This window comes from Enterobacter sp. BIDMC 29, assembly GCF_019378755.1.
GTDB lineage: Bacteria > Pseudomonadota > Gammaproteobacteria > Enterobacterales > Enterobacteriaceae > Enterobacter > Enterobacter ludwigii.
The window spans coordinates 846,186-945,570 of the sequence record NZ_CP080000.1 but is presented as its reverse complement, the minus strand read 5'-3'; the positions used below and the strand labels follow the sequence as shown (position 1 = coordinate 945,570).

At 53.9% G+C, this 99,385-nt stretch carries 101 protein-coding genes, 2 tRNA genes and 2 other RNA genes (1 of these 105 running past the window's edge); 42 read left to right on the top strand and 63 right to left on the bottom strand.

Features of this window, described 5'->3' with window-relative positions:
• Positions 1-54 precede the first annotated feature (54 nt).
• The 3 genes from phoP to JTA15_RS04320 all read left to right on the top strand — a co-directional run bounded on the left by phoP (position 55) and on the right by JTA15_RS04320 (position 3,403).
• The gene (gene phoP, locus JTA15_RS04330) at positions 55-726 is read left to right on the top strand and encodes a two-component system response regulator PhoP (RefSeq protein ID WP_032670531.1); all 672 of its coding nucleotides are present in this window, start codon (positions 55-57) and stop codon (positions 724-726) included.
• Complete coding sequence (gene phoQ / locus JTA15_RS04325; protein ID WP_032681238.1) at positions 727-2,190, top strand: two-component system sensor histidine kinase PhoQ; 1,464 nt, start codon at positions 727-729, stop codon at positions 2,188-2,190. It begins immediately after the preceding gene.
• Positions 2,191-2,281: 91 nt separating this feature from the next.
• Positions 2,282-3,403 (top strand): cupin domain-containing protein, encoded by a 1,122-nt coding sequence (locus JTA15_RS04320; RefSeq protein WP_032677894.1) that lies wholly within the window; start codon positions 2,282-2,284, stop codon positions 3,401-3,403.
• 59 nt (positions 3,404-3,462) lie between these two features.
• Here the strand turns inward: JTA15_RS04320 and pepT are convergent, their stop codons facing one another.
• Positions 3,463-4,686 carry a peptidase T gene (gene pepT / locus JTA15_RS04315; RefSeq protein WP_181240007.1) on the bottom strand — a complete coding sequence of 408 codons (1,224 nt, stop codon included), beginning with the start codon at positions 4,684-4,686 and terminating at the stop codon, positions 3,463-3,465.
• A gap of 233 nt (positions 4,687-4,919) precedes the next feature.
• Between pepT and potA the strand changes: the two genes are divergently transcribed.
• From potA to potD, 4 genes are read left to right on the top strand one after another with little or no spacing between them, the layout of a single operon-like run.
• Positions 4,920-6,071 carry a spermidine/putrescine ABC transporter ATP-binding protein PotA gene (gene potA, locus JTA15_RS04310; RefSeq protein WP_181240015.1) on the top strand — a complete coding sequence of 384 codons (1,152 nt, stop codon included), beginning with the start codon at positions 4,920-4,922 and terminating at the stop codon, positions 6,069-6,071.
• Positions 6,055-6,912, top strand: coding sequence for a spermidine/putrescine ABC transporter permease PotB (gene potB / locus JTA15_RS04305; RefSeq protein ID WP_020884651.1), 858 nt, complete (start codon positions 6,055-6,057; stop codon positions 6,910-6,912). The genes potA and potB overlap by 17 nt, the downstream gene beginning before the upstream one ends.
• Positions 6,909-7,700 carry a spermidine/putrescine ABC transporter permease PotC gene (potC, locus tag JTA15_RS04300; protein ID WP_014169603.1) on the top strand — a complete coding sequence of 264 codons (792 nt, stop codon included), beginning with the start codon at positions 6,909-6,911 and terminating at the stop codon, positions 7,698-7,700. Before potB ends, potC begins: the two co-directional genes overlap by 4 nt.
• Positions 7,697-8,731 carry a spermidine/putrescine ABC transporter substrate-binding protein PotD gene (gene potD / locus JTA15_RS04295; protein ID WP_014169602.1) on the top strand — a complete coding sequence of 345 codons (1,035 nt, stop codon included), beginning with the start codon at positions 7,697-7,699 and terminating at the stop codon, positions 8,729-8,731. The genes potC and potD overlap by 4 nt, the downstream gene beginning before the upstream one ends.
• A 47-nt stretch (positions 8,732-8,778) precedes the next feature.
• Here the strand turns inward: potD and JTA15_RS04290 are convergent, their stop codons facing one another.
• Positions 8,779-10,008, bottom strand: coding sequence for an EAL and HDOD domain-containing protein (locus JTA15_RS04290; protein ID WP_049023821.1), 1,230 nt, complete (start codon positions 10,006-10,008; stop codon positions 8,779-8,781).
• Positions 10,009-10,245: 237 nt separating this feature from the next.
• Here JTA15_RS04290 and JTA15_RS04285 point away from each other — a divergent pair, with 237 nt between their 5' ends.
• The gene (locus JTA15_RS04285; protein ID WP_163304188.1) at positions 10,246-12,177 is read left to right on the top strand and encodes a methyl-accepting chemotaxis protein; all 1,932 of its coding nucleotides are present in this window, start codon (positions 10,246-10,248) and stop codon (positions 12,175-12,177) included.
• Positions 12,178-12,223: 46 nt separating this feature from the next.
• Here the strand turns inward: JTA15_RS04285 and cobB are convergent, their stop codons facing one another.
• From cobB to lolC, 5 genes are read right to left on the bottom strand one after another with little or no spacing between them, the layout of a single operon-like run.
• Positions 12,224-13,045 (bottom strand): Sir2 family NAD+-dependent deacetylase, encoded by an 822-nt coding sequence (gene cobB / locus JTA15_RS04280; protein WP_014169599.1) that lies wholly within the window; start codon positions 13,043-13,045, stop codon positions 12,224-12,226.
• Positions 13,046-13,059: 14 nt separating this feature from the next.
• Positions 13,060-13,971, bottom strand: a complete 912-nt coding sequence (gene nagK, locus JTA15_RS04275; RefSeq protein ID WP_025204444.1) for an N-acetylglucosamine kinase — start codon at positions 13,969-13,971, stop codon at positions 13,060-13,062.
• A 54-nt stretch (positions 13,972-14,025) separates the two neighbouring features.
• A complete protein-coding gene (gene lolE, locus JTA15_RS04270; RefSeq protein WP_014169597.1) occupies positions 14,026-15,270 on the bottom strand; it encodes a lipoprotein-releasing ABC transporter permease subunit LolE in 1,245 nt (414 codons plus the stop codon).
• Positions 15,270-15,971 carry a lipoprotein-releasing ABC transporter ATP-binding protein LolD gene (gene lolD / locus JTA15_RS04265; protein ID WP_020884656.1) on the bottom strand — a complete coding sequence of 234 codons (702 nt, stop codon included), beginning with the start codon at positions 15,969-15,971 and terminating at the stop codon, positions 15,270-15,272. Before lolD ends, lolE begins: the two co-directional genes overlap by 1 nt.
• Positions 15,964-17,163, bottom strand: coding sequence for a lipoprotein-releasing ABC transporter permease subunit LolC (gene lolC, locus JTA15_RS04260; RefSeq protein WP_025204446.1), 1,200 nt, complete (start codon positions 17,161-17,163; stop codon positions 15,964-15,966). The genes lolD and lolC overlap by 8 nt, the downstream gene beginning before the upstream one ends.
• Before the next feature lie 256 nt (positions 17,164-17,419).
• Here lolC and JTA15_RS04255 point away from each other — a divergent pair, with 256 nt between their 5' ends.
• The 3 genes from JTA15_RS04255 to JTA15_RS04245 all read left to right on the top strand — a co-directional run bounded on the left by JTA15_RS04255 (position 17,420) and on the right by JTA15_RS04245 (position 23,204).
• Entirely contained in the window at positions 17,420-18,493 is a 1,074-nt protein-coding gene (locus tag JTA15_RS04255) for an acyltransferase family protein (protein ID WP_219372896.1), read from the top strand.
• A 148-nt stretch (positions 18,494-18,641) separates the two neighbouring features.
• Complete coding sequence (gene mfd / locus JTA15_RS04250; RefSeq protein WP_025204447.1) at positions 18,642-22,088, top strand: transcription-repair coupling factor; 3,447 nt, start codon at positions 18,642-18,644, stop codon at positions 22,086-22,088.
• Between the two features lie 150 nt (positions 22,089-22,238).
• Positions 22,239-23,204, top strand: coding sequence for a L,D-transpeptidase family protein (locus JTA15_RS04245; protein WP_044858705.1), 966 nt, complete (start codon positions 22,239-22,241; stop codon positions 23,202-23,204).
• A 79-nt stretch (positions 23,205-23,283) separates the two neighbouring features.
• On the opposite strand, the gene bhsA is transcribed toward JTA15_RS04245, so the two are convergent.
• On the bottom strand, positions 23,284-23,541 hold the full coding sequence (gene bhsA, locus JTA15_RS04240) for a multiple stress resistance protein BhsA (protein WP_013097102.1): 258 nt from the start codon (positions 23,539-23,541) through the stop codon (positions 23,284-23,286).
• A gap of 244 nt (positions 23,542-23,785) precedes the next feature.
• Between bhsA and comR the strand changes: the two genes are divergently transcribed.
• Positions 23,786-24,421 carry a TetR family copper-responsive transcriptional repressor ComR gene (gene comR / locus JTA15_RS04235; protein WP_014169591.1) on the top strand — a complete coding sequence of 212 codons (636 nt, stop codon included), beginning with the start codon at positions 23,786-23,788 and terminating at the stop codon, positions 24,419-24,421.
• 60 nt (positions 24,422-24,481) lie between these two features.
• On the opposite strand, the gene JTA15_RS04230 is transcribed toward comR, so the two are convergent.
• The 8 genes from JTA15_RS04230 to hinT form a co-directional block, all read right to left on the bottom strand.
• Entirely contained in the window at positions 24,482-25,021 is a 540-nt protein-coding gene (locus JTA15_RS04230; RefSeq protein ID WP_008500779.1) for a glycine zipper 2TM domain-containing protein, read from the bottom strand.
• A 192-nt stretch (positions 25,022-25,213) separates the two neighbouring features.
• Positions 25,214-26,518 carry an NAD(P)/FAD-dependent oxidoreductase gene (locus tag JTA15_RS04225; RefSeq protein ID WP_025204449.1) on the bottom strand — a complete coding sequence of 435 codons (1,305 nt, stop codon included), beginning with the start codon at positions 26,516-26,518 and terminating at the stop codon, positions 25,214-25,216.
• Between the two features lie 238 nt (positions 26,519-26,756).
• Positions 26,757-27,299, bottom strand: coding sequence for an alpha/beta hydrolase YcfP (gene ycfP / locus JTA15_RS04220; RefSeq protein ID WP_013097106.1), 543 nt, complete (start codon positions 27,297-27,299; stop codon positions 26,757-26,759).
• Between the two features lie 34 nt (positions 27,300-27,333).
• The gene (gene nagZ / locus JTA15_RS04215; protein ID WP_020884661.1) at positions 27,334-28,359 is read right to left on the bottom strand and encodes a beta-N-acetylhexosaminidase; all 1,026 of its coding nucleotides are present in this window, start codon (positions 28,357-28,359) and stop codon (positions 27,334-27,336) included.
• Positions 28,360-28,370: 11 nt separating this feature from the next.
• Positions 28,371-29,195: a thiamine kinase gene (thiK, locus tag JTA15_RS04210; protein WP_219372895.1), complete on the bottom strand. Its 825-nt coding sequence runs from the start codon at positions 29,193-29,195 to the stop codon at positions 28,371-28,373.
• Complete coding sequence (lpoB, locus tag JTA15_RS04205; RefSeq protein WP_014169586.1) at positions 29,176-29,823, bottom strand: penicillin-binding protein activator LpoB; 648 nt, start codon at positions 29,821-29,823, stop codon at positions 29,176-29,178. Before lpoB ends, thiK begins: the two co-directional genes overlap by 20 nt.
• A gap of 10 nt (positions 29,824-29,833) precedes the next feature.
• Entirely contained in the window at positions 29,834-30,208 is a 375-nt protein-coding gene (locus JTA15_RS04200) for a YcfL family protein (protein ID WP_014169585.1), read from the bottom strand.
• 1 nt (position 30,209) lies between these two features.
• Positions 30,210-30,569 (bottom strand): purine nucleoside phosphoramidase, encoded by a 360-nt coding sequence (gene hinT / locus JTA15_RS04195; RefSeq protein ID WP_014169584.1) that lies wholly within the window; start codon positions 30,567-30,569, stop codon positions 30,210-30,212.
• Positions 30,570-30,919: 350 nt separating this feature from the next.
• On the opposite strand from hinT, the gene fhuE reads away from it, so the two are divergent.
• A complete protein-coding gene (fhuE, locus tag JTA15_RS04190) occupies positions 30,920-33,109 on the top strand; it encodes a ferric-rhodotorulic acid/ferric-coprogen receptor FhuE (RefSeq protein ID WP_219372894.1) in 2,190 nt (729 codons plus the stop codon).
• 57 nt (positions 33,110-33,166) lie between these two features.
• Here the strand turns inward: fhuE and ptsG are convergent, their stop codons facing one another.
• The 14 genes from ptsG to yceD form a co-directional block, all read right to left on the bottom strand.
• Positions 33,167-34,600: a PTS glucose transporter subunit IIBC gene (ptsG, locus tag JTA15_RS04185; RefSeq protein ID WP_014169582.1), complete on the bottom strand. Its 1,434-nt coding sequence runs from the start codon at positions 34,598-34,600 to the stop codon at positions 33,167-33,169.
• A 297-nt stretch (positions 34,601-34,897) separates the two neighbouring features.
• Positions 34,898-35,692 (bottom strand): metal-dependent hydrolase, encoded by a 795-nt coding sequence (locus JTA15_RS04180; protein ID WP_014169581.1) that lies wholly within the window; start codon positions 35,690-35,692, stop codon positions 34,898-34,900.
• A 10-nt stretch (positions 35,693-35,702) separates the two neighbouring features.
• Entirely contained in the window at positions 35,703-36,707 is a 1,005-nt protein-coding gene (gene holB / locus JTA15_RS04175; RefSeq protein WP_148575890.1) for a DNA polymerase III subunit delta', read from the bottom strand.
• Positions 36,704-37,345 carry a dTMP kinase gene (gene tmk / locus JTA15_RS04170; protein ID WP_014169579.1) on the bottom strand — a complete coding sequence of 214 codons (642 nt, stop codon included), beginning with the start codon at positions 37,343-37,345 and terminating at the stop codon, positions 36,704-36,706. The genes holB and tmk overlap by 4 nt, the downstream gene beginning before the upstream one ends.
• Positions 37,335-38,357, bottom strand: a complete 1,023-nt coding sequence (gene yceG / locus JTA15_RS04165) for a cell division protein YceG (protein WP_014169578.1) — start codon at positions 38,355-38,357, stop codon at positions 37,335-37,337. Before yceG ends, tmk begins: the two co-directional genes overlap by 11 nt.
• 2 nt (positions 38,358-38,359) lie before the next feature.
• Positions 38,360-39,169: an aminodeoxychorismate lyase gene (gene pabC, locus JTA15_RS04160; RefSeq protein WP_086463325.1), complete on the bottom strand. Its 810-nt coding sequence runs from the start codon at positions 39,167-39,169 to the stop codon at positions 38,360-38,362.
• A gap of 121 nt (positions 39,170-39,290) precedes the next feature.
• Positions 39,291-40,532 carry a beta-ketoacyl-ACP synthase II gene (fabF, locus tag JTA15_RS04155; RefSeq protein ID WP_014169576.1) on the bottom strand — a complete coding sequence of 414 codons (1,242 nt, stop codon included), beginning with the start codon at positions 40,530-40,532 and terminating at the stop codon, positions 39,291-39,293.
• 89 nt (positions 40,533-40,621) lie between these two features.
• Entirely contained in the window at positions 40,622-40,858 is a 237-nt protein-coding gene (gene acpP / locus JTA15_RS04150) for an acyl carrier protein (protein ID WP_003857954.1), read from the bottom strand.
• 154 nt (positions 40,859-41,012) lie between these two features.
• Positions 41,013-41,747, bottom strand: coding sequence for a 3-oxoacyl-ACP reductase FabG (fabG, locus tag JTA15_RS04145; protein WP_014169575.1), 735 nt, complete (start codon positions 41,745-41,747; stop codon positions 41,013-41,015).
• Between the two features lie 12 nt (positions 41,748-41,759).
• Entirely contained in the window at positions 41,760-42,689 is a 930-nt protein-coding gene (gene fabD, locus JTA15_RS04140; RefSeq protein ID WP_049022666.1) for an ACP S-malonyltransferase, read from the bottom strand.
• 15 nt (positions 42,690-42,704) lie between these two features.
• On the bottom strand, positions 42,705-43,658 hold the full coding sequence (locus tag JTA15_RS04135; protein WP_014169572.1) for a beta-ketoacyl-ACP synthase III: 954 nt from the start codon (positions 43,656-43,658) through the stop codon (positions 42,705-42,707).
• Positions 43,659-43,664: 6 nt separating this feature from the next.
• Positions 43,665-44,699 carry a phosphate acyltransferase PlsX gene (gene plsX / locus JTA15_RS04130; protein ID WP_014169571.1) on the bottom strand — a complete coding sequence of 345 codons (1,035 nt, stop codon included), beginning with the start codon at positions 44,697-44,699 and terminating at the stop codon, positions 43,665-43,667.
• 80 nt (positions 44,700-44,779) lie between these two features.
• A complete protein-coding gene (rpmF, locus tag JTA15_RS04125) occupies positions 44,780-44,953 on the bottom strand; it encodes a 50S ribosomal protein L32 (RefSeq protein WP_003857964.1) in 174 nt (57 codons plus the stop codon).
• A gap of 16 nt (positions 44,954-44,969) precedes the next feature.
• Positions 44,970-45,491 carry a 23S rRNA accumulation protein YceD gene (gene yceD, locus JTA15_RS04120; protein ID WP_014169570.1) on the bottom strand — a complete coding sequence of 174 codons (522 nt, stop codon included), beginning with the start codon at positions 45,489-45,491 and terminating at the stop codon, positions 44,970-44,972.
• Positions 45,492-45,631: 140 nt separating this feature from the next.
• On the opposite strand from yceD, the gene JTA15_RS04115 reads away from it, so the two are divergent.
• Positions 45,632-46,216 carry a nucleoside triphosphate pyrophosphatase gene (locus JTA15_RS04115; RefSeq protein ID WP_063156134.1) on the top strand — a complete coding sequence of 195 codons (585 nt, stop codon included), beginning with the start codon at positions 45,632-45,634 and terminating at the stop codon, positions 46,214-46,216.
• Positions 46,217-46,279: 63 nt separating this feature from the next.
• Here JTA15_RS04115 and rluC read toward each other — a convergent pair whose 3' ends face one another.
• Complete coding sequence (rluC, locus tag JTA15_RS04110) at positions 46,280-47,227, bottom strand: 23S rRNA pseudouridine(955/2504/2580) synthase RluC (protein WP_014169568.1); 948 nt, start codon at positions 47,225-47,227, stop codon at positions 46,280-46,282.
• Positions 47,228-47,799: 572 nt separating this feature from the next.
• Between rluC and rne the strand changes: the two genes are divergently transcribed.
• Positions 47,800-50,910 carry a ribonuclease E gene (rne, locus tag JTA15_RS04105; protein ID WP_040017141.1) on the top strand — a complete coding sequence of 1,037 codons (3,111 nt, stop codon included), beginning with the start codon at positions 47,800-47,802 and terminating at the stop codon, positions 50,908-50,910.
• A gap of 40 nt (positions 50,911-50,950) precedes the next feature.
• On the opposite strand, the gene JTA15_RS04100 is transcribed toward rne, so the two are convergent.
• Positions 50,951-51,976: a LysR family transcriptional regulator gene (locus JTA15_RS04100; protein ID WP_081308084.1), complete on the bottom strand. Its 1,026-nt coding sequence runs from the start codon at positions 51,974-51,976 to the stop codon at positions 50,951-50,953.
• Positions 51,977-51,995: 19 nt separating this feature from the next.
• Here JTA15_RS04100 and JTA15_RS04095 point away from each other — a divergent pair, with 19 nt between their 5' ends.
• Positions 51,996-53,210 (top strand): MFS transporter, encoded by a 1,215-nt coding sequence (locus JTA15_RS04095; protein WP_020884675.1) that lies wholly within the window; start codon positions 51,996-51,998, stop codon positions 53,208-53,210.
• A 75-nt stretch (positions 53,211-53,285) separates the two neighbouring features.
• Here the strand turns inward: JTA15_RS04095 and flgL are convergent, their stop codons facing one another.
• The 11 genes from flgL to flgB all read right to left on the bottom strand — a co-directional run bounded on the left by flgL (position 53,286) and on the right by flgB (position 63,140).
• The gene (flgL, locus tag JTA15_RS04090; protein ID WP_014169564.1) at positions 53,286-54,239 is read right to left on the bottom strand and encodes a flagellar hook-associated protein FlgL; all 954 of its coding nucleotides are present in this window, start codon (positions 54,237-54,239) and stop codon (positions 53,286-53,288) included.
• A 14-nt stretch (positions 54,240-54,253) separates the two neighbouring features.
• Complete coding sequence (gene flgK / locus JTA15_RS04085) at positions 54,254-55,894, bottom strand: flagellar hook-associated protein FlgK (RefSeq protein WP_049022670.1); 1,641 nt, start codon at positions 55,892-55,894, stop codon at positions 54,254-54,256.
• Positions 55,895-55,969: 75 nt separating this feature from the next.
• Positions 55,970-56,923, bottom strand: coding sequence for a flagellar assembly peptidoglycan hydrolase FlgJ (gene flgJ / locus JTA15_RS04080; protein ID WP_219372893.1), 954 nt, complete (start codon positions 56,921-56,923; stop codon positions 55,970-55,972).
• The gene (locus JTA15_RS04075) at positions 56,923-58,020 is read right to left on the bottom strand and encodes a flagellar basal body P-ring protein FlgI (RefSeq protein ID WP_219372892.1); all 1,098 of its coding nucleotides are present in this window, start codon (positions 58,018-58,020) and stop codon (positions 56,923-56,925) included. Before JTA15_RS04075 ends, flgJ begins: the two co-directional genes overlap by 1 nt.
• 12 nt (positions 58,021-58,032) lie before the next feature.
• A complete protein-coding gene (flgH, locus tag JTA15_RS04070) occupies positions 58,033-58,731 on the bottom strand; it encodes a flagellar basal body L-ring protein FlgH (RefSeq protein WP_023311139.1) in 699 nt (232 codons plus the stop codon).
• Between the two features lie 57 nt (positions 58,732-58,788).
• Positions 58,789-59,571 (bottom strand): flagellar basal-body rod protein FlgG, encoded by a 783-nt coding sequence (gene flgG, locus JTA15_RS04065; protein ID WP_008500810.1) that lies wholly within the window; start codon positions 59,569-59,571, stop codon positions 58,789-58,791.
• Between the two features lie 11 nt (positions 59,572-59,582).
• Complete coding sequence (locus JTA15_RS04060) at positions 59,583-60,338, bottom strand: flagellar basal body rod protein FlgF (protein ID WP_014169559.1); 756 nt, start codon at positions 60,336-60,338, stop codon at positions 59,583-59,585.
• A 20-nt stretch (positions 60,339-60,358) separates the two neighbouring features.
• Entirely contained in the window at positions 60,359-61,567 is a 1,209-nt protein-coding gene (flgE, locus tag JTA15_RS04055; protein ID WP_014169558.1) for a flagellar hook protein FlgE, read from the bottom strand.
• Between the two features lie 26 nt (positions 61,568-61,593).
• Entirely contained in the window at positions 61,594-62,304 is a 711-nt protein-coding gene (gene flgD / locus JTA15_RS04050) for a flagellar hook assembly protein FlgD (RefSeq protein WP_014169557.1), read from the bottom strand.
• Between the two features lie 11 nt (positions 62,305-62,315).
• Positions 62,316-62,720, bottom strand: a complete 405-nt coding sequence (flgC, locus tag JTA15_RS04045; RefSeq protein WP_013097138.1) for a flagellar basal body rod protein FlgC — start codon at positions 62,718-62,720, stop codon at positions 62,316-62,318.
• Positions 62,721-62,723: 3 nt separating this feature from the next.
• The gene (gene flgB / locus JTA15_RS04040; RefSeq protein WP_014169556.1) at positions 62,724-63,140 is read right to left on the bottom strand and encodes a flagellar basal body rod protein FlgB; all 417 of its coding nucleotides are present in this window, start codon (positions 63,138-63,140) and stop codon (positions 62,724-62,726) included.
• 157 nt (positions 63,141-63,297) lie between these two features.
• Between flgB and flgA the strand changes: the two genes are divergently transcribed.
• From flgA to flgN, 3 genes are all read left to right on the top strand, one after another.
• Positions 63,298-63,957, top strand: coding sequence for a flagellar basal body P-ring formation chaperone FlgA (gene flgA, locus JTA15_RS04035; protein ID WP_047366234.1), 660 nt, complete (start codon positions 63,298-63,300; stop codon positions 63,955-63,957).
• Between the two features lie 93 nt (positions 63,958-64,050).
• Positions 64,051-64,344: a flagellar biosynthesis anti-sigma factor FlgM gene (gene flgM, locus JTA15_RS04030; RefSeq protein WP_014169554.1), complete on the top strand. Its 294-nt coding sequence runs from the start codon at positions 64,051-64,053 to the stop codon at positions 64,342-64,344.
• A gap of 4 nt (positions 64,345-64,348) precedes the next feature.
• On the top strand, positions 64,349-64,774 hold the full coding sequence (gene flgN, locus JTA15_RS04025) for a flagella biosynthesis chaperone FlgN (RefSeq protein ID WP_025204463.1): 426 nt from the start codon (positions 64,349-64,351) through the stop codon (positions 64,772-64,774).
• 59 nt (positions 64,775-64,833) lie between these two features.
• Here flgN and murJ read toward each other — a convergent pair whose 3' ends face one another.
• From murJ to rimJ, 4 genes are all read right to left on the bottom strand, one after another.
• The gene (gene murJ / locus JTA15_RS04020) at positions 64,834-66,369 is read right to left on the bottom strand and encodes a murein biosynthesis integral membrane protein MurJ (protein ID WP_020884681.1); all 1,536 of its coding nucleotides are present in this window, start codon (positions 66,367-66,369) and stop codon (positions 64,834-64,836) included.
• Positions 66,370-66,560: 191 nt separating this feature from the next.
• Complete coding sequence (locus tag JTA15_RS04015; protein ID WP_025204464.1) at positions 66,561-67,484, bottom strand: Gfo/Idh/MocA family protein; 924 nt, start codon at positions 67,482-67,484, stop codon at positions 66,561-66,563.
• A 2-nt stretch (positions 67,485-67,486) separates the two neighbouring features.
• A complete protein-coding gene (locus JTA15_RS04010; RefSeq protein ID WP_020884684.1) occupies positions 67,487-68,137 on the bottom strand; it encodes a YceH family protein in 651 nt (216 codons plus the stop codon).
• A 9-nt stretch (positions 68,138-68,146) separates the two neighbouring features.
• Complete coding sequence (rimJ, locus tag JTA15_RS04005) at positions 68,147-68,731, bottom strand: ribosomal protein S5-alanine N-acetyltransferase (protein ID WP_013097146.1); 585 nt, start codon at positions 68,729-68,731, stop codon at positions 68,147-68,149.
• Positions 68,732-68,967: 236 nt separating this feature from the next.
• Between rimJ and mdtH the strand changes: the two genes are divergently transcribed.
• The 9 genes from mdtH to JTA15_RS03960 all read left to right on the top strand — a co-directional run bounded on the left by mdtH (position 68,968) and on the right by JTA15_RS03960 (position 75,665).
• Positions 68,968-70,176 carry a multidrug efflux MFS transporter MdtH gene (mdtH, locus tag JTA15_RS04000; RefSeq protein ID WP_014169547.1) on the top strand — a complete coding sequence of 403 codons (1,209 nt, stop codon included), beginning with the start codon at positions 68,968-68,970 and terminating at the stop codon, positions 70,174-70,176.
• A 124-nt stretch (positions 70,177-70,300) separates the two neighbouring features.
• The gene (locus tag JTA15_RS03995; protein WP_020884685.1) at positions 70,301-70,861 is read left to right on the top strand and encodes a lipoprotein; all 561 of its coding nucleotides are present in this window, start codon (positions 70,301-70,303) and stop codon (positions 70,859-70,861) included.
• 126 nt (positions 70,862-70,987) lie between these two features.
• Entirely contained in the window at positions 70,988-72,034 is a 1,047-nt protein-coding gene (pyrC, locus tag JTA15_RS03990) for a dihydroorotase (protein ID WP_032677867.1), read from the top strand.
• A 74-nt stretch (positions 72,035-72,108) separates the two neighbouring features.
• Positions 72,109-72,354, top strand: coding sequence for a DNA damage-inducible protein I (gene dinI / locus JTA15_RS03985; protein WP_020884687.1), 246 nt, complete (start codon positions 72,109-72,111; stop codon positions 72,352-72,354).
• A 273-nt stretch (positions 72,355-72,627) separates the two neighbouring features.
• On the top strand, positions 72,628-72,882 hold the full coding sequence (gene bssS / locus JTA15_RS03980; protein WP_008500827.1) for a biofilm formation regulator BssS: 255 nt from the start codon (positions 72,628-72,630) through the stop codon (positions 72,880-72,882).
• A 116-nt stretch (positions 72,883-72,998) separates the two neighbouring features.
• Positions 72,999-74,117 (top strand): N-methyl-L-tryptophan oxidase, encoded by a 1,119-nt coding sequence (gene solA / locus JTA15_RS03975; RefSeq protein ID WP_020884688.1) that lies wholly within the window; start codon positions 72,999-73,001, stop codon positions 74,115-74,117.
• Positions 74,118-74,176: 59 nt separating this feature from the next.
• Positions 74,177-74,290 (top strand): DUF2770 family protein, encoded by a 114-nt coding sequence (locus JTA15_RS03970; protein ID WP_032670549.1) that lies wholly within the window; start codon positions 74,177-74,179, stop codon positions 74,288-74,290.
• A gap of 228 nt (positions 74,291-74,518) precedes the next feature.
• Positions 74,519-75,085: a cytochrome b gene (locus JTA15_RS03965; RefSeq protein WP_025204469.1), complete on the top strand. Its 567-nt coding sequence runs from the start codon at positions 74,519-74,521 to the stop codon at positions 75,083-75,085.
• 1 nt (position 75,086) lies between these two features.
• Positions 75,087-75,665: a YceI family protein gene (locus tag JTA15_RS03960; protein ID WP_020884691.1), complete on the top strand. Its 579-nt coding sequence runs from the start codon at positions 75,087-75,089 to the stop codon at positions 75,663-75,665.
• A gap of 41 nt (positions 75,666-75,706) precedes the next feature.
• On the opposite strand, the gene JTA15_RS03955 is transcribed toward JTA15_RS03960, so the two are convergent.
• Positions 75,707-76,756: a rhodanese-related sulfurtransferase gene (locus tag JTA15_RS03955; RefSeq protein WP_020884692.1), complete on the bottom strand. Its 1,050-nt coding sequence runs from the start codon at positions 76,754-76,756 to the stop codon at positions 75,707-75,709.
• A gap of 222 nt (positions 76,757-76,978) precedes the next feature.
• Here JTA15_RS03955 and JTA15_RS03950 point away from each other — a divergent pair, with 222 nt between their 5' ends.
• The 3 genes from JTA15_RS03950 to JTA15_RS03940 all read left to right on the top strand — a co-directional run bounded on the left by JTA15_RS03950 (position 76,979) and on the right by JTA15_RS03940 (position 79,735).
• A complete protein-coding gene (locus tag JTA15_RS03950) occupies positions 76,979-77,905 on the top strand; it encodes a Kdo(2)-lipid IV(A) acyltransferase (RefSeq protein WP_014169534.1) in 927 nt (308 codons plus the stop codon).
• Positions 77,906-78,046: 141 nt separating this feature from the next.
• Positions 78,047-79,276, top strand: coding sequence for a multidrug efflux MFS transporter MdtG (gene mdtG, locus JTA15_RS03945; protein ID WP_032681267.1), 1,230 nt, complete (start codon positions 78,047-78,049; stop codon positions 79,274-79,276).
• 84 nt (positions 79,277-79,360) lie between these two features.
• On the top strand, positions 79,361-79,735 hold the full coding sequence (locus JTA15_RS03940) for a MysB family protein (protein WP_020884694.1): 375 nt from the start codon (positions 79,361-79,363) through the stop codon (positions 79,733-79,735).
• A 6-nt stretch (positions 79,736-79,741) separates the two neighbouring features.
• Here JTA15_RS03940 and JTA15_RS03935 read toward each other — a convergent pair whose 3' ends face one another.
• From JTA15_RS03935 to mdoG, 3 genes are all read right to left on the bottom strand, one after another.
• Positions 79,742-79,969, bottom strand: coding sequence for a YceK/YidQ family lipoprotein (locus JTA15_RS03935; protein WP_020884695.1), 228 nt, complete (start codon positions 79,967-79,969; stop codon positions 79,742-79,744).
• A gap of 80 nt (positions 79,970-80,049) precedes the next feature.
• Positions 80,050-82,578 carry a glucans biosynthesis glucosyltransferase MdoH gene (mdoH, locus tag JTA15_RS03930; RefSeq protein ID WP_020884696.1) on the bottom strand — a complete coding sequence of 843 codons (2,529 nt, stop codon included), beginning with the start codon at positions 82,576-82,578 and terminating at the stop codon, positions 80,050-80,052.
• Positions 82,571-84,124 carry a glucans biosynthesis protein MdoG gene (gene mdoG / locus JTA15_RS03925; RefSeq protein WP_025204472.1) on the bottom strand — a complete coding sequence of 518 codons (1,554 nt, stop codon included), beginning with the start codon at positions 84,122-84,124 and terminating at the stop codon, positions 82,571-82,573. The genes mdoH and mdoG overlap by 8 nt, the downstream gene beginning before the upstream one ends.
• 255 nt (positions 84,125-84,379) lie before the next feature.
• On the opposite strand from mdoG, the gene mdoC reads away from it, so the two are divergent.
• Entirely contained in the window at positions 84,380-85,519 is a 1,140-nt protein-coding gene (mdoC, locus tag JTA15_RS03920; protein ID WP_014169528.1) for a glucans biosynthesis protein MdoC, read from the top strand.
• 34 nt (positions 85,520-85,553) lie between these two features.
• Here mdoC and ymdB read toward each other — a convergent pair whose 3' ends face one another.
• From ymdB to csgB, 5 genes are all read right to left on the bottom strand, one after another.
• Complete coding sequence (gene ymdB / locus JTA15_RS03915) at positions 85,554-86,096, bottom strand: O-acetyl-ADP-ribose deacetylase (protein ID WP_014169527.1); 543 nt, start codon at positions 86,094-86,096, stop codon at positions 85,554-85,556.
• 106 nt (positions 86,097-86,202) lie between these two features.
• Positions 86,203-86,523 (bottom strand): hypothetical protein, encoded by a 321-nt coding sequence (locus tag JTA15_RS03910; protein ID WP_014169526.1) that lies wholly within the window; start codon positions 86,521-86,523, stop codon positions 86,203-86,205.
• Positions 86,524-86,682: 159 nt separating this feature from the next.
• Entirely contained in the window at positions 86,683-87,015 is a 333-nt protein-coding gene (gene csgC, locus JTA15_RS03905; RefSeq protein WP_014169525.1) for a curli assembly chaperone CsgC, read from the bottom strand.
• A gap of 59 nt (positions 87,016-87,074) precedes the next feature.
• Positions 87,075-87,530 carry a curli major subunit CsgA gene (csgA, locus tag JTA15_RS03900; RefSeq protein ID WP_014169524.1) on the bottom strand — a complete coding sequence of 152 codons (456 nt, stop codon included), beginning with the start codon at positions 87,528-87,530 and terminating at the stop codon, positions 87,075-87,077.
• Between the two features lie 41 nt (positions 87,531-87,571).
• Positions 87,572-88,027 (bottom strand): curli minor subunit CsgB, encoded by a 456-nt coding sequence (gene csgB, locus JTA15_RS03895; protein ID WP_020884698.1) that lies wholly within the window; start codon positions 88,025-88,027, stop codon positions 87,572-87,574.
• Positions 88,028-88,794: 767 nt separating this feature from the next.
• Between csgB and csgD the strand changes: the two genes are divergently transcribed.
• Genes csgD through csgG form a run of 4 tightly spaced genes read left to right on the top strand, consistent with a single transcriptional unit; the run spans position 88,795 to position 91,136 of the window.
• Positions 88,795-89,445, top strand: coding sequence for a biofilm master transcriptional regulator CsgD (csgD, locus tag JTA15_RS03890; protein WP_020884699.1), 651 nt, complete (start codon positions 88,795-88,797; stop codon positions 89,443-89,445).
• 4 nt (positions 89,446-89,449) lie between these two features.
• Entirely contained in the window at positions 89,450-89,839 is a 390-nt protein-coding gene (csgE, locus tag JTA15_RS03885) for a curli production assembly/transport protein CsgE (RefSeq protein WP_020884700.1), read from the top strand.
• Between the two features lie 23 nt (positions 89,840-89,862).
• The gene (gene csgF / locus JTA15_RS03880; protein WP_020884701.1) at positions 89,863-90,276 is read left to right on the top strand and encodes a curli production assembly/transport protein CsgF; all 414 of its coding nucleotides are present in this window, start codon (positions 89,863-89,865) and stop codon (positions 90,274-90,276) included.
• 26 nt (positions 90,277-90,302) lie between these two features.
• Positions 90,303-91,136 carry a curli production assembly/transport protein CsgG gene (csgG, locus tag JTA15_RS03875; protein WP_014169519.1) on the top strand — a complete coding sequence of 278 codons (834 nt, stop codon included), beginning with the start codon at positions 90,303-90,305 and terminating at the stop codon, positions 91,134-91,136.
• A gap of 43 nt (positions 91,137-91,179) precedes the next feature.
• On the opposite strand, the gene JTA15_RS03870 is transcribed toward csgG, so the two are convergent.
• The 4 genes from JTA15_RS03870 to ghrA all read right to left on the bottom strand — a co-directional run bounded on the left by JTA15_RS03870 (position 91,180) and on the right by ghrA (position 94,094).
• Entirely contained in the window at positions 91,180-91,662 is a 483-nt protein-coding gene (locus tag JTA15_RS03870; protein WP_073395898.1) for a DUF1097 domain-containing protein, read from the bottom strand.
• Between the two features lie 96 nt (positions 91,663-91,758).
• The gene (locus JTA15_RS03865) at positions 91,759-92,313 is read right to left on the bottom strand and encodes a molecular chaperone (protein ID WP_219372891.1); all 555 of its coding nucleotides are present in this window, start codon (positions 92,311-92,313) and stop codon (positions 91,759-91,761) included.
• A 20-nt stretch (positions 92,314-92,333) separates the two neighbouring features.
• Complete coding sequence (locus JTA15_RS03860; protein ID WP_219372890.1) at positions 92,334-93,071, bottom strand: phosphatase; 738 nt, start codon at positions 93,069-93,071, stop codon at positions 92,334-92,336.
• Between the two features lie 84 nt (positions 93,072-93,155).
• The gene (ghrA, locus tag JTA15_RS03855) at positions 93,156-94,094 is read right to left on the bottom strand and encodes a glyoxylate/hydroxypyruvate reductase GhrA (RefSeq protein WP_183516461.1); all 939 of its coding nucleotides are present in this window, start codon (positions 94,092-94,094) and stop codon (positions 93,156-93,158) included.
• A 232-nt stretch (positions 94,095-94,326) separates the two neighbouring features.
• Between ghrA and JTA15_RS03850 the strand changes: the two genes are divergently transcribed.
• Positions 94,327-94,414 (top strand) — tRNA-Ser (locus JTA15_RS03850).
• 44 nt (positions 94,415-94,458) lie between these two features.
• Positions 94,459-94,596, top strand: a non-coding RNA gene (locus JTA15_RS03845) — RtT sRNA.
• Between the two features lie 120 nt (positions 94,597-94,716).
• Here the strand turns inward: JTA15_RS03845 and JTA15_RS03840 are convergent.
• Entirely contained in the window at positions 94,717-95,622 is a 906-nt protein-coding gene (locus JTA15_RS03840; RefSeq protein ID WP_014169514.1) for a LysR family transcriptional regulator, read from the bottom strand.
• A gap of 109 nt (positions 95,623-95,731) precedes the next feature.
• Between JTA15_RS03840 and JTA15_RS03835 the strand changes: the two genes are divergently transcribed.
• The 4 genes from JTA15_RS03835 (at position 95,732) to JTA15_RS03820 (ending at position 97,707) form a co-directional block, all read left to right on the top strand.
• Complete coding sequence (locus JTA15_RS03835; protein ID WP_153852255.1) at positions 95,732-96,592, top strand: pirin family protein; 861 nt, start codon at positions 95,732-95,734, stop codon at positions 96,590-96,592.
• Between the two features lie 20 nt (positions 96,593-96,612).
• Positions 96,613-97,290, top strand: coding sequence for an isochorismatase family protein (locus tag JTA15_RS03830; RefSeq protein WP_044860179.1), 678 nt, complete (start codon positions 96,613-96,615; stop codon positions 97,288-97,290).
• A 147-nt stretch (positions 97,291-97,437) separates the two neighbouring features.
• Positions 97,438-97,525 (top strand) — tRNA-Ser (locus JTA15_RS03825).
• A gap of 44 nt (positions 97,526-97,569) precedes the next feature.
• Positions 97,570-97,707: non-coding RNA, RtT sRNA (locus tag JTA15_RS03820), on the top strand.
• Positions 97,708-98,005: 298 nt separating this feature from the next.
• Here JTA15_RS03820 and phoH read toward each other — a convergent pair.
• On the bottom strand, positions 98,006-98,794 hold the full coding sequence (gene phoH / locus JTA15_RS03815; RefSeq protein WP_024908976.1) for a phosphate starvation-inducible protein PhoH: 789 nt from the start codon (positions 98,792-98,794) through the stop codon (positions 98,006-98,008).
• Positions 98,795-99,293: 499 nt separating this feature from the next.
• Positions 99,294-99,385, bottom strand: the 3' portion of a protein-coding gene (gene efeB / locus JTA15_RS03810; protein ID WP_020884708.1) for an iron uptake transporter deferrochelatase/peroxidase subunit. 1,192 nt of this gene lie beyond the right edge of the window; 92 of the gene's 1,284 nt are visible here — the last part of the coding sequence; its start codon lies off the right edge, out of view; it ends in the stop codon at positions 99,294-99,296.

The window sequence follows — 99,385 nt, the reverse complement described above, 5'->3', positions numbered from 1 at the left end:
AACAACATAATCAGCGTTAAACTATTCATACCATTCATATAGGGAGAAAAGATGATGCGCGTACTGGTTGTTGAGGATAACGCATTGCTACGCCATCACCTGAAGGTTCAGCTTCAGGAGATGGGACATCAGGTGGACGATGCCGAAGATGCAAAAGAAGCCGATTATTATCTCAATGAGCACCTGCCGGACATCGCCATCGTCGACCTCGGATTGCCTGATGAAGACGGTTTGTCGTTGATTCGTCGCTGGCGCAGCCATGATGTCTCCCTTCCGGTTCTGGTATTGACCGCACGTGAAGGCTGGCAGGACAAGGTTGAAGTGCTCAGCGCGGGCGCGGATGATTACGTCACCAAACCGTTTCACATCGAAGAAGTGGCGGCACGCATGCAGGCACTGCTACGCCGCAACAGCGGCCTGGCCTCCCAGGTGATTTCGATTCCCCCTTTCCAGGTTGATCTCTCCCGTCGTGAATTCTCGATCAATAATGAAGTCATTAAGCTGACCGCGTTTGAATACACCATCATGGAAACGTTAATCCGCAACAGCGGCAAAGTGGTGAGCAAAGACTCCTTAATGCTTCAGCTTTATCCGGATGCCGAGCTGCGTGAGAGCCACACGATTGATGTGTTGATGGGACGTCTGCGCAAGAAAATTCAGGCGGAGTACCCGCAGGACGTGATCACGACCGTCCGTGGTCAGGGTTATCTGTTCGAAATACGCTAAATGAAAGGGATCTTGCGTCATATTCTGCCCCTCTCGCTGCGGGTTCGCTTTTTACTGGCAACGGCCGCCGTCGTGCTGGTGTTATCCCTCTCCTACGGCATGGTGGCTCTGGTGGGCTACAGCGTCAGTTTTGATAAAACAACTTTTCGGCTGTTGCGTGGTGAAAGCAACCTGTTTTATACCCTGGCGAAATGGGAAAACAACACGATCACCGTCGAAATGCCGGAAAACCTTAACCAGCAAAGCCCGACCCTGGCCCTGATTTATAACGAAAAGGGAAAACTACTTTGGGCACAACGCGATATCCCATGGCTGGTTAAAAGTATTCGTCCGGAATGGCTTAAGACCAATGGTTTCCACGAACTTGAAGCCGATCTGAACACCACCAGCTCGCTGCTGCGCGAGGACCGCTCCCTGCAGCAAAAGCTGAATGAGATCCGCGCAGACGATGCCGAAACAGAAATGACGCATTCCGTGGCGATTAACCTCTACCCGGCCACGATGAACATGCCGCAGTTAACTATCGTGGTGGTCGATACCATCCCGGTCGAACTTAAACGTTCTTATATGGTATGGAACTGGTTCGTCTATGTTCTGGCCGCGAATCTGCTGCTGGTGATCCCGCTGCTGTGGCTCGCCGCGTGGTGGAGTTTACGCCCCATCGAATCGCTGGCGAGAGAGGTGCGCGAGCTGGAAGAACATCATCGTGAGAAGCTCAACCCGGAGACTACCCGCGAGCTGACAAGCCTGGTGCGTAACCTCAACCGTCTGCTGAAAAGCGAACGTGAGCGCTATGATAAATACCGCACCACCCTCACCGACCTCACGCATAGCCTGAAAACGCCGCTGGCGGTGATGCAAAGTACCCTGCGTTCGATGCGCAGCTCAAAGCTGAGCGTTGATGACGCCGAGCCGGTGATGCTGGAACAGATCAGCCGTATTTCTCAGCAAATTGGTTACTATCTGCACCGTGCCAGCATGCGTTCCGGCAGCGCGTTATTGAGCCGCGAACTGCATCCTGTGGCACCGCTTCTGGATAACCTCACCTCCGCGCTCAACAAGGTTTACCAGCGCAAAGGGGTCAATATCAGCCTCGATATCTCTCCCGAAATCAGCTTTGTTGGTGAAAAAAATGATTTCATGGAAGTGATGGGCAATCTGCTGGATAACGCCTGTAAATATTGCCTGGAATTCGTGGAAGTTTCCGCGCGTCAGACGGATAACGAATTGCATATTATCGTTGAGGATGATGGCCCGGGGATCCCGCGCAATAAACGTGATGTGGTATTCGACCGCGGTCAGCGTGCGGATACGTTGCGCCCCGGCCAGGGGGTTGGGTTAGCGGTGGCACGCGAAATCGTCGACCAGTACGACGGAAAAATTGAAACCGAAGACAGTTTACTCGGAGGCGCCAGAATGGAGGTCATTTTCGGTCGCCAGCAGCCCACATCGAACGATAGTTAACCCGTTATGTGAAAAATGCGAGGATCTCGCACCCAGGCTCCTGTGCTTCCGTTATAATCCGAGTCAGTAAGAGCCTGCGGAATAAAAAAATATGGATTATCACTTAACACTTAACTGGCCCGAATTTATTGAACGTTACTGGCAGAAACGCCCGGTCGTTCTTAAACGCGGGTTCAGCAATTTTGTCGATCCCCTCTCCCCTGACGAACTGGCCGGCCTGGCCATGGAGAGCGAAGTCGACAGCCGCCTGGTAAGCCACCAGGACGGGAAATGGCAGGTCAGCCACGGTCCTTTCGAAAGCTACGATCACCTCGGTGAAAACAACTGGTCATTACTGGTTCAGGCGGTTAACCACTGGCATGAACCGACTGCGGCGTTAATGCGTCCGTTCCGCGCCCTGCCCGACTGGCGAATGGACGATCTGATGATCTCCTTCTCCGTGCCAGGAGGGGGCGTTGGTCCGCATCTGGACCAGTACGACGTATTCATCATTCAGGGTACAGGCCGCCGCCGCTGGCGCGTGGGCGACAAAGTGCCGATGAAACAGCACTGCCCGCATCCGGACCTGCTTCAGGTCGATCCGTTTGAAGGGATTATCGATGAAGAGCTGGAGCCGGGTGATATTCTCTATATCCCACCAGGGTTCCCGCACGAAGGGTATTCGCTGGAAAACTCGCTGAACTACTCCGTCGGATTCCGCGCACCAAGCGGTCGCGAAATGATCAGCGGCTTTGCTGACTACGTGCTGCAGCGTGAACTGGGCAGCCATCGTTACAGCGATCCGGATGTGCCTGCACGCGAGCACCCTGCTGATATTGTGCCAGCCGAACTGGACAAGCTTCGCGGCATGATGCTGGATTTGATCAATGAACCGGCGCATTTCAGCCAGTGGTTTGGTGAGTTTATCAGCCAGTCACGCCATGAGCTGGATGTGGCACCGCCAGAGCCGCCATACCAGGCCGACGAGATTTATGACGCACTGCAGCAGGGCGACAAACTGGTTCGTCTGGGCGGGTTGCGCGTACTGCGCATCGGTGAAGATGTTTTCGTTAACGGCGAGAAGCTGGACTCCCCTCACCGTCCGGCGCTGGAGGCTATTGCCAGCCACCTGACCTTAACGGCTGATACCTTTGGCGATGCGCTGGAAGATCCCTCTTTCCTCGCGATGCTCGCCGCGCTGGTGAACAGCGGGTACTGGTTCTTTGAGGACTAAACCGTAAAGTAAAGCGTGCCGGGTGGCGGCTTCGCCTGACCCGGCCTTTTTTTTTGTCATTACCGCGCCGCGGTCAGCTCCGCAATTCGCACAATCACCTTCACCGCTTTTTCCATACCTTCCAGCGTCACGAACTCGTGCTTGCCGTGATAGTTGTAGCCACCGGTAAACAGATTCGGGCAAGGCAGCCCCATGAACGACAGCTGCGAACCGTCTGTGCCGCCACGAATCGGTTTTAACAGCGGTTCAATATCACAGTCACGCATTGCCTGCTGCGCGATATCGAGGATATGCGGATGCGCCATCACTTTCTCGCGCATATTGTAGTAGCTGTCTTCGATAATCAGCTCGATATAGCAATCCGGATGCAGGCCCTTACCGACCTTTTTGGCTATCTCCATCATCTTACGTTTACGCGCTTCAAATGCTTTACGGTCAAAGTCGCGAATGATGTAGTGCATCTGCGCACTGTCTACGGTGCCCTTAATGCTGGTCAGGTGATAAAAACCTTCATAACCGTCGGTCTGTTCCGGGCTCTCTTCTGGCGGAACTTCCGCATGAATACGCGCCGCCAGCGACAACGCGTTCACCATGACCCCTTTGGCGGAGCCAGGATGAACGTTGTTTCCGACGATTTTGATTGTCACGGACGCGGCGTTGAAATTCTCGAACTCCAGTTCCCCTACGCCGCCACCGTCGACGGTATAGGCCCACTTCGCGTTAAAGGCCTCTACGTCGAAGTGTTTTGCCCCCTTGCCGACCTCTTCATCCGGCGTAAAGGCGACACGGATATCCCCGTGCGGGATATTTTTCTCTTTCAGCACCGCCAGCGCCGTCATGATCTCGGCAATACCCGCTTTGTCATCGGCACCCAGCAGCGTTTTGCCGTCGGTGGTGATGAGCGTCTGACCGAGCAGCTGGTGCAGCACCGGGAACATCACCGGCGACAGCACTTCGTCACCAATCCCCAGCGCAATGTCACCGCCGCGGTAGTTTTCAACAATCTGCGGGTTCACATGTTTACCGCTAAAATCCGGAGAGGTGTCGACATGGGAGATAAAGCCAATCGCCGGGATATCACCGGATACATTCGCAGGCAGCGTTCCCATCACAGTGCCTTTCTCGCTTAACGTGACGTTAACCAGCCCTATGGCGTCGAGCTGCTCTTTGAGCAGGTTTAATAACTTCCACTGGCCTTCGGTGCTTGGCACCTGGCGGACACCCGGTTTAGATTGGGTATCCAGCGAAACGTACTGTAAAAAACGCTCAAGTAATTTATCCATGCAGTCACCCTCACTTTTTGTGACAACATTATCAATAAGCATCAAAAGGCAAATATTGCGTCAGGTCACTTTTATCCCGCAAACGAGAATATTTTCCGTTTATATCGTATCCGTTAGTAAATGTAGCTTATGAATCAGTGACAAGGATTGGCGATTACAGTGGTTTGCCGTAGAATGTCCGCCCTCATTACGAGTCACCAAGGTGGTTACACACAAACCCCGCTTCGGTCTGCATCCCGGAGCGTCTATATGGGACAGCGCAAAAATTGAATACACAATCCCGTTCACGTTCACCGCTGGTGCAACTGGAACGAATTCGTAAAAGTTTTGATGGTAAAGATGTTATTTCCGGGCTCAACCTGACCATCAATGACGGTGAGTTCCTCACGCTGCTTGGCCCCTCTGGCTGCGGCAAGACAACCGTACTGCGCCTTATCGCCGGACTGGAAAACGTCGATAGCGGTCACATCCACCTTGAACACCAGGATATCACCCAGGTTCCCGCCGAAGAGCGGCACGTGAATACCGTTTTTCAGAGCTATGCCCTGTTTCCGCACATGACCGTGTTCGAGAACGTCGCATTTGGCCTGCGGATGCAAAAAACGCCGGCCAGCGAGATCCCTGCTCGCGTTACCGACGCGCTGCGCATGGTGCAACTGGAAGAATTTGCCCAGCGTAAGCCACACCAGCTTTCCGGCGGCCAGCAGCAGCGCGTTGCTATCGCCCGCGCTGTGGTCAATAAACCGCGTCTGCTCCTGCTGGATGAGTCACTTTCCGCGCTGGACTACAAACTGCGCAAGCAGATGCAGAACGAGCTTAAAGCCCTGCAGCGCAAGCTCGGCATTACCTTTGTCTTCGTTACCCACGATCAGGAAGAGGCACTCACCATGTCGGACCGTATCGTGGTGATGCGTGACGGCAAAATCGAGCAGGACGGCACGCCACGTGAAATCTACGAAGAGCCGAAAAACCTGTTCGTGGCCAGCTTCATTGGGGAAATCAACATTTTCAACGCCACGGTGATTGAACGCCTGGACGAACAGCGCGTGCGGGCCAACGTAGAAGGCCGCGAGTGCAATATCACCGTGAATTTCGCCGTCGAAAAAGGGCAAAAGCTCAACGTCCTGCTGCGACCGGAGGATCTGCGCGTTGAAGAGATCCACGGCAATACTGATGCCGAGGGCCTGATTGGCTATATCCGGGAGCGCAACTATAAAGGGATGACGCTGGAGTCTGTCGTCGAACTGGAAAACGGTAAGATGGTGATGGTCAGCGAGTTCTTTAATGAGGACGACCCTGATTTCGACCACTCCCTCGACCAGAAAATGGTTATCAATTGGGTAGAAAGCTGGGAGGTTGTACTGGCTGATGAAGAACACAAGTAAATTCCAGAATGTGGTGATTGCTACTATCGTCGGTTGGCTTGTGTTGTTTGTCTTCTTACCCAACCTGATGATCATCGCCACCAGCTTCCTGACCCGCGACGATACTGACTTCGTAAAGCTGGTCTTTACGCTGGACAACTACTCGCGTCTGCTCGATCCGCTCTATTTTGACGTGCTGTTGCACTCGCTTAATATGGCGCTGATCGCCACCGTTGCCTGCCTGGTGCTGGGTTATCCCTTTGCATGGTTTCTGGCACGTCTGCCGCAAAAAGTGCGTCCACTGCTGCTCTTTTTGCTGATCGTGCCTTTCTGGACCAACTCCCTGATCCGCATCTACGGGCTGAAAATTTTCCTCAGCACCAAAGGCTATCTGAACGAGTTCCTGTTGTGGCTGGGCGTGATTGATACGCCAGTGCGCATCATGTTTACGCCGGGTGCGGTCATTGTGGGTCTGGTCTACATCCTGCTGCCCTTTATGGTGATGCCGCTCTACTCCAGCATTGAGAAGCTGGATAAACCGCTGCTGGAAGCTGCGAGAGACCTGGGCGCCAGCAAACTGCAGACCTTTATCCGGATTATCATTCCGTTGACCATGCCTGGCATCATTGCAGGTTGTCTGCTGGTAATGCTGCCGGCAATGGGCTTGTTCTACGTGTCCGACCTGATGGGCGGCGCGAAAAACCTGCTTATCGGCAACGTGATTAAGAGCCAGTTCCTGAACATTCGCGACTGGCCGTTCGGTTCCGCCACCAGCATTACGCTCACGGTGGTGATGGGCCTGATGCTGTTGATCTACTGGCGTGCTTCACGATTACTGAATAAAAAGGTGGAACTCGAATGATCGGTCGACTGCTTCGCGGCGGTTTTATGACCGCCATCTATGCCTATCTTTATATTCCGATCATTATTTTGATCGTGAACTCGTTTAACAGCTCGCGTTTCGGCATCAACTGGCAAGGTTTCACTACCAACTGGTACAGCCTGCTGATGAACAACGACAGCCTGCTGCAGGCTGCTCAGCACTCCCTGACGATGGCGATTTTCTCCGCCACCTTCGCCACGCTGATTGGTTCGCTTACCGCCGTGGCGCTCTACCGCTATCGCTTCCGGGGTAAACCGTTCGTCAGCGGGATGCTGTTTGTGGTGATGATGTCGCCGGATATCGTCATGGCGATTTCGCTGCTGGTGCTGTTTATGCTGCTGGGCGTCCAGTTGGGCTTCTGGTCACTGCTGTTCTCCCACATCACTTTCTGCCTGCCGTTTGTGGTGGTCACCGTCTTCGCACGCCTGAAAGGGTTTGACGTGCGCATGCTGGAAGCCGCAAAAGATCTGGGTGCCAGTGAGATGACCATCCTGCGCAAAATCATCCTGCCGCTGGCGATGCCCGCCGTTGCTGCCGGATGGCTGCTGAGTTTTACCCTGTCGATGGACGATGTGGTGGTCTCCTCCTTCGTCACCGGCCCGAGTTATGAAATTCTGCCATTGAAGATCTATTCAATGGTGAAAGTCGGCGTCTCGCCCGAGGTGAACGCGCTGGCGACCATACTGTTAGTGTTCTCGCTGGTGCTGGTGATTGCCAGCCAGGTTATTGCTCGTGATAAAACAAAATCTCAGGGGACAATGAAATGAAAAAAATGCTTGCCGCTGCGGCACTGGTGCTCGGAATGGGTGCCGCGCACGCTGATGACAGCAAAACGCTCTATTTCTATAACTGGACCGAGTATGTGCCACCTGGCCTGCTGGAGCAGTTCACGAAAGAGACGGGCATCAAGGTTATCTATTCTACCTACGAGTCGAATGAAACCATGTACGCCAAGCTCAAAACTTACAAAGAAGGCGCGTACGATCTGGTCGTCCCGTCGACCTATTTCGTCGATAAAATGCGCAAAGAGGGCATGATTCAGAAGATCGATAAAACGAAGCTCACTCACTTCAACAATCTCGATCCGGAGATGCTCAATAAGCCGTTTGACCCGAATAACGACTACTCCATTCCTTACATCTGGGGCGCAACCGCCATTGGGGTCAACAGCGAGGCTATCGATCCGAAAACCGTTACAAGCTGGGCCGATCTGTGGAAACCGGAATACAAAGGCAGCCTGCTGTTAACCGACGACGCGCGCGAAGTGTTCCAGGTGGCGCTGCGTAAGCTCGGCTACTCAGGCAATACGACGGACCCGAAAGAGATTGAAGCGGCCTATAACGAGCTGAAAAAGCTGATGCCTAACGTGGCGGCATTCAACTCTGATAACCCGGCAAACCCCTATATGGAAGGCGAAGTGAATCTGGGCATGGTGTGGAACGGCTCCGCGTATGTTGCCCGTCAGGCCGGTACGCCGCTGGAGGTAGTGTGGCCGAAAGAAGGCGGGATCTTCTGGATGGATAGCCTCTCTATTCCTGCAAACGCGAAGAACGTTGACGGTGCCCTGAAGCTGATTAACTTCCTGCTGCGCCCGGACGTCGCGAAACAGGTTGCGGAGACCATTGGTTATCCCACCCCGAACCTCGCCGCGCGCAAGCTGCTCAGCCCGGCCGTCGCGAACGACAAATCGCTCTATCCGGATGCGCAAACCATCAGTAAAGGCGAGTGGCAAAACGATGTCGGTGACGCAAGCCGCATCTATGAAGAGTATTACCAGAAATTAAAAGCGGGCCGGTAAGCGGCCAGGCTTTCTTCCTCACTCCGTCTTAGCGGAGTGAGGAACGATTAACTGACGGCGTTCTCCCCGGCCCAGATCGTGGCCTTCCTCATCGCCTCTACGATGTCTTCCTCTGCCAGCCCCAGCGCGTGACTTATTCTGCTTGCCTCATCCCACTGCTGCTGCTCGTAGTAATGGCAGAGGCGAACCATGTCCGCTAACTGCCCTTCCTGATGGCACAACGCATTACTCACGCTCTGCGGGACAGCAATTTGCGTCATCAGCTCTGCCATCGGCAGCTCAAGCAGGGTATCAAGCAGTGAGAACAGACCGCACATGAACGCATTCTCAGCCAGCATCGGCTCGTTCAGTTTCTCGGCAATCAGTTCACAGAATTTCCCGCGCATCATACTCATCGGGTAAAGCTCGGTGACGGTGTCGTTGGCTGCACTTGCCAGCACTACAACGGCTACAAACCTTCTGAGCTGATTTTCTCCAAGATACCTCAGCACTTCACTCAGGGTTAACTTGCTGAAATTACAGGCCCCCATGTGTTTAAAAGCGGTGTGCTTCATATAGCGCATGATTTTATAGGACAGCGTGAGGTCGCTTTTGATTAACGCCTCGATGATTCGAAAGTCAGGTTTATTGCGTCCTACTTCCATTTGCAGACGGAAAATTGCAAGCTGATTTTGCGATAGCCGTTTATATTTAATCACCTCCGGACGACAGAAAAAATATCCCTGAAAAAGAGAAAATCCGGCATCGCTGTATTGTTTGAATTCCTCTTTAGTCTCAATTTTTTCAGCCAGATATTTAATATGCCCGGTCAGGCTTTTACGCTCACTCAGGTAATTTTGAATTTGCGCTAAGGTGTAATTCTGGACATCGAATTTGATGATGGAAATATAGGGCAAGAAAACATCCCATTCCGGTGCGAGAGTGAAATCATCGAGCGCAAAGCAGTACCCGTGCTCATACATTTCTCTCACGGCCTGCAAAAGCGCCTCACCCGGGTCAGCATCTTCCAGGATCTCAATGACCACGTTGTTTTTGTCCAGCGCCTCAGCGCTGCGGTCGATAATCATCCGGGAAGGAAAATTGATAAACGACGTATGTTCCCCGGCGATGCGCTGGGACGGCACGGATAAGAACTGGTCTGATATCATTCTGGATGTGGCATATTCCGCCGACACATCCGGGAAACGGTTGGTCATTCCGTCTCTGAAAAGCAGCTCATAGGCCACGGTATTCATATCGAGGTTAAAAATGGGTTGTCTCGCGATAAATCCATACATATCCCATCCTCCTGAACGTCTTTATATTTATTAGCATCCCCTATCTGCACAACGATAACGAGCATTATCGAACACTAATTTGATTGAATGCACAAAATAAAAGCATCCACACTAATTAACGGGAATTAGCGATCAAAAATTTAAATTAAATATACCCGGTGCTCTACAGAAACATGGCGAAATATCCGATAAGTGATCTGTGCCTGCCCGACATGCACGTCATTACGGGAGTTGAGAATGAAAGACGCCATGGTCCGAAAACAAAAAATAAGAGTCAAGACGTTGATGCTATTGTCCATTTTCCTCACCGTGACGGTGGGCTTTACGGCAACGATCGGTTTTATGATGTGGCAGTGGATGGATCAGCAAGAAGTGCTGGCTAAAAAACACATCCGTCAGATTGCTGAAGTGCAGTCGTTGCAGGTCAGTAAACAGATGGATTCCGCCCTGGCGGCCGCGCGTGATATGGGAAATAGCGCTCAGGCACTGCGCGACGCGGGCATCGCTGATCGACAGGGACTCAACCAGCTGCTAATCCATTATCTCTCAGCGCACCCTCAATTTCTTTCAATGTCGATGGCCTTTGAACCTGATGCCTTCGATGGCAACGATGCCACCTTTGCCGGTCAGAGCGGTGAAGATCCCGCCGGACGTTACGCCCGCTACGTTGACCGCGACGCCACAGGCAAACCGGCATTACATCTGCTGACGGACATCGAAACGCCCGGCAGCGGCGATTATTATCTGCTGCCGAAGCAACGGCAAAAAGATGTCATCATCGAACCCTATATTTATCCCTACAATGGGGTGGACGTAATGCTCACCTCGATTGCCGCCCCCATCATGCGTGAGGGTCAGTTCCTGGGGTCCGTCACGTCGGATTTCTCACTCGCCACCCTGCAATCGATGATCGGGGCGATTAAACCGTGGAACGGTACAGGCTACGCCCTGCTTCTGTCGGCGGGCAACAGCGTGGTTTCCAGCCCGGATAAACGTGCCGCAGGCAAGCCTTACACCGGAACTGTCACAGGGGATGAGGTGATACGCACAAACGATCCTCAACTGAAGGAAGAGGCGTTTATCACCTGGCAGGCGATTACCATCGGCAACAGTCAGACGCCCTGGAAGCTGGCTATCGTCACCCCGGTCAGCGAAGTGATGGCCGAGGCAAGACAATTTTTACTGAAAGCCATCCTCCTGATGGTGTTAAGCATTGTGGTTGTCAGCCTGGTCATGGCGCAAATCTTTACCCGTAAAGTGGACCGCCCGGTGGGGGGCGAACCGTCAGATGCCGCCGGGATCGCGCTGGCCGTGGCCGGAGGCGACCTGAACAACGCTATCCCGGTGCGTCCCGGGGATACCAGCAGTATTTTTTACGCCCTACACACCATGCAGATGCAGCTCAAGCGCATCGTGGGTAACATCAGCGAAGCCAGCCACTCCGTTCACGGTGGCACCAGTGAAATTTCGGCAGGCAATCTCGATCTGGCCTCACGCACCGAAGAACAGGCAGCGGCGATTGTCGAAACCGCGGCCAGCATGGAAGAGATTTCGGTCACGGTGAAAAATAACGCCGACAATGCGCACAAAGCTACCACCCTTACCGATCGCGCCGCGACCCTTGCCGGACATGGCGAGACGCTGGTCAACGATGTCGTGGTGGTGATCGGGGAAATTGACGAAAGCGCCCGTAAGATTGGAGAGATCAACAGCATTGTGGACGGTATCGCCTTCCAGACCAATATTCTGGCGCTGAATGCCGCCGTAGAAGCGGCGCGCGCGGGCGAACAGGGGCGCGGTTTTGCAGTGGTGGCGGGTGAAGTTCGCAACCTTGCCCAGCGAAGCGCCAACGCGGCAAAAGAGATCTCCCAGCTGATAGCCGAGTCTTCAGGCCGTGTCAGCAAAGGCGTTGAGCTGGTCAATGAAACCGGCGTCATGATGAAGCAGGTCATTGAGGCCGTGTCGCATGTGCATCTGGTGATTAACGATATTGTTCAGGCTCTGGATGAGCAGAATCGGGGAATTAGCCAGGTCAGCATTGCCGTCAATCAGATGGACAGCACGACCCAGCAGAACGCGTCCCTGGTACAACAGATCTCGGCAGCGGCCCTGTCGCTGGACGAACAGGCGAAATCGCTGGAGAAAACGCTGGCGTACTTTACGCCATAAACAAAAAAGGCACCCGCAGGACGGGTGCCTTTTCAGGCTATCGCGATTACAGCCCTTTCAGGAGCTTATCGACAAACTCCGGTACGACGGTACTGGCCAGGCCATAGTGCTTCTCTTCGAACTCGCTGCCCACCTGGCTCGGCTCAAGATTCAGCTCAACCGTATGCGCACCGTGCAGCCGCGCTTCGTGAACAAAGCCGGCCGCCGGATAGACATGGCCAGACGTGCCAATGGCGATAAAGACATCCGCCATGGCCAGCGCGCTGTAAATGTCATCCATACCAAGCGGCATTTCACCAAACCAGACCACATGCGGGCGCAGGCGCGACGGAAACTGGCAGCAGTGGCACTTATCTTCAGGCAGCACGTCCTCTTTCCAGTCCAGCACCTGACCGCTCCAGGCGCAGCGAACTTTCAGCAGTTCACCGTGCATATGGATGATGTTTTTGTTACCGGCCCGTTCATGCAGATTGTCGATATTCTGCGTAACCAGCAAAAAACGATCGCCAAGCGCCTCTTCCAGCTTCGCCAGCGCCAGATGCGCCGGGTTAGGCACAACCTCTGGCTGCTGCAGCTGACGACGGCGGGCGTTATAAAACGCCTGCACAAGATCCGGATCGCGGGCAAAGCCTTCCGGCGTCGCCACATCCTCAACACGGTGCTCTTCCCATAACCCGTCCGCAGCGCGGAAAGTACGAATACCTGACTCTGCGGAGATCCCCGCCCCGGTCAGCACCACCACTCTGGGTTTATCCATCGCTTCTGGCATCATTCTGTCTCTGAAAAAGATCCGCTGGCGCAAGCGCTCACGTAAGCGGCGTTTATTTTTGCGAAAACGGCTGAGTCGACCTAAGCGACGCGACAGCATAAAAACCTCGTAAACTAATCGGTGAGATGAAGGAATGCGGCTCCGCGCATCCCTCCTGCGTCCCCGTGTCGCGCACGTTCAATACGCGGCACGCGGGCAACCGGCAATAAATGTCGGGGCAAACGCCCGGACAGCTGTTCCGTTAACGCGCTAAAGTTTGAAAGCCCTCCCCCAATCACCAGCAGATCCGGGTCGACGATGGTGAGAATATTACCCAGACACACCGCCAGCAGATCCAGATAGCGCTCAACGTGCTCTCGCGCCTGCGCATCCCCCTGCTCCCACAAGGTAATGATTTGAGGGGCTTCAAGTTTCTGATGATAGAAGTGTTCGTAAAGCCATGCAAACCCACGTCCGGAGAGGTAGTTCTCAATACATCCATGCTGACCGCAACCGCAGCGGGTCAGCGGGAAGTCGCGGCCGACTACCGCCAGGGCATCAACCGGCAGGCGGATATGGCCGAACTCTCCCGTAATGTAACTGCGCCCGGTAATCGGCTTACCGTTGATGACGATCCCTCCCCCTACGCCCGTGCCGAGGATCAGACCCATCACCAGCGGATAGCGCTGAAACTCATCGTCCCAGGCTTCGGAGAGCGCAAAACAGTTGGCATCATTATCTAAACGCACGTCGCGTTCAAGCAGAGCGGAGAGATCGGCGCGCAGCGGTTTACCGCTGGCAGCAGGAACGTTGGCCGCATACAGCGTACCATCGTCAGTTTCGGGCATTCCCGGAATACCAATGCCGACGCTGCCTTTCACGCCAAAACGTGAATCAGCTTGCGCCACCAGCGCGGCAATGGCAGTTAAAAATTCATCATAGCTTTCGCGTGGTGTGGGAACGCGGGTTTCCCACTGCAGTTTGAGGTTTTTATCAAACACGCCCAGCGCAATTTTGGTGCCGCCAATATCAAATCCATAATACATCACGCATTCCTCTTTTTGATTTGGCGGCCTGACGACCGCTAAATCATGACGTAATTACTGGCCACTTAGTACCCTCGCCGGATCAATTCGGCTTGCGCGACGCGCCGGATACCAGCTTGCCAGCAGACTCAGTAAAAGTGCCGTTACCAGCACATAAAAAACGTCCAGCCAGTGCAATTCAGACGGCAGGAAGTCAATAAAATAGATATCACCTGACAGGAACTGGTGGCCAATAAGCGCCTCGATGCCATTGATAATTGGCGTCAGCTGCAGAGAAACCACCACGCCAATCACCACGCCACAGAGGCTCCCGAACAGTCCAGCCAGCAGACCGTACCAGACAAAGATGGCGCGAATAAGACCGTCTTTTGCCCCCAGGGTACGCAGGACGGCGATGTCGCCGCTCTTGTCTTTGACCGCCATCACCAGCGTCGAAACGATATTAAAACACGCGACCCCAATCACCAGCACCATCGCCAGATACATAATGGCGCGGATCATCTGGATATCACGGTACATATAACCGTAAGTGCCAATCCAGCTTTTGATGTAGACATAGTTATTGGTCACGCTGCCGGCATCACGCACCAGCTTATTGGCGTTGAAGACGTCGTTGACCTTAATGGCAATCCCCGTCACGCTGTCGGCCATGTCGAGATACTGGCGCGCATCTTCCATCGGCACCATCGCAAAGCTGTGATCGAGCTGGCCGCTTAACTGAAGAATACCGGTGACGTGCAGGCGTACACGTTTAGGCTGCTGCAGCTTGTGGTCGGCACTGGCGTTCGGGATCATGATAGAGACCCAGTCGCCCTGCTTAACCTTCAGGGCCTCGGCAACGCCTTTGCCCATAATAATTTGCTGTTCACCGGCCTTGAAGTTTGCCCACGCGCCGTTTTGCACATATTTTGGCAGCGCGCTGAGGCGCTCTTCCTGCACCGGGTTCACCCCTTTTACCTGAATGGCACGCAGGTTAACGCCGCTCTCGACCAGCCCGGTAAAGTTAATGTAAGGCGCGGCCGCCACGATGCCTGGCACTTTTTCGATTTTGCTCAGGGCATCGCTCCAGTGCGTCCACGGCTGATTCACCGGTTCGATTTCACCGTGCGGGACCACCGCCAGGATGCGGTTGTTCAGTTCACGCTCAAAGCCGTTCATGGCGCTAAGGCCCACGATCAGCACCGCCACCCCCAGCGCAATACCGATGGTGGAGATCACCGAGATCAGTGACACCATGCCGCCGCGACGACGTCCGCGGCTAAAACGCAACCCTATGAGTAACGATAACGGTGAAGCCATTACTCCGCCCCCATCAGGGTTAGTTCTGGGTTCAGATGACCGTCGCGCATCTCAAGCTGACGTCCCATCCGTTTTGCCAGCTGGAGATCGTGGGTTACCACCAGAAACGCGGTTCCCTGCGAGGCATTCAACTCACCCAGCAGCTGGAAAATACTGTCCGCGTTGCGGGCGTCCAGGTTACCCGTTGGCTCATCCGCCAGTACCAGGCGCGGATTGTTGACCAGCGCACGCGCAATGGCCACACGCTGGCGTTCACCGCCGGAAAGTTCAGAAGGACGATGGTTACCGCGATGCCCAAGCCCAACCGCTTTCAGCATATCGCTGGCGCGGGTGTTAATTTCTGCGGGTTTCTTTTTACCAATCAGCAGCGGCATCGCCACGTTTTCCAGCGCCGTGAAATCCGGCAGCAGGTGGTGGAACTGGTAGATAAAGCCCAGCTCGCGGTTACGCAGCTCCGCTTTTGCCGCAGATGACATTTTGCTCATTGGCTGGCCGGAGAAAATCACGTCACCGCTGGTGGGTGTATCCAGCCCACCGAGCAGGTGTAATAACGTACTTTTCCCGGAGCCGGAACTGCCCACAATCGCCATCATCTCACCTTCGCCCACGCTGAAGCTCACATTGTGCAACACGTCAGTCTGCACAGTGCCTTCCTGATAGCGTTTGGACAGGTTGTCGCATTGCAACAGGATCTTATTCATAACGTAAAGCCTCAGCGGGTTGAGTGGCGGCAGCGCGCCAGGAAGGATAAAGCGTAGAAAGCAGCGCAATGGCCATCGCAGCCAGCGCAATTCCAATCACCTGTAACGGTTCGATAGCCACGGGCAGCGCCGCACCATCAAGCAGAGCGCCGATGATCGGCATTAAATTGTTAAGCTGGCTGGCGAGCAGCGCCCCCAGCACCGCACCGAGTAGCGCACCGATAATCCCGGCACTGGCACCCTGCACCATAAATACCGCCATGATCTGGCGCGGCGTTAGCCCCTGAGTCTGCAGAATAGCGACCTCACCCTGCTTTTCCATCACCATCAACCCCAGTGAGGTGATGATGTTGAAGGCCGCGACCGCCACGATCAGGCTCAGCAGCAGCCCCATCATATTTTTTTCCATCCGCACGGCCTGGAACAGCTCGCCCTTGCGTTCACGCCAGTCCTGCCATTTGGTCCCTTCCGGCAACGTTTGCTGGCTGAGGGTATCCACTTTTAGCGGGGCGTCGAGCCACAGGCGCCAGCCGGTGATATTCCCCGCCGGATAGCGCATCAGACGTGACGCGTCCTGAATATTCACCAGCATCTGATAACCATCGACTTCGCTGTTGGCGGCAAACGTGCCAACCACCGTGAATAAGCGCTGGCTTGGCAAACGTCCCATCGGCGTAAACTGACTGGCCGACGGTACCATTACGCGCAGCTGGTCGCCACGGTTGACGCCAAGCTGCCCGGCCAGTTGCTCGCCGAGGATCACGTTATATTTGCCAGCTTCCAGGTCGGTCTGCTTCACGTTCACGAGGAATGGCGTCAGTGGGTCGTTTTGCGCCGGGTCAATGCCCAGCATCACGCCGACCGCCACGCTACGGGCGCTTTGCAGCACCACATCGCCCGTGGTTAACGGCGCAACGCGCGTGACACCCTGTAACTTCGCCGCGCTTTCCGGGAGCTGTTGTGGGTTAACGGAACCGTTGGTTGAGGAGAGGATAGCCTGCGGCATCAGCCCCAGGATGTTGTTTTGCAGCTCGCGCTCAAAGCCGTTCATGACGGAAAGAACCGTCACCAGAGCCATTACGCCAAGCGTAATGCCAATAGTCGAAAGCCAGGAGACAAAGCGACCGAAGCGGTCCGCGGCGCGCCCACGCATATAACGTAAGCCTATGAAGAGTGCGACAGGTTGGTACATGAAATCCGTCTGTTTGCTGATAGCAGACCCACGAGTATATAAGCGAATCCCTTAAGCGTAAATGACTGAAACCGTAAGCTTTGGTAATCATTTTTCTGAAAAATTCAGATAAATCAGGGTACTACTCTCTGAAACCTCACTGTACAGCCTCCACCTTTTCCGAAAAACCTCCTGATACAGACTGTTACCCGTTACATCACGGTTTTGTTTAACAACAATTGTTCGTTCGTTTATGGCAAAAAGGTAGTCGCGAACAATGAAGCAAAAAGCATTATGGATTAACCAGATAAAAGGGCTGTGTATTTGCCTGGTGGTTATCTACCATTCAGTCATCACCTTTTATCCCCATCTCAATGGGTTACAACATCCGTTATCCGGTCTTCTCGCCAAATGTTGGGTCTATTTTAATCTCTATCTTGCTCCCTTCCGCATGCCGGTGTTTTTCTTCATTTCCGGCTATCTGATTCGACGTTACATCGATGAGGTGGACTGGCGTACCAGTCTCGATAAACGGATCTGGAGCATTGTCTGGGTACTGGCGCTGTGGGGCGTTCTGCAATGGCAGGCGCTGAGCCACCTTAACGCCTGGCTTGCTCCCGAGCGTGAACTGGCCACTTCCTCCAATGCGGCCTATGCCGATTCCCTTTCCGGGTTTGTGAAGGGAATGCTCACCGCCAGCACCAGTCTCTGGTATCTGTATGCCCTGGTGGTCTATTTCACGCTGTGTAAACTGCTGAGCCGCTGGAAGCTGCCGGTACTGGGGCTGCTGGCACTGGCGAGCGTCGCGACAAACTTCCTGCCGCTGCCGTGGTGGGGAATGAACAGCGTGGTGCGTAACATGATCTACTACAGCCTCGGCGCGTGGTATGGCGCTGAGCTGATGGCGTGGATGAAAGGGTTCAATCTGCGTCGCGCCTGGCTGGCGTTAGCCGCGTTCGCTGCCGTCTCTGTGGTGCTGTGGTTTGCTAACGTCCCGCTGCTGCTCTCCCTGCTGTCGATTGTGTTAATCATGAAGCTTTTCTACAGCATTGAGCAACGTTATGCCGTCCATCCTAATAATCTGCTTAACGTGATCGGTTCTAATACCATCGCGATTTATACCACCCATCGCATCCTGATTGAGGCCTTTAGCCTGTTCCTGATTGGTGAGATGAATGCCGCATACTGGCCGGTCTGGGCGGAGCTGACGTTGATTCTGGTCTACCCGTTTGCCAGCCTGTTGCTCTGCACCCTTGCCGGGCTTGGGGTGCGTAAGGTCTCCACCGCACTGTTTGGTGATGTGTTCTTCTCCCCGCCTTCCACGCTTTCTCCGTCATCGGCCAGCCGCTGATGCGCTTTTCGCCCCCTTTTGGGGGCGAATTTCCTCCCTGTGCGGTTCCGGTTTGATTATGTAAAACGATCGAGGATAATAAAGACATTGCGTATCAGTGATATGCCCCAATACTGTTGGTATATCCCCAAGAGACTCTGACATAGCCATGCCTGAACACTATCGATATTCCTTGCCTGTCAAAGCGGGCGATCAGCGCCAGCTGGGCGAACTTACTGGCGCGGCGTGCGCCACGCTGGTGGCAGAAATCGCTGAGCGACACCCGGGTCCGGTGGTACTGGTTGCCCCGGATATGCAAAATGCCCTGCGTCTGCATGATGAAATCCGCCAGTTCACTGACAATCTGGTGTTCAGTCTGGCCGACTGGGAAACGCTGCCGTATGACAGTTTCTCGCCGCACCAGGAGATTATCTCCTCTCGTCTGTCGACCCTGTATCAGTTACCGACGATGCAGCGCGGCGTGCTGATCGTCCCCGTAAACACCCTGATGCAGCGGGTCTGTCCGCACAGCTATCTTCATGGCCATGCGCTGGTGATGAAAAAAGGCCAGCGCCTGTCCCGGGACGCCCTGCGCGCGCAGCTCGACAGCGCCGGTTATCGCCATGTCGATCAGGTGATGGAGCACGGGGAATATGCCACGCGTGGTGCACTGCTCGATCTTTACCCGATGGGCAGCGACCAGCCGTATCGTCTGGATTTCTTCGATGATGAAATCGATAGCCTGCGCGTGTTCGACGCCGACACGCAGCGCACGCTGGAAGAAGTGGACTCCATCAATTTACTGCCCGCACATGAGTTCCCGACCGACAAAACCGCAATCGAGCTGTTCCGCAGCCAGTGGCGCGACAGATTCGACGTTAAACGCGATGCCGAACATATCTATCAGCAGGTCAGCAAAGGGACGCTGCCGGCGGGGATTGAATACTGGCAGCCGCTGTTCTTTAACGAGCCTCTGCCCGCGCTGTTCAGCTATTTCCCGGCCAATACGCTGATTGTTAACACCGGTGATATCGACGCCAGCGCCAGCCGTTTTGAGAGCGAAACTCGCGCCCGCTTTGAAAACCGGGGCGTGGACCCGATGCGTCCGCTGTTGCCACCGGAAGTGCTGTGGCTGCGCACTGATGAGCTGAACGCCGAGCTGAAACGCTGGCCGCGTATGCAGCTCAAAACCGATTCGCTCGCCGACAAGGCCGCCAATACCAACCTCGCCTTCCGCACGCTACCGGATTTATCCGTTCAGGCGCAGCAGAAGTCGCCGCTGGATAATCTGCGCAAGTTCCTCGAGTCCTTTACCGGGCCGGTCGTGTTCTCCGTTGAAAGCGAAGGCCGCCGGGAAGCGCTGGGTGAACTGCTGGGGCGGATCAAAATCGCGCCGAAACGTATTTTGCGCCTGAGTGAAGCCACCGGTAATGGCCGTTATCTGATGATTGGCTCCGCCGAGCACGGGTTTGTGGATACCCTCAACAATCTGGCGCTGATTTGCGAAAGCGACCTGCTGGGGGAACGCGTGGCGCGCCGCCGTCAGGACAGCCGTCGCACCATTAATCCGGACACGTTGATCCGTAACCTCGCCGAACTGCACCCCGGCCAGCCGATTGTTCACCTCGAGCACGGGGTGGGCCGTTATCAGGGCATGACGACGCTGGAAGCCGGTGGCATCAAGGGCGAATACCTGATGCTGACCTACGCCAATGACGCCAAACTCTATGTGCCGGTCTCCTCCCTGCATCTCATCAGCCGCTATGCCGGCGGTGCAGAAGATCATGCGCCATTACATAAACTGGGCGGCGACGCCTGGGCGCGCGCGCGGCAGAAAGCCGCGGAAAAAGTGCGTGATGTGGCGGCAGAACTGCTGGATATCTACGCCCAACGCGCGGCCAAAGAAGGCTTTGCCTTCAGGCATGATAAACAACAGTACCAGATGTTCTGCGATAGCTTCCCGTTTGAAACCACGCCGGATCAGGCCCAGGCCATTAATGCTGTGCTGAGCGACATGTGCCAGCCGCTGGCGATGGACAGGCTGGTTTGCGGCGATGTCGGCTTCGGCAAAACCGAAGTGGCGATGCGCGCCGCCTTCCTCGCGGTAGAAAACAACAAACAGGTCGCGGTGCTGGTGCCTACCACCCTGCTCGCCCAACAGCATTTTGACAACTTCCGCGACCGTTTCGCCAACTGGCCGGTTCGTATTGAGATGCTGTCGCGTTTTCGCAGTACCAAAGAGCAGACGCAGATTCTGGAACAGGCCAGCGAGGGTAAGATCGATATTCTGATCGGCACCCACAAGCTGCTGCAGAGTGATGTGAAGTGGAAAGATCTGGGGCTATTGATCGTCGATGAAGAACACCGCTTCGGGGTCCGTCATAAAGAGCGTATTAAAGCGATGCGTGCCGACGTCGATATCCTCACCCTGACCGCCACACCGATTCCGCGAACGCTGAATATGGCGATGAGCGGCATGCGCGACCTGTCGATTATCGCCACGCCGCCGGCACGTCGTCTGGCGGTAAAAACCTTTGTTCGTGAGTACGACAACCTGGTCGTCCGCGAGGCTATTCTGCGTGAAGTACTGCGCGGGGGTCAGGTCTATTATCTCTATAACGACGTGGAAAATATCCAGAAAGCGGCGGACAGGCTGGCCGAACTGGTGCCGGAAGCGCGCATCGCTATCGGTCACGGTCAAATGCGCGAGCGCGAGCTGGAGCGGGTGATGAACGATTTCCACCACCAGCGCTTTAACGTCCTGGTGTGTACCACCATCATTGAGACCGGGATCGATATTCCGACGGCCAATACCATCATTATTGAGCGCGCAGATCACTTTGGACTGGCGCAGCTTCACCAGCTGCGTGGCCGCGTTGGCCGCTCACACCATCAGGCCTACGCCTGGCTGCTGACCCCGCATCCGAAAGCGATGACCACCGATGCACAAAAACGTCTGGAGGCTATCGCGTCGCTGGAAGATCTGGGCGCGGGCTTCGCGCTGGCGACACACGACCTTGAGATCCGCGGTGCAGGTGAACTTCTGGGCGAAGACCAGAGCGGCTCGATGGAAACCATCGGCTTCTCGCTCTATATGGAGCTGCTGGAAAATGCGGTCGATGCCCTGAAGGCCGGACGTGAGCCATCGCTGGAAGATCTGACCAGCCAGCAAACTGAGGTGGAACTGCGCATGCCTTCCCTGCTACCGGATGATTTTATTCCGGATGTCAACACACGTCTGTCGTTCTACAAACGTATCGCCAGTGCGAAAAATGAAAACGAACTGGATGAAATTAAGGTAGAGCTGATCGATCGCTTTGGCCTGTTGCCGGATGCCGCGAGAAACCTGCTGGATATTGCGAGGCTGCGCCAGCAGGCACAGAAGCTGGGCATTCGTAAGCTCGAAGGCAATGAAAAAGGTGGCGTGATTGAATTTGCCGAGAAGAATCACGTTAATCCGATGTGGCTAATCGGTCTGCTCCAGAAACAGCCGCAGCATTTCCGTCTGGATGGTCCAACGCGTCTGAAATTTACGCAGGAGCTGACGGATCGTAAAAACCGGATGGAGTGGGTTCGTCACTTTATGCGTCAGCTGGAAGAGAACGCTGTTGCATAATTCCCCCTTCCCCCCGTTGGCGCAATGCTTACGGGGGGACAATTTACAAACTCTTTGCACTTCACCTGGATTTCCCGACATACCCATTCGCCATAATTATCGTTAACGCCTTATAAAACAATAACCTTATTATTTATATGGATTATGGTGATGATGACCTCTTCGCGTTTTACCCGCTGGATAACCGTGTTTGCGCTGGCAGCAACGGTAGCTGTTGCGCTTCCTGCACGCGCAAATACCTGGCCTCTTCCCCCTGCTGGCAGCAAGGTCGTGGGCGAAAACCGTTTTCATGTGGTTGAAAATAATGGGGGATCGCTCGAAGCGATTGCCAAAAAATATAACGTAGGCTTTCTGGCTCTGCTGCAGGCTAACCCTGGCGTCGACCCCTATGTGCCACGCGCTGGCAGCGTCCTGACCATCCCGTTGCAGACCCTTCTCCCGGATGTAGCGCGCGAAGGGATCGTGATAAACCTTGCCGAGCTGCGTCTTTACTATTACCCGCCGGGTAAAAATGAAGTCACCGTTTATCCAATCGGTATTGGCCAGCTGGGCGGCGACACGCTGACCCCAACAATGGTCACCACCGTATCGGATAAACGTGCCAACCCAACCTGGACGCCAACGGCTAATATTCGTGCTCGCTATAAAGCACAGGGAATTGATTTGCCGGCTGTGGTGCCAGCGGGTCCGGAGAATCCGATGGGTCACCACGCGATCCGTCTTGCGGCCTATGGTGGCGTTTACCTTCTGCATGGAACAAATGCGGATTTCGGTATCGGGATGCGCGTCAGTTCCGGCTGTATTCGTCTGCGCGATGATGATATCAAGACGCTCTATAGCGTGATCACGCCTGGTACCCGAGTGAATATTATTAATACGCCCATTAAGGTTTCTGAGGAGCCGGGTGGCGTAAGACTGGTTGAAATTCACCAGCCGTTATCGAAAAACATTGGCGACGATCCGCAGACACTGCCAATTAATCTGAATGCCGCGATGGTGAGCTTTAAAACGAATGCCCGCACGGATGGCATCGTGATGGAGCGTGCGATGGAGGCGCGTTCCGGGATGCCCACCGATGTCACCCGGCATCAGGATGTCACCCAGCAGTCGATGTGATCCCCAATAAAAAAAGCCCTGCTGAGCAGGGCTTTTTTACAGTGGCATCGCAGTGGCATAAATGAGGGTTTAGCCAGGCTTATTTGTAGATAACAGCGGTGCCGTGCAGGGTGTTAGGACCGGTCACTGAGGTGATGCGGAAAGATTTTGCACCCATCTCGTCAGCTTTCTGCGCCAGCTGATCTTCCAGTGAGCCCAGGTTAGTCCCGGCAGAAGCAGAGATAGTCCCGACTTTATGCTGGTCAGCAGGGGTTGATTGCACTTCAACAGCAGCGAAGCTTGCGAAAGAAAGTGAACTCAGAACAGCAGCAGCGATGAGGGTTTTTACGTTTTTCATGATTTTTACCTTTGGGCAGATGATTTGGAGGTCGTTAGCTATTTAGTTAACGATCGATAGGTAAATCATAAATGTGATCCAGCTCACGCGTCAACATCTTTTTATAACGAACATTAATTAAATTTTAAATCCGTTATTTTTCATACCCATATGATTAATTTATTTTTCTCTCATCAGTGCTGGTGGTCACCCGCGATTATTTTTATAATGATTATTCAACAAACCAACAGAGGACCAACGGCAAATGACAACCGACGTGACGAGTTGCGCGAAGAAAAGCCGTGGCCGACCAAAAGTGTTCGACAGGGATGCAGCGCTTGATAAGGCCATGACTCTCTTCTGGCAACATGGGTATGAAGCGACCTCGCTTTCCGATCTGGTGGAAGCTACCGGTGCCAAAGCACCCACGCTGTATGCTGAATTCACCAATAAAGAGGGGCTGTTCCGGGCGGTGCTGGACAGATACATTTCGCGCTTTGCGGCGAAACACGAAGCCCAGCTGTTTTGTGAAGAGAAAAGCGTCGAACAGGCGCTACGGGACTACTTCACCACCGTCGCGACCTGCTTCACCAGTAAAGATACCCCAGCGGGCTGCTTTATGATTAACACCTCTGCCACCCTTGCGGCCTCCTCAAAAGAGATTGCCAACACGGTGAAATCGCGCCATGCCATGCAGGAAGAGACGCTAAGCGCGTTCCTGTCTCAGCGCCAACAACGAGGTGAAATTCCTGCGCATTGCAATCCACAGATGCTGGCGCAATACCTGAACTGTATTTTGCAGGGTATGTCGATAAGCGCCCGTGAAGGGGCTACGCTGGAAAAACTGCAAACCATTACCGCGACCACGCTGAAACTGTGGCCTGAACTGCTTAAAATCTGACGTAAAAAAAAAGCTCCTCAGCCTGAGCGCTTGAGGAGCTAAGTTCAGAGAACATCTTTTTTACACTTTGTTATTCAGTACCAGCTGGCCGTTTCCATCCAGCGGAATTTGAGTGCCCGGGTCTTTATCCATGCGGATCTTGCCCTGCTGATCGCCAATTTTGTACGTCACGTCGTAACCCAGCATTTTCTCCGACTTGTCATAGACGGTTTTGCAGCGCTGCTGAGTCGTCGTGTACGTGTCGTTATCCTGCATAGCGCCCTGCACCTGGTTACCGGCATAGCCGCCGCCCAGCGCGCCGACCACGGTCGCCACATCTTTACCACGACCACCACCAAACTGATGGCCAATCACACCACCGGCAACCGCACCCAGTACTGAACCGGCGATACGGTTTTCATCCTGTACCGGACGGCGATGGGTCACGGAGACGTTGCGGCACTCCTGACGAGGCGTTTTCACGGTTTCTTTAATCGGGGTAGCAGACACGACCTGTGCGTATTGTGGGCCGCGATCCAGTACGTTGAGACTGGCAACGGCAGCCACACCTAACGCAGCAGCGACGCCAATCCCTATACCCGCCAACATTGATTTATTCACGGGACTTCCTCCTTTGTTGCTATTGGTAACAATTTTGCAATGCAGGTCGCGCTTCGCCAATAAGACAAAGGATCAAAAAGTGGACGTGGAGGAGAGATATATCGTGTTTAGGAGAACTCTTAAGCACTCAATGTACGATGAGCAGCATGATATGCTAAAAATTCCCTCCGGAGGCCCCGGAGGGAGAGAATATTAGTGCAGCTTCAGGCGTGGTCGAATAACGCGGTTGATTCGTCCCACCAGCATCATCAGCCCGGTTTTGAAGTAACCGTGCAGGGCAATCTGGTGCATACGATAGAGCGAGATATAGACAAAGCGTGCAATACGCCCTTCCACCATCATGGAGCCGCGCATCAGGTTACCCATCAGGCTGCCGACGGTAGAGAAGTTCGAGAGCGATACCAGAGAACCATGGTCTTTATAGACATAGGCTTTCATCGGCTTACCTTTGTACTGCGCCAGAATATTGTGCAGTACCAGGCTTGCCATCTGGTGCGCTGCCTGAGCTCGCGGAGGCACAAAACCGCCCTCCGGACGCGCGCAGGAAGCACAGTCGCCGATGGCGAAAATGTCCGGATCGCGTGTGGTTTGCAGGGTCGGCTCGGTCACCAGCTGGTTAATACGGTTCGTTTCCAGCCCGCCAATCTCTTTCATAAAATCAGGCGCTTTGATGCCAGCAGCCCAGACCATCAGGTCTGCTTTGATGTACTCGCCATCTTTGGTATGCAGGCCGCCGTCGTCCGCGCTGGTCACCATGGTTTGGGTCAGAACCCGCACGCCCAGCTTGGTCAGTTCATTATGCGCCGCACCGGAAATGCGCGGAGGCAGCGCCGGCAGGATACGTTCACCCGCTTCAACCAGCGTCACGTTCAGCGCGTCATTGGTTAAGCCTTTATAGCCGTAGCTGTGCAGCTGTTTCACCGCGTTGTGCAGCTCAGCAGAAAGCTCGACGCCCGTCGCCCCCCCACCAACAATCGCGATATTAACCTTCCCGTTCGCACCCATATTGCTGGTGTACTTCAGGAACAGGTTCAGCATTTCCTGGTGGAAACGACGTGCCTGATGTGGGTTATCGAGGAAGATACAGTGCTCTTTTACACCTGGTGTGTTGAAGTCATTGGAGGTACTGCCCAGCGCCATGACCAGCGTGTCATACGGCAGTTTGCGCTCAGGAACCAGCAGTTCCCCTTTTTCATCGCGCAGCTCTGCCAGGGTAATGGTTTTGCTCTCACGATTGATATCCACCACGGAGCCCAGCTGGAACTGGAAATGGTGATTGCGCGCATGTGCCAGATAGCTCAACGCGTCCACGCCCTCATCCAGTGAACCGGTCGCCACTTCGTGCAACAGCGGTTTCCAGAGATGGCTATGGTTACGATCCACCAGCGTAATTTTGGCTTTTTTGCCGCGACCGAGCTTCTTGCCTAACTGTGTAGCCAGCTCCAGCCCGCCAGCACCACCGCCGACAATCACTATCTTTTTCAATGGCGTAGTCAACGTGACCCCCTCAAATTATTAACCAATTGTTAATTAAAAGTTATAAAAATAACCCTTAATTAACAACAGGTTACAGCACTGAAACCATTCAGGTGCATTGAGAATACCACGTCAGGCGCATTGGTCATACCAAAATTGATATGCATCAAGTTTTGATGGCTTAAAAGTAGACAATTCTGGACAAAAAGAAAGCCCGGCGCGCTTTCGCGGCCGGGCCTGGCAGGTCGTACGCAGTGGCTTAGCCCAGGGTTTTGAAGGCTTTGATCCGCTGCAAATGCGGGGAGATGTTCTTGAATTTGTGGGTCTGTTCTTCATCCCAGACAATTTCATAGTAATGATGCAGCAGCTCAGCCGCCCGGTGGCTGTTAAGGGCTTCATCATTACGCGACAAGATCACCAGACAACGGTCGCGGTTTTTCTCCCGAAAATTACTGACGCACTTGGTGGCAATATCGACATACTCTTCAGGGCGGTCAATTTTACCTTCCATGTTCTCATTCGGGAAAAGATTAGGATTGAACACCACCTGGCGGATATCGCACAGGAATCCAATCCGCTCTGCCCAGTAGCCACCTAATCCCACGCCACAAATCAGCGGACGGTCATCGATGTTGAGCTGCAACATCTTGTCCACCTCTTTGAGCAGGTGCTGCATATCATGCTTTGGATGGCGTGTGCTGTAACTGATCAGCCGGACATCCGGATCGATAAACTGCAGCTGCAGGACCTTCTCATGATTACCAGGACTGTTTGAGTCAAAACCGTGTAAATAGATGATCATTCTCTTCTCACCACGCTACGCCTTCCGGGAGGATTTACAGGCTGGCTTTATGTGCCTGCCAGCGTTCATTCAGGGCTTCAAGCTGCGCGTTGACCGTCTTCCAGCGCGCCGAGTCCATCAGCTCCTGACGGCTAAATGAACCTTTATGATACAATTGTGTAACACGCTGTGCATTGATCGGCGACAGGTTATCCAGCACGCTGACGGCACCTTTACGATTATTGCAGACGAGGATCATATCGCAACCTGCGTCCAGCGACGCCTGACCGCGCTCTGCGTAGCTGCCCATAATCGCCGCCCCTTCCATCGACAAATCGTCTGAGAAAATCACGCCATTAAACCCCAGCTCCTGACGCAAAACGGTTTTCAGCCAGTGCGCGGACCCGCTTGCAGGACGCGGGTCGACGTCGCTGTAAATCACGTGCGCTGGCATGATGGCGTCCAGCTTGTTATCGGTGATAAGGGAGCGGAACACCGACATATCTTTGGCACGAATGTCAGCTTCCGGACGCGGATCGCGCGGCGTTTCTTTGTGCGAGTCGGCGGTCACCGCACCGTGTCCCGGGAAATGTTTCCCGGTGGTTTTCATTCCCGCGTCGTGCATACCGTCAATGAAACAGCTCGCTATCGCCAGCGCAATACGCGGATCTTCATGGTATGAGCGTTCGCCAATGGCGGCGCTGATATGCCCCACGTCCAAAACCGGCGCAAAACTGATGTCGATATCCATGGCAATCATCTCGCTGGCCATCAGCCAGCCAGCCTCTTGCGCCAGTTTGCCACCCTCTTCCGTGCCCAGTAATGCCGCAAAAGATTGGGCGGCAGGCAGGCGAGTAAAGCCTTCGCGGAAACGCTGTACGCGTCCGCCTTCCTGATCGACGGCCACCACCAGATGATTGCGCGATGCAGCACGGATCTGGCGCACCAGTTCTCGCAACTGCGCCGGATCGTGATAGTTGCGGGTGAACAGGATCAAGCCTCCCACCAGCGGGTGCGCCAGTATTTCACGCTCCTCCGCATCCAGTTCAAACCCTTCTACATCCAACATGACTGGACCCACACCAACCTCTCTTATCCTTTAGTTTGTAACTGACGCCAGGCATCATCTGCCAGCGCAATAAATTGTTTGTCTCGGGATTGCTGAAAGCGCATTTCAAACCAGCCAGCCATCAGCATGACGACCCACGGTCGCCAGCGCCTCACCTGACGCCTCAGGGCATCGGCATTCATGTGCGCTATCCGGGCATAGTCGGTGATGAGCCGCTGCCGCGCAGCATCATCTTCCGACCAGACGGCCGCCAGCTCCAGCGCCACGTCTCCGTCACCGGCATACTCCCAGTCGATAAGCCTCGCACCGAGGGACGTATGAACAATATTGCCGGCATGAACATCCATATGCAGCGGCGAGAGCCGAAGCGGCTGCGGTTCGCCCGTTTTACGCAGCCGTTTTAGCTGTGCCAGCCAGAATGGGGTTCGCCTGTCGGCTGAAGCCTGCTGCCAGTATTGATCAAGCAACGGCAGCAGCGTCACCCGCCACCCCAGACGCGGTTGCCGGTGCAGATGACAGAGCATAGCTGCAAGCACTGCCGTTTCCGGTAGCGTGTTGCCGATCTCCCCTGCCAGATACTCCACGGCCATCCAGCCCTGGCGGTAAAAACGGGGCTTTGGCACCAGATCCGCCGGAAGGCGTTTCAGTGCCCGAAACTGACGGCGGAAATGGGATGCAGACGCTGAGGGATCGTGATTCTGCCGCAATACCAGACGTTGCTCGCCCTGCTCTATAATGCAACTCGCGCCGCCAAGCCCGGAAGGGGCCTGCGGCGCGATAAGGCGATACTGTGGAAAATAACGCGTCAGGATCTCTTCACGCGTCCTGTCAGAGTTGCGTAACGGCACCTTTACCTGACCAGATAATCTCGCCTGTCTGAACCAGCATCAGCTGCATCTGCAGGGCTGGCGTGTTCACGTTACCGGTGGCACTGGAGTAAAGCACATACTGCGCACCGACGTTACGGGCAATCCCAATCGCCTTGCTGCGTGAACCGAGGCTGTCCTGCGGTGACAGGCCCAACTGCTGCTTGGCTACCGCGAGCTGCTGTGCCGAGACCAGCGTAAACTTACCGTTATTGGCCAGGGCATTGCGCAGGGTTTCTGTCGCTTCGCCCGCGTTCAGCGAACCGTTGGTACGGTTATTCACGCTATCAACCAGCAATACGCTGCCCGCGGTCACACCCTGAGCCTGCAGCATTTTGCCGACCATCGGTTGCATCGCACCGTTCCAGTCATAATGACGAACGCGCGGCGCAGGCTGCGATGTCTGATCCGGATGTTCAATTGGACCAGGCTGCGACGGAATAGACGGCACAGTCGGTACGGTTGGCGGCGGCTGCGTTGGCTGTGTCGGCTGCTCGGTACCCGGTTTGGCCTCTTCCACAGGCGCAGGCTCTTCAGTTCGGGTCACACACCCTGCGAGGAACAGAGCGAAAGCAGTCACGAGCGCATAACGGCTCAAATTTTTAATCAAGGTTCACCCCTTACAAATAAAGATAAAGTCTCACCTTATGTGCACCCAGATAGTTGGCGCTGCCATAGAGCGTTACCGACGATCTTGCCGGAATAGTGACGCTGCGCGGCGCTTCCAGCGGATGCATTTCAAGACCTCGTACGTCATACCAGAAAAAACGGTAGTGCACCGTCACTGGTTCTTGTCTTTCATTAAAGAGCGTAGAGGAAGCAGAAGAGTTGATTTCACTGATCGACAACGCAGGTTGTTGCGCCGTGATGCCCGCAGCAAGTACGGAGGATTCCATCACCAGCGTCTGTTCATCGCTGACGGGGATCGCCGGACGCGTGCTGCACCCTACGATCAACATCGTCATTACCAGCGCTGCAATACGCCCTTTAAGCATGTCAAAGACCTTTATGTGCCAGCATCGGCCCCAGAGGACGTCCACCCAGCAGATGCATGTGAATATGATAAACTTCCTGACCACCGTGGCGATTACAGTTCATGATGAGACGGTAACCGTCATCAGCAATCCCTTCCTGCTCAGCAATTTTTGCGGCCACTGTCAGCATACGACCTAACGCTACTTCATGCTCGGTTTTTACGTCGTTTACGGTCGGAATCAGAATATTAGGAATAATAAGGATATGTGTCGGAGCCTGAGGAGAAATGTCCCGGAAAGCCGTCACCAGCTCATCCTGATAAACGATATCCGAAGGGATTTCGCGGCGGATAATTTTACTAAAAATCGTTTCTTCAGCCATGACCTTTTCCTTTTTTGTTTAATCTGGCGTAGTGCGCCGCCATTAACACATTCTCAGTATTACTGTGTGACACAACACAAGAGTATGAGCGAGATTCTCCTGTCCTTTCAACCTTCTCCACCGATTTCTTTCCTGAATGTCCTCCAGCTGCCTGGAGAGTGAGCGCTGACGCGTCGCGATCGCCTGAAACATTATTTCAGTTCCTTTTGACACATCTGTTTACACCGTTAATCTCAATGCGTATATTTCGCATTTGCATTTTCATGCGCATTTTCAACATAGAAAACGACATCAGCCCGCACACGCGGGACTGATGCAGACCACCTTCACCATTCATTAAGGGTTTGATGATGTCTTTCATTACTCATACCAGGGATGGGCAACGCCAGCCTGTCGCAACACCTTCGTTGCTGGCAGCCTGTATTGCTATGGCATTGATGCCAACCGTCAGTTTTGCCGCCTCCACGACCGAAGATACGGTAGTTGTGGAGGGTGGCTTTGATAACGCACAGGATCCCTCCAGCGGACAGGATCAGGACTACAGCGTAAAAACCACCACCACCGGGACCAAACTGTTACTTGTTCCCCGCGATATCCCCCAGTCCGTCAGCGTGATTAGCCAGCAGCGCATGGCAGATCAGAACCTGCAGTCAGTCGGCCAGGTGTTAACCAACACCACCGGCGTAACGGCCCAGGTGCAGGACAGCGACCGCACCGTATTTTACTCGCGCGGATTCTTCGTCAGTAACTATGCGTTCGATGACCTGCCGACCTCCATCAGCGAAGTATGGAACTTCGGCGACACCGCCGCCGACACCGCCATTTATGACCGTATAGAGGTGGTTCGCGGCGCTACTGGGCTGATGTCCGGCACCGGTAACCCATCCGCCTACGTCAATATGGTACGCAAGCACGCAGACAGTAACGTATTCAAAGGGAACGTCTCCGCCAGCTACGGCAGCTGGGACAAGCAGCGCTATGTGCTGGATTTACAGGCCCCGCTGTTAGAATCCGGCAAGGTTCGCGGTCGTCTGATCACCGGTTACCAGGACAACGACAGCGCTGTGGATAACTACCACTACCGTAAAAAATTCCTCTATGGCGTGGTGGATGCCGACGTCACCGATAGCACGACCCTCTCCGTAGGCTATGAATACCAGGAAAGTCACACCGCCGATCCCACCTGGGGCGGTCTGCCAACCTGGTATAGCGACGGAAGCAAAACCCATTACGACCGCAGCCAGACCGTTGCGCCTGACTGGGCTTACTCGGATAAAGACAACACCCGTATCTTTGCCAACCTGACCCAACGTTTTGACAACGGCTGGGAAGCGCACATCAACGGCATGCATGCGGAAACCCATTTCGACAGCAAACTGATGTATATGTCAGGCTATCCGGATAAAGAGACCGGGGCGGGCATGGTCGGCTACGGCGGCTGGAACCGCGGAGAACGTAAGCAGGATGCCATCGACGCCTTCCTGCGTGGCGATTTCAGCCTTTTTGGTCGTCAGCATGAGATGATGTTTGGCGGGAGCTTCAGCCGCCAGCGTAACCATTACGATAACAGCATGCCGGATGCGTTATACGGTATGGTGGATGTGGGTAATTTTAAAAACTGGAATGGCAAAATCGCCGACCCGCAGTGGACACCGTGGAAGCTCTATAGCCAGGACGACATTCGCCAGTCTTCGGCGTATACCTCGGCCCGATTCTCGCTGGCCGATCCGCTGCACCTGATCCTTGGCGCGCGTTACACCAACTATAACATTCGCTACAACCCGGCAGGCTCCCCGGATACCCGTCTGGAAAGTTCCAAAGATGACGTAACGCCTTATGCAGGACTGGTTTATGACATCAATGAAGACTGGTCGACCTATGTCAGCTACACCTCTATTTTCCAGCCACAGGACAAGCGTGACGCGAGCGGTCGTTACCTCGACCCTACGACCGGGAAAAGCTACGAAGCGGGGGTGAAAGCGGACTGGTTCAACACCCGCCTGACCACCTCACTGGCCGTTTTCCGTATTGAACAGGATAACGTGGCAAGCAATACCTACACCTATATGCCGAGCGGTGAATCTATTTATGAATCACTGGATGGCGTGGTCAGCAAAGGGATTGAATTTGAGCTAAACGGTGCACTGACCGACAACTGGCAGTTAACCTTCGGGGCGACACGGTTTATTGCAGAAGATAAGCGCGGGAATGCCATCAGTTCCGATCAGCCACGCACGACCATGAAGCTGTTTACCCGTTATCAACTGCCTATGCTGCCAGAACTGGCGGTGGGCGGCGGGGTGAACTGGCAGAATAAAGTGTGGACGGATGTAGAGGGTGGCCCGGCAGGCCAGTCCCGTGCAGAACAGGGCAGCTATGCGCTGGTGAATCTCTTCAGCCGTTATCAGGTCACCAGGGACCTGGCCTTGCAGGCCAACGTTAACAACCTGTTTGATAAAAAATACTACGACTACGTCGGGTCATACGTTGTCTATGGCGCGCCGCTGAACGTCTCCGTCAGCGCGAATTACTCTTTTTAAGTTTCTACCCATAAAAAAGGCAGCCATTCGGCTGCCTTAGTCTCCCCAGGTCACAGCTTAGCTGTTGCGGATGTACTCATCCATTTCGGTTTTCAGGTTATCGGATTTAGTCCCGAAGATTGCCTGAACGCCCGAACCAGCAACAACAACCCCTGCTGCACCCAGTTTTTTCAGACCCGGCTGGTCTACTTTCGCGACGTCGGCAACGCTAACACGCAGACGAGTGATGCACGCGTCCAGGTTAGTGATGTTCTCTTTCCCGCCGAATGCGGCAACCAGAGCCGGAGCCATTTCGCTTGTCGCGGTGGCTTTGCTGTCTTCTGACGCATCTTCACGACCTGGTGTTTTCAGGTCCAGTGCTTTGATCAGCACGCGGAAGATGGTGTAGTAAACAACGGCATAGCACGCACCAACGATTGGGAACAGCCACAGTTTGCTGCTGTTACCGGACAGAACGATGAAGTCGATCAGGCCGTGAGAGAAGGACGTACCGTCACGCATACCCAGCAGGATACAGATTGGGAACGCCAGACCCGCCAGAACCGCGTGAATGATGTACAGGATCGGCGCAACGAACATGAAGGAGAACTCGATCGGCTCGGTGATACCGGTCAGGAACGAGGTCAACGCTGCGGAGATCATGATACCGCCCACTTTTGCACGGTTCTCTGGTTTAGCAGAGTGCCAGATAGCAATTGCCGCTGCCGGCAGACCGTACATTTTGAACAGGAAGCCACCAGACAGTTTACCTGCAGTTGGGTCACCCGCCATGTAACGTGGGATATCACCGTGGAATACCTGACCTGCTGCGTTGGTGAATTCACCAATCTGCATCTGGAATGGAACGTTCCAGATGTGGTGCAGACCAAATGGTACCAGGCAACGCTCGATGAAGCCGTAGATACCAAACGCCACAACCGGGTTCTGATAAGCAGCCCACTGAGAGAAGGTCTGGATCGCGGAACCGATTGGTGGCCAGATGAAGGACAGGATCACGCCAGTGAAAATCGCTGCCAGGCCAGAAATAATCGGAACAAAACGCTTGCCCGCGAAGAAGCCCAGATACTCAGGCAGCTTGATGCGATAGAAGCGGTTGAACATGTACGCTGCAATCGCACCGGAGATGATACCGCCCAGAACACCGGTGTCTGCCAGGTGTTTCGCAGCGATCTCTTCTGCCGGTAAATGCAGAACCAGTGGCGCAACCACTGCCATGGTTTTCACCATGATGCCGTAGGCAACAACTGCAGCCAGCGCAGAAACGCCGTCGTTATTGGTGAAGCCCAGCGCCACACCGATAGCGAAGATCAGAGGCATGTTAGCAAAGACGGAACCGCCTGCTTCGGCCATCACGTGGGAAACTACGGCTGGCAGCCAGCTGAAGTTAGCAGAACCGACACCCAGCAGGATACCTGCGATAGGCAGTACGGATACTGGCAGCATCAGCGATTTACCGACCTTTTGCAGGTTAGCAAATGCATTCTTAAACATAATTGAGAGTGCTCCTGAGTATTTGTGCTTTTTTTACGCTTTCACGCATTGGCCCGGGGGGAGTACCGTGCCGTGGACAGGACATCTAAGCGCCCTTTATTTATTACACAGAGTAAAATAATTCCCTCTGAGTTTGTTTGACGGCTATCACGTTTCAGCTTAAGACGGTCGAAAAACTTTCAGTTATTTACAAAAAGCATTTCTGGATGTGTCTAAATACACCTTCACCGCCCCAAATGAGGCGGTGAACTTTACTCGTTTTATGTATTAATTACGAGCCTAAAAAAAACAGGCGTATCAAACAGATTGCAGGCGGGCGGGGTCGATATGGAACAGCGTAGAGAAGTTGTCCGTCGTGACGCGGGCCAGCTCTTCAATGCTGACGCCTTTAAGCACGGCCATGTACTCGGCTACGTCTCTCGTCATGGCTGGCTGATTTTCTTTACCGCGATGCGGCACCGGTGCCAGATACGGAGAGTCTGTTTCCACGAGGATGCGATCGAGCGGAACATAGCGCGCAGCTTCGCGGAGTTGCTCAGCGTTACGGAACGTCACGATCCCCGAAAACGAGATATAAAACCCTAAATCAAGCAGTTTACCCGCTGTTTCTCTGTCTTCTGTGAAACAGTGTAGTACGCCACCGCAATCCGTCACCTTTTCTTCCTTCAGGATCGCCAGCGTATCGGCGCGCGCATCACGGGTATGGACAATCACCGGCTTGTTGAGCTCGCGACCAATGCGAATATGATGGCGGAAGGACGCTTGCTGGCGCGGTTTCGTTTCCGGCGTGTAGTAGTAATCCAGCCCGGTTTCCCCCATCGCCACGACGCCCTCTTCTGCGGCCAGCCGGCGCAGTTCCTCAACGTCGTACTCTTCATCCTGATTGAGCGGATGCACGCCACAGGAGAAAACAACGTTCTCGCGCTCGCCCACCAGCTCACGCATGGCGCGATACCCCGGTAGCGTTGTCGCCACGGCAAGGCAAAACTTCACATCACGGGCAGCGGCTTTGGCCAGCACGTCGTCCACGTTTTTATGCAGGGATTGATAATCCAGGCCATCAAGATGGCAGTGTGAGTCGACTAAAAACATAATGTCTCTCTCAGAGATGGGAAACAGGCGGTGTCACGCCTGGTTGCAGGTAATGTTCGATACGCAGCAACTGGTCGGTCAGTAAAAGCTCGCGATTAAGACCGGTCACTGTTAAAAGTTGTTCACGACTCTCACAGATATCGTGAAGGATAGCGTGTAATGATGCGCCTGACAGGCCGTTCGCCAGCGTGTTAACCAGCGGCCAGACGTCCGGGTTGGTCAGTAGCGTTGCCCCTTGCTGGAGTTTGAGCGCATCCAGAAGTAAGGAAGCCAGCCAGTGCAGACGTTCCGCGGCCTGCTCGCCGTTAAGCGCAGGCAATAAACTTAGCCAGTCGCGGCTGGTGATGGAAGACTCAACGGCCCGGCAGAGCGCGTCTCGCTGTGACCAGACCTCTGGCTGCAGTAATGCCAGCGCCGCCGCGGGCGCACCGCTGCTCAGGCGCAACGCAGAGAGCGCCCCTTCCTGTGACGTTGTCACTTCTCGTTCAAGCCAGCTCAGCGCCCATGATTCCTGAGGCACAACGAGGTGGTGAAGACGACAACGGCTGCGCAGCGTTGCCAGCAAACGCCCCGGGTCACGACATGAGAGAAGGAACCACGTTTTCTCTGGCGGTTCTTCCAGCGTTTTAAGCAGCGCATTCGCCGCCGCCTCGGTAAGCTGTGCTGCGTCTTTGAGCCAGACGACTTTTGCGCCGCTGAGCCGCGCATGTTCGTACAATTTTTCACTGACTTCACGCACGGCATCAATACCGAGCGCGCTTTTGCCCTTCTCAGGCTCGAGCGTGTAATAGTCAGGGTGCGTGCCCGCCTGCATTAACTGGCAGCCACGGCATTTACCACAGCTTTTATGGCCTTGCGGCTGCTGACACATCAGGAAGCGGGTGATGGCGTAAATCAATGCATCATCCCCCATTCCCGGCAGTGCCTGAATCAGTAACGCATGATGCCCCCGACCAGCCTGATAGCTTTCGATCAGCTTTTCAAAATGCGGGCGCAACCATGGGTACCATTTCATGCCTGTTGCTCCTGTAGCCACTGCGTAACCGTCTTCTGAATAGCGCGGGTGACCTCTTCCAGGGATTGCGTCGCATCAATGGTGCGAATACTGCCATCCTGATCCGCCAGTTCCAGATAGCGCGCGCGGGTACGGTTAAAGAAATCAAGGGACTCCTGCTCAATGCGGTCCAGCTCACCGCGAGCACGGGCGCGCTTGAGACCCACTTCCGGCGTCACATCCAGATAGAGCGTCAGGTCAGGGCGAAAATCACCCAGCACCGCATCGCGCAGCGTGGCCAGCATCGTCTGGTCAATACCACGCCCACCGCCCTGATAAGCCTGGGTCGACAGATCGTGACGATCGCCAATTACCCACTTGCCATTAGCCAGGGCCGGTTTAATGACCGTCTCCACCAGCTGCACACGCGCCGCGTAGAACATCAATACTTCTGCTTTATCTGTGATGACCTCGTCACCAACGGATTTGATATCCAGCACCAGGCTTCGCAGCTTTTCGGCCAGTTGCGTACCGCCGGGCTCGCGGGTAAATACCATGTCCGCAACGCCAAGCGATTTGAGCGTATCCACCACCACATTGCGGGCCGTGGTTTTACCCGCCCCTTCGAGTCCCTCAATGACAATGTATTTACTGCGCATTTTTTTCCTTAAGTGCCTTCAGATAGTCCTGAACGGAGCGATTATGGCTGGCAAGGTTGGTGTTAAAGGTATGCCCCCCTTTTCCATCAGCCACAAAATAGAGATACGGTGTTTTAGCAGGATGCGCAGCCGCACGCAGGGAAGCCTCGCTCGGCGTGGCAATCGGGCCCGGCGGCAGACCGCTAATCACGTAGGTATTATACGCCGTTGGCGTCTCCAGATCTTTTCTTGAAATCTTACCGGTATAACTCTCGCCCATTCCGTAGATGACGGTGGGGTCCGTTTGCAGACGCATGCCGATACGCAGACGGTTAATGAAGACCGATGCCACCTGATCGCGTTCGGCGGCGACGGCCGTCTCTTTCTCAATAATTGAGGCCATCGTGACAAACTGGTTTTGATCTTTGTATGGCAGGCCGTCCATGCGCCCTTCCCAGGCGGAATCGACGGCTGCTACCATCTTTTTATGCGCCCGCTTGAGAATAGCCACATCGGTCGTGCCTGCGGTGTACATCCAGGTGTCTGGCCAGAACCAGCCTTCCACCCACTCAGGGTGTTCAAATTTCAGTACCTCGGCCACCGTCTGATAGCGGTCATCTTTCAGGGTATGCTTAATGTACGGAGCATCGCGCAGTTGCTCGAGATAATCGCTCAGGCGCATCCCCTCAACAAAACGCAGCGGGAACTGCGCTTCTTTACCGCTTTCCAGCAGCTGAAGCATCTCTTTGACGGTCATCCCCGGCGTAAAGCGATAGGTACCGGCTTTGAAATGAGACAGTTCAGGCTCGATACGTAACAGCCACTGAAACACGCGCGGACGGTTAATGATCTTGTCGCCATAAAGCTGTTCGCCAAGCGCCAGGCGGCCCGTCCCCGCTTTCAGGGTAAAAATCGTCTCGTCTTTAATCAGGATCTTACTGTTCGCCAGCTGACGAACTTTCCACACTCCCGCTCCGCCGGCAACACCCAGCGCAACGATAAGGAGGAGGACAAAGCGCAACATTTTCTTCATGACTATCGGGTTTGCTCACATATCGGGGCTAAAAACTGAAACAGCTCGCGCGAGGACAAGCTGTATTGACCATACGCGCGGACGGGTACAACCGGCATCAGCGCATTACAGATGATAATTTCATCAGCCTGGTGCAGCGCCTCTTCTCTCGCGTTCACTTCGACAACGCGAAAGCCAGAGTGTGCCAGCTGCTGCAAACAAAACTGACGCATAATCCCGTTGACGCCGGCCTGCTCGAGCGACGGCGTATAAACATCGTTCCCCTGCCGCCAGAGTAAATTAGCCGCACAGCATTCCGTAATAAACCCTTCGCTGTCAAGAACCAGCGCCTCATCAGCGTCCGTCTGTTCAAGATGAGTGCGAATCAGTACCTGTTCAAGGCGGTTGAGGTGTTTTATACCGGCAAGCATAGGGTTTCGCCCCAGACGTACCGGGCTGAGCGTCAGCGTAACGCCCTCTTCACGCCAGCGCAGATAATGAGCAGGACAGGCAGACACCGAAAGGATCCGCGTTGGGTGCTGGCAAGCTGTACCGCTGTATCCCCGGCCACCGCTGCCGCGGCTGATAATCACCTTCAGAACACCGCTTTGCTTCCCGGCCGCCAGCTGGCACATCTCCTGACGCAATGTGTCCCAGTGCGTGAAGGGGATCATCAAGGCTTCACAACCCTGCTGAAGACGACGAAGGTGCGCCTCGAGCAGGCAGACATTGCCGTCGAGAATGCGCGCTGTCGTAAAGCAGCCATCACCAAACTGAGTTGCCCTGTCACCAGCAGGCAGCGTGTTTTGCTCAAGGCCATTGATTAAAAACATGGTGGCTCCTTATGCGTGGGCATTTAGTCTGGCAGGATGCCATGCAGCCGACAAGAAGATTAGGCTTAATAAAAAAGGCCCGACAAGCGGACCTTTTTTAATCGCCATGATGCAGTCAGGCTCAGATCTTTTTGAAGATCAGTGAACCGTTAGTACCACCAAAGCCGAAGGAGTTACACAGGGTGTACTCCATACCACTTACCTGACGCGCTTCGTGAGGAACGAAGTCCAGGTCACAACCTTCATCCGGATTATCCAGGTTGATGGTTGGCGGAACAGCCTGATCGCGCAGCGCAAGGATAGAGTAGATAGACTCTACTGCACCCGCCGCACCCAACAGGTGACCGGTCATGGATTTCGTGGAGCTCACCAGCACGCGGCTGGCGTATTCGCCGAAGATAGACTTAACAGCCTGAGCTTCTGCTTTATCGCCTGCAGGCGTAGAAGTACCGTGCGCGTTAACGTAACCGATGTGCTCCGGGGTAAGACCCGCGTCGCGAATCGCGTTGGCCATTGCCTGCGCGGCGCCCGCACCATTTTCTGGTGGTGACGTCATGTGGTATGCATCACTGCTCATCCCGAAGCCGACAACTTCAGCATAAATCTTCGCGCCACGTTTTTTAGCATGTTCGTACTCTTCAAGTACGATCATACCCGCACCGTCACCCAGCACGAAACCGTCACGGTCTTTGTCCCACGGACGGCTTGCCGCCTGCGGGTTATCGTTGCGGGTAGACAGCGCACGCGCTGCACCAAAGCCACCCACTCCCAGCGGAGTACTGGCTTTTTCCGCACCGCCCGCAACCATAGCATCTGCATCGCCGTACGCAATCATGCGCGCGGCCTGGCCGATGTTATGCACGCCAGAGGTACATGCGGTAGCGATAGAAATGCTTGGCCCACGCAGGCCGAACATGATGGTCAGATGACCTGCCACCATATTAACAATCGTGGACGGAACGAAGAACGGGCTGATTTTACGCGGGCCGCCATTCATCAGAGATGTATGGTTTTCCTCGATCAGACCCAGACCGCCAATCCCGGAACCGATAGCGGCACCGATACGGGTTGCGTTCTCTTCCGTAATCTCAAGGCCAGAATCCTGCATGGCCTGAACGCCAGCGACAATTCCATATTGAATGAAGGCATCCATCTTGCGCTGTTCTTTGCGCGAGATGATCTCTTCACAGTTAAAATCCTTTACTAAGCCAGCAAATTTCGTTGCATAGGCGCTAGTATCGAAATGGTCGATTAGGCTGATGCCGCTCTGACCGGCAAGGAGAGCTTTCCAGGTGGACTCTACGGTATTGCCGACAGGAGACAACATGCCAAGTCCGGTCACAACTACACGACGCTTAGACACGTTTGTCCTCCAGGGAGGGATAAAAAAGGGATTCGTGGGACAAAAAAGATAAAACTCAGGCGGTCGAATGACCGCCTGGAGATGTTCACTTACGCCTGGTGACCGTTGATGTAATCAATGGCAGCCTGAACGGTGGTGATCTTCTCAGCTTCTTCGTCCGGAATCTCAGTATCAAACTCTTCTTCCAGAGCCATTACCAGCTCAACGGTGTCAAGAGAATCTGCGCCCAGGTCTTCAACGAAGGAAGCGGAGTTCACAACTTCTTCCTGCTTAACGCCCAGCTGTTCGCCGATAATTTTCTTAACGCGTTCTTCGATAGTGCTCATACTCTTAAATTTCCTATCAAAACTCGCTTTCGCGATGGTTTTCGTAGTGTATAAAATGTTGAAAAATTTGCAACTAAATCCCGGCAGTTCTTACCACGATTTTACGTTATTTTGAGGCCATTCGCCCTAATAACGCAAATATTTTTCATCGTGATTAAACCATGTACATCCCGCCGTTGACGTGGAGGGTCTCACCAGTGATGTAACCCGCTTCGTCAGAGGCTAAAAATGCAACCGCGCTGGCAATTTCTTTAGGGTCGCCTAAGCGGCCCGCTGGAACAGCTGCCAGCGTACCCGCACGCTGCTCATCAGTTAGCGCACGCGTCATGTCCGTTTCAATAAAGCCCGGAGCAACAACGTTTACAGTAATACCGCGGGACGCAACTTCACGTGCCAGCGACTTACTGAAACCGATCAGACCTGCTTTCGCCGCAGCGTAGTTAGCCTGACCAGCATTTCCCATGGTACCAACCACAGAACCGACAGTGATAATACGACCATGACGCTTTTTCATCATAGCGCGCATTACCGCTTTTGACAGACGGAATACAGATGACAGGTTGGTTTCGATGATATCGTTCCACTCGTCGTCTTTCATTCGCATTAACAGGTTATCACGAGTGATCCCGGCATTATTTACCAGAATATCCACTTCGCCAAATTCTGCGCGAATATTTTCCAGAACAGATTCGATAGATGCAGGTTCGGTCACATTCAGAACCAGACCTTTACCGTTCGCACCCAGATACTCGCTGATGGCCTTAGCGCCATTCTCGCTGGTTGCTGTACCAATCACTTTCGCGCCGCGCGCAACCAGTGTTTCAGCAATTGCACGCCCGATACCGCGGCTTGCGCCAGTGACCAGGGCAATTTTTCCTTCAAAACTCATGGTATTCCTCTTTTATTGCGAGAGTGCCGCTGACATCGCGTCCGGCTCGTTAATTGCCGAAGCAGTCAGGGTGTCAACAATACGTTTTGTCAGACCGGTGAGGACTTTACCTGGGCCGACTTCATACAGATGCTCAATGCCCTGAGAGGCCATAAACTCAACGGTTTTGGTCCACTGTACCGGGCTGTAGAGCTGGCGAACCAGCGCATCACGGATAGCGTCCGGCGAGGTTTCGCATTTCACATCGACGTTGTTCACAACGGAAATTGTCGGTGTGTTAAAAGTAATTTTTTCAAGCTCAACGGCCAGTTTATCGGCAGCAGGTTTCATCAGTGCGCAGTGGGACGGTACGCTGACGGGCAGCGGCAGAGCGCGTTTCGCCCCTGCAGCTTTACAGGCTGCACCAGCACGTTCAACCGCGTCTTTATGACCGGCGATAACCACCTGGCCTGGCGAGTTGAAGTTAACGGGAGACACCACCTGACCTTCAGCGGATTCTTCACACGCTTTTGCAATCGCAGCATCATCAAGGCCGATGATAGCAGACATGCCACCAGTGCCTTCAGGTACTGCTTCCTGCATGAACTTACCGCGCAGTTCAACCAGACGCACCGCGTCAGCAAACGCGATAACACCGGCACACACCAGCGCAGAGTATTCACCCAGGCTATGGCCCGCGAGCAGCGCTGGCGCTTTACCGCCCTGCTGCTGCCAGACACGCCACAGCGCAACGGATGCCGTCAACAGCGCTGGCTGAGTCTGCCAGGTTTTGTTCAGCTCTTCGGCTGGTCCCTGTTGGGTCAGCGCCCACAAATCATAACCCAGCGCAGCGGAAGCTTCACGGAAAGTCTCTTCGATAACCGGATACTTTGCTGCCATTTCAGACAACATCCCAACGGCCTGAGAACCCTGGCCCGGGAACACAAAAGCAAATTGCGTCATTATTTAATCCTTATACTAGAAACGAACCAGCGCGGAACCCCAGGTGAACCCGCCACCAAAGGCTTCAAGCAAGACCAACTGGCCCCGTTTGATTCGTCCGTCACGTACCGCTTCATCAAATGCGCACGGTACTGACGCCGCAGAGGTATTGCCGTGACGATCCAGCGTCACCACAACATTATCCATCGACATGCCCAGCTTTTTAGCGGTCGCGCTGATGATACGCAGGTTTGCCTGATGTGGCACCAGCCAGTCGAGTGCGGAGCGGTCAAGGTTATTCGCTTCCAGCGTTTCATCGACAATGTGCGCAAGCTCAGTCACCGCCACCTTGAACACCTCATTACCCGCCATCGTCAGGTAAATAGCGTTATCCGGATTAACGCGATCGGCGTTAGGCAGGGTCAGTAATTCGCCATAGCTGCCATCGGCATGCAGATGCGTAGAGATGATGCCCGGCTCTTCGGACTGACCGAGCAGTACCGCGCCCGCACCATCACCAAAAATAATGATCGTCCCACGATCGGTTGGATCGCAGGTACGTGCCAGCACGTCAGCACCGATGACCAGCGCATATTTCACGGCACCGGATTTAACATACTGATCGGCAACGCTCAGCGCATAGGTGAACCCTGCGCACGCTGCGGCAACGTCAAATGCCGGGCAGCCTTTAATGCCGAGCATGTTTTGCACCTGGCACGCTGCGCTTGGGAAGGCATGCGTGGCAGAGGTCGTGGCAACCACGATCAAGCCAATCTGATCTTTATCAATGCCCGCCATTTCGATAGCACGCTGCGCGGCTTCGTAACCCATGGTCGAAACGGTTTCGTCTGGCGCGGCAATACGACGTTCACGGATACCTGTGCGCGTGACAATCCACTCGTCAGACGTATCTACCATTTTTTCAAGATCGGCGTTGGTACGCACGTGTTTTGGCAGGTAGCTGCCGGTACCTAAAATCTTCGTATACATGTACGCTCAGTCACTTTTAGCTAATACAGATTCCAGGCGAGCGGCAATCCGCTGAGGGACTTGTCGCTGCACCGCCTGCACTGCCTGTTCAATGGCGACAGTAAATGCTCGCTGATTGGCGGCACCATGACTCTTAATCACGATGCCGCGCAATCCTAACAGACAGGCGCCATTATACTGGTCGGGGTTGAGGTGACTGAATCGCCGCGTCAGGCTTTTTTGTAACCAACGCTTTAATAAAATCAACCACCAGGCGCTTTTTTTGCCTTCTCCCTGCGATTTAAGCAGTGAGAGAAACATTCGCACGACCCCTTCCATGGTCTTCAACGTTACGTTCCCGGTGAAGCCATCACACACCAGAACATCCGTTTTCCCCGTCAGCAACTCATTGGCTTCGAGATAACCAATATAGTTGATGGAGGGAACCTGTTTGAGCAATTCGGCAGCTTCGCGAATGCTGTCCAGGCCTTTGGTCTCTTCTTCACCGATGTTCAATAACGCAACACGGGGATTGTTTATCCCGACCACTTCTTCTGCCAGCACCGACCCCATCACGGCAAACTGAGCCAGCATTGTACTATCACAATCGACGTTAGCACCCAAATCGAGCACCACGGTCTTGCCCTTCTGCTGATGCGGTAATACCGTCACCAGCGCCGGACGCTCAATACCTTCAATAGGTTTGAGCAACAATTTCGACAGCCCCATCAGCGCGCCGGTATTTCCCGCACTGACGCAAGCCTCCGCGCGTCCTTCCTTCACCAGCTCCAGCGCCATTCGCATAGAACTGCCCCGGCTATTGCGAATCGCCTGCGATGGACGTGCATCACTGGCAATAACTGACTGCGCAGGAATAATCTGCAGACGTGAACGTTGTTCGAAGTCAGCTTTTGCAAGTAATGGCGTGATTGTGTCGGGATTGCCGACTAAAAGAAGTGTGAGTTGCGAATTAGAATTCAGTGCCTGCAAAGCTGCAGGCACTGTCACGGAAGGGCCAAAATCCCCTCCCATGACATCTAACGCCAGGGTTAGACGTGTCAAGGTATCGTCACAGCCTGGTTCGGTAAATTCCCCGTTTGCACGGGGAAATCCTCACTAAGCCTAATCACGCTGACGCGTGATTACTTAGTGATAACCTTGCGGCCGCGGTAGAAACCGTCAGCGGTGATGTGGTGACGCAGGTGTTTCTCACCAGAAGTCTTGTCTACAGACAGGCTGGTAACTGCAGTCAGCGCGTCATGGGAACGACGCATGCCACGTTTGGAACGGGTTGGTTTATTCTGTTGTACGGCCATGGACCTTACTCCTCAATTACTTACGCTTTAAGCTGGCTAATACGGCAAATGGGTTTGGTTTTTGCGCTTCATCAGGCAGTTCCCCAAAGACCATGTCCGCCTCGGACACTTCACAGTGTTCAGATTCATGCACCGGAACGACTGGCAAGGAGAGGATGATTTCATCTTCAACCAGAGCCAGAAGATCGATTTCACCGAATTCATTAACTTCAATCGGTTCATACGCTTCCGGGAGTGCTTCAGCCTGTTCGTCAGAACGGACCGGACTGAAACAATACGTTGTGTGAACATGCTGTACAAACGGTTTCCCGCAACGCTGACATTCGAGGGTTACCGTCACCTTTGCATCACCGGTTAAAACGGCGAGACGCTGGTTATCGATAGCGAACGACATGGAGCATTCTACATCACTGTCCACACTGACTACGGATTCGGCGACACGCTCAGCCTGATCGGAAGTATAAATACCTTCGTAATCGAGGCGTTTTTGAGCCGTGCGAACCGGATCAAGAGTCAGGGGTAATTTTACCTTTTGCATAGGGCGCGCATATTAACTTTGTAACGTCATATAGTCAAAGAAAAAGGCAACCACAGCTGCCTTTTGCCAATTATTCGCACACATTGCGGCCTGTAGTTTAAAATGGCTGGCATCGATACGCTATATCTGGTGATAAAAATATGCCAAATCTCGTTCTTGCCTCCACCTCACCCTACCGCCGAATGTTGCTGGAAAAGCTCGGGATCCCGTTTGAATGCGCGGCGCCGGAGGTTGACGAGACGCCGCAGGCGGGCGAATCACCACGTCACCTGGTCACCCGTCTTGCGAAGGAGAAAGCGCAATCACTTGCCGCACGCTACCCTTCGCATTTGATTATAGGCTCCGATCAGGTTTGTGTGCTGGACGGTGTTATCACCGGAAAGCCGCACACTGAAGCGAATGCCTGCCAGCAGCTTATGCAAGCGCGAGGCAATATCGTCACCTTTTATACGGGTCTGGCGCTCTACAACTCCGCCTCGGGTCACCTGCAAACCGAATGCGAACCTTTCGACGTCCATTTTCGCCATCTTAGCGAGCAGGAAATCGCCGACTATGTGCGTCGGGAGCGACCGCTCAATTGCGCCGGAAGCTTCAAAAGTGAAGGTCTGGGGATTGCCCTGTTCGACAAGCTGGACGGACGTGACCCGAACACGCTGGTCGGGTTGCCGCTGATAGCATTGTGCCAGATGCTCAGACGCGAGGAGTGTAATCCGCTGAAGATGTGAGTATTACGGGTGATGCATCACTTACCGGCCTGAGAGACCTCAGGCCGGTAAGTGCCGGCCAAATCAGCCGCGCAGCACCTTCAGGCAGCGTTTTAACTGCTCATCAAGGGGGGCTTCAATGCGGATTGTTTCGCCGGTATTCGGGTGAGTGAACGTCAGTGCCGCCGCATGCAGGAACAGGCGTGACAACCCGGTGCCCGCCAGCTGCTTATCAAACTCCCTGTCGCCATAGCGGTCATCAAATGCGATCGGATGACCGGCATACTGCGTATGTACGCGGATCTGGTGGGTACGGCCGGTTACCGGGCTGCAGCGCACCAGCGTGGCGAACGCATAGCGCTCTTCCACTTTGAAACGCGTCTCAGACGGCTTCCCTTCCTGATTCACACGTACAATGCGCTCACCGCTTTGCAAAATATTCTTCAGCAAAGGTGCCTGCACTGCCTTAACGTGGGACTGCCAGTGGCCGCGAACCAGCGCCAGATAATCCTTCTGCATCCCTTTTTCACGCAGCTGCTCATGCAGGGAACGCAGGGCAGAACGTTTTTTTGCGACCAGCAGCACGCCGGAGGTATCGCGATCGAGACGGTGAACCAGTTCGAGGAAACGGGCTTCGGGACGCAGCGCACGCAGGCCTTCAATCACGCCAAAGCTGAGACCACTCCCGCCATGGACAGCGGTACCTGACGGTTTATTCAGCACCAGGATATGATCATCCTCATAAAGGATAACGTCACTCAGGGCAGCCACTTTCTGCAACCTGGGTGAAACGACCTCTTCTTCGCGTTCCGCAACACGGACCGGCGGGATACGCACTTCATCACCGGCTTCGAGTTTGTACTCAGGCTTCACGCGTTTTTTGTTAACCCGCACTTCACCCTTGCGCAGGATGCGGTAAATCATGCTCTTTGGCACGCCTTTGAGTTGGGTGCGCAAAAAGTTATCGATACGTTGCCCCGCGTCGTCTTCCGCGATGGCAACCATTTTTACGGCTGGAGTCTCTGTTTTCATGGTTGGCGATTCTAAATATCGTCAGCCATTAGCGCCACTCATTTTTCTATGCTTATATTTACTTTTATCCGGCCTGTCCCCTGTTTCACGCAATCGATTTGGTGGTTATTAAACCAATCACCGCCTTGAAGTGAAGAAACTGTGAGTAACCGGGTGATAATTGGTAAAAGTCATCTTGCTATAACCCGGCGAGCAGTGGAATAATGAACTCGTTTTCCGTGTTAAATCCTGGTTAAGTAAGGATCTCGACGGAATGACCAATTTTGTCTGACCGATCATCCACGCAGCAATGGCGTAAGACGTATTGATCTTTCAGGCAGTTAGCGGGCTGCGGGTTGCAGTACTTCCCGGTATAAGGATTGTTCTCTGGAGAGTTCTACCCAGGCAATTCCCCTGATAATTGCGCTGTGTTTCCGTATGAAATACAGGCAACCGACACTCTGCGCCTCTTAAGCGAGCGACAACCGTGAGGTTGGCGACGTGAATAGACACGAGGCCATCGGTTCATACCCCGGAAAGCGTCACCTTGCCCGCAGCTTTGTCGTCAATGTAAGAATAACGAGTAAGTTACGATGAAAAGAATGTTAATCAACGCAACTCAGCAAGAAGAGTTGCGTGTCGCCCTTGTGGATGGGCAGCGCCTGTACGATCTGGATATCGAAAGTCCTGGACACGAACAGAAAAAAGCGAACATTTACAAAGGTAAAATCACCCGCATTGAACCAAGCCTTGAAGCTGCATTTGTCGATTACGGTGCTGAGCGTCACGGTTTCCTCCCTCTGAAAGAAATCGCCCGCGAATATTTCCCTGCAAACTATAACTCCCATGGCCGCCCAAACATCAAAGATGTGCTGCGTGAAGGTCAGGAAGTCATTGTTCAGATTGATAAAGAAGAGCGTGGCAACAAAGGTGCCGCACTGACCACCTTTATCAGTCTTGCGGGAAGTTATCTGGTTCTGATGCCAAACAACCCGCGTGCCGGTGGTATCTCTCGCCGCATCGAAGGTGATGACCGTACCGAGCTGAAAGAAGCGCTGGCAAGTCTTGAGCTGCCTGACGGCATGGGGCTTATCGTGCGTACCGCAGGCGTCGGCAAATCTGCCGAAGCGCTGCAGTGGGACTTAAGCTTCCGTCTGAAGCACTGGGAAGCAATCCAGAAAGCGGCAGAAAGCCGCGCAGCGCCGTTCCTGATTCACCAGGAAAGCAACGTGATTGTGCGTGCCTTCCGTGACTACCTGCGTCAGGACATCGGTGAGATTCTGATCGATAACCCGAAAGTGCTTGAGCTGGCGCGCCAGCACATTGCTGCGCTGGGTCGTCCGGATTTCACCAGCAAAATCAAACTGTACACCGGTGAAATCCCGCTGTTCAGCCACTATCAGATCGAATCGCAGATTGAATCCGCTTTCCAGCGTGAAGTGCGTCTGCCATCCGGTGGTTCTATCGTTATTGATACGACCGAAGCGCTGACCGCCATCGACATCAACTCCGCACGTGCTACGCGCGGCGGTGATATCGAAGAGACCGCCTTCAACACCAACCTTGAAGCCGCTGATGAAATCGCCCGCCAGCTCCGCCTGCGTGACCTGGGTGGTCTGATTGTTATCGACTTTATCGACATGACCCCTGTTCGCCACCAGCGTGCGGTTGAAAACCGTCTGCGCGAAGCGGTACGTCAGGATCGTGCTCGTATCCAGATTAGCCATATCTCACGCTTCGGCTTGCTGGAGATGTCCCGTCAGCGTCTGAGCCCTTCACTCGGTGAATCCAGCCATCACGTCTGTCCGCGCTGCTCCGGTACCGGTACCGTTCGTGATAATGAATCTCTGTCCCTCTCTATTCTGCGTCTGATTGAAGAAGAAGCGCTGAAAGAGAACACCAAAGAGGTTCATGCCATTGTTCCTGTGCCAATTGCGTCCTACCTGCTGAACGAAAAACGTGCGGCCGTCAGCGCAATTGAATCACGCCAGGGCGATGTTCGCTGCATCATCGTGCCTAACGATCAGATGGAAACCCCGCACTACCACGTGCTGCGTGTCCGTAAGGGTGAAGAGACCAGCACGCTCAGCTATCTGCTGCCTAAGCTGCATGAAGAAGAGATGGCGCTGCCTTCCGATGAAGAACCTGCCGAGCGCAAACTGCCAGAGCAGCCAGCCTTAGCGACCTTCATCATGCCTGAAGCTCCGCCAGAAACGGCACTGGAAAAACCTGTGACCAAACCGGTTGCGCAAAAACCAGAAGCCGTTGCGGTCAAAGCCCAGCCAGAACAACCGGGTCTGCTGAGCCGCCTCTTCGGTGCGCTGAAGAAGATGTTTGCAGGCGAAGAAGTCCAGCAGCCTGAGCAACCGAAAGAAGCACCGAAAGAAGCGAAACCTGAACGTCAGCAGGACCGTCGTAAACGTCAGAACAACCGCCGTGACCGTAACGATCGTAATGACCGTAACGAACGCCGTGACAACCGTTCGGACAATAATGAGGGTCGTGAGCAACGCGAAGACAACCGTCGCAACCGTCGCGAGAAGCAACCGCAGAATGTTGAAGATCGTGAAATTCGCCAGCAGGCGGGCGATGAGTCTGAGAAGAGCAAACAGCGCGACGAGCAGCAGCCACGCCGTGAGCGTAGCCGTCGTCGTAACGACGAGAAGCGCCAGGCGCAGCAGGAAGTCAAAAACCTGAACCGCGAAGAGCCTGTTGAACAACAGGAAAGCGAGCAGGAAGAACGTACTCAGGTTATGCCGCGTCGTAAGCAGCGCCAGCTGTCACAGAAAGTGCGTGTAGGCGCCCTGCCGGTGGAAGAGACCGTCATCATCCCTGCAGAAGCAAGTGACACTGCACCAGGCACTCAACTGGCGAAAGTGGATCTGCCGGCCGTCGTCGAAAGCAACGCTGAGCAAGACGATAACGGTGAAGGCCGTGATAACGCGGGTATGCCACGTCGTTCACGCCGCTCTCCGCGTCACCTGCGCGTCAGCGGTCAACGTCGTCGTCGTTATCGCGATGAGCGTTACCCGACACAGTCGCCAATGCCATTAACCGTGGCGTGCGCGTCTCCTGAAATGGCATCCGGTAAAGTCTGGATCCGCTACCCGGTTGCTCGTCAGGAGCAGGTTGTGGAAGAACAGGCTGTCACCGAAGAGGTGATTGCCCCGGTAGCCGCAACTGAAGAAGCGGTAAATGAAGCCGCTATCGTGGTTGAGCCACAGGCCGTTGAGTCAGAAGCGCCTCATGCAGTAGACGTTGAAACCACGCACCCTGAAGTGATTGCCGCGCCGGTTGACGCCGCACCGCAGCTTATTGCTGAAGAAGACACCGTGGTCGCTGAAGACGTTGTTGCTGAGGTTCAGCCAGCAGCAGCGGTAGAAGAGACCCCGGACGTGGTTGTCGAAACCGTGACTGAAGACGTGGTTCAGGACGTTGAAATTGACGTCGAACCAGTGCGTGAAGCCGCGAAAGCAGAAGAGCCAGAAGTGAAAGCCGAGCCGGTAATCACAGCTCCGGCCCCTGCTCACGTTGCGACAGCCCCGATGACTCGCGCACCAGCGCCGGAATATGTGCCGGAAGCGCCGCGTCACAGTGACTGGGTCCGCCCTGCGTTCAACTTTGACGGTAAAGGCTCTGCCGGTGGCCACAGTGCAACGCATCAGGCGACAGCACCGGCTACCCGTCCGCAGTCTGTTGAGTAACGACACATAGCGTAAAAAGCCGACCTTCGGGTCGGCTTTTTTATTGCTCGCGTGCCGGCTTTCTCATACCCGCAATGTCCGGCATCACCCTCTTCATCATCTCCAGAAAACGGCGTAAACGCGCCGGATAATAACGCGACCACGGATAAACCAGATGAACCGGGAGCGCGGCGGGCTGCCACTGTGGAAGCAAATGCACTAAGCGCCCTTCCTGGATATCCTGCTTGACCGTCCAGCTTGAAACCATCGCCACCCCTAACCCTGTCAGGGCGGTATTGCGCGCAACATGCAGGCTATCCGTACTTAACCGTGGCGCAATGGAGATACGTTTTACCTGAGCAAGATCATCCCACAACTCCACATGTCGCTGATAGAACGTGCTGATGGCAATCCAGGGCAGCGCCTGCAGATCCTCCGGTGTGTGAACCGGCGCAAACTGGTCCAGCAGCGCAGGCGAAGCCACCACACAGCGTGGCACTTCCGCCAGCAGCACGGAGACGGTTGCCGGATCCACCTCTGCGCCAACTCGAATAGCACAATCCAGATTGTCGCTCAGAAAATCCACCGACTTATCGTTGAGCATCCACTCCACCGACAGCTGAGGATAACGCTGCAAAAACTCCGTTAACGGCCTCAGAAGCTGATCCTGCCCAAAGGCGTGCGGTGCACGTACCCGTAACACCCCGACCGGCTCGTCCTCTGTCTGACCGATTTCATCTTCCAGTGCCAGCCAGCTATCAATGACCCGCCGGGCATGTTGATAGCAGCGCTCGCCGTCATCGGTAAGTTTTGTTGCATGGGTGGTTCGCAATAAAAGCCGTACCCCCAGCAGCGTTTCCAGAGACTGAAGACGGCGGCTCACCGTGGCCTGGCTCGTCGCAAGCAGTCTTGCCGCCCCGGATAGCGATCCGCTTTCCACAATACGAACAAATGTGCGCATGAGTTCAACCCTGTCTATACGCTCAACTCGCTTCATCATTTTCCCTGCTATACGCCAAACGTATAAGCGTTTTACCACCAGGCCCTCTACCGTCGCAAGGCGTAGTGATAAAAAATAGCGGCACATTATGAGTGAGGAACGTCTTATGAACACAACAACTGCTCCCCATGCCGCCAGTCGCTGGGTGATTTTTATGCTGGCTCTGGGGGCTGGCTTTAGCGTCGCATCCATTTACTACGCGCAACCGCTGCTGCCGCTGATAGGCGCCGACCTTCATCTTAGTATTGAAGGGATGGGGCTGGTCCCGACGCTGACCCAGGCAGGCTACGCGCTCGGTATTCTTTTTCTGTTGCCGCTTGGCGATCGTCACGACCGCAGGACGTTAATCCTGATAAAAAGCGCCGCCCTGGCACTGTTTCTGCTGGGCTGCAGCCTGACCGGGCAGCAGCACTCACTGCTGCTGGCAAGCCTGCTGATTGGCATGGCCGCGACCATGGCACAGGATATCGTTCCCGCAGCGGCTATCCTCGCCCCCGAAGGGAAACAGGGAAAAACCGTGGGAACCGTGATGACAGGGTTGCTGATGGGTATCTTGCTGTCGCGAACCGTCAGCGGTGTGGTGGGTGAAGCTTTTGGCTGGCGCGTCATGTATCAGTTGGCCGCTGTAAGCATCGCATTTATTGGGGCGGTGATGTGGCGGGTACTCCCGCGTTTTGCCATTCACTCCACGCTGAGTTATCCCGCCCTGATGCGCTCAATGGAACATCTGTGGCGTCGTTATCCGGCTCTGCGTCGTGCAGCACTGGCACAAGGTTTTCTGTCGATTGCGTTTAGCGCCTTCTGGTCAACGCTGGCGGTCATGCTGCTGGAGCGCTATCACCTGGGGAGCGCCGTCGCGGGTGGTTATGGTATTGCCGGGGCCGCGGGGGCCTTAGCCGCCCCGCTGGCGGGAGGTCTGGCGGACAAGCTGGGCGCCGGAAAAGTCACGCAGCTTGGCGCAGCACTGGTTACCGTCTCGTTTGCCCTGATGTTCCTGATGCCCGCGCTGGGTCTTCATGGACAACTGATTCTGATTGCAGTCTCAGCCATCGGGTTTGATCTGGGGCTGCAGTCCAGTCTGGTGGCGCACCAGAATCTGGTCTATAGCCTTGAGCCTCAGGCCAGGGGGCGTCTTAACGCCCTGCTCTTTACGGTGGTCTTTATCGGCATGGCGTTGGGTTCGGCTGCGGGGAGTAAAATCTACACGCTGGCTGGCTGGACGGGCGTGGTTGCCCTGGCAACGGTATGCGGTGTCATTGCGCTGGCAATACGTCTGATTGAAAGTGCACGCGTCGCCTCCGCACCGGCAGAAATCGCCTAAAAAAAATGCCCAATCCACACGGATTGGGCAGTAAAACATGCCCAGTTTCAAGACATGTTCCAAGAGGTCAAGATGTTATCTGTTCAGCTGGAACAGGGACATGCCCTGCATATCGCTAAACGCTTTATAAGATGCCTGCAGCGCGGCCTGCTGCATGGTGTAAGAGGAGATCGCTGCGTTCCAGTCCACATCAACCAGGTCGCTCATCTGCTTAGTCTGGCCCAGTGCACGATCGTCACCAAGGTTATCCAGCTTTTCAAGCTCGTTCATCTTGGTACCTACATCAGCAGCGACAGTAAGAATGTTGTTCTGGGTATTTGTGATGCCGGTTTGAGCATCAGAAATGATTTTCCCCTGTGCTTCAGCTGCAGCAGAGTCGGTATCGACGGGAACCTTAAGCGCGGTAATCGCCGTATCGAGGATCTTGAACATGTTCGTCTCGCCATATCCGCCACCAGGCAGTTCTTTGGCGTTACTGGTGATGCTTTCGAAGATCTGCTGACCCGTGTGGCTAATGACCATATTACGCGCGGTATCAACCTGCTGCGAAATAGCCTCAGTACCGCCTTTGTAGTCACCGGTAACGGAATCAAACGGTGGCACTTCAGTCTTAAAGCCGGCAAAAATAAACCGACCATTACCATCCGCGGTGTTTGCAAGGTTCATCAATTGGTCGCGAATACCTTGCAAATCGCTCGCCAGCGACAGGCGATCGTCATCACTTAAGGTTGCGTTTCCGGCATAGACTAATTTCTCTTTAGCACTGGTGATAGCGGCAGTGACCTGGTTAAGCACATTATCTTCGAGAGAAACTTTTTGTGATGCGAACGATCTTGCCAACGCAAACTGGCTATTTTGTGACTGCGATTGTGACAGAACAATAGCCTGCGACGCCGCGATGGGATCGTCCGACGGGCGATTGACACGCTTGCCGGTGGACATTTGTTCACCATAACTCAACCACTTGCTCTGGGAATCGGTGATCCCGCGCATGTTTTGGTCGTACATCATCTGGGTGCTAATACGCATGTTTCACCTCAGCCTTAGCGAATATTAATGATTGCATCAAAGAGCGAGCTGGCAGTTTGTAGAACCTGCGCATTAGCGAGGTAATACTGCTGATAGCGCTGCAAATTGCCATACTCTTCGTCAAGGTTTACCCCTGAGATCGACTGCTGCTGTTTGGTTAACTGCGTCGCCACATTCGCTTTCGTTTCGCTGCTGGTTTTCAGTGCCGCTGTTGAGCTACCAACGGTACTGACGAGGGAAGCATAAGCATCATTGAAAGACTTATTCCCGCCGACAAGCTTGCTATTTTGCAGATCCAGCAATTTTTGACCGTTGCGGTTGTCACTTTCGCCACCGGCGCTTGTCGATGCCATCGCCAGTTTGGACTCATCATTAAACTTGAGTTCCATGTTTACGATGACATCAGAAACGGGCTTAACAACAAAACTGTCTTTGTTATTCGCGGTACCGCTCACGTTGACATTCAGGCCGTCGAAAGACAGATTGCCGCTCGCATCCGGACTCATCGTGAAACTGGTCTTATCCGACGTACGCGTAATGGTCCAGTCGGTTCCGTTGAACTGCAGCTTATAATCGGTTGCCTGGACTTTAGTACTGTCAGCCACGGAGGCTGTCAGCGCGGCGGTACCTGAATTCTTGCTGTTGGACACAACCGCAGGCGAGCCAAAGTCAAAGAGCTTGCCGCCAGCATCGCCGTTAGCATCAAAACCCGCTTCATGCTGCTTGTTCATCGCGTCAGCAAAGGCCAGCGCCATCTGGTTAAGGTTATTACGCGCTTTATCCAGATCTTCAGAGCGGAAGGTGAGTAAACCGCCAAGGGTGCCGGTGGTAATCAGCTTTTCAGGAATTTCGATATTGCCTGTAACATCATCGGTATAGGCCAGCGTTGTACGGGTTGGGTCTGCGCTGGATTTCACCGCAGCCAGCTGGTTCGCTTTGCTCCCCTGTACCAGGCTGTAACCGGTGCCAAATGAGACGTTATACGTGCCGCCATCCTGCACAGAAACTTCAACACCGACAATTTTATTCAGTTCGCTCACCAGCTGATCGCGTTGATCGAGCAGGTCATTTGGTGATGAGCCAGCACCCACGCCGGTCAGACGGGAAATCTGATCGTTCAGGTTCGCAATCTGTTTGGCGTAGTTATTAATTTGATCGACGCTGGCAGAAATCGCGGTATTCACCTGAGAATCCTGATCGCGAAGATACTGATCGTTGGTTTTAAACTGATTGACCAGGCCATCCGCTTTGCCCAGCACCGTCTGGCGCGCAGCCGGATCTTCCGCGTTACTCACCAGCGTCTGCAGACTTTTGAAGAAGTCCTGCAGCGTGGTAGAGAGTGAGTTGGTGGTATCCGAGAGCACATCGTCGATCTTTGACATCTGCTGATAGCGCGTAGTCAGGCCGCTGCTCTGGGTCTGCGCGGCGCGCAGCTGGTTGGTAATGAACGCATCATACTCACGCTGGACACCGGAGACATAAACCCCGTTACCTACCCAGCCACCGCCGGTCAGCGTGCTGTTTGACGCGCCCAGCACTGTCGTCTGGCGGGTATAACCTGCCACGTTATAGCTTGAAATATTATTACTGACGGTATTGAGTGCCGACTGCGCAGCACTGAGGCCACTCATGGCACTGTTAATCAAACTGGACATGGGGGTTCCTTTTATACGTTCAGACACGAGTCCTGATGAAGGTTATCGGCAGCCTCCACCGGGACTTGAGAACTTTCAGAACAGATTTTCGATATCTGTGCTATAGGCTTTACTGACCTTCTCGCCCATCGATTTCAGCTGCTGAATCATGCTGGTGAGCTTACGCGCATAGTTCGGATCGGTGGCGTAGCCCGCGTTCTGCAGTGCCTGAGCGCCCTGCTCCGCGGTTGCCGCCTGTGTAACGGCGGTGTAACGCGGATTTCGGCTCAACAGGCCCACATAGTCGGATAAGGCTTCCAGATAGGAGCTATAGACGCGGAATTTGGCTTTAACCTTCACCGCCGCACCGTTTTCATATTCAGTGGTGGTGATCTCGGTGGTCGGCCCCTTCCAGCTCGACGTGGCCTTCACGCCGAAGATGTTAAAGCTCGGATCGCCGTTTTCTTTACGGATCTGCCGCTGACCCCAGCCGGACTCCAGCACCGCCTGCGCGAGGATCAGGTGGTGAGGCACGCCGCTCTGTTCACTGGCAAGACGTGCCGGCAGCGAGAGCTGCGCCAGGAAGTCTTTGCTGTCGCCAGAAAGTGGCTCATCGCTGGTACTCGTGGCCTTCGGTACGGCTTTGCGCACCATCTGCGTCAGGGCCTGATTCTGATAACTGGTCACCGTTTGCAGGTCGAACTTCATCGGCACCTGCTGTGGCTTATCATCCGGCTGGATGCCCTGCGCGGCTTCGGTCTGTTTGACAATCATATCAGCCAGACCGAGGCCTTTCCCGGCGGTCATCTGCTGTGCAATCTGCTGGTCATACATGCTGGTGTAAAGACGGGTTGAATCACTGCTGAACATCCCGTCTTTCGGCAGGGTTTCACGCATGCTTTTCAGCATCATCTGTACAAACATCCCTTCCACCTGGCGGGCGACCGGGCGGATATTCGCCGCCGGATCCTTACCTGCTTTGGTTTTCAGTTCGTTGAGCGACTGGGCATCCCAGGCAGCACCGGTCAACAGCTTGCTATCGGTCAGCATCAGATGATTTCCAGTTTGGCGCGCAGACAGCCCGCGCTTTGCATGGATTGCAGAATCGACATCAGATCCATCGGCGTCGCCCCCAGGGCATTCAGGGCCCGAACCACGCTATTGAGGTTCGCGCTGGAGCGTACGCTCTGCAGCGACCCACCGCTCTGGCGCAAATCAATCTGCGTTTGTGGCGTCACCACGGTCTGGCCACCCCCGAACGGGGTATCAGGCTGACTGATGTTGGCGGAACGGTTAACCGTCACGGAGAGATTACCCTGCGCCACGGCACAGCTGTCGAGCGACACTTCGCGGTTCATCACGACCGAACCGGTGCGCGAGTTGATAATCACTTTGGCATCCTGAACCGGAACATTCACTTCCATATTCTGGATATCAGCCAGCATACGGACCTGGTTGCTGCTGCCGGTAGAGGTGCGGATCTGCACGGTACGGGCATCCAGTGCCGTGGCGCTGCCGTAGCCGCGGCTACGGTTGATGGTGTCGGCAATCTGCTGCGCCATCGTGAAGTCTTCATTATTCAGCTGCAGGTTAATGGTGTTGCCTGCGCCAAACTGGGTCGGCAGTTCACGCTCAATGATCGCACCATTGGTGATACGCCCGCCGTTCAGCTGGTTCACCTGCACACTGCTGCCGCCCGCAGACGCGCCGGCACCGCCGACCAGAATGTTCCCCTGCGCCAGCGCATAAACCTGGCTGTCGACCCCTTTCAGCGGAGTCATCAGCAGCGTGCCGCCACGCAGGCTTTTGGCGTTACCCATTGACGAGACCACGACATCAATTGTCTGCCCCTGGCGCGCGAACGCCGGGTAGGAGGCGGTGACCATGACCGCGGCCACGTTTTTCAGCTGCATATTGGTTCCCGCCGGGACGGTAATACCGAGCTGGGAAAGCATGTTGTTCAAACTTTGAGTCGTGAATGGCGTCTGGGTGGTCTGGTCGCCCGTTCCGTCCAGACCCACCACCAGGCCATAGCCAATCAGCGAGTTTTCGCGTACGCCCTGAACGCTGGTGAGATCGCGAATACGGTCAGCCTGGGCAAACGTTGCCACCAGCGCCAGCGCCACGGCGAAGATCGATTTAAACATGGGTCACCTCGCTTACATCGGCGATAAGTTAAGGAAGAAACGCTGCAGCCAACCCATATTTTGCGCTTCATTGATGTAGCCGTTACCGACGTACTCGATGCGCGCATCCGCCACCTGGGTGGACGGAACGGTGTTGGTGCCGCTGATGGTGCGAGGATTAACCACGCCCGAGAAACGAATGAACTCAGTGCCCTGATTGATGGCGATCTGTTTTTCACCCACAACGTGTAAATTGCCGTTAACCAGCACCTGGTCAACCGTCACCGTCAGCGTGCCGCTAAAGGTATTGCTGGCATTCGCGCCACCTTTACCGTTAAAGGTATTGCCGCCAGAGGCCTCGACATCAGCACGCGCATTGCCGAACAGGCCCTGCAGATAGCGTGGAACGGTATCGAAACCGAAATTGGTTTTGCCATCGCGGCTGGCATTCGCCGACGAGCTCTTGCTCGCGCTGACGTTTTCCTGCAGCACAATGGTCAACGTATCGCCGACATTACGCGGGCGGCGATCTTCAAACAGCGGTTGATAGCCATAATTGATTGGCTGCGCGGTCTGGAAAATGGAGCCGTTCACCACTGGCGCCGGGCCAGGAACGGGTTGGGCGGTAGTCGCACCCTGCACTAAAGGTTTAGACGGGATCAAGGCACACCCGCTGAGGGTGACAGCCAGAACAGTCAGTATCGGATAACGAAACGCCGCGTTTTTTTGCATTGCCTTCATCTTCGAAAACAGGGAGCCGGCGCGGCGTTGACCGCACCGGGCTACACCTTAGAGTTGCGTCAGTTTCTGCAGCATCTGGTCGGTCGTCGACACTGCTTTACTGTTAATTTCATACGCGCGCTGGACCTGGATCATATTCACCAGCTCTTCCGCAACGTTCACGTTCGAGGTTTCCACATAACCCTGATACAACAGACCCGCACCGTTGAGGCCCGGGGTGCTTTCATTTGGCGTACCGGAGGATTGCGTTTCGGTGTAGAGGTTCTCACCAATGCTTTCCAGACCGGTGTCGTTCATGAAGGTGGTCAGGTTTAGTTGTCCAACCTGAACAGGTGCGGCCTGCCCCTGCTGCGTCACACTCACCACGCCGTCACGCCCGATAGTAATACTCAGGGCATTCGCCGGGATGGTAATCGCAGGCTGAACCTGGAAACCACCCGCCGTCACCAGCTGACCATTCTGATCGACCTGGAACGATCCGTCGCGGGTATAGGCAGAAGTACCGTCAGGCAACTGCACCTGGAAGAACCCCTGGCCTTTGATTGCCACGTCTTTGCTGTTGTTGGTCTGAGACAGGTTGCCCTGGCTATGCAGACGCTCGGTGGCTACCGGACGAACACCGGTACCAATCTGCAGACCGGATGGCAGTGTCGTTTGTTCAGAAGACTGCGCTCCAGGCTGGCGGATGGTTTGATAAAGCAAATCTTCGAAAACGGCACGCTGACGCTTGAAACCATTGGTGCTGACGTTTGCCAGGTTGTTGGCAATCACATCCATGTTGGTTTGCTGCGCGTCGAGGCCAGTTTTCGCGATCCATAAAGAACTGATCATAAGGAGTCCTGTTAACTCATAGCCAGAAGTTGGTTAGCCTTGCCCGCGTTTTCATCAACGCTGCTGATAATCTTCATCTGCATTTCAAAACGACGGGCACTGGCGATCATGTCGGTCATCGCTTCGACCGGCTTGACGTTACTGCCTTCCAGAACGCCGGACATCACGCGGATGCTCGGATCGGCCTGTAACGTGGCACCCCGAGTGGCCTGGGTCGCCTGGGTCAGACGGAACATTCCGTCATCGCCACGCTGCACCTCTTTGCCTTCCGCCTTCACCAGCTTCAGACGCCCGACGGGCGCAACGGTATTGGCCGGATCGCCCGGGTTCAATGCCGAAATAGTCCCGTCGGCCGCGATAGTCAGCTCAGACCCTTCCGGCACCGTCAGCGGACCCGCTTCACCCATTACCGGATGACCCTGAATCGTCAGCTGGCCCGTGGCACTCACCTGGATGTTACCGTTACGGGTATATCCTTCACCGCCGTCAGCGGTCTGCACCGCCAGCCAGCCGTCCTGTTGCAGGGCAACGTCCAGCGGGCGTGAGGTGTAATCCATCTGGCCTGGCGTCATATCCGCACCCGGCGTAGAGGCCGTAACCAGCGTACGCGTCGGCAGGGAGAGCCCTTCCACCGGGACCGCACGCAGCGCATTAAGCTGCGCACGAAAGCCCGGTGTAGAGGCGTTTGCCAGGTTGCTGGCAGTAACAGCCTGCTGATTGAGCGTCTGGCTTGCCGCGCCCATCGCGGTATATATTGCGTGATCCATTGCGCTTTCCTGTCAGCCGCTTAACGCAGGTTAACCAGCGTGTTGAGGATCTGATCCTGGGTTTTGATGGTCTGCGCGTTCGACTGATAGTTACGTTGCGCGACGATCATGTTCACCAGCTCTTTACTCAGATCCACGTTAGACGCTTCCAGCGCACCGTTGGTCAGCGTACCGAAGTTACCGGAGCCCGCGGTACCCAGCAGCGCCACGCCGGAAGACTGGGTGGCAGACCAGACGTTATCGCCTTCAGACTTCAGACCTTCGTTGTTGGCGAAGTTAGCCAGCACGATCTGGCCCAGGGCCTGGGTCTGTTCGTTGGAGTAGTTACCCACCACGGTGCCGTCGTCGTTGATCTGGTAGCTCACCAGGTCACCCGGTTTGTAACCGTTCTGGTTGGTTGCCACGATGTTATTGGCGCCGGTGTTCTGCTGCATGGAATTGGCGAAGCTCATCGCAAACGTGGCTGGCGTTGCACCTGGAACGGTGCCGGTAGTGATATTGATGCTGCCGCCGCCAGTCAGTACGCCGCTGGTGTTGAAGGTCAGCGTGGTCGCCAGGGATGGCGTGCTTCCTGCAACGCTGCCGTCCTGGGCATAGACTTTCCAGGAGTTTGCCGGAGTCGCGTCTTTAACGTAAAACAGGTTCATGTTGTGCGCATTACCCTGGCTGTCAAAGACCGTCACCGTCCCTTTTTTGTTGTAGCTGTCAGGGTTGGTCGGATCAAAGGCCGTGGTTGGCGCGGTGTCAGTAGAGTTCAGGTTGATCTGCTGGGACGCGGTGGTGGTGGATTTCGCCGCCATCAAGGTCGTTGGGATATTGATCGCCTGCGGGTTAGCGCCGGTCTGAACCGTTGGTGGGGTACCCGCAACAGGATAACCGGTTAATTGCAGACCCTGCATGTTCACCAGGTTACGGTTTTCGTCCAGTTTGAACTGACCGTTACGGCTGTAGAACACAGAGCCGTTGGAATCGACCATACGGAAGAAACCGTTCTGGCTGATGGCGACGTCCAGACCACGACCGGTATTGGTCGTCGTACCGTCGGTAAAGTCCTGAGTGATGCCCGCAACTTTCACGCCCAGACCTACTTTGGAACCGGCAAACATATCTGCAAATGAGGCAGAACCGGATTTAAAACCATAGGTCGCGGAGTTGGCGATGTTGTTGCCAATGACATCCAGGTTGGTGGCCGCAGCATTCAGGCCGCTGACCGCTTGAGAAAAGGCCATGACTTACTCCTGATAAGTGTTAAGGCTTAGATAATCTGCCGAACTTCGTCGAGCGTGGTGGTACCCGAGGTACCCAAATCCAGTTTGTTACCGCCGGCGCCTTTAATCACGCCCTGAACCAGCGCGAACTGCAGCGGCTGCGCCACCAGTTGGGTGGTTCCGTTGCTGGCGCTGATCGCCACTTTGTAAGAACCGTTTGGTGCTTTCGTGCCGTCGGTCAGGCTGCCGTCCCAGGTAAAGGTGTGTACGCCTGCCTTCAGCTCACCAATCTCAATGGTGCGTACCACTGCCCCGCTCGCATCGCTGATCGTCGCAGTCACTTTGTCAGCCGGCTGCTGCAGCTCAACGCCAAACGGCGTGGTGGTCGTGGTTGACGTCCCCTCGGTAGTGCTGGTGCCGGCAAGGATCGTGGTCCCCGGGATCATCACCCCATGACCAATCAGATTCGCAGCCTGCAGAGACTGGCTGTTGTCAATCTGACCGGAAACGGAGCCAAGGGTGGTGTTGAGTTTTTCAATGCCGCTGACGGTACTGATCTGCGCCAGTTGCGTGGTCAGCTCGTTGTTCTGCATCGGATTGGTGGGATCCTGGTTCTTCAGCTGCGCTACCAGCAGCGTCAGAAAGCTGCTCTGCAGATCGGACGCGTTACTGCCCGTCAGGGCGTTGGAACCCGTCGAACTTTTGGCGCCATTAACACCTGAGTTCGTGGGATCATTCACATTTACGGCGATGGACATGCATGTCTCCTTTACTGGCCGAGAGTGAGTGTTTTGAGCATCATGCTCTTCACGGTATTAAGCACTTCGACGTTTGCCTGGTAACTGCGTGACGCCGACATGGAGTTCACCATCTCACCCACCACATCCACGTTAGGCATTTTTACGTAACCGTTCGCATCCGCCAGCGGGTTGCCAGGCTCATACACCAGCTTGTCCGGTGCCTGGCTCTCAACCACATCAGAGACTTTCACACCGCCGGTGGCCGCGCCTGGCGCCGCATCGACCTGAAAGACGACCTGTTTCGCACGATAAGGCTGACCGTCTGGTCCGGTCACGCTGTCGGCGTTCGCCAGGTTACTGGCGGCTACGTTCAGACGTTTGGACTGCGCGGTAAGCGCCGAGCCGGCGATATCAAAAATATTCAGCAAGGCCATTTATCAGTTGCCCCCCTGCAGGACGTTCATCATGCCTTTGATTTGTCCGCCGAGAACGGTCAGGCCTGTCTGGTACTTCAGGCTGTTATCGGCAAACTGTGTACGCTCCCGGTCCATGTCCACGGTGTTACCGTCGAGTGAAGGCTGGTCGGGAATGCGATAAAGCAAATCGGTCGTTGGTGCGGTCATCGTCTGAGCGGGAATATGACGTGAGGAGGTCAGCGCGAGCGCGACACCGCTCCCTTCTGCGCGTCCACGCTCCATCACTTTTTTAAGCTCACTGGAAAAATCAATATCGCGCGCCTGATACCCTGGCGTATCGGCGTTAGCGATATTGGCGGCTAAAATTTCCTGCCGCTGGGCACGTAAATTGAGCGCTTCCTGCTGAAAACGTAACGCGGCGTCGAGTTTATCGAGCATGTCTCCTCCGCTGATGGCAAAATTTCAGTTCACAGCTTAAATCTCAACCCATCCGCCTTATCGACGGAATAAGCGCAAAATGCGTCGCTATTTATTGCGTTGATGAAAAACCACTGCAGGTAGAATTCACTCAATTCTGGAAACGGTGGAACTTGCGATGCAAACGTTAAAACGTGGCCTGATGGCAACTTTCTTGCTTTTTAGCCCCCTGGTGCAGGCGGATGGTTTACAGGATCAGCTAAACACCTTTTTTGCCCAGAAGCTGGCGGGCTTTAGCGATGAAGTTGTCGTCACGGTACGCACGCCACCAAATCTGTATCCCTCCTGTGAGCAGCCGTCATTTACCGTGACCGGCACCACCAGACTGTGGGGGAACGTGAACGTGCTGGCACGCTGCGCCAACGAAAAACGGTATTTACAGGTTGCAGTCCAGGCGACAGGCAATTATGTTGTCGCCGCTGTCCCCATTGCCCGGGGTACCGCACTGCAGGCCAACAGCGTGACGTTGAAACGTGGCCGTCTGGATCAGCTGCCGCCACGGACAATGCTTGAAATTAACCAGGCGCAGGACGCCATCAGCCTGCGTGATGTCGCACCGGGCCAACCGATACAGCTGTCGATGCTGCGCCAGGCGTGGCGCGTCAAGGCGGGTCAACAGGTGATGGTGGTGGCCAATGGAGATGGCTTCAGTATCAACAGTGAAGGGAAAGCGTTAAACAATGCCGCGGTGGCACAAAATGCCCGCGTCAGAATGTCTTCAGGGCAGGTGGTTAGCGGAACCGTCGATTCTGATGGGAATATTCTGATTAACCTATAATCTTTTTAAAGATTTCGCTGCAGCTGCCGATAAATATTCAACTATTGATGATGTCAGGCGCCAACGCCGCGAACCCTCGATGAGGACAACACTATGAGCATTGATCGTACATCAGCCCTGAAGCCGGTAAGCGCTGTACAACCTCGCGAAACGAATGACGCTACGCCGCAGAAAACGCGTCTGGAAAAACCGTCAACGTCTAACAGCACCAGCGTAACCCTGAGCGATGCCCAGGCAAAACTGATGCAGCCAGGCGGCAACGATATCAACATGGAACGTGTTGAAGCGCTGAAAACGGCTATTCGTAACGGCGAGCTGAAAATGGACACCAGCAAAATTGCTGACGCCCTGATTCAGGAAGCGCAGAGTTTCTTACAGAGTAACTAACCGTATGAGTCGACTGTCAGAAATACTGGATCAAATGACGGTTGTCCTGAACGACCTGAAAACGGTAATGGACGCTGAGCAACAGCACCTCTCTTCCGGTCACATCAACGGCAGCGCGTTGCAGCGTATTACTGAAGACAAAAGCTCGCTCCTTGCGACGCTGGATTACCTTGAGCAGCAACGTCGCGCTGAGCAGGATCCTAAGCGCAGTGCTAACGACGATATCGTTGAGCGCTGGCAGACTATTACAGAAAAAACCCAGCACCTTCGCGATCTCAACCAGCATAACGGCTGGCTGCTTGAAGGTCAGATAGAGCGTAATCAGCAAGCGCTTGAGGTGTTAAAGCCGCATAAAGAAACCGGGCTGTACGGTGCGGATGGTCAGACAGCGACGGCCCGTATTACGGGCGGGAAAAAGATTTCGATTTGAAGCATAAGCGACAAATCAAGCAGTGGGGAGCACCATAAGGTGAACTCCCCTTTTGGCGTTTATGCCGTACGGCGGGCAAACTCTTTCACTTTGAAGCCCAACACGGCGAGGGTGGCAAAGTAAGCCACAACCCCAACACCCACCACGGCCATCAGTCGCAGCAGACGATAAGGCATGGTGCCGAGCGACCACTCCGGCATCACGTGCATCATGCCGAGCAACGCCGCTGCCATCACCAGCACCGCGATAACCAGTCGCACAAGGAAACTCGCCCAGCCCGGCTGCGGCGTGAAGATATCCTGCTTACGCAGCTGCCAGTACAACAGCCCGGCATTCAGACAGGCCGCCAGACCAATAGACAGAGCCAGACCCGCGTGCTTCAGCGGGCCAATAAACGCCAGGTTCATCAACTGGGTCATCACCAGCGTCACCAGGGCAATCTTCACCGGGGTTTTAATGTTCTGACGGGAGTAGAACCCTGGTGCCAGCACTTTAACAACAATCAGCCCCATCAATCCCACCGAGTACGCCACCAGCGCCTGCTGAGTCATGGACGCATCATGGGCTGAAAATTTACCGTACTGGAACAGCGAGACGGTCAGCGGTTTCGCGAGGATCCCCAGCGCCACCGCGCTTGGCAGTGCCAGCAGGAAACAGAGGCGTAAGCCCCAGTCCATCAGGCGGCAATACTCATCATGGTTGCCGCTGGCAAAGCTTTTCGAGAGCGACGGCAGCAGAATCGTCCCCAGCGCGACGCCCAGTACGCCAGAAGGAAACTCCATCAGACGGTCAGCGTAGTACATCCAGGAGACCGAACCGGACACCAGGAAAGAGGCAAAGATGGTATTGATGATAAGTGAGATCTGGCTGACAGAAACCCCGAGGATTGCAGGTCCCATCTGCTTCATGACGCGCATTGCGCCAGCATCACGGAAATTAATGCGCGGCAGAACCAGCATGCCAATTTTCTTCAGATGCGGCAGCTGATATGCCAGCTGCAGGACGCCGCCCACGGTCACCGCCCAGGCCAGCGCCAGTACCGGCGGGTTGAAATGCGGTGCGGCAAACAGGGCAAAGCCAATCATGCTGACATTCAAAAACGTCGGCGCAAACGCCGGAACGGAGAAGCGGTTCCAGGTATTGAGGATTGCCCCCACCAGCGAGGCCAGCGAGATCAACAGGATATAAGGAAAGGTAATGCGCAGCAGCTGGGTGGTAAGCGCAAATTTATCAGCGGTGTCGGCAAACCCCGGCGCGGTCACCATAATCACCCAGGGCGCAGCCAGCATCCCCAGGACTGTCACTATAGCCAGCGCCAGCGTCAGTAGGCCGGAGACATAGGCGACAAACACCCGCGTAGCATCTTCGCCCTGCTTGCTTTTATATTCCGCCAGAATTGGAACGAAGGCCTGCGAGAAAGCCCCCTCAGCAAAAATACGGCGCAATAAATTCGGCAGTTTGAACGCGACGAAAAAGGCGTCCGTTGCCATCCCAGCACCAAAAACCCTTGCCACAATGGCATCGCGCGCAAAACCCAGTACGCGAGAAAACATGGTCATCGAGCTGACGGCTGCCAGCGATTTTAATAAGTTCATTAATGTGAATTTCCACAACCATACGGCAAAACGCCTGCAGAGCAGGCGTAATGAATGCCCGACGGCGTTGCGCTAGCGCAGGCCTTCGGATTTGCAGGCCGGATAGGCGAAAAGCCTCCCGGCGAAACCAACAATCGGCGCTTAGTCTACCCGGATTTAAGGGAATTACTATCGGCAGATGTTACAGAGGGTTATTCACTCATGGCCTCTCGCCAGAGCCGTTCCACGATGCGTTGCGCCATGATGGCCTGTTCACCGGCTGTTTCCGGAACCGTCTGATTTTGCACGCAGCTAATGAAGTGACGGGCACATCCCGCGAAGCCGCGTTGCTCCAGAGTGCTCTGCCAGCCCGGCGCCGGAAGCGTGACCACACCGTTGCCCTTCTCTTCTCGCCACTCCCGCATGTCAGTGATGTCATACAGCGCACCGTCAGTGACGGCCTGGACAAACTCCCGCTGACTGCCCGCACGACGATGCATGCTGGTGGTCACCTGCAGATGTTCCAGCGCAAAGTGGTGCTCGGCGTAGACCATCTCGCCCAGATCGTTGGTCATCAGGGTCCCGCTTTTCAACTGAGCCTGGCCGTTCGTCAGCCAGAGCGCCGTGTCCACCACGTGCAGATAATCATCGAGAAGCGTAAAGCGCAGATCGTTTGGCCCGACGCTGTCGGTACGGTGTTTATCCATCCTCAGAGAGGCCAGCGCGCCCGGCTGTGCCTTCAGCTGCTGATAAAGCGGAGCGAAGCGGCGGTTAAAGCCCACCATCAGCGTCAGGTTCTTGCGTGCCGCCAGCTCTATCAGTCGCTCGGCATCCTGAACGTTCTCCGCCAGGGGCTTATCCACACAGACGTGAACACCGGCATTCAGCAGTTCGCTGACCACCTGATAGTGCGTTGCCGTTGAGGTATGCACAAATACCGCGTCGCACTCGCGGGCAAGATCCGACAGCGAAGCGGCATAAGGTATCCGCCAGGTTGCGCAGATGCGTTCAGCCTTCTCGCGGGTAGGTGACCACGCGCCCTGAAGCGTCCAGTCCGTTGCCGCGCCTAATACCGGTAACCAGGCTTTTTGTGCAATACCGCCAAGCCCCACCACGCCTACACGTAATTTTTTCACTGTTAATCTCCCAAATGTGCCAGCAGTGCGTCCAGGCGCTGTTTCAGCCCAGCGACCTCCTCTTCCAGCGCGTCCACGCGCGCCGTCAGGCTGCCGCTGACAACAGTGGACTCTTGTTCCGTTGCCAGCGTCGCGGTATCCACCTCGCCACTGAAGAGATGCATATAGCGGCTCTCACGCTTGCCCGGTTCGCGTGCCAGACGCACCACGTAAGGGCCATCCTCGCGGGTTGCAAGCCCTTCCAGGGTTTGTTCCACTTCCTGCATATCCGCAAACTCATGCATACGGGAAGCCCGTGTGCGCAGCTCGCCGGGAGTCTGTGCCCCGCGCAGTAAAAGGGTCGTGATCACCGCCACTTCCGCGGCGCTCAACTTCAGGTCGCCGAATTCGGAATTACAAAAACGTTGTTCGTACTTGGTGACGCGGTTTCCGAAGCCGCTGACGGTGCGCAGATAATGGCGTTTCACCAGTTCATCCAGCACATCCTGAACGTCATGCTCGCTGAGGTTCATTACCGGCTCGCGGTTGGTCTTTTGGTTGCAGGCCATCATGACGGCGTTGACAGAGAGCGGATATTGCTCCGGCGTCGTGACCTGTTTTTCCAGCAGGCATCCGACGACGCGCGCTTCTGCACCGCTTAACTGATATTTCATCTCTTCTCCTTAGCGACCCGCTGTCCAGTCCCGGGTGGTTAATGCCGTGAGGACATGGTCGCGCCATTCTCCATCTATCAGCAGATAGTCTTTGGCGTAACCCTCTTTCTCAAACCCTAAACGCGCCAGCAAATTACCGCTGCGCTGATTATGCGGCATATAGTTCGCCATAATACGATGAATATGTTGCGTGCGTTGCATATAACGGATCGCCACCGTTAATGCTTCATACATCAGCCCCTGCCCCTGCCATTTCTGACCGATGGAGTAGCCGAGGTAGCAGGCGTGAAACGATCCGCGCACGACGTTTGAAAAGTTGGCGATGCCGATGATCTCTTTTTCTTCGGGATCCAGCAGCGCAAAATAAAACGCACTTCCCTGCTTATGAAATTCCGCAATCATACTGAGGCGCGCCTGCCAGCCGGATGGGTAACAATGGCTCTCATCCCGAACGGGTTCCCAGGGTTTTAAAAACTGGCGATTCTCGGCGTAATAATCCGCCAGACGCCAGGCATCACGCTCATGCACCAGACGAACGACCAGCCTGTCCGTTGTCAGACGCACTTTTGGCACATTACTGCGATAGCCAAACATCGATACCACTCCTTCCCGTCACTTCTGCTGACCCATTAGCTTTACTATACCTGTGCCTGCGCCGTCTGTGAAAACAGTGACATACCATTTTGACCTCTTTTCACATTTTTCGATGAGAACTCTCTATCAAAGCGCTCTTTTGATAAAAAAATATTGTCACGCCCAGGGGTGGGAAAACGCGCAGTAACCCCGCAGAATGTTAGCGTGCTCACCATCCTGTTTTCCCTGGAGGGAAAATGTCCCGCGTATCACAGGCGAGGAGCCTGGGTAAATATTTCCTGCTAGTCGATAACATGCTGGTCGTGCTCGGCTTTTTTGTCGTGTTTCCTCTTATCTCGATCCGCTTTGTCGATCAAATGGGTTGGGCGGCGCTGATGGTTGGCATCGCGTTGGGTTTACGCCAGTTTGTCCAGCAAGGCCTTGGGGTGTTTGGCGGCGCCATTGCTGACCGCTTCGGCGCGAAACCGATGATTGTGACCGGTATGCTGCTGCGTGCGGCAGGCTTTGCCACGATGGCGGTTGCCCATGAGCCCTGGCTTCTGTGGTTCTCCTGCTTTCTCTCCGGGATCGGCGGAACCCTGTTTGACCCGCCGCGCACCGCGCTGGTGGTGAAGTTAATTCGCCCGCAGCACCGCGGACGTTTCTTCTCGATTTTAATGATGCAGGACAGCGCGGGCGCGGTAATTGGCGCGCTTCTGGGGAGCTGGTTGCTGCAGTACGATTTCCGTCTGGTCTGCGCGGCTGGCGCGGTGCTCTTTATTCTGTGCGCCCTCTTTAATGGCCTGTATCTGCCAGCATGGAAATTGTCGACGGTGAAAGCGCCGGTACGCGAAGGGCTGGGCCGCGTCCTGCACGACAAACGTTTTGTCACCTACGTATTGACCCTGACGGGTTACTACATGCTTGCCGTGCAGGTGATGCTGATGCTGCCTATCATGGTGAATGATATTGCGGGAACCCCGGCCGCCGTGAAATGGATGTACGCCATCGAAGCCGCGCTTTCGCTGACGCTGCTCTATCCGATTGCCCGCTGGAGTGAACGGCGTTTTCGCCTGGAGCATCGTCTGATGGCCGGGCTGTTTTTAATGACGCTGAGCATGATGCCCATCGGTCTGGTGAATTCTCTCCAGCAGCTGTTTACGCTGATTTGCACCTTCTATATTGGCTCTATCATCGCCGAGCCGGCTCGTGAGACGCTGAGCGCCTCGCTTGCAGATGCACGTGCCCGCGGCAGCTATATGGGGTTCAGCCGACTCGGTCTGGCCTTTGGTGGGGCTTTGGGTTACGCCGGCGGCGGCTGGCTGTTTGATGCAGGCAAAGCGCTGAATCAACCGGAACTGCCGTGGATGATGCTCGGCGCGGTGGGCTTTATGACGCTGCTGGCCCTCTGGTGGCAGTTCAGCCAGAAGCGCAGCGCAAGCGGCATGCTCGAACCGGGCGCGTAGCCCTTCCCTCTGGCGGGAGGTCGCTCCCGCCTCACTTCTCAGTTTTTTCTGCTGGTTTCTGCCATTTCACACTGACATACTGACGTAACAGGACAGAAGCGCCGATTTTTCGTTGAGGAACACTATGAAGAAAATTGTCATTGCCGCTGCATTCATTGTCAGCGGTCTGCTGGTGGGCTGTAACCAGCTTACGCAATACACCGTCAGTGAACAGGAAATTAATCAGGCGCTGGAAAAACATAACAACTTTTCAAAAGACATCGGCGTGCCCGGGCTTGCCGATGCGCATATCGTCCTCAGCAACCTGACCAGCCAGATAGGACGTGAAGAGCCAAACAAAGTGACGCTGAACGGGGATGCGAACCTCGATATGACCTCCCTCTTCGGCAACCAGAAAGCCAATATCAAGCTGAAGCTAAAAGCGCTGCCGGTCTTTAACAAAGAGAAAGGGGCTATTTACCTGCAGGAGATGGAAGTCGTCGATGCAGAAGTCACGCCGGACAAGATGAAATCTGTGCTGCAAACCCTGATGCCTTATCTGAATCAGTCGCTGCGTAACTATTTTAATCAGCAGCCAGCCTATGTCTTAAGTGAAGACAAGAGCAAGGGTGAAGCGCTTGCGAAAAAGTATGCTAAAGGGATAGAGGTGAAACCGGGAGAAATCATTATTCCCTTCACTGATTAATCCGTAGGGCGCCGAGGCGCCCTTTTTTTTACGGAAAAGTGTGCAAACGAAAACGTTTCCGCTTATGATTTGTGTCCGGCAAAAACAGCCATCCGAATGACTGATTCCTGACAAGCCGGAGCTTCCATGACTGCACAACCCCAGGTTCTTAAAATCCGCCGCCCTGACGACTGGCATATCCATCTGCGCGATGGCGATATGCTCAAAACCGTCGTGCCTTATACCAGCGAAATTTATGGCCGCGCGATTGTCATGCCTAACCTGGTGCCACCAGTCACCACCGTCGATGCCGCAATGGCGTATCGCCAGCGCATTCTGGATGCCGTCCCGGCGGGCCATGATTTCACCCCGCTGATGACCTGCTACCTGACCGATTCCCTGGATCCAAACGAAGTGGAGCGCGGGTTTAACGAAGGCGTATTCACCGCTGCGAAACTTTACCCGGCCAATGCCACCACCAACTCCAGCCACGGCGTTACCAGCATTGATGCCATCATGCCGGTGCTGGAGCGTATGCAGAAACTGGGTATGCCGCTGCTGGTTCACGGTGAAGTCACGCATGCCGAGATCGACATCTTTGACCGTGAAGCCCGTTTTATCGACACCGTGATGGAGCCCCTGCGTCAGCGCCTTCCCGCGCTCAAAGTGGTCTTCGAGCACATCACCACCAAAGATGCCGCTGAGTATGTCCGCGACGGTAACGAGCTTATCGCCGCCACCATCACGCCACAGCATTTGATGTTTAACCGTAACCACATGCTGGTTGGCGGTGTACGTCCACATCTGTACTGCCTGCCGATCCTCAAGCGTAACATTCACCAGCAGGCGCTGCGCGAACTGGTTGCCAGCGGTTTCTCCCGCGCGTTTCTGGGCACGGATTCCGCACCTCATGCGCGTCATCGCAAAGAAGCAAGCTGCGGCTGTGCGGGCTGCTTTAATGCCCCAACCGCTCTCGCCAGCTATGCAACCGTGTTTGAAGAGATGAATGCCCTGCCGCATTTCGAGGCGTTCTGCTCACTCAATGGCCCCCGTTTTTATGGGCTGCCGGTCAATGAGACCTTCATTGAGCTGGAACGTAAAGAGAGCCAGGTTGAGGAAGCCATTCCACTGACCGATGACACGCTGATCCCATTCCTGGCAGGTGAAACCGTTCGCTGGACGGTAAAACGCTAAAAAATCAGTGCCCCTTGTTGTCAAACCGATAATATACCTGTATAAATAAACAGTATATTACACAGGGGGCATTTATGCGTATTGAAGTCACCATAGCCAAAACTACCGTTCTGCCTGCCGGCGCGCTTGATGCGCTTGCAGGCGAATTATCCCGTCGTATTAACAACACCTTTCCCGAAAACGATGGTGCCGTAACGGTGCGTTACGCGGCCGCAAACAACCTCTCCGTCATTGGCGGCGCGAAAGAAGATAAAGCGCGTATCACCGAAATCCTGCAGGAAACGTGGGAAAGCGCCGACGACTGGTTCATCACAGATTAACACTGCTCCCTCATTGTGTTTTTTTGCCGGGTCGCCCCGGCTTTTTTTTCGCCTGAAAATCCAGAAAGTTCAAATTAATTCGGCAACTTCTTTAAAAATCGTGAACAACATGGTGTTTTATTGTTCGAACAATCCTAAAAAGCAGAAAAATGTGTTGCTAGCTGTTTATTTTTCCCTTAGGAACCCTTATTACTTGTATACTGAAGTTGCTTCAGAAAAACATGCATTGAACCTCGAAGTCGTTGTCTTCTAACACGCATTATGGGGGTTATAATGGAAAAGAATAGCGAAGTCATCCAGACCCACCCACTCGTTGGCTGGGATATCAGTACCGTAGACAGCTACGATGCACTGATGCTGCGTTTGCACTACCAGACCCCAAATCAGCTGAACCGTGAAGAAGCGGAAGTTGGACAGACGCTGTGGCTTACGACAGACGTCGCCCGTCAGTTTATTTCTATTTTGGAAGCAGGCATCGCAAAAATAGAATCTGGCGACTACCAGGAAAATGAGTATAAACGGCATTAGCGTTTAGCCCACTTTTCACTCTACAGGCACCCTCGGGGTGCCTTATTTATTTCTCCCTTGTATAAGCCCCCGATGTTAATTACTCTGCTAACAAAGCGTTAGTTTAAGAGATGCCCATGAAATATGATCTGATTATTATTGGTAGCGGCTCCGTTGGTTCTGCCGCCGGATATTATGCCACCCAGGCTGGCCTCAAGGTTCTGATGATAGATGCCCATCTTCCCCCTCATTCAGAGGGAAGTCATCATGGCGATACTCGCCTCATTCGTCACGCCTATGGTGAAGGCGAGCGCTATGTCCCGCTGGTACTTCGCGCGCAAGCGCTCTGGGACGAACTGGCTAAACAGACTGAGGAGCGCATTTTCGAACGCACCGGTATCATTAACCTTGGTCCTGCCCGCTCTGATTTTCTCGCCAGCGTCGAACGCAGCGCGAAGACATTCAACCTGGACGTTGAGAAGCTCGACGCGGCGGGGATCATGTCACGCTGGCCGGAAATCACCGTCCCGGACGATTATGTTGGTCTCTTTGAAGCCCATTCTGGGGTGTTGCATTGCGAAACAGCAATAAAAACCTGGATAGCGCTGGCCGCGAAAGCAGGCTGCGCCCAGCTTTTCAATTGCCCGGTCGAGGCCATTAAACATGACGCTGACGGCGTCACGGTGACAACCCTGGACGGAGAGTACACGGCCTCCCGATTGCTCATCAGTGCAGGTACCTGGGTAACCCGTCTGCTGCCAGACCTGCCCGTACAGCCGGTGCGCAAGGTCTTCTCCTGGTTCCAGTCTGATGGCCGTTACAGTACGCAGAATAAATTCCCGGCGTTCACCGGCGAGTTACCCAACGGCGATCAGTTCTACGGCTTCCCTTCGGATAAAGACGCGCTCAAAATCGGGAAACACAATGGGGGACAAATTATCTCCTCTCCTGAAGAACGTAAACCGTTTGGCGCCTACCCACAGGATGGCTCTGAAGCCTTCTCGTTCCTGCGAAATATTTTGCCGGGCGTCGGTGGCTTACTCTATGGCGCGGCATGCACCTACGACAACACGCCGGACGAAGACTTTATTATCGATACGCTCCCCGGGCATGAGAACACATTGCTCATCACCGGTCTGAGCGGTCACGGCTTTAAGTTCGCGTCGGTGCTGGGTGAAATTGCCGCGCAGTTTGCCCAGGGTATTACACCGCAGTTTGATCTGACGCCCTTCTCTCTTTCACGTTTTAACGGATAATCCACCACGGGCTTCGGACGTTCCGGAGCCCGTTCTCTTGTTACGGTTTGCGGGGCGCTATGCGCAAAGTTGTGGGTTTTCTCATCAATAATATTCGTGAGCATTTGATGCTCTATATCTTATTGTGGGCGCTGCTGGCCATCATTGATTTTATTTACATTGTATTTTACTGAAAGTCTGCCTGACATTTATTGACATTACTTTATATTTACTTAAGTTAGAACAATTCCTCAATTAGCCCTTTGTTAAGTCTTGCACGAAGACATTGAATTACCTTTGCGGATCATTTTCAAAACCGCTGAAATAAATAAAATAAAAATCAATATCGACTTATTTCAGTTGCAATATCATTCCTTCCCGTTCATTTTTACTGCTCTGTTTATTTGATAATGGTAATCCTGATGCAATTGCGTAACTCCTCCCGGCGCTATGGAATAATATCCATAAGCTTGCACTGGATATTTGCTATTGCGGTCTATGCCATGTTCGGACTTGGCCTCTGGATGGTGACACTCAGCTATTACGATGGCTGGTATCACCAGGCCCCGGAGCTGCATAAGAGCATCGGCGTGCTGCTGATGATGGGGCTGGTTATTCGCGTGATCTGGCGACACATTTCACCGCCGCCTGCCGCGCCAAAGACCCACAGTAAATTTACCCGTATCAGCGCTGTTGCCGCGCATATTACGCTTTATGCGCTGCTCTTCGCTCTTCTGATCAGCGGCTATCTCATTTCGACAGCAGAGGGTAAACCGATAAGCGTTTTTGGCATTTTTGATGTCCCGGCAACGCTTGCCGATGCGGGATCACAGGCCGATATTGCCGGGGTGATTCACCTCTGGCTGGCATGGAGCGTGGTTATCCTGTCCGTGCTGCACGGGCTAGCCGCCCTTAAACATCATTTCATCGATAAAGACGATACGCTAAAGCGCATGCTTGGCCGCTCGTCAGTTGACTCTGGAGCTTAAAATGAAAAAACACCTGCTGGGTATCGCACTGGGTTCTCTGTTATTTACCACCGGCTCAGCCGTTGCTGCTGACTATAAAATTGATAAAGAGGGCCAACATGCTTTCGTCAATTTCCGTATTCAGCATCTCGGGTATAGCTGGCTGTATGGCACCTTTAATGATTTTGACGGCACATTCAGCTTTGACGAAAAAAATCCTGCCGCCGATAAAGTCAACGTGACCATTAATACCAACAGCGTCGACACCAATCATGCAGAACGCGATAAACATTTGCGCAGTGCGGAATTCCTGAACGTGTCTAAATTCCCACAGGCCACCTTCACCTCCACGGAAGTGAAAAAAGATGGCGATAAGCTGGATATTACCGGCAACCTGACGCTCAACGGCGTGACAAAACCGGTTACGCTGAATGCAAAATTAATGGGCCAGGGTGACGATCCGTGGGGGGGTAAACGTGCCGGATTTGAAGCCGCAGGTAAAATTCACCTGAAAGACTTTAATATTACTACCGATTTGGGCCCGGCTTCTCAGGATGTCGAACTGATTATTTCCGTTGAAGGCGTTCAGCAGAAGTCATAATAGCGACGCCCGGCAGGCTTTCACGCTGCCGGGCATCAGCCTTATTCAGGGTCGGGAATACCCAGTTTGGTGTTCAGACGGCCACGGGATTTATTAAAAATCTTGTTACCGTTTTCCCGTCCTGCACGACGACGGCGCTGTTCCTCTTCCGGCAACATGCTCTCTTCACTGCACAGTTCGCTGCAGCATCCGTTAAATTTCTCGGCACAGGCCGGACACTGAATAAACAGCAAATGACATCCGTCATTTTTGCAGTTGGTATGGGTATCACACGGCGTACCGCACTGGTGACAGTGGGCAATCACATCCTCTGAAATACGCTCGCCCATTCGTTCGTCAAAGACAAAGTTCTTACCGATAAAACGCACCGGTAAACCCTGCTCACGGGCACGGCGGGCGTACTCAATAATGCCGCCTTCAATGTGCCAGACCTTATTAAACCCGTTGTGCTTCATCCAGGCGCTGGCCTTCTCACAGCGGATCCCGCCGGTGCAGTACATCACGATCTTTTTATCTTTATGTTCCTGCATCATCTCAACCGCTTTTGGCAGTTGCTCGCGGAAGGTATCAGCCGGAATTTCCATCGCGTTTTCGAAATGCCCCACTTCATACTCATAGTGGTTACGCATATCGATGAACACCGCATCCGGATCGTCCAGCATCGCATTCACTTCCGCCGCTTTCAGGTATTCCCCGACATCAGCGGCGTTAAACGCCGGATCGTCAATACCGTCCGCGACAATGCGTTCACGCACTTTCATGCGCAGTACCCAGAATGATTTACCGTCATCATCCAGGGCAATGTTCAGGCGTACACCGTTGAGAGCCGGATCGAACCCGTAAAGCAGGTCGCGGAAGGCGTTTACTTTGCTTTCCGGTACGCTGATCTGGGCATTGATGCCTTCACGGGCAAGATAGACGCGCCCGAAAACATTCAGCGTCGTGAAGGCCTGATAAAGCGCATCGCGGGTCGCTTGTGGATCGTTGATGGTGAAGTATTTGTAGAATGAGATTGTCGTGCGCGGTTCGGTTTCAGCCAACATACGCGCCTTTAACATCTCATTCGAAACGCGGTTGTGTAACACTGGCATGGTGTACAAGTCCTGCAATCGTTAGAGAGAATGAAAAATCGGTCGGCATCATATAGCAAACAATGACAATTTACATCCACACAATTTACGCTACATTTCACACACCCTAGTTAGTCAGACTTAACAATTGCTGCATTCGTACACGTTTCGAAGACAGACATTTTTGCTACGCCTCAAAAAATGAGACAATAGCTAAACAGGACGTTAGAACACAGGAAAGACATGACCCAGTTACCGAAATTTACTGTCGCCCTTTTGCATCCCCGCTATTGGTTGACCTGGCTTGGCATTGGTTTTTTATGGCTGATGGTCCAACTCCCTTACCCTGTGATTTTCCGTGTGGGCAAATGTGTGGGCCGTATTGGTCAAAAATTCATGAAACGCCGCGCCAGGATTGCCTACCGCAACCTTGAGCTGTGCTTCCCGCAGATGAGCGAGGCGGAACGTCATGAGATGGTTACCAGGAATTTCGAATCCGTTGGCATGGGGCTGATGGAAACCGGTATGGCATGGTTCTGGCCAGACAAACGGATGGCCCGCTGGAGTGAAGTCACCGGGACGGGTATGGAGCCTGTGCATACGCTTCAGGCAAATAAGACAGGCGTACTGCTCATTGGCGTGCATTTTCTGACGCTGGAGATCGGTGCGCGTATGTTTGGCATGCAGGCACCCGGTATTGGTGTTTATCGCCCTAACGATAACCCGGTGATCGATTTAATCCAGACCAACGGCCGTATGCGCTCCAACAAAAGTATGATCGACCGTAAAGACCTGAAGGGGATGATCCGCGCGCTGAAATCAGGTGAAGTGATCTGGTATGCCCCTGACCACGATTATGGCCCACAATCCAGCGTATTTGTCCCGTTCTTCGCCGTTGAAGAGGCGGCCACAACCACCGGTACCTGGATGCTGGCGAAAATGTCCAAAGCCGCGATCGTCCCGTTTGTCCCGCGTCGCAAGCCGGATGGCTCAGGCTACGAGTTAATGATGCTCGAGCCGGAACTCGCGCCGCCGCTGGACGATGCGGAAACGACCGCTCGCTGGATGAACAGAGTGGTTGAGAAATGCATCATGCTCGCGCCGGAGCAGTATATGTGGCTCCATCGTCGCTTCAAAACACGGCCAGAGGGTATGCCGTCGCGCTATTAATTTTCCGTGCGGCCATCAGGGCCGCACGCTCATTTAGCTTTAAAAGCGCCTCCGCATTGCAGCGATCATAACCCAGGCGCATACTTAGCAGGCTTATTACTTCAGGCCTATGGTGCTTTGCACCTCATTATGCGGATTGTTATGTCACCCTCAGATGCCCCCATAAACTGGAAGCGTAACCTCACGGTTGCGTGGCTTGGCTGTTTTCTCACCGGTGCGGCGTTTAGCCTGGTGATGCCCTTCCTGCCGCTTTACGTTGAACAACTTGGCGTCACCGGTCACAGTGCGCTCAATATGTGGTCTGGCCTGGTCTTCAGTATCACCTTTCTCTTTTCCGCGATTGCTTCGCCCTTCTGGGGTGGCCTTGCCGATCGCAAAGGACGAAAGATCATGCTGCTGCGTTCGGCACTGGGGATGGCCATCATCATGGCGCTGATGGGCCTTGCGCAGAACGTCTGGCAATTTCTGATTTTGCGCGCGTTACTGGGCCTGCTGGGGGGCTTTATTCCTAACGCAAATGCGCTCATCGCCACCCAAATTCCGCGACACAAAAGCGGCTGGGCGCTCGGCACGCTCTCCACCGGAGGCGTGAGCGGCGCATTGCTGGGACCGCTGGCAGGCGGGCTGCTGGCGGATAACTACGGCCTGCGTCCGGTCTTTTTCATTACTGCCAGCGTCCTTTTTCTCTGCTTTATCGTCACGCTGCTCTGTATCCGTGAACGTTTCACCCCGGTCCCCCGAAAAGAGATGCTCCACGCACGGGATGTGCTGACCTCGCTTAAAAACCCCAGGCTGGTGCTAAGCCTGTTCGTAACGACCCTGATTATTCAGGTAGCAACCGGGTCGATTGCCCCTATTCTGACGCTCTACGTTCGCGATCTGGCCGGTGACGTCAGTAATATTGCATTTATTAGCGGTCTTATCGCGTCGGTGCCCGGCGTGGCGGCGCTGCTCAGCGCCCCGAGGCTGGGAAAACTGGGGGACCGCGTGGGCCCGGAAAAAATCCTGATATGCGCCCTGGTGATTTCCGTTCTGCTCCTTATTCCGATGTCGATGGTACAAGCACCGTGGCAGCTTGGCCTGCTGCGCTTCTTACTGGGAGCGGCAGACGGCGCGTTACTGCCTGCGGTTCAGACCCTGCTGGTGTACAACTCAACGAACCAGATAGCCGGCCGCATTTTTAGCTATAACCAGTCATTTCGCGATATCGGCAACGTCACCGGACCGCTGGTCGGAGCCGGGATTTCCGCCAGTTTTGGTTTCCGCGCCGTGTTTATCGTCACCGCGGGCGTGGTGTTGTTTAATGCGATTTATTCGTGGTTCAGTTTATCGAGGGCTTTACGACCGGTCGTTAATAAGACGAACGCGTGACAGCTTATTTTTGCATTCATACTTGCAGAACCCGATATTCAGCTATTCTTTCCCTGAAACCTTCAGGAAAACAGGGAGACACCAATGACCATGTACGCCACACTGGAAGAAGCTATTGATGCCGCTCGTGAAGAGTTCCTCGCCGATAATCCCGGCGTTGAGGAAGAAAATGCTGACGTGCAACAACTTAATATCCAGAAATACGTTCTGCAGGACGGGGATATTATGTGGCAGGCCGAATTCTTTGCTGATGATGGCGAGGAAGGAGAATGTTTGCCGGTCCTGAGCGGAGAAGGTGCGCAGGCCGTCTTTGATGGCGACTATGACGAAATCGAACTACGGCAGGAATGGCTTGAAGAAAACACCCTGCACGAGTGGGATGAGGGCGAATTTCAGCTCGAGCCGCCGCTGGATACGGAAGAAGGACAGACCGCAGCCGATGAGTGGGATGAGCGTTAATTTCCCCTATTCATAAGGGCCGTGCTGAGCGTCGATCGGCAACAATAGCGTATCGAATACCAGTGAAAACGGTAAATCGAGCACGGTGAGATAGCGCCACGCTGAATCACGTACATCCCATTTTACCCCGGGGTAGTACTGATTACCGTGGCCTTGCCCTGGAATGGTGCGGCTGATGATGCTGCCACAGCCGCTGAGTAAACACGCCATCATCACGGCGAGGATTATTTTCATCAATGACCTCTAAAAAAATACCGGCTTTTCAGCCGGTATTTTATTTGCCGGGTAGCGTAACGCCGCCGGGCACAGAAGGCTTACTTCGCCTTCAGCGCGAGTGGATTAATTTTAATCTCTTTATAATGGCTGACCCACGAAGAGTATTTCTCCGGCGCAGACCACACACGGTAGTGAAGGCGTGCCATCGTAACCGGATCGCTCAACAGCACCAGACGACGGTCGCGGTTGAGTTTTTCCGGCGTATCGTTCAGCGCCTGCTCAACGTGACGATCGCGGGCAATCTCCAGAACCTGGCTTGCACGGTGACGCGCTGTCGCCATGGCCGTCGCCAGAGCGTTAAATGACGGGTTAAACACCGCGTGCATAAAACCATCTTCCAGCGAGCGTTTGCGGTTCTGCTCAAGATACGTGTCGGTATCCACCAGCACCTGTGGCGGCGAATACTCTTCCGGGATCAGGAACAGTTTCCAGCGTTTGGTACGCAGCCCCACCGTTGAGCGGCTCGAAATCACTGACACAAACGGTGACAGGATCAGCGAGAAGACAATCGGTGCCAGCCAGAACAGGAAGCGCAGATCCAGCCAGGCCATACCTGCCGCCCATACCAGCCCCAGCAGCAGCTGCGAGCCATGACGCATGAAGGCTTCCCCCCACGGCGTGGAGTCATCATCACGCTGCGGTGAATTCCAGACCACTTCCCAGCCGAGGAACGCGCTGACCACAAACACGGTATGGAACAGCATACGCACCGGCGCCAGCAGCACGGAGAACAGCACTTCCAGCAGAAGCGAGAGCGTCACGCGGCAGAAACCACCGTACTCTTTCGAGCCTTTGCACCAGATCAGAATGATACTGAGCAGCTTAGGCAGGAACAGCAGCACCATGGTGGAGGCAAACAGCGCAATCGCCAGCTCCGGACGCCACTGCGGCCACACCGGGAACAGCTGGCGCGGTTGCAGGAAGTATTGCGGTTCCGTCAGAGCATGCACCACCTGTAGCGCAGTAGAGAGCGCAAGGAACATAAACCACAGCGGTGCGGAGAGATAAGACATTACGCCAGTCAGGAACACAGCACGGTGAACCGGGTGCATCCCTTTTACGAGGAACAGGCGGAAGTTCATCAGGTTACCGTGACACCAGCGGCGGTCACGTTTGAGCTCATCCAGCAGGTTCGGCGGCAGCTCTTCGTAAGATCCCGGCAGGTCGTAGGCGATCCAGACGCCCCAGCCAGCACGACGCATCAACGCCGCTTCCACGAAGTCGTGCGACAGAATAGACCCCGCAAACGAACCTTCACCCGGCAGCGGAGCCAGCGCACAGTGCTCAATGAACGGCTTCACGCGGATAATGGCGTTGTGACCCCAGTAGTGAGACTCACCCAGTTGCCAGAAGTGCAGACCAGCGGTAAAGAGCGGCCCGTAGACGCGGGTTGCAAACTGCTGGCAGCGCGCATAAAGCGTGTCCATACCGGACGCTTTTGGCGAAGACTGGATGATCCCCGCGTTCGGGTTGGCTTCCATCAGACGCACCAGACCGCTCAGGCAGTCGCCGCTCATTACGGAGTCAGCATCCAGCACGACCATGTAGCTGTACTGATTCCCCCAGCGACGGCAGAAGTCATCGATGTTTCCGCTTTTACGCTTCACGCGACGACGACGACGGCGGTAGAAGATCTGGCCTTCACCCTGCACTTCCGCGATCAGTTCCATCCAGGCTTTTTGCTCGGCAACGCAAATGTCCGGGTTGTAGCTGTCACTCAGGATATAGACGTCAAAATGCGCCGCGTTACCGGTTGCCTTTACGGACTCCCAGGTCGCACGCAGACCCGCAAATACGCGGTCAACGTCTTCGTTACAGATAGGCATGATCAGCGCCGTACGGTGCTCAGGATTAAGGGGTTCATCCCCGACCGTTGAGGCTGAAATGCTGTATTTGTCCCGCCCCATCAGCAGCTGCAGGAAGCCCATCAGCGCGGTCCAGAAACCGGCTGACACCCAGCAGAAAAGAACGGCAAACAGCAGAAGAATGCCGCTCTGCAGGATATACGGCAGCAGCTGCATGAAGGAGACCCAGATATCCTGGCCCATCATGTCTGCAGGGTTGATAAGCGCCCAGCCCTGGTAAGGCAGAATGGTTTTCATGTACCAGGTGGCGACCACGGTCTGCGCCAGCGTCAGTAACAGCAGAATGTAGCGACGAATGGTCCCCACGGTACGCCATTTCTGTTCGGAGGCCTGCTCTTCTTTCGTCAGGCGCGACAGATAGCGCGGCGTAACATCACGCCCACGCAGGCGATCCCAGAAGCGGCCAACCGGGTTGGTGCGCCACGGGTCAGGGAACATTGAGGAACGCGTGGCTTTCGGCATTGCCTGAAGCTGATCGCGTCCTTCGTCGTCTTTAATCAACTGCCCTTCTGCCAGCGAGTCTGGCCATGCCTGCGCCAGACGCGCCTTTACTGACCCCAGCGGCGTATCATCGTCACGGGAAAACGGACGATGTTCGCCATCCAGCGCGGTATGCACCGCGCGGATGTCGCTTTTAGGCAGCGCCGCTTTTTCAATGTCCGTCAGCGGCATGGCATCAATATATTCAGATGTATTATTCATTGGCAGGTAGCTGATAGCTCCAGGTTTCACTCAGCGGCTGATCGTTACTGACCAGCGCAGCACGCATTTCAGTGGTCTGTTTCGGATCTTTCACTTTCACGCGCAGCGTCAGACGCCAGCCTTTCGTTACCGGGTTATAGCGTACGGTGTTCTCAACGATTTCACCGTTATCACCGATGCTGGCCTGAGCGGCAACGGCAGTATCCGGGGACAGTTTTTTCATATCCTGGCCGGCGAAGTCCACAACAAAGGCCACGGTGCCATCAGGCTGACGGATCAGGTTAGACTGCTTCACATCCCCCGTAGAACGGCGAGTCTGCATGACGTACGCGTTATCCGGCGCATGCAGTTTGTCTTCGTCGCGGCTAAAGGTAATGGTGTATTTGAAGTTCATCTCTTTACCGGCTTCCGGCAGCTGATCCGGCGTCCAGTAAGCAACGATGTTATCGTTGGTTTCGTCATTGGTTGGAATTTCAACCAGCTCAACCTTACCTTTACCCCAGTCACCTTTCGGCGTGACCCAGGCGCTTGGGCGCAGGTCATAGCGGTCATCCAGATCTTCAAATCGGGAGAACTGACGGCCACGCTGCAGGAGGCCGAAACCTTGCGGGTTTTCCATCGCAAAACTGCTAACAGCCAGATGTTTCGGGTTATTCAGCGGACGCCAGATCCACTCACCATTACCTGCATGAATAGAAAGACCGTTGGAATCGTGCAGTTCCGGGCGGAAGTTCGTCGCCGGTGACGGCTGATTCGGCCCAAACAGGAACATACTGGTCAGCGGTGCAACGCCCAGTTTGCCGACTTTATCACGCAGGTAAACTTTGGACTGCACGTCAACGACCGTGTCACGGCCAGGCATAATAACAAAGCGATAAGCACCGGTCGCACGCGGGGAATCCAGCAGTGCATAAATAGTCAGGCGTTTGTCGGTTGGTTTTGGACGTTCAATCCAGAACTCGCGGAAACGCGGAAACTCTTCACCTGATGGCAGCGCGGTATCAATGGCGAGGCCACGCGCAGAAAGCCCGTACACCTGCCCTGCCCCGATCACGCGGAAGTAGCTGGCACCGAGCATGCTGACGATTTCGTCGTTTTTATCTTTGCTGTTGATCGGGTAAAGCACCTTGAAGCCAGCGAAGCCCAGGTCTTTAACCGTATCTTTATCGTGCTGAACATTGCCAAAATTGAAGTAATCCGGGCTGTACTTGATTTTACGTACCGCGGTCGCCGTCACTTCATTAATGGCAACAGGCGTGTCGAAGTACATTCCCTGATGATAAAACTCAAGCTTGAACGGGGTTTTAATGTTGTTCCAGTACGCTTTGTCATGGTTGAACTGGATCTGCTGATAGTCCGCATACTTCATGTCGCGGAAAACGGAGGGCAAGTTACTTTTTGGCGCTTCGTAGCTCTTGCCTGCCATCGATTTTGCCTGTTTTGCGACATCGTCGATGTTAAAGGCCAGTGCCGATGAGGTATACAGAGATAACACCACTGCAGCACCCAACCAACGCATTTTCATCATCTGTGGTTTATGTTTCATAATAAGTAAGCACTTCCCCCTTTGTGTGCTTATATCGATCCGATCCATTTTAATGGAAACTCAGGCAATCCGACAACATTATCACTGCTTTGTTCAGCTCGCTGGCTCATGGATTAAGCAAATGAAAGAACCCGCTTTTCACTTTGCGTGCTTATCCTGGAGACAGGGTGTCGGTCTTGGTGTAGGGTTGGCTTCGAATGTAACCATTATGAGTCTTAGGGATAAGGCGAAAAGTCTGAGAATGCACAAAGTTATATGAGCTCAACACCTGTAGAACGTGAATATTTCCTCGACTCGATCCGGGCATGGCTGATGCTGTTGGGGATCCCCTTTCACATTTCACTGATTTACTCCAGCCACACCTGGCATGTGAATAGCCAGATGCCTTCCTGGTGGCTCACGCTGTTTAATGACTTTATCCATGCCTTTCGTATGCAGGTGTTTTTTGTCATATCCGGCTATTTCTCCTACATGCTGTTCTTACGCTACCCGGTAAAACGCTGGTGGAAAGTGCGCGTGGAGCGTGTGGGCATTCCGATGTTGACCGCCATTCCCCTGCTGACGTTGCCGCAGTTTATTATGTTGCAGTACGTCAAAGGCAAGGCGGAAAACTGGCCAAATCTGACGCTGTATGAAAAGTACAATACCCTGGTCTGGGAACTGGTGTCTCACCTGTGGTTCCTGCTGGTCCTGGTGGTGCTCACCACGGTCAGCCTGGTCATTTTCAGCCGCCTGCGCCATCGCCTGAGTACCCAGGCCGATACCTTCTTCGCCAATATTACGCTGGGTAAACTGTCTCTGCTCTTTTTGCTGCTGGGTATCGCCTATGCGGCCGTGAGACGCACGCTTTTTATCGTGTATCCGCCGATACTGAGTGACGGACTGTTCAATTTCGTCGTGATGCAGTCGCTGTTTTACATCCCCTTCTTTTTAGCCGGTGCGCTGGCATTTATTCACCCCAAACTTAAATCGCTGTTTACCACCCCGTCGCCATGGTGCGCCCTGGGTGCCGCTATCGCGTTTGCGGCCTATCTGTTAAATCAGCGCTATGGCAGCGGCGATGGCTGGATGTATGAAACAGAAAGCGTGATCACCATGCTGCTGGGTCTGTGGATGGTGAATGTGGTCTTCGCGCTGGGACACCGCTTGCTGAACTTTAAGTCCAGCCGCGTGACCTACTTCGTCAATGCTTCACTGTTTATTTACCTGGTGCACCACCCGCTGACGCTGTTCTTCGGCGCTTATATCACGCCACATATTGCGTCCAACACGCTGGGTTTCTTTACCGGACTGGTCTTTGTGATTGGGATTGCCATCGTGCTCTATGAAATCCATCTGCGGATCCCGCTCCTGCGTTTCCTCTTTTCAGGAAAACCACAGGCTAAAGCCTCATAAACAAACGCGGCGCACTCAGTGCGCCGCGTTTGTTTTAGCTCTCTACGTCCTGTCCACGCTGCGTGAGAAGCCGCTGATAAAGGTGCGTGGTTTCTTCGTCGAAACAGACAAAAATTACCTTCTCAGGCATCGGCTTGAGGGAGAGGTATCGGTAAACGGTCTCTACCGCGATCGTGGCAGCGGCAGGTTTTGGATATCCGTATACCCCAGTGCTGATAGCCGGAAAAGCCATCGTCTTATAGCCGTTATCCGCGGCCAGGCGCAGGCAGTTGCGGTACGCCTCCTCCAGAATACTCGCCTCATGCCGATCGCCGCCATGCCATACTGGCCCCACAGCGTGAATCACCGCTTTGGCAGGAAGATCTCCCGCGAGGGTAATCACCGCATGACCCGGAGGACATTCACCCTGCTGCTGACGCACAGCTTTACAGGCCTCAAGGAGCTGCGGTCCTGCAGCCCGGTGGATTGCGCCGTCAACACCGCCCCCGCCCATCAGTGATGGATTGGCCGCATTAACGATCACGTCGACGTGCATCGTCGTAATATCGCCATGAATGACTTCAATTTGCGGTTTCATACGTACCCTCTGCTACCCGCCTTTTTCTTAAGTGTATCGCAGAGGAGGTATGGATAAAAAACTATCGGGGAAAAACCTCTTCCGCCGGGGAGCGGAAGAGCGAGAATTAACGATACTGAATTTGAACAACCGCGAGCGTTTTTTCGGGATTAAGGTACTTCATGCTGAGAGTTGCGAGGCTGGAATCGTTGACCTGACCGTTAAGTACATCTTCATAGCTGACCCTGCGCGTTTGCATCCGATTATTATCCGGGCATGTCATTGCAAACGCGTCATGATGCGGTGTGACCACGCAGGGGTCTGCGACAATAGCGCCGCGAAAATGAATCACACCACCGTCGACAATCGTGGCTGAAAAAGCGGGAGTAATAAATGCAGAGAGGATCAAACCTAAACCATAAACCCGTCGGGCTAAATATTTGGTCACTATATGTACTCCTCAATGAAAGTCGTCCTTGAGGGGTAAACGCGCTCCGCTAGGGCAAACGAAGCATCACGTTATGGAACAGCACTGCACAGCTCCTGATAACAGCATAGCTCAACCGCGCACGCCCGCCATATCCACAACGTCTTGATTTCATAATCATTAGAGCGCACTTCCCGCCGGGGACCATTGCTGTGATAAATGAAGCGATTTCCCGTCAGAGACGGTGACAGTAATGTTCACCTTGTCTCCGGAATCTATATTTAAACTCAGCCGCATTAAATCAATCGTCTGATTAGCGGGAATAAAAAGTGTGTTTTGTTGCCGTGAAGAACTTTGCCCCCCCTGCCCCTGTCGCAAAGAGACAATCTGCACCTGACATTCACACGGTTCCGTCAGAATAACCTGCGGAATAATGGTGGTCATATTTCCCTGTTGCGATGTTTTAAACGTGATCTGACTGGAAAGCGCCGCGAGGAGAATTAAGGTATTCATGATGAACTCCCGAAAAAAAACAGGGCAAATGCCCTGTTTTTTGTAGCACAGACTGGAAATTAATACTGATGTGCAGTCGCGTGGTTGCCAAAACCAACCTGCTGAACAGTCACAGTGGATCCGGATGCGGTTTGATCAACAGCAGCACCGTTGCCACCACCGTACTGGCTAACGTTCATCACCGAGTGGTTACCATTCCACTGGTCAAGCGTTGCGCTGTTACCGAAACCATTCTGAGTCAGACTAATTGAGCTGTCATCAGAGCCCTGACCAACGTCAGCACCGTTACCGCCGCCACTCTGATTAATGGTCAGTGTGGAATTTCTCGCACTGGTTTGCAAAGCGAGAGCCGAGTTACCGCCACCGTACTGGTAAATGCTCAGCGTTGAATTTGGACCACTGTCATGACCACCGTGGCCATGCCCGTTACCCCAACCGCCTTGATTAATACTACCGGCCATAGCACTACCAGAAACTACGATTGCTGCAATTGCTGCCACTTTGATAAATTTCATGGTAAACCCCCATCGGATTGATTAAAGTCGCCGCTAAATAACTAACGCTGAATAACGCGAATCGCCATTTGCGACTGTCTCTGCACTACAACTGCGGTTTTCTGCGTACCGTACTGCGTAATATTTGCTCTATTACCCGACCCTTTTTGGATAATTTTCGCACTATTACCATATCCATCTTGCGTAATACCTGCATCATTCGCGCTACCGCTCTGATCGATCCAGGCAATATTATAAGTCCCTGATTGATCAACTCTCGCTCTGTTGCCTGCTCCATCCTGAGAAACAATGGACAATAATTTTGACCCGTCCTGGCGAACCTGAGCATCATTTAACATGCCCTGCTGACCAATAATGGCTGCCTGATTTAATGATGAACGACTTAATTCATTAACCGTGAAGTTATATTCAGCGTTAGCCAAATCTGAATCAGCCGCGATTACAAATCCAGGCGCACCCAGTAATGTAAACATCATAAATAACGATGTATTTTTCATGTTGTCACCCTGGACCTGGCTATTTGATAACGCCATAACCTTGTTACTGTGACTTCGTGTTAGAACGACTCGTAATTTGTTAACGCGTCGTTACGGTGATGAGTATGTCTGCCGAAACATTTTAAATATCTCACCCGCGTGGCTTATTTTTATTTATGACGTCACCTCAAAGTAGTAATTCCATGCAAAAAAACGTTATAGACCGGGGTTCTTATTTTTCTATTAAGCTTTTCTTAATAATCGATTGTGCAGCGGGACGAGAGGGGTAAAGCCCCCATGCAACGGACGCTAAACGAAACGCCAGGAGGACATTTTACACAACACGTGACACGAGACCTGTTTTCTTAAGACGCAGCACCGTTCATTCCAGGACTTAGAAAATCTCTGTGACTCATACCTCTTTACGGGAAGAAATAAATAATTAATATTCATAAAAATCAAATGATTATAAATATTTGTATGATTTTTAAAATCTGTGCAGGGTTATTTATATGTACAACTTTCTTATCATTCCACAACATTTAAAAGAGTCCATTTTCACAAATTAATATTGATTTTTACATCCTGTTACACGTTTAACACTTGCTTTAAAGTTAGTAATAGCTAGATTGAAATCAGATGTACGAAATTTGTTTTATATTTACCTCCTGCTGGAGGTTATGGTTTTTTTTCTTCACACAGCAGTGCAACATCTGTCAGTACTTCTGGGGTCCTCTTTTTTATCTGGAGGACCGCTGTCAGGTGTCATAAAAAAGTGGGGTTTCATCATGTATAATGAAGTCCAAAGTTTACATGGTCATACGTTACTGTTGATCACAAAACCTTCGTTGCAAGCGACCGCTTTATTACAACATTTAAAGCAATCGCTGTCTCTGCACGGGAAATTACATAATATTCAACGTTCTTTTGATGATATTGCACCTGGCAGTATCATTCTGATTGATATGATGGAAGCGGATAAAAAGCTTATCCATTACTGGCAAGATAATTTAAGCAGGAAAAACAATAATATCCGCGTGTTATTATTGAATACCCCTGATGAGTATCCCTTCAGAGATATTGAAAGCTGGCCACATATCAATGGTGTGTTCTATATCACGGAAGAAGAAGATCGGCTGGTCGAAGGTCTGCAGGGTATATTGCGCGGCGAGTGTTATTTTTCGCAAAAACTTGCCAGCTACCTCATCACGCACTCCGGAAATTACCGCTATAACAGTTCAGAGTCAGCGCTGCTAACGCACCGTGAGAAAGAGATCCTGAACAAATTGCGCATTGGTGCTTCAAATATTGAAATCGCCCGTTCGTTATTTATCAGCGAAAATACGGTAAAGACGCACCTTTATAATCTTTTCAAGAAGATAGCTGTTAAGAACCGAACTCAGGCTGTTTCATGGGCAAACGATAACCTCAGGCGTTAATCAAATGAAACGCACGTTGAGTTGGATCGCCGCAGCGAGTTTCATGCTCGCTGCCGGGAACGTACGGGCCGTCGAGGTAGAAGTTCCCGGATTGTTAACAGACCACACTGTCTCCTCGGTCGGGCACAATTTTTATCGTGCATTCAGTGACAAATGGGACAGTACATTTACTGGAAATATAACAATCAACGAGCGGCCCAGTGCACGATGGGGAAGTTGGATAACAATAACGGCTAATCAGGACGTTATTTATCAAACATTTTTATTCCCCACGAAAATAGACTTCGATAAAAACGTAGCCTTAGCACTGGCTCAATCAGAAGATGCTATTAATCGCCTGCAAATTGATAAAGCGCTATTAAGCACCAGCGATTTAGCAAAAGACGAATTCTAGCGAACCTATATCCGGAGGCTGTCATGCGTATTGCATATGCAGTTGTTTCGATAATGCTAATAACCCCTATAAGCTGGGCCGGAAATATGACGTTCCAGTTCCGTAACCCTAACTTTGGCGGTAATCCCAATAATGGGGCGTTTCTGTTGAACGAAGCCCAGGCGCAAAACTCCTATAAGGATCCCAGCTTTAAGGATTTTAGCGTCGATACCCCATCGGCACTGGACAACTTCACGCAGGCTATCCAGTCGCAGATTTTGGGAGGGTTGCTGACCAACATTAATACCGGCAAACCCGGCCGAATGGTGACCAACGACTTCATTGTCGACATCGCCAACAAGGACGGACAACTCCAGTTGAACGTTACCGATCGAAAAACCGGGAAAACCTCCACCATTCAGGTTTCCGGTCTACAAAGTGATTCAACGAACTTTTAAACAACAACGAAATAAGGACAACGATCATGCAGCGCTTCCTGATATTTGTTGCAGTGTGCTTATTGAGCGGTTGTTTAACTGCTCCACCTAAAGAAGCTGCAAAACCAACATTAATGCCTCGGGCTCAAAGCTATCGTGATTTAACACATTTACCTGCGCCGACCGGTAAAATATTTGTCTCGGTTTACAACATTCAGGATGAAACGGGACAATTTAAACCTTATCCGGCAAGTAACTTCTCTACGGCAGTGCCACAGAGCGCCACCGCCATGCTGGTGACCGCCCTGAAGGATTCGCACTGGTTTATTCCTCTGGAACGTCAGGGTCTGCAGAACCTGTTAAATGAACGGAAAATTATTCGCGCTGCGCAGGAAAATGGCACCGTCGCGAATAATAACCGCATGCCGCTGGAATCACTGGCCGCGGCGAACGTCATGATCGAGGGATCGATTATCGGTTATGAAAGCAACGTTAAATCGGGTGGTGTGGGCGCGCGTTACTTTGGTATCGGTGCTGATACGCAATATCAGCTCGACCAAATCGCCGTAAACCTGCGTGTCGTCAACGTCAGCACGGGTGAAGTGCTCTCTTCGGTAACGACCAGCAAAACCATTCTTTCTTATGAAGTGCAGGCCGGGGTTTTCCGCTTCATCGATTACCAGCGTTTGCTGGAGGGTGAAATCGGGTATACCTCTAACGAACCGGTCATGATGTGTCTGATGTCAGCCATAGAAACCGGGGTAATCTTCCTGATTAATGATGGTATCGATCGTGGATTGTGGGACCTGCAGAACAAAGCAGAGGCGCAAAACCCGATACTGGTTAAATACCGCGATATGTCAGTGCCTCCGGAATCCTGACAGGAAGCGCATAAAAAAGGCGAGATCATCATCTCGCCTTTTTTTATTCGCTTACCGCAGTGATGTTTTGCGCTTTATCCCGTCTGGCAGCCAGCCAGAGGCCGCTGTTCTTCATAGCATAGCCAAACACCAAGCCCAGCATTAGCGAGGGAAGCACCAGCGCCCAGTCCCCCTGCCCTGCAAACGTCGCGCATGCGCCCATAAAGGTACCGGGTACAAACGACAGCAGCATATGCTTTGCCTGGATACACATCAAAAACGCGACTACGCCGGTCATGATATAGCCCAGGATCTCCAGATGCGGGGCCAACGCGCTGCCCTTCATAATCACGAGTGCCCAGATAACACCGCTCATCAGGGTACAGCCAGAGATAAAAAGCCCTTTTACGCCGCCCTGCGGGCAGGCAAAGTAGGCCGTACAGCCCAGAAACCCGGCCCAGCTGAGCAACCCGAGAGAGACCGCCACCCATCCCCATAGTCCGGAGAGAATGCCTGTCGTTAATGCGATACACAGTAATATGTTCATGGCGCGCATCTTAGCAGAAGCGCGCCATGGAAATGAGATCAGATGCACATTCCGTGCAAGATGAAATGTATGGTTGCAGAATTTATGTGATCTAAATCACTCTTCTTCTTCTTCTTCCAGCTCATCCCACATTGCCGCAATGGCGTCGCGGGTCAGCGGAGCCAGCGTTCTCCAGAACGGCGAGGTCGCATGTGCTTCAACTTTGCCGAGGAAAGTACCGCACCACGGCAGCAGATACGCTTCGAAGAGCGTTTCGATAGCCTCGTTCTCATCATCAGCGGCGTGATCTTCAATCCAGGATGCAGCCAGCAGCAACGTTCCGATATGGTCCGCAGGGGTATCCGTCAGCGGCATTCCGCGTTCAGAGAGAAACGTGCGCACTTCCGCTTCCGTCGCCCCTTCCTGCCAGGCTGAACGGTACGGCGAAACGCGGCATTCGTCGCCAATAAACAGTGCGTTGTAATCCGTTGAAATCTGCTGCATATCGCAACTTTTTTGCAGACGCTCCAGCAACTCATCCTGTTCCAGCGGCCAGTTTTGCGCCAGTTTCCCTTCACGAATCAGGGTAAAGAGTGGAACCAGCAGCGGGTCTTGCGGCTGACGATAGAACAGCGTACCCAACACGCGGCAAAGGATGGAAAACTCATTCATTTTTTTATTCCATTACACAATTAAAGATCGGCAAATTCATCAATCGGATCCATTCCGCGTGACTCGAGGAAATCAAGCATGCGGCGTGGGGTAACGTTAAGGATCCTGTCTTCCGGGAAATCCACGTCATTCAGTATTTTCAGGCATTCACTAAAATCACCCAGCGTAAACGCGGTATGGGAATCGGAACCCAGCGCCACCATGCCGCCGGCATCCCGTACTGCAGCTGCCACGGCGCGACAGTTTGCTTCACTGCCCTTACGCGAGTGAACAAAAGAAGAGTTATTGATCTCCAGCGCCACGCGGTGTTTCGCTGCCGCCTTGGCAACAGCCTCGATATCAATCGGGTATTTAGGATTACCCGGATGAGAAATAATGTGCACGTTGCCGCTGGCTATAGCAGCAATCATCGCTCGGGTGTTCATCTCTTTATCCTGCGGCGCGAAAACCGGCTCGTGGAAACCGGCAAGGATCAGATCCAGAGAGGTCAGCATCGGTCCGGTGCAGTCGATTTCACCGTCTGTATTTTTAATGTTTGCCTCGATACCGCGCAGTATCCCAATACCGTCCACCAGACGTGGCCAGATCCGCATATTCACAAAATGCCAGTAGTGCGGCGCATCTGCCATGTCCGGGCCGTGATCGGTAATCGCAAAAAGCGTAATGCCCTTGCGTTTCGCTTGCGCGATATAATCATGGAGGTTGCTATACGCGTGGGTACTGGCGACGGTGTGCATATGCAGGTCAACGGGATACATCTTTCTCTCCTCTGCGGTTTTTCCAAAGGATAGCAGTTATCTGCAGCGAATATTAGCAAAAACCCGGCTAACGCCGGGTTTCACTCAGTAGCCGCGCTGTCTGTCGACCTGTCCGGTTACCGGATGGCCCTGCTCCATCTCACTGATGGTGTGGGTAATATAGGCCACAGCTTCCGCCGGACGCGTGACCGCTGCAATGTGCGGCGTCATCGCCACACGCGGATGTGCCCACAGCGGGCTTTCTGCCGGTAACGGCTCGCGGCTGTACACATCCAGCATCGCCCCTTTCAGTTTTCCGCTGTTCAGCGCCTGCAGCAGATCGGACTCAACAAGGTGTACCCCGCGTGCCAGGTTCATTACGTAACTCTGGTCAGCCAGTTGATTAAGCAGTGCACCATTGATAATCCCCACCGTTTCGGCCGTATTTGGCAGCAGGTTGATGAGCACGCGCGTACCGTTCAGGAACGCAGGAAGCTCATCAGCGCCGGCAAAACTTTCTACGCCCGGATAATCCTTGCGGCTACGGCTCCAGCAACGCAGTGGGAAGCCCCACGGGGCAAGTGCTTCAGCGACTTTTAAGCCGAGCACGCCAGCCCCTAGGATACCAATGGTAAAATCTTCGCGCTGATAATCCGGCAGCGGTTCCCAGTGGGATTGCTGTTTTAATGCCTGATAGTCGTCGAAGCGGCGGAACCAGTGCAGCACCTGGCTGACAGCATACTCCTGCATTTGCTGTCCCATGCCGGTATCTTCCAGACGGAAAAGAGGGATCTCTTCCGGCAGCATTTCAGGGTGTGCTTTCAGTTTGCTCAGAATCGAATCCACGCCGGCGCCCAGCGCAAAAACTGCCTTCAGTTTACGGCCCTGGAGCATTTCTACCGGCGGATGCCAGACCAGCGCGTAGTCAGCATGTTCGTTATCACCACGTTTCCACTCACGCACGCGCGCCCCGGGCAACGCCGCCGAAAGTGCCTTAATCCAGTAAGCAGTATCAAAAGTGGGGTGATAGAAGATTATATCCATAGTCATTCCTGCCTTTTATTGCGCTGTTTTGTGTTCATTTTCAACTGGATTGCCAGCATAACAAATTTTTCCCGCCACCGCGTTGTTGATAAAAAAGACGCTTTCAGCACATTTAAAAGCCATGTTGACTGAAGTTTGTCTAAATGCGCTGATTTACTGAAAAAGTGAGTTGACGCCAGTTCGGCTTTTCCTTACATTAGCGCCCGTCCCGGCAACAACGGGATGACAATATGGTGAGGTGTCCGAGTGGCTGAAGGAGCACGCCTGGAAAGTGTGTATACGGCAACGTATCGGGGGTTCGAATCCCCCCCTCACCGCCATATTCAAGATGAGAGCTCGTACGAAAGTACGGGCTTTTTTCTTTTATATTCCCCGGACAGGGGGGATGAGAATCCCCGACCGGGGTTCGACAACGGGCGACAGCCAGTTGGACAGACTGAGCGCGCAGCGAACAGGCTGCCCGCAGGGCGAGCAAAGCGAGTCAATCCCCCCCTCACCGACATATTTAAGATGAGAGCTCGAACGAAAGTACGGGCTTTTTTCTTTTATATTCTCCGCCCGCGCAACATGAGACCTTGTGTGGTGTAAGATCCTCACCCTCGCTCCAGGGGAGAGGGAAAGATTAATCTTCCACCATCCGCGCATACTCTTCGGTAAGAAAATCCACCAGTGCCCTGACAGACGGGAGTAACCCGCGTCTTGAAGGATACACAGCATGAATCACCTCACGTCGTGGCTCCCAGGCATCAAGTACGCGAATGAGGTCCCCTGACGCAAGCTGATCTTTCACCATCAATATCGGCAGCTGCACCACGCCGATACCCGCTATAGCCGCTTCACGCAGTGCCAGCATATCGGTAGTGATCAGGCGAGGATGGTAATGGATTTCCGCCTTCGCCCCTTCGGGTCCACTCAGTTCCCATTTATGGATGTGTTTACCCTCGTTCGTGCTTAATCCAGGCCAGGCACTGAGTTCAGAGGGCACCAACGGTTTACCCATCCGCTGTATCAACGCCGGTCCGGCGACCAGACAATGTCCCCGGTCCGCCAGTACCCTTAACACCAGATCGCTGTCATCGAACGGACGCGGGCGCACACGGATCGCGACATCAATCCCCTCCCCCACCAGGTCTACTCGCCGGTTGGTTGCCTCAAGCTGCAGCGCGATCCCTGGATAGCGCGCCATAAATCTCGCCAGCATCGGGCCAACATGGACATGCAACAATGTTATCGGACAGGTGATCCTGACAATACCGCGCGGCTCAGCCTGTAACGCGGCCACCGCCTCCTCAGCAGCTTCTGCTTCCACCATCATCGCTTTACAGTGCTGATAGAAGGTCTGGCCAACTTCTGTCACCGTAAACTGCCGCGTTGTACGATGTATTAACCGTACGCCAAGCCGCTCTTCCAGCTGAGCTATCCGGCGGCTTAGCCGGGACTTCGGCAAATCGAGCGCACGCCCCGCTGCAGCAAAACCACCGTAGTCGACCACCTTCACAAACCAGACGAAGTCATTGAGATCCTGCATAAATCCTCATCGTTCTATTTTCAGAACAGTGAATGCCATTTTCACTATCTACCGGGATATTAACGCTGAATATAAGCTAATTACATCAACAACGCTTCAGGAGTTCATCATGAAAAACGTAACAGGCGTGTACACCGCTCCCCGTCAACACTGGGTTGGTGATGGTTTCCCGGTACGTTCAATGTTTTCTTACCAGACACACGGCGAGCCGCTCAGCCCGTTCTTGCTACTGGACTACGCCGGGCCATACACCTTCCCGGCGGATGGGGCAAAGCGCGGCGTCGGCGAGCATCCGCACCGGGGTTTCGAAACGGTCACCCTCGTCTATTCCGGCGAAGTTGAACATCGCGATTCTACCGGCAGAGGCGGCGTAATAGGCCCCGGGGACGTGCAATGGATGACGGCGGGCGCTGGCATTTTGCACGAGGAGTTCCACTCCAGCGCGTTCTCGCAGAAAGGCGGTGAACTGAAAATGATGCAGCTGTGGGTCAACCTACCTGCCAAAGACAAAATGGCGACGCCGGGCTACCAGAGCATCACTAAGGCGGATATCCCTGTGGTCACGCTGCCGGATAACAGCGGCTCGCTGCGGGTTATCGCAGGTCGCTACGAGGATGTTGCAGGCCCCGCGCACACCTTTTCGCCGCTAAACGTCTGGGACATCGCGCTCAATCAGGGTAGCCATCTCACGCTCAGTCAGCCGGAGGGCTGGAGCACGGCGCTGGTTGTGATGGAAGGCACCATTACGGTGAACGGAACAGCCCAGGCAGGCGAGGCACAGCTGGTTGTATTAAGCCAGCAAGGCGACACACTCCATCTGGAAGCGAGCCTCGATGCCAAAGTCCTGCTGATGGCCGGCGAGCCGTTGAATGAACCCATCGTGGGCTATGGGCCGTTTGTGATGAACAGTAAAACCGAAATCGCGGAAGCCATTCGTGATTTCAACTCCGGCCGCTTCGGCCAGATCTGATGGTAATAAAGGAGAAGAAGATGTCTGCACCTGCAAATTTTAACGGCTCACGCCCGGTTATTGATGTAAACGATGCGGTGATGTTGCTTATCGATCACCAGAGCGGACTTTTCCAGACCGTGGGGGATATGCCAATGCCAGAGTTGCGCGCACGTGCTGCGGCGCTGGCAAAAATCGCTACCCTGGCGAAGATCCCGGTGATCACCACCGCTTCTGTTCCACAGGGACCGAATGGCCCCCTTATTCCGGAGATCCACGCTAATGCGCCACATGCGCAATACGTTCCACGTAAAGGTGAGATCAACGCCTGGGATAACCCGGAGTTTGTGGCTGCGGTGAACGCCACCGGGCGCAAAACGTTGATCATTGCCGGCACCATCACCAGCGTCTGCATGGCGTTTCCCTCTATTAGCGCAGTCGCGGAGGGTTATAAAGTGTTTGCGGTTATTGATGCCTCCGGCACCTACAGCAAAATGGCTCAGGAGATCACCCTGGCGCGCGTGGTCCAGGCCGGGGTGGTACCAATGGATACCGCGGCGGTTGCCTCTGAGATCCAGCGGACATGGAACCGGGAAGATGCAGCCGAGTGGGCTGAAGTGTATACCCATATCTTCCCTGCCTATCAGCTGCTGATCGAAAGCTATACCAGAGCACAAGAGGTGGTCAAAAACAGCGAAGTGCTCGATTCACAGCGTTAATCACCGGCTCCACGGTCAAAAAGACGTGGAGCTGATTATTGCTTAACCGAACAAGCACTAAAGCAGAAAATCTGCTTGACCGTTTTAGCGCAACTCCCTATAGTAGCGCCCCGTTGCCCCCCAAGCGGTCAGGCAGCAAAACAATATGGTGAGGTGTCCGAGTGGCTGAAGGAGCACGCCTGGAAAGTGTGTATACGGCAACGTATCGGGGGTTCGAATCCCCCCCTCACCGCCATATTCAAGATAAGAGCTCGTACAAAAGTACGGGCTTTTTTCTTTTATATCCTCCGGACAGGGGGGATGAGAATCCCCGACCGGGGTTCGACAACTGGCGACAGCCAGTTGGACAGACTGAGCGCGCAGCGAACAGGCTGCCCGCAGGGCGAGCGAAGCGAGTCAATCCCCCCCTCACCGCCATATTTAAGATAAGAGCTCGTACGAAAGTACGGGCTTTTTTCTTTTATATCCTCCGGACAGGGGGGATGAGAATCCCCGACCGGGGTTCGACAACGGGCGACAGCCAGTTGGACAGACTGAGCGCGCAGCGAACAGGCTGCCCGCAGAGCGAGCGAAGCGAGTCAATCCTCCCCTCACCGCCATATTCAAGATGAGAGCGCGTACGAAAGTACGGGCTTTTTTCTTTTATATTCCCCGGACAGGACGCCCGCACAAAAAACAAAGCCCGGTTTCCCGGGCTTTGAACACAACGGGTAACTCAATAGTACGCTTGCAGAGTGCGCTGGCAGAGCGCTGAACGCACGCAGTCTTCTTTCGTGAAGCGTACCACCCCAATCATCTCATCTTCCTCAAAACGTGACATGGCGTCGCTCAGTCCGGACTTCACGCCCGATGGCAGATCGCACTGGGTAATATCACCATTGACGATGACCGTCACGTTTTCCCCGAGGCGCGTTAAAAACATCTTCATTTGCGCTGCGGTCACGTTCTGAGCCTCGTCAAGAATGACGACCGCATTTTCAAATGTACGTCCGCGCATATAAGCGAACGGCGCGATTTCCACCTTGCCAATCTCTGGTCGCAGACAGTACTGCATAAAGGATGCTCCCAGACGTTTCACCAGCACGTCATAGACGGGCCTGAAGTAAGGGGCAAACTTCTCTGAAATATCTCCGGGCAAGAAGCCAAGATCTTCATCAGCCTGCAGTACCGGACGGGTGACAATAATTCTCTCCACGTCTTTATGGATCAGCGCCTCTGCCGCTTTGGCTGCACTGATCCACGTTTTCCCGCATCCGGCTTCGCCGGTTGCAAAGATGAGCTGTTTACTCTCGATAGCATTCAGGTAGTGCGCCTGAGCCTCATTGCGCGCCACAATTGGAGAATTATCACGGCTGTCTCGGGCCATGCCAATTGCTTCTACGCCACTCATCTGCACAAGCGAGGTGACCGATTCTTCTTCACGCTGTTTATGGCTACGTGAATCCCGTCTCAGCACACGTTTTGCTTCGCGACGAGCTTTGATCACTGCTTTTTGTCTTCCCATGGATAGCACCTTGAGTTGTTGGTATTCATCACACGTGCCAGTTTCAGCACGATTATGCGCACGAACATCAGAGGGTTGGCTTCCTTGTAAGCCATTGCTTGCTTTACCGGATGACGCAACAGAACGGCTACGCGCACCATTCTGCACGTCGGTCGAAAGAGATTCTTGAGTCGAGGGGGATAATTTTGTGGTGAGGAAATCGCTGCCGGAGTCTGAGCCTCCGCGCCGGGTGCTGCGGGTGTTGTGTTTACCATGTCCAGTACAGGACGCAACCATTCGCGATCTCCATAGTGATTCAGCATCACTGCCGGGAACTACCGCTGTCTTATCTTAAGTACATCAGGAGTTATCATAAATGCAACATTTATTTTACCTGAACGTAACTTTAAGACTGTCCCTACAGTGGAAATCAGTCTCATACAGGAATATTACAGAAATATAACAGCAGGACAGGCATATGAAAAAATAATGTCCCCGCGAATTATCGCAGGGACAATTATCAGGCTTCAATCAACCCTTGAGCGAGATAGGCGTTGCGATCGCGTGCGCCAGGCAGGGCAAAGAAATAACCGCCGCCGATGGGTTTAATGT

Coding starts and splice junctions, on each gene's coding strand:
- JTA15_RS03830 (WP_044860179.1), top strand. CDS start 96,613: ATGTCTGCACCTGCAAATTTTAACGGCTCACGCCCGGTTATTGATGTA.
- csgF (WP_020884701.1), top strand. CDS start 89,863: ATGCGTATTGCATATGCAGTTGTTTCGATAATGCTAATAACCCCTATA.
- bssS (WP_008500827.1), top strand. CDS start 72,628: ATGGAAAAGAATAGCGAAGTCATCCAGACCCACCCACTCGTTGGCTGG.
- lolE (WP_014169597.1), bottom strand. CDS start 15,270: ATGGCTTCACCGTTATCGTTACTCATAGGGTTGCGTTTTAGCCGCGGA.
- fabD (WP_049022666.1), bottom strand. CDS start 42,689: ATGACGCAATTTGCTTTTGTGTTCCCGGGCCAGGGTTCTCAGGCCGTT.
- JTA15_RS04060 (WP_014169559.1), bottom strand. CDS start 60,338: ATGGATCACGCAATATATACCGCGATGGGCGCGGCAAGCCAGACGCTC.
- flgD (WP_014169557.1), bottom strand. CDS start 62,304: ATGTCCATCGCCGTAAATGTGAATGATCCCACGAACTCAGGTGTTAAT.
- JTA15_RS04255 (WP_219372896.1), top strand. CDS start 17,420: ATGAAGCAAAAAGCATTATGGATTAACCAGATAAAAGGGCTGTGTATT.
- phoQ (WP_032681238.1), top strand. CDS start 727: ATGAAAGGGATCTTGCGTCATATTCTGCCCCTCTCGCTGCGGGTTCGC.
- cobB (WP_014169599.1), bottom strand. CDS start 13,045: ATGCTGTCGCGTCGCTTAGGTCGACTCAGCCGTTTTCGCAAAAATAAA.
- fabG (WP_014169575.1), bottom strand. CDS start 41,747: ATGAGTTTTGAAGGAAAAATTGCCCTGGTCACTGGCGCAAGCCGCGGT.
- JTA15_RS03995 (WP_020884685.1), top strand. CDS start 70,301: ATGAAGAAAATTGTCATTGCCGCTGCATTCATTGTCAGCGGTCTGCTG.
- flgM (WP_014169554.1), top strand. CDS start 64,051: ATGAGCATTGATCGTACATCAGCCCTGAAGCCGGTAAGCGCTGTACAA.
- dinI (WP_020884687.1), top strand. CDS start 72,109: ATGCGTATTGAAGTCACCATAGCCAAAACTACCGTTCTGCCTGCCGGC.
- JTA15_RS03840 (WP_014169514.1), bottom strand. CDS start 95,622: ATGCAGGATCTCAATGACTTCGTCTGGTTTGTGAAGGTGGTCGACTAC.
- mdoC (WP_014169528.1), top strand. CDS start 84,380: ATGAGCTCAACACCTGTAGAACGTGAATATTTCCTCGACTCGATCCGG.
- rluC (WP_014169568.1), bottom strand. CDS start 47,227: ATGAAAACAGAGACTCCAGCCGTAAAAATGGTTGCCATCGCGGAAGAC.
- potD (WP_014169602.1), top strand. CDS start 7,697: ATGAAAAAAATGCTTGCCGCTGCGGCACTGGTGCTCGGAATGGGTGCC.
- lolC (WP_025204446.1), bottom strand. CDS start 17,163: ATGTACCAACCTGTCGCACTCTTCATAGGCTTACGTTATATGCGTGGG.
- yceD (WP_014169570.1), bottom strand. CDS start 45,491: ATGCAAAAGGTAAAATTACCCCTGACTCTTGATCCGGTTCGCACGGCT.
- potC (WP_014169603.1), top strand. CDS start 6,909: ATGATCGGTCGACTGCTTCGCGGCGGTTTTATGACCGCCATCTATGCC.
- flgL (WP_014169564.1), bottom strand. CDS start 54,239: ATGCGTATTAGCACCCAGATGATGTACGACCAAAACATGCGCGGGATC.
- JTA15_RS04095 (WP_020884675.1), top strand. CDS start 51,996: ATGAACACAACAACTGCTCCCCATGCCGCCAGTCGCTGGGTGATTTTT.
- acpP (WP_003857954.1), bottom strand. CDS start 40,858: ATGAGCACTATCGAAGAACGCGTTAAGAAAATTATCGGCGAACAGCTG.
- mdtH (WP_014169547.1), top strand. CDS start 68,968: ATGTCCCGCGTATCACAGGCGAGGAGCCTGGGTAAATATTTCCTGCTA.
- csgC (WP_014169525.1), bottom strand. CDS start 87,015: ATGAATACCTTAATTCTCCTCGCGGCGCTTTCCAGTCAGATCACGTTT.
- comR (WP_014169591.1), top strand. CDS start 23,786: ATGACAACCGACGTGACGAGTTGCGCGAAGAAAAGCCGTGGCCGACCA.
- ymdB (WP_014169527.1), bottom strand. CDS start 86,096: ATGAAACCGCAAATTGAAGTCATTCATGGCGATATTACGACGATGCAC.
- ghrA (WP_183516461.1), bottom strand. CDS start 94,094: ATGGATATAATCTTCTATCACCCCACTTTTGATACTGCTTACTGGATT.
- phoH (WP_024908976.1), bottom strand. CDS start 98,794: ATGGGAAGACAAAAAGCAGTGATCAAAGCTCGTCGCGAAGCAAAACGT.
- flgJ (WP_219372893.1), bottom strand. CDS start 56,923: ATGCTGACCGATAGCAAGCTGTTGACCGGTGCTGCCTGGGATGCCCAG.
- JTA15_RS03870 (WP_073395898.1), bottom strand. CDS start 91,662: ATGAACATATTACTGTGTATCGCATTAACGACAGGCATTCTCTCCGGA.
- JTA15_RS03965 (WP_025204469.1), top strand. CDS start 74,519: ATGCAATTGCGTAACTCCTCCCGGCGCTATGGAATAATATCCATAAGC.
- rimJ (WP_013097146.1), bottom strand. CDS start 68,731: ATGTTTGGCTATCGCAGTAATGTGCCAAAAGTGCGTCTGACAACGGAC.
- JTA15_RS03835 (WP_153852255.1), top strand. CDS start 95,732: ATGAAAAACGTAACAGGCGTGTACACCGCTCCCCGTCAACACTGGGTT.
- pabC (WP_086463325.1), bottom strand. CDS start 39,169: ATGTTTTTAATCAATGGCCTTGAGCAAAACACGCTGCCTGCTGGTGAC.
- nagK (WP_025204444.1), bottom strand. CDS start 13,971: ATGTATTATGGATTTGATATTGGCGGCACCAAAATTGCGCTGGGCGTG.
- JTA15_RS04285 (WP_163304188.1), top strand. CDS start 10,246: ATGAAAGACGCCATGGTCCGAAAACAAAAAATAAGAGTCAAGACGTTG.
- JTA15_RS03955 (WP_020884692.1), bottom strand. CDS start 76,756: ATGCCAGTGTTACACAACCGCGTTTCGAATGAGATGTTAAAGGCGCGT.
- JTA15_RS04245 (WP_044858705.1), top strand. CDS start 22,239: ATGATGACCTCTTCGCGTTTTACCCGCTGGATAACCGTGTTTGCGCTG.
- JTA15_RS03950 (WP_014169534.1), top strand. CDS start 76,979: ATGACCCAGTTACCGAAATTTACTGTCGCCCTTTTGCATCCCCGCTAT.
- flgK (WP_049022670.1), bottom strand. CDS start 55,894: ATGTCCAGTTTGATTAACAGTGCCATGAGTGGCCTCAGTGCTGCGCAG.
- JTA15_RS04135 (WP_014169572.1), bottom strand. CDS start 43,658: ATGTATACGAAGATTTTAGGTACCGGCAGCTACCTGCCAAAACACGTG.
- flgN (WP_025204463.1), top strand. CDS start 64,349: ATGAGTCGACTGTCAGAAATACTGGATCAAATGACGGTTGTCCTGAAC.
- csgE (WP_020884700.1), top strand. CDS start 89,450: ATGAAACGCACGTTGAGTTGGATCGCCGCAGCGAGTTTCATGCTCGCT.
- lolD (WP_020884656.1), bottom strand. CDS start 15,971: ATGAATAAGATCCTGTTGCAATGCGACAACCTGTCCAAACGCTATCAG.
- JTA15_RS04180 (WP_014169581.1), bottom strand. CDS start 35,692: ATGTTTTTAGTCGACTCACACTGCCATCTTGATGGCCTGGATTATCAA.
- mfd (WP_025204447.1), top strand. CDS start 18,642: ATGCCTGAACACTATCGATATTCCTTGCCTGTCAAAGCGGGCGATCAG.
- mdoH (WP_020884696.1), bottom strand. CDS start 82,578: ATGAATAATACATCTGAATATATTGATGCCATGCCGCTGACGGACATT.
- JTA15_RS03860 (WP_219372890.1), bottom strand. CDS start 93,071: ATGTATCCCGTTGACCTGCATATGCACACCGTCGCCAGTACCCACGCG.
- murJ (WP_020884681.1), bottom strand. CDS start 66,369: ATGAACTTATTAAAATCGCTGGCAGCCGTCAGCTCGATGACCATGTTT.
- flgH (WP_023311139.1), bottom strand. CDS start 58,731: ATGCAAAAAAACGCGGCGTTTCGTTATCCGATACTGACTGTTCTGGCT.
- JTA15_RS03865 (WP_219372891.1), bottom strand. CDS start 92,313: ATGAATGAGTTTTCCATCCTTTGCCGCGTGTTGGGTACGCTGTTCTAT.
- JTA15_RS04115 (WP_063156134.1), top strand. CDS start 45,632: ATGCCAAATCTCGTTCTTGCCTCCACCTCACCCTACCGCCGAATGTTG.
- rpmF (WP_003857964.1), bottom strand. CDS start 44,953: ATGGCCGTACAACAGAATAAACCAACCCGTTCCAAACGTGGCATGCGT.
- JTA15_RS04290 (WP_049023821.1), bottom strand. CDS start 10,008: ATGTATGGATTTATCGCGAGACAACCCATTTTTAACCTCGATATGAAT.
- csgB (WP_020884698.1), bottom strand. CDS start 88,027: ATGAAAAATACATCGTTATTTATGATGTTTACATTACTGGGTGCGCCT.
- flgB (WP_014169556.1), bottom strand. CDS start 63,140: ATGCTCGATAAACTCGACGCCGCGTTACGTTTTCAGCAGGAAGCGCTC.
- pepT (WP_181240007.1), bottom strand. CDS start 4,686: ATGGATAAATTACTTGAGCGTTTTTTACAGTACGTTTCGCTGGATACC.
- JTA15_RS03970 (WP_032670549.1), top strand. CDS start 74,177: ATGCGCAAAGTTGTGGGTTTTCTCATCAATAATATTCGTGAGCATTTG.
- flgC (WP_013097138.1), bottom strand. CDS start 62,720: ATGGCCTTGCTGAATATTTTTGATATCGCCGGCTCGGCGCTTACCGCG.
- JTA15_RS04200 (WP_014169585.1), bottom strand. CDS start 30,208: ATGCTTAAAGGGCGTATTGCAGCGCTGGTAATGACGATGTTGATCGTA.
- csgA (WP_014169524.1), bottom strand. CDS start 87,530: ATGAAATTTATCAAAGTGGCAGCAATTGCAGCAATCGTAGTTTCTGGT.
- JTA15_RS04010 (WP_020884684.1), bottom strand. CDS start 68,137: ATGAAATATCAGTTAAGCGGTGCAGAAGCGCGCGTCGTCGGATGCCTG.
- flgA (WP_047366234.1), top strand. CDS start 63,298: ATGCAAACGTTAAAACGTGGCCTGATGGCAACTTTCTTGCTTTTTAGC.
- yceG (WP_014169578.1), bottom strand. CDS start 38,357: ATGAAGAAAATGTTGCGCTTTGTCCTCCTCCTTATCGTTGCGCTGGGT.
- JTA15_RS04320 (WP_032677894.1), top strand. CDS start 2,282: ATGGATTATCACTTAACACTTAACTGGCCCGAATTTATTGAACGTTAC.
- rne (WP_040017141.1), top strand. CDS start 47,800: ATGAAAAGAATGTTAATCAACGCAACTCAGCAAGAAGAGTTGCGTGTC.
- bhsA (WP_013097102.1), bottom strand. CDS start 23,541: ATGAAAAACGTAAAAACCCTCATCGCTGCTGCTGTTCTGAGTTCACTT.
- holB (WP_148575890.1), bottom strand. CDS start 36,707: ATGAAATGGTACCCATGGTTGCGCCCGCATTTTGAAAAGCTGATCGAA.
- hinT (WP_014169584.1), bottom strand. CDS start 30,569: ATGGCTGAAGAAACGATTTTTAGTAAAATTATCCGCCGCGAAATCCCT.
- ptsG (WP_014169582.1), bottom strand. CDS start 34,600: ATGTTTAAGAATGCATTTGCTAACCTGCAAAAGGTCGGTAAATCGCTG.
- tmk (WP_014169579.1), bottom strand. CDS start 37,345: ATGCGCAGTAAATACATTGTCATTGAGGGACTCGAAGGGGCGGGTAAA.
- mdtG (WP_032681267.1), top strand. CDS start 78,047: ATGTCACCCTCAGATGCCCCCATAAACTGGAAGCGTAACCTCACGGTT.
- JTA15_RS04075 (WP_219372892.1), bottom strand. CDS start 58,020: ATGTTTAAATCGATCTTCGCCGTGGCGCTGGCGCTGGTGGCAACGTTT.
- JTA15_RS03960 (WP_020884691.1), top strand. CDS start 75,087: ATGAAAAAACACCTGCTGGGTATCGCACTGGGTTCTCTGTTATTTACC.
- fhuE (WP_219372894.1), top strand. CDS start 30,920: ATGTCTTTCATTACTCATACCAGGGATGGGCAACGCCAGCCTGTCGCA.
- phoP (WP_032670531.1), top strand. CDS start 55: ATGCGCGTACTGGTTGTTGAGGATAACGCATTGCTACGCCATCACCTG.
- potB (WP_020884651.1), top strand. CDS start 6,055: ATGAAGAACACAAGTAAATTCCAGAATGTGGTGATTGCTACTATCGTC.
- flgG (WP_008500810.1), bottom strand. CDS start 59,571: ATGATCAGTTCTTTATGGATCGCGAAAACTGGCCTCGACGCGCAGCAA.
- csgG (WP_014169519.1), top strand. CDS start 90,303: ATGCAGCGCTTCCTGATATTTGTTGCAGTGTGCTTATTGAGCGGTTGT.
- JTA15_RS03935 (WP_020884695.1), bottom strand. CDS start 79,969: ATGAAAATAATCCTCGCCGTGATGATGGCGTGTTTACTCAGCGGCTGT.
- mdoG (WP_025204472.1), bottom strand. CDS start 84,124: ATGAAACATAAACCACAGATGATGAAAATGCGTTGGTTGGGTGCTGCA.
- JTA15_RS03940 (WP_020884694.1), top strand. CDS start 79,361: ATGACCATGTACGCCACACTGGAAGAAGCTATTGATGCCGCTCGTGAA.
- csgD (WP_020884699.1), top strand. CDS start 88,795: ATGTATAATGAAGTCCAAAGTTTACATGGTCATACGTTACTGTTGATC.
- JTA15_RS04100 (WP_081308084.1), bottom strand. CDS start 51,976: ATGTGCCGCTATTTTTTATCACTACGCCTTGCGACGGTAGAGGGCCTG.
- ycfP (WP_013097106.1), bottom strand. CDS start 27,299: ATGATCATCTATTTACACGGTTTTGACTCAAACAGTCCTGGTAATCAT.
- flgE (WP_014169558.1), bottom strand. CDS start 61,567: ATGGCCTTTTCTCAAGCGGTCAGCGGCCTGAATGCTGCGGCCACCAAC.
- pyrC (WP_032677867.1), top strand. CDS start 70,988: ATGACTGCACAACCCCAGGTTCTTAAAATCCGCCGCCCTGACGACTGG.
- solA (WP_020884688.1), top strand. CDS start 72,999: ATGAAATATGATCTGATTATTATTGGTAGCGGCTCCGTTGGTTCTGCC.